At 70.8% G+C, this 114325-nt stretch carries 96 protein-coding genes and 4 pseudogenes (2 of these 100 only partly in view); 56 read left to right on the top strand and 44 right to left on the bottom strand.

Annotated features, from left to right (window positions below; genetic code table 11):
• The 4 genes in view from ACZ7M7_RS22070 to ACZ7M7_RS22085 are tightly spaced (at most 55 nt apart) and all read left to right on the top strand, a layout consistent with a single transcriptional unit that may run on beyond the window.
• Positions 1-2154 carry the 3' portion of a bifunctional acetate--CoA ligase family protein/GNAT family N-acetyltransferase gene (locus tag ACZ7M7_RS22070; protein WP_472119450.1) on the top strand. It extends 693 nt beyond the left edge of the window, so the window shows 2154 of its 2847 coding nt (coding positions 694-2847); its start codon lies off the left edge, out of view; it ends in the stop codon at positions 2152-2154.
• Positions 2155-2206: 52 nt separating this feature from the next.
• Positions 2207-2794, top strand: a complete 588-nt coding sequence (locus ACZ7M7_RS22075; RefSeq protein WP_383631317.1) for a DUF5998 family protein — start codon at positions 2207-2209, stop codon at positions 2792-2794.
• 1 nt (position 2795) lies between these two features.
• On the top strand, positions 2796-3989 hold the full coding sequence (locus ACZ7M7_RS22080; RefSeq protein ID WP_383631320.1) for an alkaline phosphatase family protein: 1194 nt from the start codon (positions 2796-2798) through the stop codon (positions 3987-3989).
• Positions 3990-4044: 55 nt separating this feature from the next.
• Positions 4045-4686, top strand: a complete 642-nt coding sequence (locus ACZ7M7_RS22085; RefSeq protein ID WP_383604691.1) for a thymidine kinase — start codon at positions 4045-4047, stop codon at positions 4684-4686.
• Between the two features lie 43 nt (positions 4687-4729).
• On the opposite strand, the gene ACZ7M7_RS22090 is transcribed toward ACZ7M7_RS22085, so the two are convergent.
• Positions 4730-5533, bottom strand: coding sequence for a VOC family protein (locus tag ACZ7M7_RS22090; RefSeq protein ID WP_383604688.1), 804 nt, complete (start codon positions 5531-5533; stop codon positions 4730-4732).
• A 295-nt stretch (positions 5534-5828) separates the two neighbouring features.
• Between ACZ7M7_RS22090 and ACZ7M7_RS22095 the strand changes: the two genes are divergently transcribed.
• Positions 5829-6680 carry a sulfurtransferase gene (locus tag ACZ7M7_RS22095; RefSeq protein ID WP_472119455.1) on the top strand — a complete coding sequence of 284 codons (852 nt, stop codon included), beginning with the start codon at positions 5829-5831 and terminating at the stop codon, positions 6678-6680.
• Between the two features lie 150 nt (positions 6681-6830).
• Here the strand turns inward: ACZ7M7_RS22095 and sepH are convergent, their stop codons facing one another.
• The 3 genes from sepH to ACZ7M7_RS22110 all read right to left on the bottom strand — a co-directional run bounded on the left by sepH (position 6831) and on the right by ACZ7M7_RS22110 (position 10852).
• Positions 6831-7871, bottom strand: coding sequence for a septation protein SepH (gene sepH, locus ACZ7M7_RS22100; RefSeq protein ID WP_383604682.1), 1041 nt, complete (start codon positions 7869-7871; stop codon positions 6831-6833).
• 463 nt (positions 7872-8334) lie between these two features.
• On the bottom strand, positions 8335-9654 hold the full coding sequence (locus ACZ7M7_RS22105) for a D-arabinono-1,4-lactone oxidase (RefSeq protein WP_472119458.1): 1320 nt from the start codon (positions 9652-9654) through the stop codon (positions 8335-8337).
• A complete protein-coding gene (locus ACZ7M7_RS22110; RefSeq protein ID WP_383604676.1) occupies positions 9614-10852 on the bottom strand; it encodes an MFS transporter in 1239 nt (412 codons plus the stop codon). Before ACZ7M7_RS22110 ends, ACZ7M7_RS22105 begins: the two co-directional genes overlap by 41 nt.
• A gap of 223 nt (positions 10853-11075) precedes the next feature.
• On the opposite strand from ACZ7M7_RS22110, the gene ACZ7M7_RS22115 reads away from it, so the two are divergent.
• Together ACZ7M7_RS22115 and ACZ7M7_RS22120 are read left to right on the top strand one after the other, a co-directional pair.
• Complete coding sequence (locus tag ACZ7M7_RS22115) at positions 11076-12203, top strand: ferrochelatase (RefSeq protein WP_472119461.1); 1128 nt, start codon at positions 11076-11078, stop codon at positions 12201-12203.
• Positions 12204-12211: 8 nt separating this feature from the next.
• On the top strand, positions 12212-13027 hold the full coding sequence (locus ACZ7M7_RS22120) for an inositol monophosphatase family protein (RefSeq protein WP_472119464.1): 816 nt from the start codon (positions 12212-12214) through the stop codon (positions 13025-13027).
• Between the two features lie 73 nt (positions 13028-13100).
• Here ACZ7M7_RS22120 and ACZ7M7_RS22125 read toward each other — a convergent pair whose 3' ends face one another.
• Positions 13101-13274, bottom strand: a complete 174-nt coding sequence (locus ACZ7M7_RS22125; RefSeq protein ID WP_328878653.1) for a hypothetical protein — start codon at positions 13272-13274, stop codon at positions 13101-13103.
• Positions 13275-13695: 421 nt separating this feature from the next.
• Between ACZ7M7_RS22125 and ACZ7M7_RS22130 the strand changes: the two genes are divergently transcribed.
• From ACZ7M7_RS22130 to ACZ7M7_RS22145, 4 genes are all read left to right on the top strand, one after another.
• A complete protein-coding gene (locus ACZ7M7_RS22130; protein ID WP_007385219.1) occupies positions 13696-14349 on the top strand; it encodes a response regulator transcription factor in 654 nt (217 codons plus the stop codon).
• 6 nt (positions 14350-14355) lie between these two features.
• Positions 14356-15597, top strand: a complete 1242-nt coding sequence (locus ACZ7M7_RS22135; RefSeq protein WP_383604666.1) for a sensor histidine kinase — start codon at positions 14356-14358, stop codon at positions 15595-15597.
• A gap of 405 nt (positions 15598-16002) precedes the next feature.
• Positions 16003-16299, top strand: coding sequence for a DUF4193 domain-containing protein (locus ACZ7M7_RS22140; RefSeq protein WP_005481602.1), 297 nt, complete (start codon positions 16003-16005; stop codon positions 16297-16299).
• Positions 16300-16312: 13 nt separating this feature from the next.
• Positions 16313-17236 carry a hypothetical protein gene (locus ACZ7M7_RS22145; RefSeq protein ID WP_472119468.1) on the top strand — a complete coding sequence of 308 codons (924 nt, stop codon included), beginning with the start codon at positions 16313-16315 and terminating at the stop codon, positions 17234-17236.
• Positions 17237-17346: 110 nt separating this feature from the next.
• Here ACZ7M7_RS22145 and ACZ7M7_RS22150 read toward each other — a convergent pair whose 3' ends face one another.
• Positions 17347-17808 (bottom strand): DUF3093 domain-containing protein, encoded by a 462-nt coding sequence (locus ACZ7M7_RS22150; RefSeq protein ID WP_472119471.1) that lies wholly within the window; start codon positions 17806-17808, stop codon positions 17347-17349.
• 58 nt (positions 17809-17866) lie between these two features.
• On the opposite strand from ACZ7M7_RS22150, the gene ACZ7M7_RS22155 reads away from it, so the two are divergent.
• The 8 genes from ACZ7M7_RS22155 (at position 17867) to ACZ7M7_RS22190 (ending at position 25742) form a co-directional block, all read left to right on the top strand.
• Positions 17867-18451 carry a PaaI family thioesterase gene (locus tag ACZ7M7_RS22155; RefSeq protein ID WP_383604657.1) on the top strand — a complete coding sequence of 195 codons (585 nt, stop codon included), beginning with the start codon at positions 17867-17869 and terminating at the stop codon, positions 18449-18451.
• Positions 18448-18999 (top strand): dUTP diphosphatase, encoded by a 552-nt coding sequence (gene dut, locus ACZ7M7_RS22160; protein ID WP_383604654.1) that lies wholly within the window; start codon positions 18448-18450, stop codon positions 18997-18999. Before ACZ7M7_RS22155 ends, dut begins: the two co-directional genes overlap by 4 nt.
• A 1-nt stretch (position 19000) precedes the next feature.
• Entirely contained in the window at positions 19001-19759 is a 759-nt protein-coding gene (locus ACZ7M7_RS22165) for a DUF3710 domain-containing protein (protein ID WP_383604651.1), read from the top strand.
• A 159-nt stretch (positions 19760-19918) separates the two neighbouring features.
• Positions 19919-21085, top strand: a complete 1167-nt coding sequence (locus ACZ7M7_RS22170) for an alginate lyase family protein (protein ID WP_472119475.1) — start codon at positions 19919-19921, stop codon at positions 21083-21085.
• Between the two features lie 139 nt (positions 21086-21224).
• Entirely contained in the window at positions 21225-23801 is a 2577-nt protein-coding gene (locus ACZ7M7_RS22175) for a DUF4118 domain-containing protein (RefSeq protein WP_472119478.1), read from the top strand.
• Positions 23795-24514 (top strand): response regulator, encoded by a 720-nt coding sequence (locus ACZ7M7_RS22180; protein WP_472119481.1) that lies wholly within the window; start codon positions 23795-23797, stop codon positions 24512-24514. Before ACZ7M7_RS22175 ends, ACZ7M7_RS22180 begins: the two co-directional genes overlap by 7 nt.
• Before the next feature lie 85 nt (positions 24515-24599).
• Positions 24600-24998, top strand: coding sequence for an OB-fold nucleic acid binding domain-containing protein (locus ACZ7M7_RS22185; RefSeq protein WP_383604642.1), 399 nt, complete (start codon positions 24600-24602; stop codon positions 24996-24998).
• A gap of 3 nt (positions 24999-25001) precedes the next feature.
• On the top strand, positions 25002-25742 hold the full coding sequence (locus ACZ7M7_RS22190) for a DUF3159 domain-containing protein (protein WP_383604639.1): 741 nt from the start codon (positions 25002-25004) through the stop codon (positions 25740-25742).
• Positions 25743-25915: 173 nt separating this feature from the next.
• On the opposite strand, the gene ACZ7M7_RS22195 is transcribed toward ACZ7M7_RS22190, so the two are convergent.
• Both ACZ7M7_RS22195 and ACZ7M7_RS22200 read right to left on the bottom strand, forming a co-directional pair.
• Complete coding sequence (locus ACZ7M7_RS22195) at positions 25916-26593, bottom strand: potassium channel family protein (RefSeq protein WP_062670424.1); 678 nt, start codon at positions 26591-26593, stop codon at positions 25916-25918.
• A complete protein-coding gene (locus ACZ7M7_RS22200) occupies positions 26593-27264 on the bottom strand; it encodes a potassium channel family protein (RefSeq protein WP_328422468.1) in 672 nt (223 codons plus the stop codon). The genes ACZ7M7_RS22195 and ACZ7M7_RS22200 overlap by 1 nt, the downstream gene beginning before the upstream one ends.
• A gap of 530 nt (positions 27265-27794) precedes the next feature.
• Here ACZ7M7_RS22200 and ACZ7M7_RS22205 point away from each other — a divergent pair.
• Positions 27795-29852: an APC family permease gene (locus ACZ7M7_RS22205; RefSeq protein ID WP_472119486.1), complete on the top strand. Its 2058-nt coding sequence runs from the start codon at positions 27795-27797 to the stop codon at positions 29850-29852.
• 143 nt (positions 29853-29995) lie between these two features.
• A complete protein-coding gene (locus ACZ7M7_RS22210) occupies positions 29996-31324 on the top strand; it encodes a class I SAM-dependent RNA methyltransferase (protein WP_451168360.1) in 1329 nt (442 codons plus the stop codon).
• 234 nt (positions 31325-31558) lie between these two features.
• Here ACZ7M7_RS22210 and ACZ7M7_RS22215 read toward each other — a convergent pair whose 3' ends face one another.
• On the bottom strand, positions 31559-32593 hold the full coding sequence (locus tag ACZ7M7_RS22215) for a zinc-binding dehydrogenase (protein ID WP_472119489.1): 1035 nt from the start codon (positions 32591-32593) through the stop codon (positions 31559-31561).
• Positions 32594-32748: 155 nt separating this feature from the next.
• Entirely contained in the window at positions 32749-33237 is a 489-nt protein-coding gene (locus ACZ7M7_RS22220) for a DUF6174 domain-containing protein (RefSeq protein ID WP_472119493.1), read from the bottom strand.
• 224 nt (positions 33238-33461) lie between these two features.
• Here ACZ7M7_RS22220 and ACZ7M7_RS22225 point away from each other — a divergent pair, with 224 nt between their 5' ends.
• The gene (locus ACZ7M7_RS22225) at positions 33462-34229 is read left to right on the top strand and encodes a carbonic anhydrase (protein WP_472119496.1); all 768 of its coding nucleotides are present in this window, start codon (positions 33462-33464) and stop codon (positions 34227-34229) included.
• Positions 34230-34417: 188 nt separating this feature from the next.
• Here ACZ7M7_RS22225 and ACZ7M7_RS22230 read toward each other — a convergent pair whose 3' ends face one another.
• Positions 34418-34900, bottom strand: coding sequence for a MarR family winged helix-turn-helix transcriptional regulator (locus ACZ7M7_RS22230; protein WP_383604597.1), 483 nt, complete (start codon positions 34898-34900; stop codon positions 34418-34420).
• A 108-nt stretch (positions 34901-35008) separates the two neighbouring features.
• Between ACZ7M7_RS22230 and ACZ7M7_RS22235 the strand changes: the two genes are divergently transcribed.
• Positions 35009-35527, top strand: coding sequence for a YceI family protein (locus tag ACZ7M7_RS22235; protein ID WP_472119499.1), 519 nt, complete (start codon positions 35009-35011; stop codon positions 35525-35527).
• A 46-nt stretch (positions 35528-35573) separates the two neighbouring features.
• Here ACZ7M7_RS22235 and ACZ7M7_RS22240 read toward each other — a convergent pair whose 3' ends face one another.
• Positions 35574-39632, bottom strand: coding sequence for a molybdopterin-dependent oxidoreductase (locus tag ACZ7M7_RS22240; protein ID WP_472119502.1), 4059 nt, complete (start codon positions 39630-39632; stop codon positions 35574-35576).
• A gap of 256 nt (positions 39633-39888) precedes the next feature.
• Here ACZ7M7_RS22240 and ACZ7M7_RS22245 point away from each other — a divergent pair, with 256 nt between their 5' ends.
• The 4 genes from ACZ7M7_RS22245 (at position 39889) to ACZ7M7_RS22260 (ending at position 42711) form a co-directional block, all read left to right on the top strand.
• Positions 39889-40278: a cell division protein SepF gene (locus ACZ7M7_RS22245; protein WP_063807332.1), complete on the top strand. Its 390-nt coding sequence runs from the start codon at positions 39889-39891 to the stop codon at positions 40276-40278.
• A gap of 191 nt (positions 40279-40469) precedes the next feature.
• Complete coding sequence (locus tag ACZ7M7_RS22250; protein ID WP_472119505.1) at positions 40470-41741, top strand: AAA family ATPase; 1272 nt, start codon at positions 40470-40472, stop codon at positions 41739-41741.
• A complete protein-coding gene (locus tag ACZ7M7_RS22255) occupies positions 41738-42064 on the top strand; it encodes a nucleotide pyrophosphohydrolase (protein WP_383604585.1) in 327 nt (108 codons plus the stop codon). Before ACZ7M7_RS22250 ends, ACZ7M7_RS22255 begins: the two co-directional genes overlap by 4 nt.
• A gap of 182 nt (positions 42065-42246) precedes the next feature.
• The gene (locus ACZ7M7_RS22260; protein WP_383604583.1) at positions 42247-42711 is read left to right on the top strand and encodes a DUF6099 family protein; all 465 of its coding nucleotides are present in this window, start codon (positions 42247-42249) and stop codon (positions 42709-42711) included.
• Between the two features lie 370 nt (positions 42712-43081).
• Here the strand turns inward: ACZ7M7_RS22260 and ACZ7M7_RS22265 are convergent, their stop codons facing one another.
• Positions 43082-43249, bottom strand: coding sequence for a hypothetical protein (locus ACZ7M7_RS22265; RefSeq protein ID WP_383604580.1), 168 nt, complete (start codon positions 43247-43249; stop codon positions 43082-43084).
• Positions 43250-43493: 244 nt separating this feature from the next.
• Here ACZ7M7_RS22265 and ACZ7M7_RS22270 point away from each other — a divergent pair, with 244 nt between their 5' ends.
• From ACZ7M7_RS22270 to ACZ7M7_RS22280, 3 genes are all read left to right on the top strand, one after another.
• Positions 43494-44417 carry an LLM class F420-dependent oxidoreductase gene (locus ACZ7M7_RS22270; RefSeq protein ID WP_383604577.1) on the top strand — a complete coding sequence of 308 codons (924 nt, stop codon included), beginning with the start codon at positions 43494-43496 and terminating at the stop codon, positions 44415-44417.
• A gap of 224 nt (positions 44418-44641) precedes the next feature.
• Positions 44642-46132, top strand: a complete 1491-nt coding sequence (locus ACZ7M7_RS22275; protein WP_472119510.1) for a 3' terminal RNA ribose 2'-O-methyltransferase Hen1 — start codon at positions 44642-44644, stop codon at positions 46130-46132.
• Positions 46129-48678: a polynucleotide kinase-phosphatase gene (locus ACZ7M7_RS22280; protein WP_472119512.1), complete on the top strand. Its 2550-nt coding sequence runs from the start codon at positions 46129-46131 to the stop codon at positions 48676-48678. The genes ACZ7M7_RS22275 and ACZ7M7_RS22280 overlap by 4 nt, the downstream gene beginning before the upstream one ends.
• A gap of 15 nt (positions 48679-48693) precedes the next feature.
• On the opposite strand, the gene ACZ7M7_RS22285 is transcribed toward ACZ7M7_RS22280, so the two are convergent.
• On the bottom strand, positions 48694-49593 hold the full coding sequence (locus ACZ7M7_RS22285) for a diacylglycerol kinase catalytic domain-containing protein (protein WP_472119515.1): 900 nt from the start codon (positions 49591-49593) through the stop codon (positions 48694-48696).
• The gene (locus ACZ7M7_RS22290) at positions 49590-50627 is read right to left on the bottom strand and encodes an SPFH domain-containing protein (protein WP_383604565.1); all 1038 of its coding nucleotides are present in this window, start codon (positions 50625-50627) and stop codon (positions 49590-49592) included. Before ACZ7M7_RS22290 ends, ACZ7M7_RS22285 begins: the two co-directional genes overlap by 4 nt.
• Before the next feature lie 121 nt (positions 50628-50748).
• Here ACZ7M7_RS22290 and ACZ7M7_RS22295 point away from each other — a divergent pair, with 121 nt between their 5' ends.
• Entirely contained in the window at positions 50749-51972 is a 1224-nt protein-coding gene (locus ACZ7M7_RS22295; RefSeq protein WP_383604562.1) for an arginine deiminase, read from the top strand.
• Between the two features lie 80 nt (positions 51973-52052).
• Positions 52053-53060: an ornithine carbamoyltransferase gene (gene argF, locus ACZ7M7_RS22300; protein WP_472119519.1), complete on the top strand. Its 1008-nt coding sequence runs from the start codon at positions 52053-52055 to the stop codon at positions 53058-53060.
• A gap of 5 nt (positions 53061-53065) precedes the next feature.
• On the opposite strand, the gene ACZ7M7_RS22305 is transcribed toward argF, so the two are convergent.
• On the bottom strand, positions 53066-53518 hold the full coding sequence (locus ACZ7M7_RS22305; RefSeq protein ID WP_383604556.1) for an ATP-binding protein: 453 nt from the start codon (positions 53516-53518) through the stop codon (positions 53066-53068).
• A 319-nt stretch (positions 53519-53837) separates the two neighbouring features.
• Here ACZ7M7_RS22305 and ACZ7M7_RS22310 point away from each other — a divergent pair, with 319 nt between their 5' ends.
• Together ACZ7M7_RS22310 and ACZ7M7_RS22315 are read left to right on the top strand one after the other, a co-directional pair.
• Positions 53838-54665 (top strand): enoyl-CoA hydratase family protein, encoded by an 828-nt coding sequence (locus ACZ7M7_RS22310; protein ID WP_383604552.1) that lies wholly within the window; start codon positions 53838-53840, stop codon positions 54663-54665.
• Positions 54650-57013, top strand: coding sequence for a bifunctional salicylyl-CoA 5-hydroxylase/oxidoreductase (locus tag ACZ7M7_RS22315; protein WP_472119523.1), 2364 nt, complete (start codon positions 54650-54652; stop codon positions 57011-57013). Before ACZ7M7_RS22310 ends, ACZ7M7_RS22315 begins: the two co-directional genes overlap by 16 nt.
• Here ACZ7M7_RS22315 and ACZ7M7_RS22320 read toward each other — a convergent pair.
• The 5 genes and pseudogenes from ACZ7M7_RS22320 to ACZ7M7_RS22340 all read right to left on the bottom strand — a co-directional run bounded on the left by ACZ7M7_RS22320 (position 56997) and on the right by ACZ7M7_RS22340 (position 62258).
• Positions 56997-58208 carry a sulfate adenylyltransferase subunit 1 gene (locus ACZ7M7_RS22320; RefSeq protein ID WP_472119526.1) on the bottom strand — a complete coding sequence of 404 codons (1212 nt, stop codon included), beginning with the start codon at positions 58206-58208 and terminating at the stop codon, positions 56997-56999. The two genes, ACZ7M7_RS22315 and ACZ7M7_RS22320, sit on opposite strands and share 17 nt — an antisense overlap.
• A 2-nt stretch (positions 58209-58210) precedes the next feature.
• Positions 58211-59128 (bottom strand): sulfate adenylyltransferase subunit CysD, encoded by a 918-nt coding sequence (gene cysD, locus ACZ7M7_RS22325; RefSeq protein ID WP_472119529.1) that lies wholly within the window; start codon positions 59126-59128, stop codon positions 58211-58213.
• Positions 59125-59677, bottom strand: a pseudogene (cysC, locus tag ACZ7M7_RS22330) (adenylyl-sulfate kinase). Before cysC ends, cysD begins: the two are co-directional and overlap by 4 nt.
• Positions 59678-59816: 139 nt before the next feature.
• Entirely contained in the window at positions 59817-60629 is an 813-nt protein-coding gene (locus ACZ7M7_RS22335) for a PaaX family transcriptional regulator (RefSeq protein WP_472119531.1), read from the bottom strand.
• 15 nt (positions 60630-60644) lie between these two features.
• Positions 60645-62258, bottom strand: coding sequence for an AMP-binding protein (locus ACZ7M7_RS22340; protein ID WP_472119534.1), 1614 nt, complete (start codon positions 62256-62258; stop codon positions 60645-60647).
• Between the two features lie 193 nt (positions 62259-62451).
• Between ACZ7M7_RS22340 and ACZ7M7_RS22345 the strand changes: the two genes are divergently transcribed.
• Both ACZ7M7_RS22345 and ACZ7M7_RS22350 read left to right on the top strand, forming a co-directional pair.
• Positions 62452-63642 (top strand): acyl-CoA dehydrogenase family protein, encoded by a 1191-nt coding sequence (locus ACZ7M7_RS22345; RefSeq protein ID WP_472119537.1) that lies wholly within the window; start codon positions 62452-62454, stop codon positions 63640-63642.
• The gene (locus tag ACZ7M7_RS22350; protein ID WP_383604529.1) at positions 63639-64037 is read left to right on the top strand and encodes a RidA family protein; all 399 of its coding nucleotides are present in this window, start codon (positions 63639-63641) and stop codon (positions 64035-64037) included. Before ACZ7M7_RS22345 ends, ACZ7M7_RS22350 begins: the two co-directional genes overlap by 4 nt.
• 7 nt (positions 64038-64044) lie before the next feature.
• Here the strand turns inward: ACZ7M7_RS22350 and ACZ7M7_RS22355 are convergent, their stop codons facing one another.
• Positions 64045-64239: a DUF5999 family protein gene (locus ACZ7M7_RS22355; protein ID WP_383604526.1), complete on the bottom strand. Its 195-nt coding sequence runs from the start codon at positions 64237-64239 to the stop codon at positions 64045-64047.
• Positions 64240-64476: 237 nt separating this feature from the next.
• Between ACZ7M7_RS22355 and ACZ7M7_RS22360 the strand changes: the two genes are divergently transcribed.
• Entirely contained in the window at positions 64477-64938 is a 462-nt protein-coding gene (locus tag ACZ7M7_RS22360) for a DUF6299 family protein (RefSeq protein ID WP_383604523.1), read from the top strand.
• Between the two features lie 77 nt (positions 64939-65015).
• On the opposite strand, the gene dmpG is transcribed toward ACZ7M7_RS22360, so the two are convergent.
• The 3 genes from dmpG to ACZ7M7_RS22375 are packed head-to-tail and all read right to left on the bottom strand — an operon-like array spanning position 65016 to position 67833.
• Complete coding sequence (gene dmpG, locus ACZ7M7_RS22365) at positions 65016-66023, bottom strand: 4-hydroxy-2-oxovalerate aldolase (RefSeq protein ID WP_472119543.1); 1008 nt, start codon at positions 66021-66023, stop codon at positions 65016-65018.
• The gene (locus ACZ7M7_RS22370) at positions 66020-67000 is read right to left on the bottom strand and encodes an acetaldehyde dehydrogenase (acetylating) (protein ID WP_472119546.1); all 981 of its coding nucleotides are present in this window, start codon (positions 66998-67000) and stop codon (positions 66020-66022) included. The genes dmpG and ACZ7M7_RS22370 overlap by 4 nt, the downstream gene beginning before the upstream one ends.
• Entirely contained in the window at positions 66997-67833 is an 837-nt protein-coding gene (locus ACZ7M7_RS22375) for a 2-keto-4-pentenoate hydratase (protein WP_383623278.1), read from the bottom strand. The genes ACZ7M7_RS22370 and ACZ7M7_RS22375 overlap by 4 nt, the downstream gene beginning before the upstream one ends.
• A gap of 146 nt (positions 67834-67979) precedes the next feature.
• On the opposite strand from ACZ7M7_RS22375, the gene ACZ7M7_RS22380 reads away from it, so the two are divergent.
• Both ACZ7M7_RS22380 and ACZ7M7_RS22385 read left to right on the top strand, forming a co-directional pair.
• Entirely contained in the window at positions 67980-68702 is a 723-nt protein-coding gene (locus ACZ7M7_RS22380) for an IclR family transcriptional regulator (protein ID WP_383604981.1), read from the top strand.
• Between the two features lie 66 nt (positions 68703-68768).
• A complete protein-coding gene (locus tag ACZ7M7_RS22385; RefSeq protein ID WP_472119549.1) occupies positions 68769-70916 on the top strand; it encodes an ATP-binding SpoIIE family protein phosphatase in 2148 nt (715 codons plus the stop codon).
• An 8-nt stretch (positions 70917-70924) separates the two neighbouring features.
• Here ACZ7M7_RS22385 and ACZ7M7_RS22390 read toward each other — a convergent pair whose 3' ends face one another.
• The 3 genes from ACZ7M7_RS22390 to ACZ7M7_RS22400 form a co-directional block, all read right to left on the bottom strand.
• Entirely contained in the window at positions 70925-71974 is a 1050-nt protein-coding gene (locus ACZ7M7_RS22390) for an amidohydrolase family protein (protein WP_472119552.1), read from the bottom strand.
• A 136-nt stretch (positions 71975-72110) separates the two neighbouring features.
• A complete protein-coding gene (locus tag ACZ7M7_RS22395) occupies positions 72111-72899 on the bottom strand; it encodes a 2-keto-4-pentenoate hydratase (protein WP_472119555.1) in 789 nt (262 codons plus the stop codon).
• Positions 72896-73552 (bottom strand): TetR/AcrR family transcriptional regulator, encoded by a 657-nt coding sequence (locus ACZ7M7_RS22400; protein WP_472119558.1) that lies wholly within the window; start codon positions 73550-73552, stop codon positions 72896-72898. The genes ACZ7M7_RS22395 and ACZ7M7_RS22400 overlap by 4 nt, the downstream gene beginning before the upstream one ends.
• A gap of 127 nt (positions 73553-73679) precedes the next feature.
• Here ACZ7M7_RS22400 and ACZ7M7_RS22405 point away from each other — a divergent pair, with 127 nt between their 5' ends.
• From ACZ7M7_RS22405 to ACZ7M7_RS22415, 3 genes are read left to right on the top strand one after another with little or no spacing between them, the layout of a single operon-like run.
• Positions 73680-75311: a bifunctional 3-(3-hydroxy-phenyl)propionate/3-hydroxycinnamic acid hydroxylase gene (locus tag ACZ7M7_RS22405; protein WP_472119561.1), complete on the top strand. Its 1632-nt coding sequence runs from the start codon at positions 73680-73682 to the stop codon at positions 75309-75311.
• The gene (locus tag ACZ7M7_RS22410) at positions 75308-76180 is read left to right on the top strand and encodes an alpha/beta fold hydrolase (RefSeq protein WP_383623260.1); all 873 of its coding nucleotides are present in this window, start codon (positions 75308-75310) and stop codon (positions 76178-76180) included. The genes ACZ7M7_RS22405 and ACZ7M7_RS22410 overlap by 4 nt, the downstream gene beginning before the upstream one ends.
• Positions 76177-77199: a VOC family protein gene (locus tag ACZ7M7_RS22415; RefSeq protein WP_472119564.1), complete on the top strand. Its 1023-nt coding sequence runs from the start codon at positions 76177-76179 to the stop codon at positions 77197-77199. Before ACZ7M7_RS22410 ends, ACZ7M7_RS22415 begins: the two co-directional genes overlap by 4 nt.
• Positions 77200-77306: 107 nt before the next feature.
• Here the strand turns inward: ACZ7M7_RS22415 and ACZ7M7_RS22420 are convergent, their stop codons facing one another.
• The 9 genes from ACZ7M7_RS22420 to ACZ7M7_RS22460 all read right to left on the bottom strand — a co-directional run bounded on the left by ACZ7M7_RS22420 (position 77307) and on the right by ACZ7M7_RS22460 (position 87489).
• The gene (locus tag ACZ7M7_RS22420; RefSeq protein WP_472119567.1) at positions 77307-81284 is read right to left on the bottom strand and encodes a non-ribosomal peptide synthetase; all 3978 of its coding nucleotides are present in this window, start codon (positions 81282-81284) and stop codon (positions 77307-77309) included.
• Positions 81281-82252: a hypothetical protein gene (locus ACZ7M7_RS22425; RefSeq protein ID WP_472119570.1), complete on the bottom strand. Its 972-nt coding sequence runs from the start codon at positions 82250-82252 to the stop codon at positions 81281-81283. The genes ACZ7M7_RS22420 and ACZ7M7_RS22425 overlap by 4 nt, the downstream gene beginning before the upstream one ends.
• Complete coding sequence (locus ACZ7M7_RS22430) at positions 82252-82917, bottom strand: 4'-phosphopantetheinyl transferase family protein (RefSeq protein WP_472119573.1); 666 nt, start codon at positions 82915-82917, stop codon at positions 82252-82254. The genes ACZ7M7_RS22425 and ACZ7M7_RS22430 overlap by 1 nt, the downstream gene beginning before the upstream one ends.
• A 50-nt stretch (positions 82918-82967) precedes the next feature.
• Complete coding sequence (gene fabG, locus ACZ7M7_RS22435) at positions 82968-83672, bottom strand: 3-oxoacyl-ACP reductase FabG (RefSeq protein WP_383604482.1); 705 nt, start codon at positions 83670-83672, stop codon at positions 82968-82970.
• Positions 83673-83679: 7 nt separating this feature from the next.
• Positions 83680-83892 (bottom strand): MbtH family protein, encoded by a 213-nt coding sequence (locus ACZ7M7_RS22440; RefSeq protein WP_383604479.1) that lies wholly within the window; start codon positions 83890-83892, stop codon positions 83680-83682.
• Positions 83876-85339 (bottom strand): MATE family efflux transporter, encoded by a 1464-nt coding sequence (locus tag ACZ7M7_RS22445; protein WP_472119577.1) that lies wholly within the window; start codon positions 85337-85339, stop codon positions 83876-83878. The genes ACZ7M7_RS22440 and ACZ7M7_RS22445 overlap by 17 nt, the downstream gene beginning before the upstream one ends.
• A complete protein-coding gene (locus ACZ7M7_RS22450) occupies positions 85336-85581 on the bottom strand; it encodes a hypothetical protein (protein ID WP_472119580.1) in 246 nt (81 codons plus the stop codon). Before ACZ7M7_RS22450 ends, ACZ7M7_RS22445 begins: the two co-directional genes overlap by 4 nt.
• Positions 85582-85648: 67 nt before the next feature.
• Positions 85649-86719 carry an aminoacyl--tRNA ligase-related protein gene (locus ACZ7M7_RS22455; protein ID WP_472119584.1) on the bottom strand — a complete coding sequence of 357 codons (1071 nt, stop codon included), beginning with the start codon at positions 86717-86719 and terminating at the stop codon, positions 85649-85651.
• Positions 86719-87489: a 2OG-Fe dioxygenase family protein gene (locus tag ACZ7M7_RS22460; protein WP_472119587.1), complete on the bottom strand. Its 771-nt coding sequence runs from the start codon at positions 87487-87489 to the stop codon at positions 86719-86721. The genes ACZ7M7_RS22455 and ACZ7M7_RS22460 overlap by 1 nt, the downstream gene beginning before the upstream one ends.
• A 29-nt stretch (positions 87490-87518) precedes the next feature.
• On the opposite strand from ACZ7M7_RS22460, the gene ACZ7M7_RS22465 reads away from it, so the two are divergent.
• Genes ACZ7M7_RS22465 through ACZ7M7_RS22500 form a run of 8 tightly spaced genes read left to right on the top strand, consistent with a single transcriptional unit; the run spans position 87519 to position 94154 of the window.
• Entirely contained in the window at positions 87519-88478 is a 960-nt protein-coding gene (locus ACZ7M7_RS22465; protein WP_472119590.1) for a 4'-phosphopantetheinyl transferase family protein, read from the top strand.
• Positions 88462-88707 (top strand): acyl carrier protein, encoded by a 246-nt coding sequence (locus ACZ7M7_RS22470; protein WP_383604461.1) that lies wholly within the window; start codon positions 88462-88464, stop codon positions 88705-88707. The genes ACZ7M7_RS22465 and ACZ7M7_RS22470 overlap by 17 nt, the downstream gene beginning before the upstream one ends.
• Positions 88708-88764: 57 nt before the next feature.
• The gene (locus tag ACZ7M7_RS22475; RefSeq protein ID WP_472119595.1) at positions 88765-89595 is read left to right on the top strand and encodes a hypothetical protein; all 831 of its coding nucleotides are present in this window, start codon (positions 88765-88767) and stop codon (positions 89593-89595) included.
• The gene (locus ACZ7M7_RS22480) at positions 89595-90791 is read left to right on the top strand and encodes a beta-ketoacyl synthase N-terminal-like domain-containing protein (protein WP_383623240.1); all 1197 of its coding nucleotides are present in this window, start codon (positions 89595-89597) and stop codon (positions 90789-90791) included. Before ACZ7M7_RS22475 ends, ACZ7M7_RS22480 begins: the two co-directional genes overlap by 1 nt.
• Positions 90788-91585, top strand: coding sequence for an enoyl-CoA hydratase/isomerase family protein (locus ACZ7M7_RS22485; RefSeq protein ID WP_472119598.1), 798 nt, complete (start codon positions 90788-90790; stop codon positions 91583-91585). The genes ACZ7M7_RS22480 and ACZ7M7_RS22485 overlap by 4 nt, the downstream gene beginning before the upstream one ends.
• Positions 91586-91606: 21 nt before the next feature.
• Complete coding sequence (locus ACZ7M7_RS22490) at positions 91607-92062, top strand: FAS1-like dehydratase domain-containing protein (protein ID WP_472119602.1); 456 nt, start codon at positions 91607-91609, stop codon at positions 92060-92062.
• 23 nt (positions 92063-92085) lie between these two features.
• Complete coding sequence (gene ddaH, locus ACZ7M7_RS22495) at positions 92086-92943, top strand: dimethylargininase (protein ID WP_451172376.1); 858 nt, start codon at positions 92086-92088, stop codon at positions 92941-92943.
• The gene (locus ACZ7M7_RS22500) at positions 92940-94154 is read left to right on the top strand and encodes an ATP-grasp domain-containing protein (protein ID WP_472119606.1); all 1215 of its coding nucleotides are present in this window, start codon (positions 92940-92942) and stop codon (positions 94152-94154) included. The genes ddaH and ACZ7M7_RS22500 overlap by 4 nt, the downstream gene beginning before the upstream one ends.
• A gap of 109 nt (positions 94155-94263) precedes the next feature.
• Here ACZ7M7_RS22500 and ACZ7M7_RS22505 read toward each other — a convergent pair whose 3' ends face one another.
• From ACZ7M7_RS22505 to argG, 3 genes are all read right to left on the bottom strand, one after another.
• Entirely contained in the window at positions 94264-95793 is a 1530-nt protein-coding gene (locus ACZ7M7_RS22505; RefSeq protein ID WP_472119609.1) for a helix-turn-helix domain-containing protein, read from the bottom strand.
• Positions 95794-95858: 65 nt separating this feature from the next.
• Positions 95859-96056: a DUF4236 domain-containing protein gene (locus tag ACZ7M7_RS22510; RefSeq protein ID WP_472119612.1), complete on the bottom strand. Its 198-nt coding sequence runs from the start codon at positions 96054-96056 to the stop codon at positions 95859-95861.
• Positions 96057-96200: 144 nt separating this feature from the next.
• Complete coding sequence (argG, locus tag ACZ7M7_RS22515; RefSeq protein WP_472119615.1) at positions 96201-97646, bottom strand: argininosuccinate synthase; 1446 nt, start codon at positions 97644-97646, stop codon at positions 96201-96203.
• A 282-nt stretch (positions 97647-97928) separates the two neighbouring features.
• On the opposite strand from argG, the gene acnA reads away from it, so the two are divergent.
• The 3 genes from acnA (at position 97929) to ACZ7M7_RS22530 (ending at position 103129) form a co-directional block, all read left to right on the top strand.
• A complete protein-coding gene (acnA, locus tag ACZ7M7_RS22520) occupies positions 97929-100643 on the top strand; it encodes an aconitate hydratase AcnA (protein WP_472119618.1) in 2715 nt (904 codons plus the stop codon).
• A 180-nt stretch (positions 100644-100823) separates the two neighbouring features.
• Positions 100824-101549 carry a response regulator transcription factor gene (locus ACZ7M7_RS22525; RefSeq protein WP_472119621.1) on the top strand — a complete coding sequence of 242 codons (726 nt, stop codon included), beginning with the start codon at positions 100824-100826 and terminating at the stop codon, positions 101547-101549.
• Positions 101546-103129, top strand: a complete 1584-nt coding sequence (locus ACZ7M7_RS22530) for a sensor histidine kinase (RefSeq protein WP_472119623.1) — start codon at positions 101546-101548, stop codon at positions 103127-103129. Before ACZ7M7_RS22525 ends, ACZ7M7_RS22530 begins: the two co-directional genes overlap by 4 nt.
• On the opposite strand, the gene ACZ7M7_RS22535 is transcribed toward ACZ7M7_RS22530, so the two are convergent.
• Positions 103126-105825 carry a SpoIIE family protein phosphatase gene (locus ACZ7M7_RS22535; protein WP_472119627.1) on the bottom strand — a complete coding sequence of 900 codons (2700 nt, stop codon included), beginning with the start codon at positions 105823-105825 and terminating at the stop codon, positions 103126-103128. The two genes, ACZ7M7_RS22530 and ACZ7M7_RS22535, sit on opposite strands and share 4 nt — an antisense overlap.
• 295 nt (positions 105826-106120) lie before the next feature.
• On the opposite strand from ACZ7M7_RS22535, the gene ACZ7M7_RS22540 reads away from it, so the two are divergent.
• Together ACZ7M7_RS22540 and ACZ7M7_RS22545 are read left to right on the top strand one after the other, a co-directional pair.
• Positions 106121-107221, top strand: coding sequence for a lytic polysaccharide monooxygenase auxiliary activity family 9 protein (locus ACZ7M7_RS22540; RefSeq protein WP_472119630.1), 1101 nt, complete (start codon positions 106121-106123; stop codon positions 107219-107221).
• 360 nt (positions 107222-107581) lie between these two features.
• Positions 107582-110851, top strand: coding sequence for a GH92 family glycosyl hydrolase (locus ACZ7M7_RS22545; RefSeq protein WP_472119633.1), 3270 nt, complete (start codon positions 107582-107584; stop codon positions 110849-110851).
• Positions 110852-110855: 4 nt separating this feature from the next.
• On the opposite strand, the pseudogene ACZ7M7_RS22550 reads toward ACZ7M7_RS22545, so the two are convergent.
• Positions 110856-111826: pseudogene (locus ACZ7M7_RS22550) on the bottom strand (acetylxylan esterase).
• Between ACZ7M7_RS22550 and ACZ7M7_RS22555 the strand changes: the two are divergent.
• Positions 111813-112283 (top strand): annotated as a pseudogene (locus ACZ7M7_RS22555) (beta-galactosidase); the annotation flags it as partial. The pseudogenes ACZ7M7_RS22550 and ACZ7M7_RS22555 sit on opposite strands and share 14 nt — an antisense overlap.
• Here ACZ7M7_RS22555 and ACZ7M7_RS22560 read toward each other — a convergent pair.
• Together ACZ7M7_RS22560 and ACZ7M7_RS22565 are read right to left on the bottom strand one after the other, a co-directional pair.
• Positions 112262-113644: pseudogene (locus tag ACZ7M7_RS22560) on the bottom strand (alpha-glucuronidase); the annotation flags it as partial. The pseudogenes ACZ7M7_RS22555 and ACZ7M7_RS22560 overlap by 22 nt on opposite strands.
• A gap of 20 nt (positions 113645-113664) precedes the next feature.
• A protein-coding gene (locus ACZ7M7_RS22565; RefSeq protein ID WP_472119636.1) for a GH92 family glycosyl hydrolase crosses the window boundary here: on the bottom strand, positions 113665-114325 show its 3' end. Its footprint extends 3140 nt past the window's final position; the window shows 661 of its 3801 coding nt (coding positions 3141-3801); its start codon lies beyond the right edge, outside the window — the gene reads right to left on this strand; the stop codon is at positions 113665-113667.

Below are 114325 nucleotides of genomic sequence, written 5' to 3' on the forward strand. Positions count from 1 at the left end.
CTGGGCAACATCAGGGACGCCGGGTTCACCGGACGGCTGTACGCGGTGAACAGGGCGTTCCCGGAAGACCTCAAGGAACTCGACGGCGTGCCCGCGCACCGCTCCATGCGCGACATCGCGGAGCAGGTCGACCTCGCGGTGGTCGCCGTGCCGGCCGCCTACGTCCCCGACGTGGTCGCCGAATGCGGCGAGCACGGCGTGCAGGGGCTGGTCGTGCTCTCCGCCGGGTACGCCGAGAGCGGGCCCGACGGCCGTGAGCGGCAGCGCGAACTCGTACGGCAGGCACGCGCGTACGGCATGCGCATCATCGGACCGAACGCCTTCGGGATCATCAACACCTCCGCCGACGTACGGCTGAACGCCTCCCTGGCCCCCGAGATGCCCCGCCCGGGCCGGATCGGGCTGTTCGCGCAGTCCGGCGCGATCGGCATCGCACTGCTGTCCCGGCTCCACCGGCGAGGCGGCGGCGTGACCGGCGTCACCGGTGTGTCGACCTTCGTCTCGTCCGGCAACCGCGCCGACGTGTCCGGCAACGACGTCCTTCAGTACTGGTACGACGACCCGGACACCGACGTCGCCCTGATGTACCTGGAGTCCATCGGCAACCCGCGCAAGTTCAACCGCCTCGCCCGGCGTACGGCGGCGGCCAAGCCGCTGGTCGTGGTGCAGGGCGCGCGACACGGCGGCGCGGCGCCGCAGGGCCATGCGGTGCGCGCCACGCGGCTGCCGCACGCCACGGTGTCCGCGCTGCTGCGGCAGGCCGGGGTGATCCGGGTGGACACCATCACCGAGCTGGTGGACGCGGGCCTGCTGCTCGCGCGCCAGCCGCTGCCGACCGGGCCTCGGGTGGCGATCCTCGGCAACTCCGAGTCGCTGGGGCTGCTGACGTACGACGCGTGTCTGTCCGAGGGGCTGCGGCCGCTGCCGCCGCTGGATCTGACGACGGGGGCGTCCGCGGCGGACTTCCACGAGGCGCTGTCGCACGCGCTCACCGACGAGACGTGCGACGCGGTCGTCGTCACTGCCATCCCGGCGATCGGCGACGCGTCGACCGGCGACGCCGAGCTGGCACAGGCCCTGCGGTCGGCGGCCGAGCAGGTGCCGGGGAAGCCGGTGCTGGTGGTGCACGTCGAGCTCGGTGGCCTCGCCGAAGCCCTGTCCGCCGCGGCGAGCACCGCACCACAGGCGGACCGGAGGGCGCCCGGCGCCATGATCCGTCCCCACCCGTTCCGCCCCCTGGACTTCCAGGCCGGGAACCCGGCCGGGCAGTCGGACACCGCGCAGAGCCCGACGACCCTCATCCCCGCCTACCCCGCCGCCGAGCGCGCCGTCCGCGCCCTCGCCGAAGCCGTCAACTACGCGCAGTGGCGACGCGACGCGGCCGACCCCGGCAAGGTCCCCGAGTACGAGGACATCGACGAGAAGGGCGCCGCCCAGCTGATCGGCGGACTGCTCGCGCGCGGGCAGGGACTCACGCTCGGCACGGACGAGACCTGTGACCTGCTCGGGAAGTACGGCATCGACGTGCACCGCGCCCTGCACGCGCCCACCCCCGACGCCGCCGCCGACGCCGCCCGCACCCTCGGCTACCCCGTCGCCCTCAAGGCCACCGCCCCGCACCTGCGGCACCGCGCCGACCTCGGCGGCGTACGGCTCGACCTCGCCGACGAGGAGCAACTGCGGCGGGCGTACGCCGAGTTGACCGAACTGTTCGGCAGGCCGGAGGAGCTGCGGCCGGTCGTGCAGAGCATGGCACCGCGCGGCGTCGACACCGTCGTACGGGCCGTGATCGACCCGGCGGCCGGCGCCGTGCTGTCCTTCGGGCTCGCCGGAGCCGCCTCCCAGCTGCTCGGTGACATGGCGCACCGGCTGATCCCGGTCACCGACCGCGAGGCGACCTCGATCGTCCGCTCCATCCGGACGGCGCCACTCCTCTTCGGCTGGCGCGGTTCCGCTCCCGTCGACACCCCTGCGCTGGAGGAACTGCTGCTGCGGGTGTCGCGGCTGGTCGACGACCACCCGGAGGTCGTCGCGGTCACCCTGGAACCGGTCGTCGTCGCCACCCACGGCCTGAGCGTGCTCGGCGCCTCCGTACGTCTCGCGCCGCCGCCCGCCCGGGACGACCTCGGGCCGAGGACCCTGCCGGCGTACTGAGAGGGCCCTCAGCGGTGCCTCGCAGTCAGTGCGCCCCCGTAGGATGGGCGTCATGGCCAAGACCAGTACGACGACCCAGGGGCTGCGTGCGGCGATCGAGCGCAGCGGCTACTACCCGGCCCTCGTGGCCGAGGCGGTGGAGGCCGCTGTGGGCGGCGAGCCCATCCGGTCGTACCTGGTCCACCAGGAGACGACGTTCGATCAGAACGAGGTGCGGCGGCACGTGACCGTGCTCGTCCTCACCCACAACCGCTTCATCGTCAGCCACACCGACGAGCAGGCCGCCGACAGCACCTCCCCGACGCCCTACGCCACGACGTCCACCGAGTCCGTGAAGCTCGGCCGGATCTCCTCGGTCGTCGTCAGCCGCGTCGTCGCCAACCCGGAGTCGTACACGCCGGGCACGCTGCCCCGCGAGATCGTGCTCACCATCGGGTGGGGCGCGGTCTCCCGGCTCGACCTGGAGCCCGCCGCCTGCGGCGACCCCAACTGCGAGGCCGACCACGGCTACACGGGCAGCTCCACGGCGGACGACCTCAGCCTGCGCGTCAGCGAGGCGGGCGACGGACCGGAGACCGTGCGCCAGGCGCTGACCTTCGCACAGTCGCTCTCCGAGGCGACCGCGGACATCGCCCGCTGAGATGATCCAGCCCACCGCCTGGGACTCCCACCCGGAACCCCTCGCCGTCGACTCCGCGCCCGCCCCCGAGTACGGCAGCGGCTCGCTCGCCGATCTGCTGCCCACGCTGGCCGCCGGCATGGCCGTACCGGAGATGACCGCCGCGATCCCCGAGCTGACCGCCGCCGACCGCGCCTGCGTGTTCCTGATCGACGGCCTCGGCTGGGAGCAGCTCAAGGCGCACCCCGCGGAAGCGCCGTTCATGACGTCGCTCCTGAGCAGCTCGCGCGGCGGCACCGGACGCCCGATCACCGCCGGCTACCCCGCGACCACCGCGACCTCCCTCGCCTCCGTCGGCACCGGCCTTCCGCCGGGCGCGCACGGCCTGCCCGGGTACACCGTGCGCAACCCGGCGACCGGCGAGCTGATGAACCAGCTGCGCTGGCAGCCGTGGACGTCGCCGCGCGTCTGGCAGCCGTACCCCACGGTCTTCCAGCTGGCACAGCAGGCCGGCGTGCACGCGGCGCAGGTGTCGTCGCCGACCTTCCAGAACACCCCGCTGACCAAGGTCGCGCTCAGTGGCGGAACGTTCCTGGGGCGGCTGCCCGGCGAGGACCGTATGGACCTCGCGGCCGAGCAACTGGCCGCGGGCGACCGCTCCCTGGTCTACACGTACTACGCCGAACTCGACGGCGCCGGCCACCGCTACGGCGTCGACTCGGACACCTGGCGCGGCCAGCTCATGTACGTCGACCGGCTCGTCCAGCGCCTCGCCGAGCAGCTGCCCCCGCGCACCGCGCTCTACGTCACCGCCGACCACGGCATGATCGATGTGCCCTTCGACGAGCAGCACCGCATCGACTTCGACGAGGACTGGGAGCTGCGCGCCGGCGTCGCCCTGCTCGGCGGCGAGGGCCGCGCGCGGCACGTGTACGCGGTGCCCGGCGCCGCGAACGACGTCCTGACGTGCTGGCGCGAGGTGCTCGGCGAGCAGTTCTGGGTGGCTTCCCGGGACGAGGCGATCGCGGCGGGCTGGTTCGGCCCACGGATCGACGAGCGGGTGTACGGACGGATCGGCGACGTGATCGCGGCCGCGCGGGACGACGTCCTGATCATCGCCTCCGAGCGGGAGCCGAAGGAGTCGGCGATGGTCGGCAACCACGGTTCGATGACCCCCGCCGAGCAGTTGATCCCCCTGCTCGAAGTACGCTCCTGAAATTCCCGTAGCCCGCCGTGGCCGACGCTCTCCGCCGAAAGGTGCTCAACTCAACATGCCCGAGCTGGTGTTCTTCTCCGGAACGATGGACTGCGGGAAGTCGACGCTGGCTCTCCAGATCGAGCACAACCGTTCGGCGCGTGGGCTCGCGGGCATGATCTTCACGCGTGACGACCGCGCGGGCGAGGGCAAGCTGTCCTCGCGGCTCGGCCTGGTCACGGACGCGGTGGAGGTCGAGGACGGCGTCGACCTGTACGCGTACGTCGTCGACCACCTCTCCAGGGGCGGCCGCGCGGACTACGTCATCGCCGACGAGGCCCAGTTCCTCGCGCCCGACCAGATCGACCAACTCGCCCGCGTGGTCGACGACCTGGGCCTGGACGTCTACGCCTTCGGCATCACGACCGACTTCCGCAGCAAGCTGTTCCCCGGCTCGCAGCGCCTGGTGGAACTGGCCGACCGGGTCGAGGTGCTGCAGGTGGAGGCCCTGTGCTGGTGCGGCGCCCGCGCCACGCACAACGCCCGCACGATAGGCGGCGAGATGGTCGTCGAGGGCGCCCAGGTGGTCGTCGGCGACGTCAACCAGTCGGACGCCGTCGGCTACGAGGTCCTGTGCCGCCGCCACCACCGACGCCGTATGACGTCGGCGAGCGCACGGGCGGCGGCGCTGTCCCCGGACGTCCTGCCGGTGCAGTAGGTCCGAGCCGAGATCCCGTTCGGCGGCCTTGCTCCCGAACCCGTCAGCGCGGGTCCTGGATCAGGGCGAACCGGGCGCCCTCGGGGTCCGCCACCGTAGCGACCCGGCCGTGGGCGCTGTCGTGGGCCGGCCTGAGGGTATGGCCGCCGAGCTCGACGACCCGGGCCAGCGTCTCGTCCGTGTCGGCGACCTCGAAGTACGTCACCCAGTGCGGGCCCCGGTCGCGCGGCAGGGAGGTGCCGACGCCGTGGATTCCGGCGACCGAGCGGCCGTCGATGAGCAGGGTGACGTAGTCGAAGTCGGCGGAGACCTCCGGCTCCTCCTCGTAGGCGAACACGGTCTCGTAGAACTTGGCCACGTTCACGGACTCGAAGGTCAGCAGCTCGTTCCAGGCCGGGGTGCCGGGCACGCCCGTGATGGCCGTGCCGCGGTGTTCGGCCCCCTGCCAGATGCCGAAGACGGCGCCGGACGGGTCGGAGCAGATCGCCATCCGGCCGGCCTCGGCGGCGTCCAGCGGGCCTACGCCCACCGTGCCGCCGCACAGCCGTACGGTGTGGGCGGTCAGGTCGACGTTGTTCGAGGCGAGGTAGGGCGTCCAGGCGATGGGGAGGTGGCGGTCGGGCGGCAGCTGGCCGATGCCGGCGACCTCACGGCCGTTCAGCAGGGCCCGCACATAGGGGCCGAGTTGCTGGGGGCCGGGCTGGAACTCCCAGCCGAACAACGCTCCGTAGAAGTCCTGGGTCGCGGCCAGTCCGTGCACCATCAGACTCACCCAGCAGGGCGTGCCGGGCGCGTGCCGAGCGTGCGTCTCGCCGTTCGGGCCGGCCGACCCCCGTGCTTCGGTCATCGTCACTCTCTCCTCGGCCCCTCGCGGTGGCCGTGTCGCTTCCGCTCTCCGGACCCCCGTGCCGATGCTCGCACCACCCGTGGCCACGTGCGCTGCGGGCACGCCGCGCATGGCGGCCGGTGCCCGGAGGATGCCCGGTGTGCGATTTACCGCCCGTTTCCGTGCGATTGCCGCAGGATGTCGATCGGCTGTACAGCATGTGCCTGATCCCGTACGCCTCGTGATCGGGCCTGTCCGGCGGGCAGAGTAACCGGACCGCGACGATGGGGCCACCCCGTGCGCAAGGATGGTGGCCATGAACGCCATCATCTCCGCATCAGAACTCGCCGGCGAACTGACGGGCGACGATCGCCCGGTGCTGCTCGACGTCCGCTGGCAGTTGTCCCTGGCCAAGGCGTCCGGCGAGCCGCCGTTCGACGGCCGCGCCGAGTACGGGGCCGGGCACATCCCCGGCGCGGTCTACGTCGATCTGGACCGGGAACTGGCCTCTACGCCCGGCTCGCGCGGGCGTCATCCGCTGCCGGACTTGGCCGAATTCGGTAGGGCGATGCGGCGGGCGGGCGTGACGTCCGGGACGCCGGTGGTCGTGTACGACGGCGGGCAGGGCTGGGCGGCGGCCCGGGCGTGGTGGCTGCTGCGCTGGACGGGTCACCCCGACGTGCGGGTCCTCGACGGCGGGTTGCCCACCTGGGAGGGACCGCTGGAGACGTCCGTGCCGACTCCGGCCGAGGGCGACTTCGAGCCGGTACCGGGGGCGACGGGACTGCTCGACGCCGACGCTGCCGCGGCGCTCGCCCGGTCCGGGGTGCTGCTGGACGCGCGGGCGGGGGAGCGGTACCGCGGCGAGGTCGAGCCGATCGACCCGGTCGGCGGCCACGTTCCGGGCGCCGTGTCCGCCCCCACGAACGAGAACGTGACCGCGGACGGTCGCTTCCGCCCCGCCGAGGAACTCACGGCACGCTTCAAGGCCCTGGGCGCGGCCGGGGGCACCGAGGTCGGTGTCTACTGCGGCTCGGGCGTCTCCGCCGCGCACCAGGTACTGGCGCTGGAGGTCGCCGGTATCCCGGCGGCGCTGTACGTCGGTTCGTGGTCGGAGTGGTCTTCGGACCCGTCCCGTCCGGTGGCCGTGGGGGCGGATCCGCAGTAGGGCGTGACGGGCGGGGAGCGGGGCGAGCAGTCGGCCGGAACCACCCAGCGGCGCGACTTCCCCCCGCCCGAGCCCGCACAGCACGAGGGCCGCGCTGCTGCCGGCGCGGCCCTCGTCCTCGTACGACCGCGCCCGCAGCCGTACGACCGACTACTCCTGCTTCTTCCTCCGCGTCCCGAACACGATCTCGTCCCAGCTCGGTACCGCGGCGCGGCGGCCCGGGCGGACGCCGTCCGCTTCGGCCTGGCGGTCCGTGGCGCCGATGAGGCGGTCGCGGTGGCTGCCGACGGAACGCGGCATCAGGACGTCCGCGTAGGCGGAACCGGCCGAGGCGGCGGGAGCGGGAGGCTCCTCCGCGGCCGGCTCGGTGGGGGGTTCCTCCACCTCGGGCTCCGGCGGGCGCTCCGGCACCACCATGTCGCCGCGGAAGCTGGGCACCGCCTCCAGCAGGCTGGTGAGCGAGTCCCGTTCCTCCGTGGTCTCCTCGACCGGCTCGGAGGCCTGAGCCGGCAGGCTCGGGCGCTCGGTGCGTTCGAGGGCACGGTCCATCGAACGCTCGCGCGGAAGCCGGGCGATACGCGGCACGAACGGGAAGCTGGGCTCCGGCGCGGCGAGGTCGTCGGACTCGCCGATCAGCGAGCGCGCCTCCTCGTCGACGGCCTGGACAAGCCGCCGCGGCGGGTCGTACGTCCAGCTCGCCGAGTGCGGTTCGCCCGCCACCAGGTAGACCAGCAGCACTTCCCAGGTGCCGTCGTCGCGGCGCCACGAGTCCCACTGCACGGTGTCCTTGTCGGCACCGCGCAGCAGCAGTCGCTCCTGGACGGCCTCGCCGAGCTGCGGACCGGCGGCGTTCTCGCCGGGCCGGCGGACGGGAGTCTTGCGGGCCCGTTCGGCCATGAAGGCACGCTCGGCGAGCACGGGGCCCTCGAAGCGCCGTACGCGGTCGACGGGGATGCCCGCGAGCTGGGCGACCTCTTCCGCAGTGGCACCAGCGCGTATACGCGCCTGGATGTCGCGGGGGCGGAGATGGCTTTCGACCTCGATCTCGATCTGGCCGAGACGGGGACGGTCGCCGCGCACGGCGGCGCGCAGGCGTTCGTCGATCGGAAGGGTGTACTCCGTAGAGTCGGCAGCCTTCAGCACCAGCCGTGTGCCGTCATTGGAGACGGCCACGACACGCAGTTCGGGCATGGGGACCTCCCGGGTGGTGCCTGCCGACGTCACGTGCGTCGCTGCTTCCGCTAGTCGAGTGTGGCCTGCCCGGGTGCAGCCTGCCACAACCTTGCCGAGTTGCCCGGCGTGTCGGGCACGGGCCCTGGATCGCCGTTATGGCACGGTTACCTATTCGCAACGCTAAGTGACCAACTCCGTCACCCTGTGCAACTAGCCCCCTCCCGGCGGTCCTTGAAGGCCACGGACGCCCAGGCGGGAGACCGGACCCAGGGCTCGCAACAGTACTCCATTTGGGCCACGTGCGTGGATTGGCGCGCCGCCCAACTTCTGGCAAGAAGTGTGACTCGGCCGTCCGTTGGGCGGTTTGCGGATCTTGAAAGTGGCGTACTTCACGCAAACATCGGAAGCGGAACTATTGCTTTCGTCCGTACGCCGCCCAGCAGCGAGGTCGGTTGGCCGCGCGGGGCGGGCCGGTCGGGCGCTAGGCCCCCAACACCCGCCGCAGGTAGTCGTTCTGGAACCGGCGGTCGGGGTCCAGTCGGTCGCGCAGGGCCGTGAACTCGCCGAAGCGCGGGTATACCCGAGCGAAGTACTCGGCGTCCCGCGTGTGCACCTTGCCCCAGTGCGGGCGCCCCTCGTGCGCGGTGAAGATCTGCTCCGCGGCGGTGAAGTACCGCTGGTACGGCGCGCCCTTGACCATGTGGACGGCGATGTACGCACTGTCACGGCCCGAGGCGGTGGACAGGGTGATGTCGTCGGCCGGCGCGGTGCGCACCTCGACCGGGAAGCTGACCCTGAGGCCGGAGCGCTCGACCATGGCCTTCAGTTCGCGCAGCGTCTCGACGACGGCCTCGCGCGGGACGGCGTACTCCATCTCCACGAAACGCACCCGGCGCGGCGATGTGAAGACCTTGTAGGGGATGTCGGTGTAGGTCCGCGCGGACAGCGCCTTGCTGGAGACCCGGGCGATCGTGGGGATGGCGGCGGGCGCCGCGCGGCCGACCCACTGGGCCACCTGGAAGACGCCGTTGGAGAGGATCTCGTCCTCGAGCAGGCCCCGGAGCTGGGGTACCGGCTTCTCCGGGCCCGCACTGCGGTTGTTGCGCTTGGTGTTGGTGCTGCCGGTGTGCGGGAACCAGTAGAACTCGAAGTGCTCGTTCTCGGCCCACAGTTCGTCGAAGTCCGACAGGACCTTGTCGAGCGGCATCGGCTCCTCGCGCGCGGAGAGCAGGAAGATGGGCTCGACGGCGAAGGTGATCGCGGTGACCACGCCCAGGGCGCCGAGGCCGATCCGGGCGGCCGCGAAGACGTCGGGGTTCTCCTTCTCGGAGCACGTGAGTACCGAACCGTCTGCCGTGACCAGTTCCAGGGCCTTGATCTGGGCGGCGATCGAGCTCGACTCGCGGCCCGTGCCGTGGGTGCCGGTGCTGGTGGCGCCGGAGACCGTCTGCTCCATGATGTCGCCCATGTTGGTGAGCGAGAGCCCCTCGCGCGCGAGCGCCGCGTTGAGCCTCCTGAGCGGGGTGCCCGCCTCGACCGTGACCGTCATGGCCTCCCGGTCGATGTCGCGGATGCCGGTCAACAGCTGAGGGCGGATCAGCACGCCGTCGGTGGCGGCAATGGACGTGAAGGAGTGTCCGCTGCCGACCGCCTTCACCTTCAGGCCGTCCTCGCCGGCCCGGCGTATCGCCGCCGCCAACTCCTCGACGGAGGCGGGAGACACCTCCCGCGCGGGGCGGGCGGCAACCGTGCCTCCCCAGTTACGCCACGTGCCGTTCCTGCCGCTCGCTGTGCTGCTCAACGGTGCCTCCCCGACGCGGAGCCGGCTTGCTGAGCCGGCGGTACCCCAGGAAACCGACCACGACCGCGACGGCCCCGGACACCGCCGGAACCCCGTACCCGGCGCCCGCACCGGCGGCGTCGATCACCCAGCCGGCCGCGGAGGAGCCGAGCGCGACCCCGACCGCGAGCCCGGTGCTCACCCAGGTCATGCCCTCGGTCAGTTGCGCGCGTGGTACGTGCTCTTCGATCAGGGACATGGTCGTGATCATCGTGGGAGCGACGGCCATGCCCGAGACAAACAGCGCCACGGCCAGAAACGGCAAGTTTCCGACCAGTAGGAGGGGGATCATACTCACGGCCATCGCGCATATGCCCAGCAGCCAACGACGTTCGGGCGCCCCCTTGAAGCGCAGCAGCCCGAACACGGCGCCCGCCGCGCAGGAGCCGGCCGCGTACAGGGCGAGGACGATGCTGGCGGCGCCCTTGTGACCCTGCTCCTCGGCGAAGGCCACGGTGACCACGTCGACGGCACCGAAGATCGCTCCGGTCGCCACGAAGGTGGCCACCAGGACCTGGAGCCCGAGCGAGCGCAGCGCCGAGCTGTCGTCGTGGTGCTCGCGCGGGTGCGGGGCGGGCTCGGTGGCCCGCTGTGCGGTCAGCCAGAAGACGCCGACCGCCAGGAAGCAGCCCGCGAGCAGCGGCCCGGCCTCCGGGAACCACGCCGTGGACAGGCCGATGGAGATGATCGGCCCGAAGATGAAGCAGACCTCGTCGATCACGGACTCGAAGGAGTACGCGGTGTGCAGCTGAGGCGTCCCGCGGTACAGGGCGGCCCAACGGGCACGGGTCATCGCCCCGATGCTCGGCACACAGCCGATGCCGACGCACGCCACGAACAGCACCCAGTCCGGCCACTCGTAGTGGGCGGCGAACAGCAGCAGGGCCGCCGCCACGAGCGCGATCAGCGTCGCGGGACGCAGCACCCGCCGCTGCCCGTACCGGTCGACCAGCCGCGAGACCTGCGGACCCGCCACCGCTGCGGCGAGCGCGATGGTGGCGGACAGCGCGCCGGCGAGTCCGTACCGCCCGGTCAGCTGGGACACCATGGTCACGACGCCGATGCCCATCATCGACAGCGGCATCCGGCCGAGGAACCCCGCGGCGGAGAAGCCCTTGGAGCCGGGGGCGGCGAACAGGGCGCGGTAGGGGCTCGGCACGGGGGTCTCCGTCAGGCAGGAGCAGCGGGGCTGCGGTGGCTCGGGGTGGTGCAGGCAGGCGTGCGGGCGCCCGGCAGGGCGTGAAGGCGCCCCGTAAGGCGTGTGGATGGCCGATACAGCTTACGAGTTAGGTGACCCTAACGCACCCGCTCGGACGCAAGGGGAACCCGGGTGGTCACCCCGCCGTTTCCAGGCTGTCAGTACCGGATGACAGGATCGATCCATGCCAGACGTGCGCGATGCCACCCCCTACGACGCCCTGCTCCTGCTCTCGTTCGGCGGCCCCGAGGGCCCGGACGACGTGATCCCGTTCCTGGAGAACGTCACCCGCGGGCGGGGCATCCCCACCGAACGCCTCAAGGAAGTCGGCCAGCACTACTTCCAGTTCGGCGGCGTCAGCCCCATCAACGACCAGAACCGCGCATTGCTGGACGCCCTGCGCAAGGACTTCGCCGAGCACGGTCTGGATCTGCCGATTCACTGGGGCAATCGCAACTGGGCGCCGTACCTGACGGACACGCTGCGCGAGATGGTCGCCGACGGGCGCCGCCGCATCCTCGTCCTCGCCACCAGCGCCTACGCGTCCTACTCGGGCTGCCGGCAGTACCGCGAGAACCTCGCGGACTCGCTCGCCGCCCTCGAGGCCGAGGGCCTGGAGCTGCCGAAGATCGACAAGCTGCGGCACTACTTCAACCACCCCGGCTTCCTGGAGCCGATGATCGACGGCGTGCTCGGCTCCCTCGCCGACCTCCCCGAGGACGTCCGGGACGGCGCCCACATCGCGTTCTCCACCCACTCCATCCCGACCGCGGCCGCCGACAGCTCCGGCCCCGTCGAGGACCACGGCGAGGGCGGGGCGTACGTCGAGCAGCACCTGGACGTCGCGCAGCTGATCGTCGACGCCGTACGCGAGCGCACCGGCGTCGACCATCCCTGGCGGCTCGTCTACCAGTCCCGCTCCGGCGCCCCGCACATCCCGTGGCTGGAGCCCGACATCTGCGACCACCTCGAGGAGCGGCACGCGGCCGGTGCCCCGGCCGTCGTGATCGCCCCCATCGGCTTCGTCTCCGACCACATGGAGGTCCTCTACGACCTCGACACGGAGGCCAGGGCCAAGGCCGAGGAGCTCGGCCTGCCGATGCGCCGCTCGGCCACCGTCGGCGACGACCCGCGGTTCGCCGCCGCGATCCGCGACCTCGTCCTGGAGCGCGCCGCCGTGGAGCGCGCGCAGGAGGTCACGCCCTGCGCCCTCGGTGCACTCGGGGCGAGCCACAACCTCTGCCCGGTGGGCTGCTGCCCGTCCCGCGCACCCAGGCCCGCCGCGGCGGGCGCCGACAGCCCCTACGCATGAGGAGCCCCGTGACCGACGCCCTGCACACGGAACTGCTCGGCCTCGCCCAGGAGGCCGCCCGCCGCGCGGGAGAACTGCTGCGCGACGGCCGGCCGGCCGACCTCGCGGTCGCGGCGACCAAGTCGAGCCCGATCGACGTCGTCACCGAGATGGACATCGCGGCCGAGAAGCTGATCACGGGCCTGATCTCCGAGCACCGCCCGGACGACGGCTTCCTCGGCGAGGAGGGCGCCTCCACCGAGGGCACGAGCGGCGTCCGCTGGGTGATCGACCCCCTGGACGGCACCGTCAACTACCTCTACGGCCTGCCGACTTGGTCCGTCTCCATCGCCGCCGAGCAGGACGGAGAGACGGTCGCCGGCGTCGTGGCTGCCCCGATGCGGAGCGAGACCTTCCACGCGGTCCGCGGCGGCGGCGCCTGGGCCACGGGCGCCTGGGACGGTGAGCGCAGGCTCGCCTGCCGTCCCACGGCCCCCCTCGCCCAGTCCCTGGTCTCGACAGGCTTCAACTACGTCACCGAGGTGCGCACCCACCAGGCCGACGTCGCCCAGCGGCTGATCCCCCTCCTGCGCGACATCCGCCGAGGTGGCTCGGCCGCGATCGACCTGTGCGACCTCGCCGCCGGCCGACTGGACGGCTACTACGAGCGGGGCCTCAACGCCTGGGACCTCGCGGCCGGGGACCTCATCGCCCGTGAGGCGGGCGCCCTGACGGGTGGGCGCCCCGGAGAGCGTCCGTCACGCGACCTGGCGGTGGCAGCGACGCCGGGGGTCTTCGAGCCCTTGCAGCACCTCCTGGAGGACCTGGGCGCCTGGCACGACTGACGGCACCGCACCGGCAAAAAGCAGGGCCCCCGGCGCTGGATTCGCCGGGGGCCCTGTGGTGCTCATTAGCCGGTCAGACGCTCGTCGCGCCGACTTCCACGCCATGCTCGGCGGCGAGGCGGCGCAGGTCGTCGAGCTCGCCCTGCTCCACCTCGACGAGGAAGTCGTCGCCCTCGTCGAGAGCCCGCGTCAGGTCGGACTCGGTCGCCCTTATGCGCTGCAGAAGTCCTGCGGTGAATGCGTCCATGCTGCGCCCCCTCGTCCTGGGTCGGGTGGGTCGGTGGCACGGGGGTGTGCCGGTTCGGAAGGGACGATCACGTCTCCGGTGGATGCCCAGCGCTGCCCTTGCCGGGCGGCGACGGTGCCGGACACCCACATCCACTCTGCGGAAAGCGGATCGCCTCGTACCGCATGGTGGTGCGGTACAAGCAGAGCGTGATCGCGGGGTGTAAAGCCGTCCTCCCCCCGCGCTCTTCCGCGGAAACCTCAACCGGAAGAGAAAATCTCGCATTCCCGGGCTTCACACCCGTCCTTCAAGGCCCACTCACCCGTCTTACCGCCGACTTATGGCCGAAAAGGGCAGGATGGAGGCCAAGACACCCGACAAAGACCCCTGCCCGCGCGCGATGAAACGCGCTACGCGGGTGGACACAGGAAGGACAAGCGACGTGCGCGTACTCGTCGTCGAGGACGAGCAACTGCTCGCCGATGCGGTGGCCACCGGACTGCGCCGGGAGGCCATGGCCGTCGACGTCGTGTACGACGGTGCGGCCGCCCTGGAGCGCATCGGCGTCAACGACTACGACGTGGTCGTCCTCGACCGCGACCTCCCCCTCGTGCACGGCGACGACGTCTGCCGCAAGATCGTCGAACTCGGCATGCCCACGCGCGTGCTGATGCTCACGGCGTCGGGCGACGTCAGCGACCGCGTCGAGGGGCTGGAGATCGGCGCCGACGACTATCTGCCCAAGCCCTTCGCGTTCAGCGAGCTGACGGCACGCGTGCGTGCCCTCGGCCGCCGCACGAGCGTGCCGCTGCCGCCCGTCCTGGAGCGCGCCGGCATAAAGCTCGACCCCAACCGCCGCGAGGTCTTCCGCGACGGCAAGGAGGTGCAGCTGGCGCCGAAGGAATTCGCCGTCCTGGAGGTGCTGATGCGCAGCGAGGGCGCTGTCGTCTCGGCCGAGCAGCTGCTGGAGAAGGCCTGGGACGAGAACACCGACCCGTTCACCAACGTGGTCCGGGTGACCGTCATGACGCTGCGCCGCAAACTGGGGGAGCCGCCGGTGATCGTCACCGTCCCCGGTTCCGGCTACCGGATCTGATTCACCATGGCCACGACCCCCGCGCCCCCGCAGGCGCCGCCGAAACCCACCTGGGAACCCAGAAGGCCCGAGCAGGTCTTCCCCTGGCTTCGCCCCACGATCCGTATAAGGCTCACCCTGCTGTACGGCGGCATGTTCCTGATCGCCGGAATCCTGCTGCTGTCGATCATCTACCTGCTGGCGGCCCAGGCCCTCCACGAAGGCAGCGGTCAGTCGTTCCAGGTGACCGGGACGAACATAGACATCACCAGTTCGACCTGTCCCCAGCTGGACTCCGCCAAGACCAACGGCGAGCTCAACGAGATCCTGAAGCAGTGCGACGCCGACCAGCGTCGGCACGCCCTGGACGATCTGCTGAGCCGCTCCCTCCTGGCTCTCCTCGGCCTCGCGATCATCGCCTTCGCCTTCGGCTACGCCATGGCCGGCCGTGTCCTGTCGCCGCTGGGCCGGATCACCCGGACCGCGCGTGCGGTGGCGGGCTCGGACCTGTCCCGCCGTATCGAACTGGACGGCCCGGACGACGAGCTGAAGGAGCTGGCCGACACCTTCGACGAGATGCTGGAGCGATTGCAGCGGGCCTTCACCGCCCAGCAGCGCTTCGTCGGCAACGCCTCGCACGAGCTGCGCACCCCGCTCGCGATCAACCGCACGCTCCTCGAGGTGCACCTGTCGGACCCGAGCGCGCCGGTGGAGCTCCAGCAGCTCGGCAAGACGCTGCTGGCCACCAACGAACGCAGCGAGCAACTGGTCGAGGGCCTGCTGCTGCTCGCCCGCAGCGACAACCAGATCGTCGAGCGCAAACCCGTGGACCTCGCGGAGGTGGCCGAGCAGGCCGTCGACCAGGTGCACGCGGAGGCGCAGGCCAAGGGCGTGACGATCCGCGGCGAGCAGAAGCCCGCGGTCGTCCAGGGCAATGGCGTGCTGCTGGAGCGGATCGCGCTGAACCTGGTGCAGAACGCCGTCCGGTACAACATCCCGGAGGGCGGCTGGGTCGAGGTCACCACCGAGATCCAGCACGGGCAGGCCGTCCTGGTCGTCTCCAACACCGGGCCGGTGGTGCCGGCGTACGAGATCGACAACCTCTTCGAGCCGTTCCGGCGGCTGCGTACGGAGCGCACCGGCAGCGACAAGGGTGTGGGCCTGGGACTGTCCATCGTGCGGTCCGTGGCGCGGGCGCACGGCGGGAACATCTCGGCGCAGCCACGTGAGGGCGGAGGTCTCGTGATGCGAGTCACCCTTCCGGTCTGAGACCATGTGCGCCGACACCCGGCGGGTATTCGGGGATGTTCGCTTTGCGCGGAATTTTCTGGGCACCCGGTCGGCTGTTCCATGTGTGATCGATCACAAGGGCGGTTTTCCGGCCATCTACTCTCCGTGATCATGTGTCCAGTCGGAAAGCCGGGAAAATCCGGGTTTTCGGGGGTCTTGATCACGGGAAGTACACGGTGAGACGCCTTTGAACTGCGGCATTGGGACCGTGTACGGTCCCGTTCGCCATCCAAGCCGATCACTCTTGAGGAGTCCGGTTGGGTGTCGATTGAGTAACAGACCTTGATGTGAGGCAAAATCTCCGCCTCGGGTCGGGCACAAGTCCGGCCTCTCACGCGTTACGTGCGCTGGAGACACCGCAGACACCCAGAGGGGGAGAGCGACATGGCAACGGATTACGACACCCCACGCAAGACCGACGACGACGTCGACTCGGACAGCCTTGAAGAGCTGAAGGCCAGGCGGAACGACAAGTCGACGTCCGCAGTTGACGTCGACGAGTTCGAGGCTGCCGAAGGCCTGGAGCTGCCCGGCGCGGACCTCTCGAATGAGGAGTTGGCCGTCCGGGTGCTGCCCAAGCAGCAGGACGAGTTCACCTGCATGAGCTGCTTCCTGGTGCACCACCGCAGCCAGCTGGCCCGGGAGAAGAACGGCCAGCCGATCTGCCGCGACTGCGACTGAGGTCGGGTCGGGCATGACTGGCTCGACCCCTCCTTGGAAGCGCCGCTTCCCCGCGCGGGGAGCGGACCAGGGGCCGTCCGACGGCTCGTACGGCGCGCGTGAAGGCGAGCGGGGCTCATCCGATAAGGGAGCCTCGCTCGAACCGATGTCCGGGGCTGACCTCCCGGCATCGGTGGAGGTTCCCGCGCCCGTCGCGAAGCGGCGGGTCGCGGTGATCCGGGAAAAGGCCAGGGAAGGGGTCCGTAAGGGCGGCAGCCGCGCCAGGGCAGGCCTGGCGTACCTGGCCGACCGGATCATCGAGAACGCCCCGCGGATCCCCGTACGGGACCTCGCGACCCTGCGTCGGCACTTCCCGGGCCTCGGGCCCGAGCAACTCGCGGACAAACTCGTCGCGGGCGCCGCGAACGCGAGCTCCACGGTCGGTGCGGGAGTGGGTGCGGCGGCGATGCTGCCGGTGCCGCCCGCGATGCCGACGGAACTGGCCGCCGAGATCACCGGTGTGGCCGCCATCGAGCTGAAGATGATCGCCGAGCTGCACGAGGTGTACGGCGTACGCCCGCCCGGCAATCTCAGAGAACGCAGCACCGCGTATCTGTCCTCGTGGTCCGAGGAGCGCGGCATCGACCCGATGAAGCCTGCGACGATCAACGCCGCCCTCGGCGGGCAGATGAAGCGCGAGCTGCGTCAGCAGATCATGAAGCGCATGGTCCGGAACCTGCCGAACCTGATGCCCTTCATGGTGGGCGCCGCCGTCGGCGCGGTCATGAACCGCCGGGACACCAAGAAACTCGCGGCACGCATTCGGGCGGACCTGCGGAAGGTCCAGGTCCCGTGGGACGAGTTGCCGGAACTGCCGGCTCTGGAACGCCCGGCGCACCCGCTCGAGATGGACGACATCATGCGTGAAGCCCGGCACAAGAAACTCGGCGACGGCTGAGAACCGGCGGTCGGGACACCCGAGAGAAGCCGTTCGGATTGCCGCGGCGAAACCTTTACGACCGGCAGAGCAAGCCTTGACCAGGGCCGGTGAAGGGCCGTTCTGGTGTGCTAGGCCGACACCTTCGCCGCCTTGATCGCCTCCGCCAGCCGCTCCGGCTCACGGGTCGACAGGTAGAGGTACGGGGTCGGGTCGCCGGGGTCGGTGACCTCGACCCGCAGGGCCGTGGGGATGTACGCGCGCAGCAGCAGGAATGCCCGGGTGTCGGCCTTGTGGGTGCGCCAGGCGCGGGCCTCCTCGGGGTCCAGCACGTGTGCCTCGCCCAGCGCCCGCACCGGAACCTTCGCCTCACCGGCGATCAGCGCGTCGCCCACCACGCGGATGCGGACCGAGCCGTACGAGCTGGCCATGACGGCCGCCACGGCGGTGCCGCCGGCCAGGCCGGCGAGCATGGGCAGCGTGCCGAAGGGCAGCAGGATCAGGGCCAGGGAGAGCCCGACCAGGCACGAGACCAGCCACCAGGAGCGGGGGGCGGTGAGGCGTTCTTCGTACGGGGCGGCGGAGAGCTGCATGGAGCCAAGCTTGGCACGGTGTCCGGATACAGCCGACGCGCGGGTAAGGTCTGCGGCTGTGAGTGGCAATTCCCCGTCTCTTGAGCCTCCGGCCGACGCCGTGAAACCGGTGCGGCATGCCGAGGCCCCCGCGCCCGGTGAGCTTCTCGGTGCGCACTACGGCGAGTGTTTCGGCTGCGGCGGCGAGCAGCCCCACGGACTGCACCTGGAGGCACGGGCGGGTGACGGCGTCAGCATCACGGCCGAGTTCACCGTGCAGCCCGCCCATCAGGGCGCGCCCGGGCTGGCGCACGGCGGTGTCCTCGCGACCGCCCTCGACGAGAGCCTCGGCTCGCTGAACTGGCTGCTGCGGACGATCGCCGTGACCGGACGGCTGGAGACCGACTTCGTACGGCCGGTTCCGGTGGGCACGGTCCTGTACCTGGAGGCCGAGGTGACGGCCGTGGCGGGCCGCAAGATCTACTCCACCGCCACCGGGCGGATCGGCGGTCCGGACGGGCCGGTCGCCGTACGTGCCGACGCCCTCTTCATCGAGGTGAAGGTCGACCACTTCATCGACAACGGCCGCCCGGAGGAGATCCGGGCCGCCATGAACGACCCGGACCAGGTCCGGCGTGCCCGTGCCTTCGAGGTGAACCCGTGAGCCGTGAACCCCTGAACGTGCTGATCCGCCGGGTCGACCCGGACGTACCGCTTCCGACGTACGCGCTTCCCGGTGACGCGGGAGCCGATCTGCGCACCACCGAGAGCCGCGAACTCAAGCCGGGGGAACGGGCCGTGCTGCCCACCGGGGTGTCTGTCGCCCTCCCGGAGGGGTACGCGGCCTTCGTGCACCCGCGCTCCGGTCTCGCCGCCCGCTGCGGTGTCGCCCTCGTGAATGCCCCGGGGACGGTTGATGCCGGGTACCGTGGGGAGATCAAGGTGATCGTGGTGAATCTCGACCCGCACGAGCCCGTGCGGTTCGAGCGCTTCGACCGGATTGCCCAACTGGTTGTCCAGCAGGTCGAGAGGGTTCGCTTCCAGGAGGTCGCGGAGCTTCCCGATTCGGCACGGGCCGAGGGGGGCTTCGGGTCCACCGGCGGGCATGCCGCGGTGGGCGAAACAAGCGATACAAGCGGTCAGGCCGCCGATGGCGGCACTACGGGTGGGAATCGATACGCTTCGGTCGTATCCGACCGGGAAGGACAGTGACGTGTTCGGACGTCGCAACAAGAAGGGTGCCGCCGAGGACGCGGCGGGCGAGCCCGAGCAGGTCGTCGACATCGACACTGAGGCGGACGACGACGGTACGCGCGAGCGCGTACGGCTGGAGCCGGAACCGCGGCCTGACGGGCCCTGGGACAGCTCCGAGATCCGCGAGCCCGGCGAGGGCCGGGTGGACCTGGGCGGCCTGTTGGTGCCGGGCGTCGACGGCATGGAACTGCGCGTGGAGGTCGCGGGTGACGCGATCGTCGCGGCCACCGTCGTGCTGCGCGACAGCGCCATTCAGCTGCAGGCCTTCGCCGCGCCCAAGCGCGAGGGCATCTGGGGCGAGGTGCGCGAGGAGATCGGCTCGGGCATCACTCAGCAGGGTGGCATCATCGACGAGGTCGAAGGGCCGCTCGGCTGGGAGCTGCGGGCCCAGGTACCGGTTCAGCTGCCGGACGGCACGGGCGGTTTCCAGGTCGTGCGGTTCGTCGGCGTGGACGGACCCCGCTGGTTCCTGCGCGGTGTGATCTCGGGTCAGGGTGCCGTGCAGCCGCAGGCGGCCGGTCTGCTCGAGCAGATCTTCCGGGACACGGTCGTGGTCCGCGGCGAAGGCCCGATGGCCCCCCGTGACCCGATCGTCCTGCAGCTTCCGACCGACGCCCAGATGGTCCCCGAGGGCGTCCAGCAGGAGGAGGCCGGTTCGCGCTTCTCCGGCGGTATGGGTCAGCTCCAGCGCGGGCCGGAGATCACCGAGGTTCGCTGAATCTCGTAGCGACATCAGGGCCGTACCCCTCAGGGGTGCGGCCCTTTCTCGTGCGTGAACTCTTGACGGTGCATTGGTCTGTACCTACCGTCTCGGCCCAACGCGCCCGTTCATAAAGGCGCTTCACGTTCACATACGAGAACGGAAGGCCCCCCACGCATGCGCAGAACCGCACTCCTCACGGCCGCGGCCGCCCTCGTCGCCGGTGTTCTCGCCTGGCCCGCCGGCGCCGCTCCCACCACCTTCGTCCACCCCGGAGTCACCGTCTCCAAGAGCCAGTTGGACTTCACCCGCTCCAAGGTCAACGCCGGCGCCCAGCCCTGGAAGGGCGCCTTCGACCGGATGATGGCGAGCAAGTACGCCGATCTGAACCGCACGCCCAAGCCCCGCGCGGTCGTCGAATGCGGTTCGTACTCGAACCCCAACTACGGCTGCACGGACGAGCGCGAGGACGCGATAGCCGCCTACACCCAGGCTCTGGCCTGGTACATCACCCGCGACGAGCGGCACGCGAAGAAGGCCATCGAGCTGATGGACGCCTGGTCGGCCACCGTCAGGGACCACACCAACAGCAACGCGCCCCTGCAGACGGGCTGGGCCGGCTCGTCCTGGCCCAAGGCCGCCGAGATCATCAAGCACACGTACACCGGGAACTGGGCGAACTCCGGCCGGTTCGCCACCATGCTCCGCACCGTCTACCTGCCCGAGATCATCAACGGCTCGAACTCCAACGGCAACTGGGAGCTGTCGATGATGGAGGCCGCCGTCGGCATCTCCGTCTTCCTCGAGGACAAGGCGTCGTACGACAAGGCCATGGGGAAGTTCCGCACCCGTACCGCCGCCTATGTGTACCTGTCCTCGGACGGCGATCTGCCGAAGACCGTGCCGAGCCAGAACCTCAACACACGCGAGAAGATCGTCAACTACTGGCAGGGGCAGTCCACCTTCGTCACCGGCCTCACCCAGGAGACCTGCCGCGACTTCACGCACACCGGCTACGGCATCTCCGCGATCTCGCATGTCGCGGAGACCAGCCGGATCCAGGGGCAGGACCTGTACGGCACCGACGTCGGTGAGCGGCTGCGGCACGCGCTCGGGTTCCAGGCCAAGTACGAGCTCGGTGAGGGCGTGCCCAGCTGGCTGTGCCGCGGCTCGCTGAAGCTCGGGCTCGGCCCGGTCACCGAGGTCGGGCACAACGCCCTGGCCAACCGGCTCGGCCATGCCATGACCAACACCGAGACCCTGAACACACGCAATCGCCCGTCCGGCAGCAACAACCTCTTCGTGGCCTGGGAGACCCTCACGCACGCCGACAACCCCGGCTGAGTTCCCACTACGTACCTGGCGGGAGCGTCAGAGTTGCGTCAAAGACGCTCCCGCCGCCGCACCCGGCCCCATTTGTCGCGAATATTGGCCGTAAGGTCGACGCTGCGTAGGCAGCAGTGGCCGGAACACAATGAGGAACATGGGACGCGGCAAGCTTCGGATCTACCTCGGTGCGGCACCGGGCGTCGGCAAGACGTACGCCATGCTGTCCGAGGCGCACCGGCGGGTGGAGCGGGGCACCGACTGCGTGGTCGCGTTCGTGGAGCACCACGGCCGGCCGCGCACCGAGGTGATGCTGCACGGGCTGGAGCAGATACAGCGCAAGGACCTGACGTACCGGGAGAGCGCCTTCACCGAGATGGACGTCGACGCCGTCCTGGCCCGGCATCCGCAGGTCGCGCTCGTCGACGAACTCGCCCACACCAACATCCCCGGCTCACGCAACGCCAAGCGCTGGCAGGACGTGGAGGAACTCCTCGCGGCCGGCATCGACGTGATATCGACCGTCAACATCCAGCACCTGGAGTCGCTGGGGGACGTCGTCGAGTCGATCACGGGTGTACGGCAGCAGGAGACCGTGCCGGACGAGGTGGTGCGCCGGGCCGACCAGATCGAGCTCGTCGACATGTCGCCCCAGGCGCTGCGGCGGCGGATGGCACACGGGAACGTCTACCAGCCGGACAAGGTCGACGCGGCCCTGTCGAACTACTTCCGCCCCGGGAACCTGACCGCCCTGCGGGAACTGGCGCTGCTGTGGGTGGCCGACCGGGTCGACGAGTATCTGAAGCAGTACCGCAGTGATCACCGGGTGTCGAAGATCTGGGGTTCACGGGAGCGGATCGTCGTGGGCCTGACCGGCGGCCCGGAAGGGCGGACGCTGATCCGCCGGGCCGCCCGGCTGGCGGAGAAGGGCGCCGGCGGTGAGGTGCTGGCCGTCTACATCGCCCGCAGCGACGGCCTGACCTCTGCCTCGCCCAAGGAGCTGGCCGTCCAGCGCACCCTCGTCGAGGACCTTGGAGGAACCTTCCACCATGTCGTCGGGGACGACATCCCGGCGGCCCTGCTGGCCTTCGCGCGCGGTGTGAACGCCACCCAGATCGTCCTCGGCTCCTCGCGCCGCAGGAGCTGGCAGTACGTGTTCGGACCGGGGGTGGGCGTGACGGTGGCCCGGGAGTCGGGCCCCGACCTCGACGTGCACATCGTCACGCACGAGGAGGTCGCCAAGGGGCGCGGACTTCCCGTGGCCCGGGGAGCGCGCCTCGGCCGGGCACGGATCATCTGGGGCTGGTTCACCGGCGTCGTCGGCCCCGTGCTGCTCACGCTGCTGCTGACCCATGTCGACGCCGACCTCGGTCTCGCCAACGACATGCTGCTGTTCCTGACCCTGACGGTGGGCGCCGCCCTGCTCGGCGGGCTCTTCCCGGCACTCGCGTCGGCGGCGGTCGGCTCACTGCTGCTGAACTGGTTCTTCACGCCGCCCGCCCACACGCTGACCATCGCCGACCCGAAGAACCTGCTCGCCCTCGTGATCTTCGTCTTCGTGGCGGTGTCGGTCGCCTCCGTGGTCGACCTCGCCGCCCGCCGCACACACCAGGCGGCACGCCTGCGCGCCGAGTCGGAGATCCTCTCCTTCCTCGCGGGCAACGTGCTGCGCGGCGAGACAGGCCTGGAGGAGCTGCTGGAGCGCGTCCGCGAGACCTTCGGCATGGAGTCCGCGGCCCTGCTGGAGCGCGCCGGTGACGTGGACCCGTGGACGTGCGCGGGCCGGGTGGGCCTGGAACGGGCACCGCAGCGGCCCGAGGACGCGGACGTCGACGTACCGGTCGGCGACCACATGGCGCTCGCGCTGACCGGACGGGTGCTGCCCGCCGAGGACCGCCGGGTGCTCGCCGCCTTCGCCGCGCAGGCCGCGGTCGTCCTGGACCGCCGCAGGCTCCAGGAGGAGGCCGACCAGGCCAAGGAGCTGGCCGAGGGCAACCGGATCCGTACGGCGCTGCTCGCGGCCGTCAGCCATGACCTCCGTACGCCGCTCGCCGGCATCAAGGCGGCGGTCTCGTCGCTGCGGTCCGACGACGTGGCGTGGTCCCAGGAGGACGAGGCCGAGCTGCTGGAGGGCATCGAGGAGGGCGCCGACCGGCTCGACCACCTCGTGGGGAACCTCCTCGACATGTCCCGGCTGCAGACCGGCACGGTGACGCCGCTCATCCGCGAGATCGACCTCGACGAGGTGGTGCCGATGGCGCTCGGCGGGGTGCCGGAGGACAGCGTGGAGCTGGACATCCCGGAGACGCTGCCCATGGTCGCCGTGGACCCCGGGCTGCTGGAACGGTCGGTTGCCAACCTGGTCGAGAACGCCGTCAAGTACAGCCCGGACGGCAGCAAGGTCCTCGTCGCCGCCAGCGCCATCGCCGAACGGGTCGAGGTCCGGGTGGTCGACCGTGGCCCCGGCGTGCCCGACGAGGCGAAGGAACGCATCTTCGCGCCCTTCCAGCGCTACGGCGACGCCCCGCGCGGAGCCGGAGTGGGGCTCGGGCTCGCGGTCGCGCGCGGCTTCGCCGAGGCGATGGGCGGCACGCTCAACGCCGAGGACACGCCGGGCGGCGGCCTCACCATGGTGCTCACGCTGCGGGCGGCGGGATCGCGCGCGGCGCTTCACGAAGAGGGGGGCGTACCACTGGAGCCCCCCGTGGAACCCGAAAGGCAGGCCGCATGCTGAGCCCGACCGGGGGGACCCCCCAGGCCCCCACGAGGGTGCTGGTGATCGAGGACGAGCCGCAGATCGTGCGCGCCCTCGTGATCAACCTCAAGGCCCGCAAGTACGAGGTCGACGCGGCCCACGACGGGGCCACCGCCCTCGAACTCGCGGCCACCCGCCACCCCGACGTGGTCGTCCTCGACCTCGGTCTGCCCGACATGGACGGCGTCGAGGTGATCCGCGGGCTGCGCGGCTGGACCCGGGTGCCGATCCTGGTGCTGTCCGCCCGGCACTCCTCCGACGAGAAGGTCGAGGCGCTGGACGCGGGCGCCGACGACTACGTCACCAAGCCCTTCGGCATGGACGAGCTGCTCGCCCGGCTCCGCGCCGCCGTCCGCCGCGCCGAGCCGGTCGGGCCCGGCGAGGACGACGTGACCACGGTGGAGACCGAGGCGTTCACCGTCGACCTGGCCGCGAAGAAGGTCAACCGGGGCGGGAAGGACGTACGGCTGACCCCCACGGAGTGGCATCTGCTGGAGGTGCTGGTCCGCAACACCGGGCGGCTCGTCAGCCAGAAGCAGCTGCTCCAGGAGGTGTGGGGGCCGTCGTACGGGACGGAGACGAACTACCTGCGGGTGTACATGGCCCAGCTGCGCAGGAAGCTGGAGGGGGATCCGTCGCACCCCAAGCACTTCATCACGGAGCCGGGGATGGGGTACAGGTTCGAGAAGTGAGCCGTGGGGCGGGTCGGCAGCGGCTGGTTCGGGCGTCGGCACCGGGGGTACGAGAGTGTCGGTGCACCCCGGTAGGCTTCAAGACATGAGTGCTGTTCCTCGTTCGGAAAAGTCGGTGGGCCGGTTCCGGCGCATGCTCGACCGGCTCTCCTCGTCGCAGGAGGACCTGGAGTCCGAGGAGCTGCGTGAGGACGCCGAGACGACCGGCTGTATCAAGATCGGTGACTGCCGTGACCGGCAGATAGTGACGGTTACTGGTACCTTGCGCACGGTCACCCTGCGGCCGCGTGCGGGAGTCCCCGCCCTGGAGGCCGAGCTGTTCGACGGCTCCGCCGCCCTGGACGTGGTGTGGCTCGGCAGGCGCTCCATAGTCGGGATAGAGCCGGGGCGCCGGCTGATCGCATCGGGCCGGGTCTCCATGAGCCGCGGCCGCCGGGTGCTGTTCAACCCGAAATACGAACTGAGACCCCTCGGACGGGAGTAGCCGGTGACGTCGCTCGACAAGCCGACTGAAGACACCACCGACACCACCGCAGACGCCGAGCAGAATGCCCGGGCGGTGACCGAGGCCGCGCTGTTCGAGGCCTTCGGTGGCATGCGCGGCATGATCGAGACGGTGCTGCCGGGTCTGCTCTTCGTCACCATCTACACGATCAACAAGGACCTGCACCTGTCGGCCATCGCCGCGCTCGCGGTGTCCTTGGTGCTGGTGGTGGTGCGCCTGGTGATGCGGGACACCATCAAGCACGCGTTCAGTGGCGTCTTCGGCGTCGCCTTCGGTGTCGTGTTCGCGATGATGACCGGCAACGCGAAGGACTTCTACCTGCCCGGCATGCTCTACACGCTGGGACTGGCGCTCGCGTACATCATCACGACCTTGTGCGGTGTGCCGTTGATCGGGCTGATCCTCGGCCCGGTGTTCAAGGAGAACCTCTCCTGGCGCACGCGCAATCCCGGGCGCAAGAAGGCGTACGCGAAGGCCAGTTGGGCGTGGGGCCTGATCCTGCTCGCCAAGTGCGCGATCCTCTTCCCGCTGTACTGGTGGGCGGACACCACGCAGTTCGGCTGGGTCCTGATCGCCCTGAAGATTCCCCCGTTCCTGCTGGCCGTATGGCTGACCTGGGTGTTCCTGGCGAAGGCGCCCGCGCCGATCGACGTGTTCGCGGAGATGGAGGCGGCCGAGAAGGCCGAAGAGGAACGCAAGGCTGCCGCCGGCTCGGCCGAGTAGGCACCTGCCGTTGGTACGGCCCTCCCTGGGAGCCGCCGCCCCCAGACCCCCGCTTCGGCCTGAACGGCCTCGTCCTCAAACGCCGGACGGGCTGGTTTTGCCGACCCGCCCCCAATAGTGAAGGGCGCCCTGCGATCTCCAGGGCGCCCTTCACCGTCGTAAGCCCGCAGAGACTAGCCCGCCGCGTCCTCGCGCCGCACCGACAGCAAATCCTCCAGCTGCTCCTCCCTGGCCTGGGCGGCCACGAAGAGGAGCTCGTCCCCTGCTTCCAGGGAGTCCTCGCGGGAGGGAGTGAGGACCCGGGTGCCGCGGATGATGGTCACCAGGGATGTGTCCTGGGGCCATTCCACGTCGCCGACCTGGGTGCCGGCCAGGGCCGACTCCTCCGGCAGGGTCAGTTCGACGAGGTTGGCGTCGCCGTGGCTGAAGCGCAGGAGGCGGACCAGGTCGCCGACCGAGACCGCTTCCTCGACCAGGGCCGACATCAGGCGGGGGGTGGAGACGGCCACGTCGACGCCCCAGGCCTCGTTGAACAGCCACTCGTTCTTGGGGTTGTTCACGCGGGCCACGACGCGCGGCACGCCGTACTCCGTCTTCGCCAGCAGGGAGACGACGAGGTTGACCTTGTCGTCGCCCGTCGCGGCGATCACCACGTTGCAGCGCTGGAGGGCTGCCTCGTCCAGCGACGTGATCTCGCAGGCGTCGGCCAGCAGCCACTCCGCCTGCGGGACGCGTTCGACCGAGATGGCGGTCGGCGCCTTGTCGATCAGAAGGACCTCGTGGCCGTTCTCCAGCAGTTCGCCCGCGATCGAGCGGCCCACCGCACCGGCACCGGCAATGGCGACCCTCATCAGTGACCGCCCTCCTCTTCGGGACCCTTGGCGAACGCCGCCTCGACCTTGTCGACCTCGTCGGTGCGCATCATGACGTGCACCAGATCGCCCTCCTGCAGCACCGTCTGCGAGGTGGGCAGGATCGCCTCACCGAGCCGGGTCAGGAAGGCGACGCGGACGCCCGTCTCCTCCTGCAGCCTGCTGATCTTGTGGCCCACCCAGTCCGTGGACGCGTGCACCTCGGCGAGCTGCACGCCGCCGGTGGGGTCCCGCCACAGCGGCTCGGCGCCCGAGGGCAGCAGGCGGCGCAGCATCTGGTCGGCCGTCCAGCGGACCGTGGCCACGGTGGGGATGCCGAGACGCTGGTAGACCTCGGCGCGGCGGGGGTCGTAGATCCGGGCCGCGACGTTCTCCACGCCGAACATCTCGCGGGCCACGCGCGCGGAGATGATGTTGGAGTTGTCACCGCTGGAGACGGCGGCGAAGGCGCCCGCCTCCTCGATGCCCGCCTCGCGCAGGGTGTCCTGGTCGAAGCCGACGCCGGTCACCCGGCGGCCTCCGAACCCGGGGCCCAGCCGGCGGAACGCGGTGGGGTCCTGGTCGATCACGGCGACCGTATGCCCTTGTTGCTCCAGGGTCTGGGCAAGAGCGGAGCCCACCCTTCCGCAACCCATGATGACGATGTGCACGGCGCTTACCCCGCACTCCTCGTGAGGCGTCTGACTTGCGTGAACGTGGTGCTCATATCCTTCTCTCGGTTCGCCGGGCAACAGGCGCGGGCCGGTCGGGGACCGCTGGGCATCATCATGCCGGGGAATCCCGTCGATGATCCCCCGCGGTTCGGATCGTGGGCTCGCGTGTGCCTTCGTCCACCGTAACCTCCGGGTCCGACAGGCCGACCGGGGCGTCCCGCCGCGGCGCACCCGACCCTGAGGGTCCGACCCTCAGCGGCGGTTGAAGCTGCGCAGACTGGCCAGTGTCAGGACGCCGAGGCCGGCGAGCGAGACGAGAACTCCGACGAGCTGAGCGGTCGTCTGCGACATGAGGTCTCCCGGTGGTTTCAGACAGGTGATGAGCGTTCAGGCGCAGGTCATGGAGGCATGAGGGCGCCGGACGGATCGGCGCAAGGCGCGAGCGCGGCACGGAATTCACCCCGGCGCCGCGCGTGATTTCACCCGGATGTGCTCCGGCCCAGGCAGGGGGCCTACGATTCTCTGTTGTGTCCAAACTGACCGACGTGCCCAAACGGATTCTGATCGGGCGCGCGCTGCGCAGTGACCGGCTGGCGGAAACGCTCCTGCCGAAGCGCATCGCACTGCCCGTCTTTGCCTCCGACCCGCTGTCCTCCGTGGCATACGCGCCCGGAGAAGTACTGCTGGTCCTCTCCATCGCGGGCGTGTCGGCGTACCACTTCAGCCCCTGGATCGCGGTCGCGGTCGTCGTGCTGATGTTCACCGTGGTCGCCTCCTACCGGCAGAACGTGCACGCCTACCCCAGTGGTGGCGGCGACTACGAGGTGGCGACCACCAACCTCGGCCCCAAGGCGGGCCTGACGGTCGCGAGCGCCCTGCTCGTCGACTACGTCCTGACCGTCGCCGTCTCCATCTCGTCCGGCATCGAGAACCTCGGCTCCGCGATCCCGTTCGTGGTCGAGCACAAGGTCGAGTGCGCCGCCGCGGTGATCCTGCTGCTGACGGTGATGAACCTGCGCGGCGTACGGGAGTCCGGCGGCCTCTTCGCCATCCCGACGTACGTCTTCGTCGTGGGCGTCTTCATCATGATCGCGTGGGGCGCGTTCCGCGGGCTGATCCTCGACGACACCATGCGGGCACCCACGGCGTCGTACGAGATCAAACCGGAGCACGAGGGACTGGCGGGCTTCGCGCTCGTCTTCCTCCTGCTGCGCGCCTTCTCCTCCGGCTGTGCCGCGCTCACCGGTGTCGAGGCGATCTCCAACGGCGTCCCGGCCTTCCGCAAGCCCAAGTCGAAGAACGCGGCGACCACGCTCGCGATGATGGGCCTGCTGGCCGTCACGATGTTCTGCGGCATCATCGCGCTCGCCATGGTGACCAAGGTCCGCATGGCCGAGAACCCGGCCGTCGACCTGATCAAGGACGGTGTCGCGGTCGGCTCCGGCTATGTCCAGAACCCCGTGATCACCCAGGTTGCCGAGGCTGTCTTCGGCAAGGGCAGCTTCTTCTTCATCGTGCTCGCCGCGGCCACCGCTCTGGTGCTGTTCCTGGCGGCCAACACCGCCTACAACGGCTTCCCGGTGCTCGGCTCGATCCTCGCCCAGGACCGCTATCTGCCGCGCCAGCTGCACACCCGCGGCGACCGGCTGGCCTTCTCCAACGGCATCGTGCTGCTGGCGGGCGCGGCCATGCTGCTGGTCTGGGTCTACGGCGCCGACTCCACGCGCCTGATCCAGCTGTACATCGTCGGCGTGTTCGTGTCCTTCACGCTCAGCCAGACCGGCATGGTCCGCCACTGGAACCGCCTGCTGAGGACGGAGAAGGACCAGGCCAAGCGCCGCCACATGATCCGCTCCCGCGCGATCAACACCTTCGGCGCCTTCTTCACCGGCCTGGTCCTGATCGTCGTCCTCGTCACCAAGTTCACGCACGGCGCCTGGGTGGCCCTGCTCGGCATGGTGATCTTCTACGGTGTGATGACGGCGATCCGCCGCCACTACGACCACGTCTCCGAGGAACTCGCCGCCCCCGAGGGCCCGAGCGACGACAGCGTACGGCCGTCCCGCGTGCACTCGGTCGTCCTGGTCTCCAAGATCCACCGCCCCGCCCTGCGCGCCCTGGCCTACGCCAAGTTGATGCGCTCCGACACCCTGGAGGCGCTCAGCGTCAACGTCGACCCGGCGGAGACCAAGGCGCTGCGCGAGGAGTGGGAGCGGCGCGGGATCGACGTACCGCTGAAGGTCCTCGACTCGCCCTACCGCGAGATCACGCGGCCGATCATCGAGTACGTGAAGGGGCTGCGCAAGGAGTCCCCGCGCGACGCGGTGTCCGTGATCATCCCCGAGTACGTCGTCGGCCACTGGTACGAGCATCTGCTGCACAACCAGAGCGCGCTCCGGCTGAAGGGCCGGCTGCTGTTCACGCCGGGCATCATGGTGACCTCGGTGCCCTACCAGCTCCAGTCGTCCGAGGCGGCGAAGGTCAGGGCCCGCAAGCGGCAGGACTGGAACGCGCCGGGAGCGGTGCGGCGGGGGCCGGCCACGGAGCGGGCGAAGGAGCCCGCCGAGCCGGACGGCAAGCGCTGACGGGGGCCGGGCGCCCAGCACTGACGGGGGCCGGGCGCGCGGCCTGGAGGACGTAGACTGGTGGGCTGTTGCCGGGCCCGGGCCGCTGAAGAGCGCCGTCGAGGGCCGCGCCGTCCCGCCTCTCGATCTGGAGTCACCCCACCATGCAGGCAGAAGAGAAGAAGTCGCTGGTGGGGGAGGAGTACGAGGTCGAGATCGGCCCCGTCGCCCACGGCGGGCACTGCATCGCCCGCACGGACGCCGGCCAGGTCCTGTTCGTCCGGCACACCCTGCCCGGCGAGCGAGTCGTGGCCCGGGTGACCGAGGGCGACGAGGGCGACCGCTTCCTGCGTGCCGACGCGGTCGAGGTGCTGTCGGCGTCCAAGGACCGCATCGAGGCCCCCTGCCCCTTCGCCGGGCCCGGCCGCTGCGGTGGCTGCGACTGGCAGCACGCCAAGCCGGGGGCGCAGCGCCGGATGAAGGGCGAGGTCATCGCCGAGCAGCTGCAGCGGCTCGCGGGACTCACGCCCGAGGACATCGGCTGGGACGGCACCGTCATGCCCGCCGAGGGCGACAAGCTGCCCGCGGGGCAGGTCCCGCAGTGGCGGACGCGCGTGCAGTACGCCGTCGACGCCGACGGCCACGCCGGACTGCGCCGGCACCGCTCGCACGACGTCGAGCCGATCGACCACTGCATGATCGCCGCCGAGGGCGTCAGCGAACTCGGCATCGAGAAGCGCGACTGGACCGGCATGGCCGGGGTGGAGGCGATCGCGGCGACCGGTTCGCAGGACCGCCAGGTGATCCTGACGCCGAGGCCGGGCGGGCGCCTGCCGATCGTCGAACTGGACCGGCCGGTCTCGGTCATGCGGGTCGGCGAGAAGGACGGCGGCGTCCACCGCGTCCACGGCCGCCCCTTCGTCCGCGAACGCGCGGACGGCCGTACGCACCGGGTCGGCAGCGGCGGCTTCTGGCAGGTCCACCCGAAGGCCGCGGACACCCTGGTGACGGCGGTCATGCAGGGCCTGCTGCCCCGCAAGGGCGAGATGGCCCTCGACCTCTACTGCGGCGTCGGCCTCTTCGCCGGCGCCCTCGCCGACCGCCTCGGCGACAAGGGAGCGGTCCTTGGCATCGAGTCCGGCAAGCGCGCGGTGGAGGACGCCCGGCACAACCTGGCCGACTTCGAACGGGTCCGCATCGAACAGGGCAAGGTCGAGTCGGTACTGCCGCGTACGGGGATCACCGAGGTGGACCTGATCGTCCTGGACCCCCCGCGGGCCGGTGCCGGCCGGCAGACGGTGGCGCATCTGGCGTCGCTGGGGGCGCGGCGCATCGCGTATGTGGCTTGTGATCCGGCGGCGCTGGCGCGGGACTTGGGGTACTTCCGGGACGGGGGGTATCGGGTGCGGATGCTGCGGGCGTTTGATCTGTTTCCGATGACTCATCATGTGGAGTGCGTGGCGATTCTGGAGCCGGCCGCGAAGGGGTCCTGACCTGGTCCGCCTCGGGCGTGGGTCAGGCCGTGGCGGCCCCGGGATCACGTCAGGGTCGGTCTCGGAGCCCGGCCGATGGACACGGAACAGGGTGTTCAGCGGCGGCTCCTCCGGGTCGTGGAGCACCATGAGGCGGCCGGAGTCGACGTGCTCCTGGCACCGGGAGCGGGGCGACACGCTCACTCCGGCGCCGGCGTCGACCGCCGAGAGGCCCACCGCCCCGCGCGGCCCGCCTCAGGGCCGGATCAGGACCTTGAGCGCGCTGCGGTCGGCCATCGCCCGGTAGCCGTCCGGTACCTCGTCGACGCCGATGGTGTGGTCGAACACGCGACCGGGCTCGACCGTGCCGTCCAGCACGTCCGGCAGAAGTTCCTCGATGTAGGCGCGGGCAGGAGCGACGCCACCGGTCACGGTGATGTTCCTCATGATCGTGTCCATCCCGAGCGGCACGTCCGTGTACTGGGCCACCCCGAGGCGGCTGATGGCGCCGCCGTCGCGGACGATGCCGAGGGCGGTGTGCATCGACTGCTCGGCGCCGACGGCCTCCACGACTGCGTGCGTGCCGTCGCCGCCGGTCAACTCCCGTACCCGCTCGATGCCTTCGTCGCCGCGCTCGGCGACGACGTCGGTGGCGCCGAACTCGCGGCCGAGGTCCGTGCGTGCCTGGTGGTGGCCCATCAGAATGATCTGCTCGGCGCCGAGCCGCTTGGCGGCCAGGACGGCGCCGAGGCCGACCGCCCCGTCGCCGATCACCGTCACCGACTTCCCCGGTCCGACCCGCGACGTCACCACGCCGTGGTGGCCGGTGCAGTACACGTCGGAGAGCGTGAGCAGGGCGGGCAGCAGCGTCGACTCCTCGGCGACCGGCAGCTTCACCAGCGTGCCCTGTGCCTGCGGCACGCGCACGGCCTCGCCCTGACCGCCGTCGACGCCGTCCAGGCCCCACTGGCCGCCGTGGCGGCAGGAGGTCTGCAGCCCGGCACGGCAGAAGTCGCAGGTGTTGTCGGCCCACACAAAGGGCGCCACGACCACGTCCCCGCGCTTGAACCCGGACACCTCCGAGCCGACGTCCTCGACCACGCCGAGGAACTCGTGTCCCATACGGCGGCCCTGAGGCGCCGTCGGCATCTGGGCATACGGCCACAGGTCGCTGCCGCAGATGCAGGAGGCCGTGACGCGTACGACGGCGTCGGTGGGGCTCTGGAGCTCCGGGTCCGGGACGTTCTCGACGCGGACGTCGCCGGCGCCGTACATGAGTGTTGCTCGCATGAGGTCTCTCCTGGTGCACAGGGGTGGCCCAGCCTGCGGGGCGGGCAGGGCGTCGCGTTCGGCGAGGTCGATCGGTGGTCGGCTCCGGGTCGGTTCCGTGCCTCGACCATGTCCCTCAGCCGGGTGGCGGCGCTCATGGCGATGGGCCAGCCGGCCTAGTGGGACCGACCGTCCCCCTGGTCGCCGATCGGCCGGCAGGCGCTGATGACATACAGCGCCTCGTCGTCGATCGCGTTCTTCTCCCAGTCCAACGAGATCCGCACCGGGTGCCCGTCGGCGGCGTACTCCGCCTCGGCCACGTCCGCGTCGTCGCGCCGTGCCTGCTCCAGTTCCTCCAGGAGTTCCCCCAGGGTGGGCACCGCGTCGGGGATGTCCTGCGCCACGCGTCGCCCGCTGTCGTCCAGGCCGACCGCCTTGACCACGGCGCCGTCGCGGACGGTTATCCGGAAGGTGCCGATCAGGGTCCGTTCCCCCTCGCTGGAGCGGAGCGTGTACGTGTACGCGGCGGGCTCCTGCCAGGTGGTCCGGCTGTGGGCCGACGTACTCTTCGCCGTCTCCGCGCCGCACGCGGTGACCGCGCAGAGCAGCCCTCCGATCAGTGAGGCACTGAACACGGCACGGGTGGGCCGGGATACGGCGGTCATGGCGGCAGTCCCTTCGAAGGCGGCTACGGCTATGACGCCGGCCCCCTGAGGAACGTTCGGCCGCGCCCTCAACTCGCCTTACGCATAGCGACCGTTGGCGTCTCTGCGTGTTTTGGACGTGCCCTTCTCGTCCCCTGGATCAGCGCTGTACGGCTGCTAACCGCCGTTTCGAAACAGTGGCACCACCCGCCCCACCAGGGGAAACAGCAGAAGGGAAGCGTGCCATGGGCAGTGTCTCGCAACCGCAGCGCCGAGCCGTTCTCACCGGAGGGCTCGTGGCGACCGCGGCCGTGATCACGGGCTGTTCGGCCAAGGCGGACAACGGCTCGGCACCGAAGGCGTCGGCCGTGGCGGCGCCGACTCCCTCGGTGTCCGCGAGCATGCCACCCGGGACGCCCTCCGCCGCGCTCGCACGGCTGTTGGCCGGCAACAAGCGCTGGGTGAACGGGACGCTTCAGCGCCCCGACCAGGGTCTCGACCGGCGTGCGTCCGTCGCCCGGGAGCAGGACCCGTACGGCGTCATCGTCTCGTGCATCGACTCCCGGGTGCCGCCGGAGATGGTCTTCGACACCGGCATCGGCGACCTGTTCGCGATACGCACCGGCGGCCAGGTGGTCGCCCCCGTGGTCACCGGTTCCGTCGAGTACGGCCCCCTGACCGCGGGCACCCCGCTGATCCTGGTGCTCGGGCACCAGCGCTGCGGTGCGGTCAAGGCGTCGTACTCGGCGCTGAAGGAGCGCAAGCCGCTGCCGGGCAACCTCCAGTCGATCGCCGAGGCCCTCCGCCCGGCGTACGAGGCCACAGCCAAGGAGAAGCACGTCGATCCGGTCGACGCCATGATCCGCGTCCATGCCCGGCAGACGGCCGCCGACCTGCGCAGAGACCCGTCTCTCGCCCCACTCGTGAAGAAGGGCGACCTGGCCGTCGTCAGCGCCTACTACTCACTCGACACCGGCCGGGTGGAGGTCCTCGACGGGGCTCCCGCCGCCTGACCAGCGGCACTTGGCCGAGGTGGAGGGCGGGAGCGCCAGCTGTCCCGGCAGCCGGGCTTCCGTCTGCCTCCGGCGGTAGTTCGAGGCGTCGATGGAGTACGCGGCCCGGCTCCCGGTGCCGAAACGGACCTCCCCGTCGACGCGTTCACGGGTGCACGCAACCGCACCCCGCGACGACCGCCCGGGAGCTACTCCGGCGTCGCCTCCGCCGCGAAGTCGGGCATCAGCGCGCACATCGCCTCGCGCTGGGTGGGACCCATGAACCGCGCCAGCGCCTCCTTGACCGTCTCGGCGAGGACTCCGGAGGCCTCCTTGAGCAGGCCCCGTGCCTTCTCGGTGAGGGCCACCTCGACGCCCCGCTTGTCGCCGCACACCGACTTGCGGGTGACGAGGCCGGCGTGCTGGAGGCAGGCGATCTGGTAGGTGAGCCGGGTCTTGGGGCGGCCCAGGAGCTCGGCGATCCGCGTCATGCGCAGGGCCTGGCCGGGGTCCGCGGCGAGCAGGCACAGAACCAGGAACTCGTCGTGCGAGACGTCCAGTCGCTCCTTGACGACGGAGCGCAGCTCCTGCTCGACGGCCCCCGTCGCGGCCAGCATCAGCATCCAGGCGTGCAGCTCGGCGGGCAGGAGTCCGTCGCCGGAGGCGGAGGGGCAGTCGGGGAGGTCGGCCATGGATTCGAGTGTAGCTGTTGTTCAATTTTGGAGTATCGGCTAGCGTGATGTCATCCAAATTTGGACTACGGACTCAACCCGAGCCCCGATGATCAGGAGTGAGAGATCATGACCGTCGCCGTCGAAACCGGAACCTGGCAGCTCGACAGCACCACCTCCACCGTCGCCGTCCGGCACAGGACGTTCTGGGGCCTGGTCACCGTGAAGGGTGCCTTCGCCGCCGTCACCGGCAACGGCGAGGTGCGGCCCGACGGCTCCGCCGTCGGCACGATCACCCTGGACGCCGCCTCCCTGGACACCCGCAACGCCAAGCGCGACGAGCACCTGCGCTCGGCCGACTTCCTCGATGCCGCCCACCACCCCGAGATCACCTTCGCGGTCCGCAGCGCCGAGCTCCGCGACGGCGACGGCGTGCACGTGGTCGGTCAGCTCACCGTCCGCGGCATCAGCCGGCCCAGTTCCTTCACCGGTCGCCTCGTCGGCGCCGACGACCGCTCGCTCACCCTGGACGCCGAATTCACAGTCGACCGCGAGCACTTCGGCATGAGCTGGAACCAGCTCGGCATGATGCGCGGCCTCACGACGATCGCCACCACGCTCCGCTTCACGCGGGCGCCGGCAGCCTGACGTCGGCGCTCGCCGGCGTCTGCGGTGTACACGTCCCGGACGTAGCTCAGTACACGTCCCGGACGTAGCGCTTCGCCGCCGCCAGCTGCTTCACGTACGCCGACGCCTCGGCCTCCTCCAGGCCGCCGTGCGCGACCGCGATGTCCCTCAGGGCCCGGTCCACGTCCTTGGCCATGCGCGAGGCGTCGCCACAGACGTAGAAGTGGGCGCCGTCCTGGAGCCGGCGCCACAGCTCGGGGCCGTGTTCGCGCATCCGGTCCTGGACGTACACCTTGTTGCGCTGGTCGCGGGAGAACGCCGTGTCGAGGCGGGCGAGGGTGCCCTCGGCGAGCAGCGCGGTCAGCTCGTCCTCGTAGTAGAAGTCGGTCTCCCGGTGCTGCTCGCCGAAGAACAGCCAGTTGGGCGCCCTGTGCCCGAGCGCGCGCCGCTCCTGGAGGAAGCCGACGAAGGGCGCGACGCCGGTGCCCGGGCCGACCATCACCATCGGCGTCGAGGAGTCCGCGGGCGGGCGGAAGTGCGGGGACGACTGCACGAAGACCGGCACCTCGGTGTCCGGCTCGGCGTCGGCCAGGAACGGCGAGCAGACACCGCCGCGCGGTCGGCCGTGCAGGTTCTCGTACCGGACGACGGAGACGGTCAGCGAGACGCGGTGCGGGTCGACGAGCGGACTGGACGATATGGAGTACAGGCGCGGCTGGAGCTTCCTGAGCACCCCGGCCCACTCCTCCGCGTCCGCCCGCACCGGGTGCTCGGCGATGACGTCCACGGCCTGCCGTCCCCAACTCCACTGCGCCAGACCGTCCTTGTTGTCGGGCCGCAGCAGCCGCCGCAACCCCCGGTCGTCACGGACGCGTTCGGTGACGAAGCGGAGCAGGTCCGGGGTGATCCTCGTGATGTCGAGGTGCCGGTGCAGAGCCTCGGCGAAGGACGCTTCGCCCACGCCGTCCACGTGCACGGTCGCTGAACCGTCCACCCCGGTCACGGCCAGCCACTCCTCCACCAGCGCGGGCGAGTTCACCGGCCGCACGCCGAGCGCGTCGCCCGCCTCGTACGTCAGCGAGGTGCCGCTCGTGTCGAAGGTGAAGCGCCGCACCTCCTTGCCGCCGCCGGGTCGGCTGAGCAGCTGGTTGCCGACCAGACGGGCGGTGGTGGGGGCGGGCTTGGACCTGGCGTTCGGCTTGGCCCGCGGCTTCTCGACGGCGGGGGCGTCCGAGTCGGCCAGCGCCGTGAGGACCTGGTCGAGCCAGGCGCCGGCGGACGGCTCGTAGTCCGGTTCGCAGTCCGTGCGGGGGGCCAGGGCCACCGCGCCCAGCTCGCCCAGCCGGGTGTCCAGCCGGCGCCCGTGTCCGCAGAAGTCGTCGTACGACGAGTCCCCGAAGGCGAGCACGGCGTACCGCACGCCGTCCAGCCGCGGAGCCCCGTCGTCGGACAGCGTGTCCCAGAGGCCGGCCCCGTTGTCGGGCGCGTCGCCGTCGCCGAACGTGCTGGTGATGAAGAGCAGGTCGGCCGTGCGGGCGAGGGCGCGGACATCGGCCTCGTCCATGCCGACCAGCGTGGTCCGGTGGCCCGCCGCGCCCAGCCGCTCGGCGGTGGCGGTGGCGAACTCCTCGGCGTTCCCGGTCTGCGAGGCCCACAGCACGACGACCTCGCGGCCCTGCGGCGTACTCGGTGCCGCCGCCGTGCGGGAGTACATGCCGGCGAGGACGCCGTTGACCCACAGCGCGTGCTCGGGGCTGAAGGGCGCGTCCGGCGGGAGCACGGGGACGCCCGGCCCGCCGGAGTCGAGGCCGGCGAGGAACCCCGTGAGGTAGAGGCGCTCCTGTGCGGACAGGACGGGAGGGGGTGCGGGTTCCAGACCGAAGGGGCCGAAGGGACCCACGGGGGCGGCTGTGCCAGGGGTGACGGCTGTCGGCGTCAGCGCTTGCCCGACCGGCTCCGCCGGAACGGGAGCCGTCGTGGGAGCCGCGACCCGGGTCAGGGAGACGGCACACACCTTGAACTCCGGCTGGAAGGAGATCGGATCCACCGCGTCGCTCGTCACCGCGTTGACGCTCAGATACTCCCCGAACAGGTCGTTCCAGTGGAACGGCGCGAAACAGCACCCCGGCCGCACCCGCTCGGTCACCACCGCCGGCAGCACGGCCCGCCCACGCCGCGAGGCGACCTCCACCGGGTCCCCGTCGGCGATCCCCAACTCGCGCGCGTCCCGCGGATGCAGCTCCACGAACGGCCCCGGGTTCAGCTTGTTGAGCTTGGCGACCTTGCCCGTCTTGGTCAGGGTGTGCCACTGGTGCTGTACGCGCCCGGTGTTCAGTACGAAGGGGTAGTCGTCGTCCGGCATCTCGGCGGCCGGCATGTGCGGCCGGGCGTGGAACGCGGCTCGTCCGCTCGCGGTGGGGAACCGCAGCCCGCCGTCCGGGTCGACGTACCGGATCGGATTGCGGTGGGACCCGTCCGGGTCGGCGGCCGGCCATTGCACGGGCGTGGTCCGCAGCCGCTCGTACGTCACGCCGCGCAGATCCCAGCCGGTCACCGGGTTCCAGGCCCGGCGTATCTCCTCGAAGACGTCCTCGGCACTGCCGTACGAGAACCCCTTCTCGTACCCCATCGCGCACGCGACGGCCGCGATGATCCGCCAGTCCGCCATCGCCTCGCCGGGCGGGTCGGCGACCGGTCGGGTCAGGGTCAGATTGCGCTCGCTGTTGACGAAGACACCCTCGCCCTCGGTCCACATGGCGCCGGGCAGCACGACGTCCGCGTACGCGTTGGTCTCGGTGTCGGTGAAGACGTCCTGCGTGACGACGAACTCGGCGGCCTCGAGCCCCTCGATGACGGTACGGCGATTGGCCACGGAGGCGACGGGATTGGTGCAGATGATCCAGCAGGCCTTGATCTCCCCGTCGGCCATCTTCCGGAACATCTCGACGGTCCCCTTGCCGACCCCGTCGGCGCGCAGGGTGCCCGGCGGCAGCTCCCACAGCTCCTCGACGAAGCCCCGCTCGGAGTCGACGAGGACGGACCGCTGCCCGGGCAGCCCCGGCCCCATGTAGCCCATCTCGCGGCCGCCCATGGCGTTGGGCTGGCCGGTGAGGGAGAACGGGCCCGAGCCCGGGCGGCAAATGGCCCCGGTGGCGAGATGCAGGTTGACCAGGGCGTTCGTGTTCCAGGTGCCATGTGTGGACTGGTTCAGGCCCATCGTCCAGCAGCTCATCCACTCGCCCGCCTCGCCGATCAGCCGGGCGGCGGTACGGAGGTCGTCCTCGGCGATTCCGGTGATCTCGGCGACGGTGGCCGGCGGGTAGTCGGCGAGGAAGGCGGGCATCTCCTCCCAGCCGTCGGTGTGCGCGGCGATGAAGCCGGGGTCGGTGTGGCCGTTCTCGACGATCAGGTGCATCAGGCCGTTGAGGAGGGCGAGGTCGGTGCCCGGCTTGATCTGGAGGTAGAGGTCGGCCTTGGCGGCGGTGGCGGTGCGCCGAGGGTCGACGACGATGAGGCGGGCGCCCGCCTTGACCCGCTCCATCATGCGCAGGAAGAGGATGGGGTGGCAGTCGGCCATGTTCGAGCCGATGACCAGGAAAGTGTCCGCCTTGTCGAAGTCCTCGTACGACCCGGGCGGCCCGTCGGCGCCGAGGGACAGCTTGTAGCCCATGCCCGCGCTGGCCATGCACAGCCGGGAGTTCGACTCGATCTGGTTCGTCCGCACGAACCCCTTGGCCAGCTTGTTCGCCAGGTACTGGGCCTCCATGCTCATCTGCCCGGAGACGTAGAAGGCGACCGCGTCCGGCCCGTGCTCGTCGATGATCGCGCGGAGCCGCCGGGCGGTCTCGGAGATCGCGTCGGCGATCGGTGAGGGCACCGGCTCCTCGCCCCGGTCGTCCCTGACCAGCGCCGTGGTCAGCCGCCCGGGCGCGGCGAGCATCTCGGCCGTGGTCGCGCCCTTCGTGCACAGCCGGCCCGCGTTCGCCGGGTGCGCCTTGTCGCCGGAGGCCTTCAGGACCGTACGCCGTCCGTCCGGCCCCATACCGACGTCCAGCAGGACCCCGCAGCCGACCCCGCAGTACGTGCAGACCGTCCGGACCTGAGTCGTGGAGGTGGTCTCGGTCACGTGCTGCCCTTCTCCGGCGTTCGAGGTCGTGTCTAGAGCGTACGAATTGCCCGTTACGTCGATGTCACATCCCTTGATCATGAGGAGTTACGTAGGCCACACAGGAGGCTGGGACGAGCTGTGAGGGGCCGGTCCGGGAGGAGTCGGGATGCGTGCGAGGGGCTCGCGGACCGTGTCGGTGTTGGGCCGAACGGGTGACTTGGCGTAAGAATTGGCTGGTGCAGGCATTGAAGGCGAGTCAAGGCGGGGGGAGCCGGTGAACAGCCACGACGTCACCGATGAACAGTGGGAGGGGCTCGCCCAGGTCGTGCCGTTGCGCGGCCGAGACGCCTGGCCGTCCGCGGTGGACCACCGGGTGCCTCCGGAGGCGGCGACGGAACCGCGTCGCCGGTTCGTCGTCCTGCGGGTCAATGTGTTCGCGGACGCCCGCGACGTCGCCGAGACGCTGATGGCGGGGATTCCGGTGCTGCTCGATCTGACGGGGGCCGAGACGGAGGTGGCCAAGCGGGTGCTGGACTTCAGCACCGGGGTCGTCTTCGGCCTGGCGAGCGGGATGCATCGGGTGGACCGGAACGTGTTCCTGCTGACGCCGCCCGGGACCGAGGTCAGTGGGTTGATGGAGGGGGCGGGGGTTCCCGGTACGTAGAGGGGGCGGGCCTGCGGCTCGGGGGATGGGCGCTGGGGGCTGGGGGCTGGGGCGTGGAGTCTGGCTCTGAGGTCTGAGATCTGGGGTCTGAGGTCTGAGGTCCGGCGGCGGGCTCGGGGGCGTCGCTCGATCGTAGGAAGGGTGCCGGGGTGGAACGGTTCGCCTGGCGGTAGCGGGCCTACGGTCCGGGCATGTCTGGGTCCTCTGCGTCATCCCTGTCCTCTGTTTCCGGTCTTGTGTCCGTGCCCGCTCAGGGGCGGCGGGTGAGTGGCGCGGACGGTGGGTGTTCCGGGCGCCCTCATGTCACCGAGCTGCGGCTGTCCGCCTTTGCCGGGCATCGGCGGGTCGTGCTGCCGCTCGGGGCGTTCACCCTCCTGGCCGGGCCGAGCGGGTGCGGGAAGACGACCGCGTTGCGGGCCTACGAGGCGCTGGCTCGGCTCGGTGCGGGTGCCGAGGTCGGGGAGGTGTTCCCCGATCCGGTTGCCTGCGTGCCCGAGCGGGCCCGGCCCGATGCGCAGCGACGGCGGGGCTTCCGGATCGGCTGTACCGCCGACGGTCCCGAGGGGCCGGTTCGACTCGACGTCGCCGTGCAGGCCGAGCCCGAACTGCGGATCGTGGGGGAGCGGTTGAGCGCGGGCGGGGTCGTCCTGCTGGAGACGGCCCTGCGGGATCCGAGCCGGCGTTGTGTGCAGGCCGCCTGGCATACCGCCGGTCAGTCGCCGGTGACACGGGCGCCGCTGCCCGACGACCGGCTCGGTACCACGCTGTTGCCGCTGCGGGTGGCCGGGAGGACGGAGGGGCAGCGGCGGGTGCTGGCCGCCGCCGAGCAGATGGTCGTGGCCCTGCGATCGGTATTCGCCTGCGATCCGCGGCCCGATCGGATGCGGGCACCTGTGCCGGTCGGCTCAGGGCGGCTGCTCGGGGGCTGCGACAACCTCGCCGAGGTGCTGTGGCGGACTCGCGCCGAGTGCACGCGGCGGCATGCGCGGCTCGTGGGCGCGGTGCGGGCGGGGTGTGCCGGGGCGGTGGCCGATGTGGTCGCCGAGGTGCTGGAGGACGGCACGGTGCGCGGGGTGCTCGACCGGGGGGACGGGGTGCGGACGGAGCTCGGGCGGTTGGGGGACGGTGAGCTGCGGTATCTCGCGCTGTCCTTGGTTCTGCTGACCGGGCCCGGGGTGCTGGAGGTCGATCCGGTGGGGGAGGTGCCTGCGGCGATGCAGACGTTGAGTGTGGTGGTGGATGGGTTCGATCGGGGGCTGGATCCGGTGCAGCGGGGGGAGCTGGTGGGGCTTGCTGCGCGGATGTGTGAGCGGGGGCATATTCGGTTGGTGGGGGCCGTGAGTGACGTGGGGGCCGTGAGTGACGTCGCGGGCGTGGTGGAGGGGGCGGGGCCGGTGGGGGCGGCTGCGGCGTTGGGGTCGGCTGGGGTGGGAGGCGTGACGGTGGTACATCTGGAGCCGTGACCGAACCTCTTGATGTGGCCAAGCTGCAGCGCAGGCTGGCCGAGTTCGCTGCCGCGCGCGACTGGCAGCCGTATCACACGCCGAAGAACCTCGTTGCCGCGCTCAGCGTGGAGGCGTCCGAACTCGTCGAGATCTTCCAGTGGTTGACGCCTGAGGAGTCGGCTCGGGTCATGGACGACGTGGAGACCGCCGGGCGGGTGACCGACGAGGTGGCGGACGTGCTGGCCTACCTGTTGCAACTGTGCGAGGTGCTCGGGATCGATCCGCTGGCGGCGCTGGACGCGAAGATCGATCGGAACGAGCGGAGGTTTCCGGCGCCGTAGGAGTGGGGAGCGCCTTGGTCCGCTTTCACTCTACGTGTCCGTTTGCCTGGCTGTAGCCGAAAAGTTGTCCGCAGATTTCCGTCTTCCTCTGGCTTTTCGTCTCAGGGGCCTTCACTCTGGGTAGTGGACAAGGGAGTTCGGGCGGCGCGTGGGCAGCGCGTCGGGACAGACGGGGACTGCGTATGGACGCGGTGCGGCTGATCGTGACTAGCAGGCGGGCGCTGGCGGGGAGCGAGGGCGCGCCGGAGATCTTGACCGAGGTGTGGCAGGCGCAGGCCCTGGCTCAGGCGATCGGTAGCCGGCTTGCGGTGTTCGGGCCACCTGAACTGCGGGGCGAGGCGCTGGGGTTGACCGAGCTGGCCGGGCGTGGGTGTGGGGTGCTGGACGTGCCGGACCTTGCGGAGGGTGCCTTACGCGCGGCCCAGCTGACGGAGTTGGGTGATGCGCGGCAGTCGCTGATGCATCTGGGCAGCCTGCTGGGTGAGGTGGGAATCGCTCTGGTGGGTATGGCCAGCGCGGCGGATGACGAGACGACGTACTGGCAGTGCATGGAGGCGATCGACGCGGCGGATGAGTCTCGGGATCGGGTGCGGGAGATGCTGCGCAGACTTGCGGATCGGGAGGAGGGGTTACCTGCGGCGGGGTAGGGCCGGCGGGTGCCTGCGGCGGCCTGTGGGGGTTGGGTGGGGGTTCGCGTGGCGCCTGCGGGTGTGTGGTGGGTCGGGGCCGTGCCGGGGGGTGTCCGTCCTCGGACCGGCGGTTGGGGTTGGGCAGGGTGGTGCCGTTTCTTGACGCCGGCCACTGCGGGCGGACACCCCCCGGCACGGCCCCTTGCCGCCGTGGGCGACTGCGGCGCCGCGGGGGTGCGCCACCACCACGGTCACTCTGCCGGTCACTTTCCAGTGCCGGTCCAGGCATGCCAGCCCGTCTGAGGGTGGCCCCTCTGGGGGAGTTTGAGGACGAGGCCGTTCAGGCCGATGGGGTCCAGGGGGCGGAGCCCCCTGGCGGGGTGGAGGGTCAGCCGGCGTCGCCGTCCTGTCGCTGGGGCCCGGTCGACTGCAGGTCCGCGTCCAGGGCCGACAGGTCCGCGTTGAGGGCCGCCATCAGCTCCTCCATCTGCTGCAGCAGCCCCTTCGGTTGGCCGGCGCCGCTGGTGGTCTGCTGTGGCGCGAATTCCTCGGACATGACGGCCTCCTCGGGCCTCCGGCCCCCCAGTGGCAGTGGGCCGACACGGTGACGCTCCGGCCGTCTGGGGCCGGCGCGAGGGCCGGGCGGTCCGGCTCCGATCGAGCCAACGATCATCGTGAGGGGCGGTCACTGGCCCGGGCAGGGGGGCGGTTCCGGCGTTGACGGAATTCACCCGACCGGGGAGGCGGGGGGCAGGGGGACCCGCACCGTTGACGGGTGCCTCGGCATGCAGGATGGAGTCATGGATCTTCGCATCTTCACCGAGCCCCAGCAGGGGGCCACCTACGACACCCTCCTCACCGTGGCGAAGGCCACCGAGGACCTTGGCTTCGACGCGTTCTTCCGGTCCGACCACTATCTGAAGATGGGCTCCGGGGACGGCCTGCCCGGGCCCACCGACGCCTGGATCACACTTGCCGGTCTCGCACGGGAGACCAAGCGCATTCGCCTCGGCACCCTGATGACCGCCGGCACCTTCCGGCTGCCCGGCGTGCTCGCCATCCAGGTCGCCCAGGTCGATCAGATGTCCGGCGGCCGCGTCGAACTCGGCCTCGGGGCCGGTTGGTTCGAGGAGGAGCACAAGGCGTACGGCATCCCGTTCCCGAAGGAGAAGTTCGCGCGGCTGGAGGAACAGCTCGCCATCGTCACGGGGCTGTGGGCGACCCAGGCCGGTGCGACCTTCGACTTCCACGGCAGCTTCTACGACCTCACCGATTCGCCTGCCCTGCCCAAGCCCGCCCAGGACAGGATTCCGGTTCTGATCGGCGGGCACGGGGCCACCCGTACTCCGCGGCTGGCCGGCAAGTACGCCGACGAGTTCAACATGCCGTTCGCCTCGGTCGAGGACAGTGAGCGGCAGTTCGGGCGCGTGCGCGCCGCCGCCGAGGACGCCGGGCGCAAGGGTGACGACCTCGTCTACTCCAACGCCCTTGTGGTGTGCGTGGGCAAGGACGAGCAGGAGGTCGCCCGTCGTGCCGCCGCGATCGGGCGGGAAGTCGACGAGCTCAAGGTCAACGGGCTCGCCGGGTCTCCGCAGGAGGTCGTCGACAAGATCGGCCGGTACCAGGAGATCGGCTCCCGGCGGATCTACCTCCAGGTCCTCGACCTGGACGACCTGGACCACCTGGAGCTCATCTCCTCCCAGGTGCAGTCGCAGCTGTCGTAGCGCCGGTTGTGCCCTGAACTGTCCGAGCTGCTCTGAACCGTTCGATCTCTTCGCGGCCCCCGGGAGCATGGCTTCCGGGGGCCGTCGTGGGTTCCCGCTGCACACCCCTGGGAGCGGGCGGGAACGGGTGGGGCGAAAAACCCGGGTGGTTACGGCGTGCGCTCTGTACGTTGTATGGGCGGCGCACATGCGCAGCTCAGACCCTATCCAAAGGCCAACCCACCGTGTTCCTGACCATCACAGCCACCGGCACCCCAGAACGCCCCGCCACCGATCTCGGCTTCCTGTTGCACAAGCATCCCGAGAAGGCGCAGGCGTTCTCCACCTCCTACGGCAAGGCGCACGTCCTCTACCCCGAGGCCGACGCCGAGCGCTGCACGGCGGCGCTGCTGTTGGAGGTCGACGCGGTGGCACTGGTCCGGCGTGGCAAGGGCAAGGGGCGGGGTGGCGCGCCCGACGCGGCGCTCGCGCAGTACGTCAACGACCGGCCGTACGCAGCCTCCTCGCTGCTCGCGGTAGCGCTCAGCGGTGTCTTCTCCAGCGCGATGCGGGGCGTGTGCAATGCCCGGCCGGACCTGCCGGCTCAGCCGCGGCCGCTGCGGATCGAGGTGCCCGCGCTTCCGGCCCGGGGCGGTCCCGAGCTCGTACGGCGGCTGTTCGAGCCGCTCGGCTGGGCGGTGACCGCCGAACCCGTGCCGCTGGACGTGCAGTTCCCCGAGTGGGGCGATTCACGGTACGTGCGGCTCGTGCTGGAGTCGGAGGGGCTGACCCTCGCCGAGGCCCTGCGTCACCTTTATGTCCTGCTCCCTGTCCTCGACGATGCCAAGCACTACTGGGTCTCCTCCGAGGAGGTCGACAAACTGCTGCGGGCCGGTGAGGGCTGGCTGGCGGAGCACCCGGAGCAGAAGCTGATCACCAGCCGGTATCTGTCGCGCCGCTGGTCGCTGACCCGGCAGGCGATGGAGCGGCTGGAGCTGGTGCGGCTCGCGGAGGCCGACGACAGCGAGGTCGAGGACATCGACAACGCCGTCGAGGCGGAGAGCGAGGCCGAGGAGAAGCCGACCCCGCTCGCCGTGCTGCGCCGGGACGCGATCATGGCCGCGCTCAAGGCGTCCGGTGCCGCGCGCGTGCTCGATCTCGGATGCGGACAGGGGCAGTTGGTGCAGGCGCTGCTCAAGGACCCGGCGTACACCGAGATCGTCGGTGTGGACGTGTCGATGCGGGCGCTGACCATCGCGGGACGGCGGCTGAAGCTGGACCGGATGGGGGAGCGGCAGGCCTCGCGCGTGCAGCTCTTCCAGAGCTCCCTCGCCTACACCGACAGCCGCCTCAAGGGCTACGACGCCGCCGTGCTCAGCGAGGTCATCGAGCACCTCGACCTGCCGCGGCTGCCCGCCCTGGAGTACGCGGTGTTCGGCTCCGCGCGTCCCCGGACGGTTCTGGTGACCACCCCGAACGTCGAGTACAACGTCCGCTGGGAATCCCTCCCGGCCGGCCACGTCCGGCACGGCGACCACCGGTTCGAGTGGACGCGCGAGGAGTTCCGGTCGTGGGCCGGGGCGGTGGCCGAACGGCACGGGTACGGCGTGGAGTTCGTACCGGTCGGACCGGACGACCCGGAGGTGGGCCCGCCCACCCAGATGGCCCTGTTTGAAATCAGCACAGCCGGCATGAAGAGCAGTGTGAACGACGAGAAGGAGGCGAAGGCGGCATGAGCGAGACCACCCAGGCGACCAAGGGACGGGTCCTGCCCGTCACCGACCTCTCCCTCGTCGTGCTCGTCGGCGCCTCCGGCTCCGGCAAGTCCACCTTCGCCCGCCGGCACTTCAAGCCGACGGAGGTCATCTCCTCCGACTTCTGCCGAGGCCTGGTCTCCGACGACGAGAACGACCAGAGCGCGACCCGGGACGCCTTCGACGTCCTGCACTACATCGCGGGCAAGCGCCTGGCGGCCGGCCGCCGTACGGTCGTCGACGCCACCAGCGTGCAGCAGGACAGCCGACGGCAGCTGATCGAGCTGGCCAGGCAGTACGACGTGCTGCCGATAGCCATCGTGCTCGACGTGCCGGAGGACGTGTGCGCCGAGCGCAACGCGGGCCGCACCGACCGGGCCGACATGCCGCGCCGGGTCATCCAGCGGCACACCCGTGAACTCCGGCGGTCCCTGCGGCACCTGGAGCGCGAGGGCTTCCGCAAGGTGCACGTCCTGCGAGGCGTGGACGATGTCGAGAACGCGTCAGTCGTCACCGAGAAGCGCTTCAACGACCTCACCCACCTCACCGGCCCGTTCGACATCGTCGGCGACATCCACGGCTGCGCCTCCGAACTGGAGTCGCTGCTCGGCAAGCTGGGGTACGCCGACGGTGTGCACCCGGACGGCCGCACCGCCGTCTTCGTCGGCGACCTCGTCGACCGCGGCCCGGACAGCCCCGGTGTGCTGCGGCGCGTGATGTCGATGGTGAAGTCGGGCAACGCGCTGTGCGTGCCGGGCAACCACGAGAACAAGTACGGCCGCTACCTCAAGGGCCGCAAGGTCCAGCACACGCACGGACTCGCCGAGACCATCGAGCAGATGGAGGGCGCGAGCGAGGAGTTCCGCGCCGAGGTAAGGGAGTTCATCGACGGGCTCGTCAGCCACTACGTCCTCGACGGCGGCCGGCTCGTGGTCTGCCACGCCGGTCTGCCGGAGAAGTACCACGGCCGTACGTCGGGGCGGGTGCGCTCGCACGCGCTGTACGGCGACACCACCGGGGAGACCGACGAGTTCGGGCTGCCGGTGCGCTACCCGTGGGCCGAGGACTACCGGGGCCGCGCGGCTGTGGTCTACGGCCACACCCCGGTGCCGGAGGCCACCTGGCTGAACAACACCATCTGCCTGGACACCGGTGCCGTCTTCGGCGGCAAGCTGACCGCGCTGCGCTGGCCGGAGCGGGAACTGGTCGACGTACCTGCCGAGCAGGTCTGGTACGAGCCGGCCAAGCCGCTGCGGACGGAGGCACCGGGCGGGCACGACGGACGGCCGCTCGACCTCAACGACGTCCACGGACGCCGGGTGGTCGAGACTCGGCACGCCGGGCGGGTGTCGGTCCGTGAGGAGAACGCGGCCGCGGCCCTGGAGGTCATGAGCCGCTTCGCCGTCGACCCGCGCCTGCTGCCGTACCTCCCGCCGACCATGGCACCCACGGCGACCAGTCACATCGAGGGCTACCTGGAGCACCCGGCGGAGGCCTTCGCGCAGTACGCGGCGGACGGTGTCGAGCGGGTCGTGTGCGAGGAGAAGCACATGGGCTCGCGGGCCGTGGCGCTGGTGTGCCGGGACGTGGAAGCCGCCCGCAAGAGGTTCGGGGTGGAGGGTCCCACCGGGTCGCTCTACACCCGCACCGGTCGCCCGTTCCTCGACGACGAGTCGGTCACGGAGACGATCCTGGAGCGGCTCCGTACGGCGGTCGGCGAGGCCGGTCTCTGGGACGACCTCGAGACGGACTGGCTGCTGCTCGACGCCGAGTTGATGCCGTGGTCGCTGAAGGCGCAGGGTCTGCTGCGGTCGCAGTACGCCGCGGTCGGCGCCGCCTCCGGGGCCGTGTTCCCGGGTGCGCTCGCCGCACTGGAGGGTGCAGCGGGGCGCGGCGTCGACGTGTCGGACCTGCTCGCCCGCCAGCGCGGACGGGCGTCGGACGCCGCCGCGTTCACGGAGGCGTACCGCCGCTACTGCTGGACCACGGACGGCCTGGACGGCGTACGCCTGGCACCGTTCCAGATCCTGGCCGCCCAGGGCCGCAGCCTGGCCGCGCTCCCGCACAACGAGCAGCTCGCCCTCCTCGACCGGCTGGTGGAGCACGACAGCACCGGCCTGCTGCAGACGACCCGGCGCCTCTACGTCGACACCGGTGACCCGGAGTCGGTGCAGGCCGGCGTCGACTGGTGGCTGGAGATGACGGGCCGTGGCGGCGAGGGCATGGTCGTCAAGCCGCTCGGTGCGGTCGTGCGCAGTGGGGAAGGGCGACTGGTCCAGCCCGGGATCAAGTGCCGGGGTCGCGAGTACCTGCGGATCATCTACGGTCCCGAGTACACGCGGCCGGACAACCTGGCCCGGCTGCGGCAGCGGTTCCTCAACCACAAGCGGTCCCTCGCCATCCGCGAGTACGCGCTGGGCCTCGAGGCCCTGGACCGGCTGGCCGAGGGCGAGCCGCTGTGGCGGGTGCACGAGGCGGTGTTCGGGGTGCTGGCGCTGGAGTCGGAGCCGGTGGACCCCCGGCTGTGAACCGAGGGAGCGGCTTCAGCCGACCAGCCGCAGCCGCTCCCGGCACACGCCGACCCGGACCGTCTGGCCCCAGGTCAACTCGACCGCGTCCGTCTCCATCCCGTCCCCGAAGGCGACGAGCCGCTCGGACTCGACGGTGAGGTGGAGACGGGACGCGGCGGCGAGTTCCCCGGCCACCCGCGACGTCCCGGTGGCCGGGGACGGCCAGGCCTCCCGGACGTACCACAGCAGGCGCTCCTCCGTCGGGGAGGGCAGCCGCAGCTGCCCTCCCCGCTCCTGCCACACCGACCGGATCCAGCCGGTCGCCCCCGTCCCGGTGCCGATCAGCACCCCGGACGAGGCCTGGGCCTCGACGACACCCCCGTCGTCCTCCAGGCCCAGGCGGTATCGGGCCGTCTGGTGTCCGACGGCGCCCAGGTAGATCTCGTTCAGCGCCACGAGCCGCTGTGTGTCGTCGGCCACGGCCTCGACCATGGTGAGTTCGTCGCAGGCGCCCCTTCCGGATTGCGCCGAGGTGAGGAGCGGGCCGGTGTTCTCGGGGCGGTGGCGCACGAGGACACCCGGGTTGCGGCCGGGGTCGGAGTCGATGCCCAACACCGGCTGCCCGGCGAGGTACTTGGCCACATTCGCGACCAGGCCGTCCTGCCCGACCACGACCACCACGTCCTCCGGGGCGAACAGGAACCGGTCCAAGTCGGCCCTTTCGACTCGGCTCTGACGCCAGGTCAGGGGGATCGCCGAGGTCACCTCCGCCAGGGCGTGGCGCGTCCGGTGGTGGCGTTCGGCGACCTCCGCGATGTCCCGGCCCCGGGAGGCGAGGAAGAAGGCGGCCTGGCCGTGCGTGCCGTGCCGGGCCACCAACTCCTCGTACTCCGTGGTGCGATGGACGAGGACGACCCGGGGAGCGAGGCTCACGCCTGCTCCTGCGTACCGAGCCTGGCGAGCAGCCCCGTCAGCACGTCCGGCGACACCGTCACGCTGTCGATCCGCGGCAGGTTCTCCGCGAGCCGCGTCCCGGTGAGGGCGTGCAGCGTCGCCACGTCCACTTCGCCGTGCACCCGCAGCCAGGCCGCCTGCGCCTGAGCCCGTGCTTCACCGACCTCGCGTGCCCCTTCGGCCTCCGCCCGGGCCAGCCGTACGGAACGGGCTGCCTCGGCTTCGGCCAGCCGTACCGTCCGTGCCGCCTCCGCCTCGGCCCGGACCGCGTCGGCTGCCGCGTGCTCCTCGGCCTCCCGCCGCGCGTTGGTGCCCCGCTGGTCCACCAACTGCTCCTCGCGGCGGGCGAGTTCGATCTGGCTGGCCAGTTCGTTCTCGGCGATCGCCCGTTCCCGCTCGACGGCCACCGCCCGGCGCTCGTACGTCGCCCGGTCAGCCTCCTGCTGGATCTGCTCGCGGGCCGGGGTGCGCAGCGCCCGCTCCACCTCCGGCTCGGGGCGCAGCGCCATGACGCGTACGGCGACGACCTCGATGCCCGTCGACGGGAGCCGCGGCTCGCCGGCCAGGCCCGCCGCGATCCGCTCCCGCACCGCCGTCACGCCGTCGACCAGCGCCGCCGACAGCGGCGTACGGGACAGGACGTCCAGCGCGTGCTGCTGGGCCGTCTCCGTCAGAAGCGTCCCCAGCTGCTCCAGCGGCGTGCCCCGCCACGCGCCCGTGTCCGGGTCGATGGAGAAGTCCAGGCGCGACGCGGCCAACGCCGGGTCGCTGATCCGGTAGGTGACCGTCGCCTGGACGGCCACGTCCTGGAAGTCGGACGTACGGGCATGGAAGGTCATCGCCAGCTCCCGGTCGTCCACCGGCACTTCGGACAGTGCGGCGGTCAGCGCCCGGAACCAGAAGCTGAGCCCGGGGCCGTCGTGCAGCAGCTTGCCGCCGCGGTGGTGGCGGATGTGCGCCGTGGGCGCGCCGCGCAGATGGCGCCAGCCGAGGCGCCGGGTGATGTCGGCCATGGGACCCCCTCGCTTTTCGTCATGTAGACGATAAGCGTGATGCCTGCTTGTCGTCAAGGGGACGAAAACGGAAACGGTCAAGCGGGGGGTGAACCCGGTCGGCGATGGTCAGGATGGAGGCATGGGATTCCATGTCGACTCCGAGGCCGGGCGCCTGCGCCGCGTCATCCTGCACCGGCCCGATCTCGAGCTCAAAAGGCTCACCCCCAGCAACAAGGACGCCCTGCTCTTCGACGACGTGCTGTGGGTGCGCCGGGCGCGCGCCGAGCACGACGGGTTCGCCGACGTACTGCGCGACCGCGGGGTCACCGTCCACCTGTTCGGCGACCTGCTCACCGAGGCCCTGGAGATCCCGGCGGCCCGGAAGCTCGTCCTGGACAGGGTCTTCGACGAGAAGGAGTACGGGGTGCTGGCCACCGACCACCTCCGTGCGGCCTTCGAGGGCCTGCCCTCGCCCGAACTGGCCGAAGCCCTCATAGGGGGCATGACCAAGCGGGAGTTCCTGGAGGCGCACCCCGAGCCGATCTCCGTGCGCTTCCATGTCATGGAGCTCGACGACTTCCTCCTCGCGCCCCTGCCCAATCATCTCTTCACCCGGGACACCTCCGCCTGGATCTATGACGGCGTCTCCGTCAATGCCATGCGTTGGCCCGCCCGGCAGCGCGAGACGGTCCACTTCGAGGCGATCTACCGGCATCACCCGCTGTTCCGTGACGAGACGTTCCATGTCTGGTCCGAGGGGCAGGCCGACTATCCCTCCACCATCGAGGGCGGGGACGTCCTGGTGATCGGCAGCGGAGCCGTGCTCATCGGGATGAGTGAGCGGACCACGCCCCAGGCCGTCGAGATGCTCGCCCACAAGCTGTTCGCCGCCGGGTCGGCGCAGACGATCGTGGCCCTCGACATGCCCAAGCGGCGCGCCCTCATGCATCTCGACACCGTGATGACGATGGTCGACGGCGACGTCTTCACCCAGTACGCCGGGCTCGGCATGCTCCGCTCGTACACCATCGAACCGGGCGCCGGCGACAAGGAGCTGAAGGTCACCGACCATCCGCCGGAGCACATGCACCGCGCGATCGCCGCCGCGCTCGGCCTCAGTGAGATCCGCGTCCTGACGGCGACCCAGGACGTCCATGCGGCCGAACGTGAGCAGTGGGACGACGGCTGCAACGTGCTGGCCGTCGAGCCGGGTGTGGTCGTCGCCTACGAGCGGAACTCCACCACCAACACACATCTGCGCAAGCAGGGCATCGAGGTGATCGAGATCCCGGGGAGCGAGCTGGGGCGGGGGAGAGGTGGGCCGCGGTGCATGAGCTGTCCGGTCGAACGCGAGGCCGTGTAGGCGAAAGTCTGACCGTATAGAAATGCCGATGGTCGTATAGACTTCCACAGTCCTTGTACTCGTACCTCTGGAGCGCCCCCATGGCGACTGTCCCGACCGCCCTCGCCGGCCGCCACTTCCTCAGGGAGCTCGACTTCACCGGGCAGGAGTTCCTCGGGCTGGTCGAGCTGGCCGCCGAGCTGAAGGCCGCCAAGAAGGCCGGGGCCGAGACGCAGTACCTGCGGGGCCGGAACATCGCGCTGATCTTCGAGAAGACCTCGACGCGCACGCGCTGCGCGTTCGAGGTCGCGGCCGCCGACCAGGGCGCCTCGACGACGTACCTCGACCCGTCGGGCTCACAGATCGGCCACAAGGAGTCCGTGAAGGACACCGCGCGTGTGCTGGGGCGGATGTACGACGGGATCGAGTACCGCGGGGACAGCCAGGCGAACGTGGAGGAGCTGGCGGCGTACGCGGGCGTGCCCGTCTTCAACGGTCTGACCGACGACTGGCACCCGACGCAGATGCTGGCCGACGTGCTGACGATGACGGAGCACAGCGCCAAGCCCCCGAAGGAGATCGCCTTCGCCTACCTGGGCGACGCCCGCTTCAACATGGGCAACTCGTACCTGATCGCCGGGGCGCTGCTCGGCATGGACGTGCGGATCGTCGCCCCCCAGGCGTACTGGCCCGCCCGGGCGATCATCGAGCAGGCCCTCAAGCTCTCCGAGGCCAGCGGGGCCCGCATCACGATCACGGAGAAGGTCGACGAGGGGGTCCTCGGGGCGGACTTCGTCGCCACCGACGTCTGGGTTTCCATGGGGGAGCCCAAGGAGGTGTGGGACGAGCGGATCGCTGCGCTGGCTCCGTATGCCGTGACCATGGACGTGCTGCGGGCCACCGGGAACCCGGCCGTGAAGTTCCTCCACTGCCTGCCGGCGTTCCACGACCTGGGCACGAAGGTCGGGCGCGAGATCTTCGAGCGGCACGGCATGGAGTCGCTGGAGGTCACGGACGAGGTCTTCGAGTCGGCGCACTCCGTCGTTTTCGACGAGGCGGAGAATCGGATGCACACGATCAAGGCGGTTCTGGTGGCGACCCTCGCCTGAGGCGGTTACAGCGGGCGGCGCTGAGCAGGCACGACCGGCAGTCTGAACCAGACCGCCTTGCCGGAGCCCGCCGGGCGGTGGCCGCAGGACGAGCTCAGGGTGCGGATCAGCAGGAGACCCCGGCCGTGCTCCTGCCAGGGGTCGGGCTCGCCCTTGGTGGGGCGGGTCAGATCGCCGGGCGGGGCCGGGTCCGGGTCGTGGACCTCGACCTGGCAGCCGGACGGCAGCAGCTCCACGACCAGCTCTATGGGGCCGTCGCCCGCGGTGTGCTCCACGGCGTTCGCGACCAGCTCCGCCGTGAGCAGCTCCGCGGTGTCGCTGTCGGCGGCGTGCTCCAGCTCGGCCAGCGCCGTACGGACCAGGGCACGCGCGACGGGCACGGCTGCGACCGTGTGCGGCAGCGCGATACGCCAGGAGGCGGAGGCTGAGGAGCGATCTTGCAAGGCGTGTCCGTTCATGAGCAGGCTGTCCTGCTTTCAACCTTATGAATGGTACGGCGCCACCCGGTGAAGGGCCTCCGAAGGGCACCGTTCGGAACCTTCGGCCCCGACTGCTGGGCGACTTACCCAGGTGAACGGCCCCCCTCGCGCGGTTGATCCCGTCGTTACGGGGGTGTCGACGAGCCGTGACGGATGTGACGGAGCAAGGTCACACCCGGTTGGCTTATTGCGTGCTCGTGACGACAGTCAAAGTTGAGTGATAGCTTCGAAGGGTAGAGCTCGGAGGGCAGAGCTCAGCGAGGCAGTGCCCGCCGTCCGCCTGAGGAGGCCGCACGTCATGAGTCCCTTCACCGGCTCCGCCGCCCGTACCCCCGACTGGAAACATCTGCGGGTCGAGCATGCCGACGGCGTCGCCACCGTCACCCTCGCCCGCCCCGAGAAACTCAACGCGCTCACCTTCGGCGCCTACGCCGACCTGCGCGATCTGCTCGCCGAGCTGTCCCGGGAGAGGGCGGTGCGGGCGCTGGTGCTGGCCGGCGAGGGCCGCGGCTTCTGCTCCGGCGGCGACGTCGACGAGATCATCGGCGAGACCCTGGCCATGGACACCGCCCAGCTCCTCGACTTCAACCGGATGACCGGGCAGGTCGTGCGGGCGGTTCGGGAGTGCCCGTTCCCGGTGATCGCGGCGGTGCACGGGGTGGCGGCCGGGGCCGGGGCGGTACTGGCGCTCGCGGCCGACTTCCGGGTCGCCGACCCCACCGCCCGCTTCGCGTTCCTCTTCACCCGGGTCGGCCTGTCCGGCGGCGACATGGGTGCCGCGTATCTGCTGCCCCGGATCGTCGGCCTCGGGCACGCGACCCGGCTGCTGATGCTGGGCGAACCGGTCCGGGCACCGGAGGCCGAGCGCATCGGCCTGATCAGCGAGCTGGCTGAGGAGGGGAGCGCGAATGAGGCCGCGCAGACACTCGCCCGCCGCCTGGCCGAGGGCCCGGCCCTCGCGTACGCCCAGACGAAGGCCCTCCTGACAGCCGAGCTGGACATGCCGCTGGCGGCATCGGTGGAACTGGACGCGTCGACGCAGGCCCTGCTGATGAACGGCGAGGACTACGCAGAGTTCCACGCGGCGTTCACCGAGAAGCGCCCTCCCAAATGGAGGGGGCGGTGACTGTGCCGACCAATGGGACGCGGGGAACTGCGCGACCAGCCCCCACCAGCCCGCAGCTGCCGAATGAGACCAGCCACCCCCTACGAGTCGCAATCATCGGCGGCGGCCCCGCCGGCCTCTATGCCGCCGCCCTCCTCAAACGCCTCGACCCCACCCGAGAGATCACCGTCTGGGAACGCAACGCCCCCGACGACACCTTCGGCTTCGGAGTGGTCCTCTCCGACGAAACCCTCGGCGGCATCGAGCACGCCGACCCCACGGTCTACGCGGCGCTCCAAACGCACTTCACCCGCTGGGACGACATCGACATCGTCCACCGCGCCACCCGCCAGACCTCCGGAGGACACGGCTTCGCGGCCCTGGGCAGAAAACGCCTCCTGGAGATCCTCCACGACCGCTGCCGCGCCCTCGGCGTGGAGCTCCGCTTCCGCTCGGAGGCCCCGTACCCGGCCTGGCTGGCAGAGACGTACGACCTGGTCATCGCCGCAGACGGTGTGAACAGCGCCACCCGCGAGGCCTACGCCCATGTGTTCCGCCCCCATGTGGCCACCCACCACTGCCGCTATATCTGGCTGGCCGCCGACTTCGCCTTCGACGCCTTCCGCTTCGAGGTCGCCGAGACCGAGCACGGCGTGATGCAGCTGCACGGCTACCCCTACGCTCCCGACGCCTCCACCGTCATCGTCGAGATGCACGAGGACGTGTGGCGAGCCGCCGGATTCGACGAGGTCGACGAGCAGGAGTCGATCGCCCGCTGCGCCAAGATCTTCGCGGACGCCCTCGGCGGACGGTCCCTCAAGTCCAACAAGTCGGCATGGACCACCTTCCGCACGGTCGTCAACGAGCGCTGGTCGCACGAGAACGTCGTCCTGCTCGGCGACGCCGCCCACACCGCCCACTTCTCCATCGGCTCCGGCACCAAGCTGGCTGTCGAGGACGCCCTCGCGCTCGCCGCCTGTCTGGAGGAACAGCCCGACATCCGCGGCGCGTTGAGGGCGTACGAGGAGGAGCGCAAGCCCGTCGTGGCCTCCACGCAGCGCGCCGCACGCGCCAGCCTGGAGTGGTTCGAGAACCTCGGCCTCTACCTCGACCAGCCGTCCCGCCAGTTCGCCTTCAACCTCCTCACCCGCAGCCGCCGCGTCACGCACGACAACCTGCGCCTGCGTGACGCCGGTTTCACCGAGGCCGTGGAGCGCGACTTCGGCTGCCCGGCCGGCACGCCCCCGATGTTCACCCCGTTCCGGCTGCGCGGCCTGACCCTGCGCAACCGGGTCGTCGTGTCCCCGATGGACATGTACTCGGCCACCGACGGCGTCCCCGGCGACTTCCACCTCGTCCACCTCGGCGCCCGCGCCCTCGGCGGCGCCGGCCTGGTGATGACCGAGATGGTGTGCGTCAGCCCGGAGGGCCGGATCACCCCCGGCTGCACCGGCCTCTACACCGGCAAGCAGGGCGAGGCCTGGCGGCGGATCGTCCAGTTCGTGCACGCACAGGCACCCGGCACCGCGATCGGCGTGCAGCTCGGCCACAGCGGGCGCAAGGGCTCGACCAGGCTCATGTGGGAGGGCATCGACGAGCCGCTGGAGGACGGCAACTGGCCGCTCGTGGCCCCGTCCCCGCTTCCCTACAAGCCGCACAGTCAGACCCCGCGTGAGCTGACCCGCTCCCAACTCACCGACATTCGCGAGCAGTTCACCGCGGCCGCCTGGCGCGCCGCCCGCGCCGGATTCGACCTCCTCGAACTCCACTGCGCGCACGGCTACCTGCTCTCGGGCTTCCTCTCCCCGCTGACCAACCAACGCACCGACGCCTACGGCGGCTCCCTGGAGAAACGGCTCCGCTTCCCGCTCGAGGTCTTCGACGCCATCCGATCCGTCTGGCCGGAGGAACGGCCGATGACCGTCCGTATCTCCGCCACGGACTGGGCCGAGGGCGGCACGACGGCCGAGGACGCCGTCGAGATCGCCCGCGCCTTCGCCGCGCACGGCGCCGACGCGATCGACGTGTCGACCGGGCAGGTCGTGGCCGACGAGCAGCCGGAGTACGGGCGGTCGTACCAGACGCCGTACGCGGACCGGATCCGCCACGCCACCCGCCTGCCGGTCGTCGCGGTCGGGGCGATCTCCTCCTGGGACGACGTCAACTCCCTCATTCTGGCGGGCCGTACGGACCTGTGCGCCCTCGCCCGCCCCCACCTCTACGATCCGCACTGGACGCTGCACGCGGCGGCCGAGCAGGACTACGACGGCCCGGGTGTCGCCTGGCCGGCGCCGTACCGGGCGGGCAGCCGGCGTCCGCAGACGGGGCGCACGGACGCGCCCAAACCCCGGCTCAGTCTGGGGAGCTGATCTCGACCATGCCGGCGGTCAGCGTCGCGCCGTCCGCCGGGTCGATCAGGATGAACGCGCCGGTGCGCCGGGAGACCGCGTAGTCGTCGAGGGCGAGCGGCTCGGCGGTGCGCAGGGTGATCCGGCCCAGGTCGTTGGCCCTCGACTCGGCTGCCCCGCCGAGGTCCTTGACGACGGCATTCACGGTTCGGGTGGTGTGTCTTACCAGTACCCGGTCGCCGACCCTCAGCGGGCGGTCGGCCAGGTGGCACGCGGTCGCCCGGACGTCCCGGGTGAGCGCCGGGACATCGACGCCCGTGGTGATCAGGTCGCCGCGCGAGACGTCCCGCTGGTCGGCGAGGCGGACGCTGATCGACTGCGGCGCGTACGCCACGTCGACGTCCCGGCCGAGTACGTCGATGCCGGTGATCTCGGACGTCGCGCCGGACGGGTGCACGCTCACCCGGTCGCCGACCCGCAGCGAGCCGGAGGCCAACTGGCCTGCGTAGTACCGGGCTTCACCGTGGCGGATCACGTACTGGACGGGGAAGCGGACAGGGGCGTCGGCGGGGTCGACGCCGACCGGGACGTTCTCCAGGAACTCCAGCAGCGCCGGGCCGCCGTACCAGTCCATGTGGGCCGAGCGCTCCACGACGTTGTCCCCGGCGAGCGCCGAGACCGGTATCGGCGTGAAGCCGGGCAGCCCCAACTCGGCCGCGTGACCTGCGAAGTCCTCGACGATCGCGTCGAACTCCCGCTCCCCGTACCCGACCAGGTCCATCTTGTTCACGGCGAGCACGACGTGCGGCACTCGCAGCAGCGCGGCGATCGCGGCGTGCCGGCGGGTCTGCTCGACGACACCGTTGCGGGCGTCCACCAGGATCACCGTCAGCTCCGCCGTGGACGCACCCGTGACCATGTTCCGCGTGTACTGCACATGGCCGGGGGTGTCGGCGAGGATGAACCGGCGCCGGGGTGTGGCGAAGTAGCGGTAGGCCACGTCGATGGTGATGCCCTGCTCGCGCTCGGCGCGCAGGCCGTCGGTGAGCAGTGCGAGGTCGGGGGCGTCCTGGCCGCGGTTGCGGGAGGCGTGCTCCACGGCCTCCAGCTGGTCGGCGAGGACCGATTTCGAGTCGTGCAACAGGCGCCCGACGAGAGTCGATTTGCCGTCGTCGACGGACCCTGCGGTGGCGAACCGAAGCGTGTTCACGCCCATGCTCAGAAGTACCCTTCGCGCTTACGGTCTTCCATCGCGGCCTCGGACATCTTGTCGTCGGCGCGGGTCGCGCCGCGCTCGGTCAGCCGGGAGGCGGCGATCTCGGTGATCACTTTCTCGATGGTGTCGGCGTCGGAGTCCACCGCACCGGTGCAGGACATGTCGCCGACCGTGCGATACCGGACCTGACGCTTCTCGACGACCTCGTCCTCGCGAGGCCCGCCCCACTCACCCGCCGTCAGCCACATGCCGTCCCGCTGGAACATCTCGCGCTGGTGGGCGTAGTAGATGTCCGGCAGCTCGATCTCCTCGCGGGCGATGTACTGCCACACGTCCAGCTCGGTCCAGTTGGACAGCGGGAACACGCGCACGTGCTCGCCGGGCGCGTGACGGCCGTTGTAGAGGTTCCACAGCTCTGGTCGCTGGCGGCGCGGGTCCCACTGCGAGAATTCGTCCCGCAGGCTGAACACCCGCTCCTTGGCCCGCGCCTTCTCCTCGTCCCTGCGCCCGCCGCCGAACACCGCGTCGAACCGCTCGCTCTGGATCTTCTCCGTCAGCGGCAGAGTCTGGAGCGGATTCCGCGTCCCGTCGGGACGTTCGCGCAGCACACCCCGGTCGATGTAGTCCTGTACGGAGGCCACATGGAGGCGCAGCCCATGTGCGGCAACCACACGGTCCCGGTAGTCGATGACCTCGGGGAAGTTGTGCCCGGTGTCCACATGCAGCAGCGCGAAGGGCATCGGCGCCGGCGCGAACGCCTTCAGCGCCAGGTGCAGCATGACGATGGAGTCCTTGCCGCCGGAGAACAGGATCACCGGCCGCTCGAACTCACCGGCCACCTCACGGAAGATGTGGACGGCCTCGGACTCCAGCGCGTCCAGGTGGGAGAGGCCGAACCCGTTCACACCGAACCCGTTCACACCAGCCCCCGCTCCGCCAGGACGGCGTAGACGGCGGCGGCCGACTCCTCGGGCGTCTGGAGCTGTGTGGGAAGGACGAGGGAGGGGTCCTCGGGCGGCTCGTACGGGTCGTCGACGCCGGTCAGCCCGGACAGCTGTCCCGCGGCCTGTCGGGCGTAGAGCCCCTTCACGTCCCGCTCGCTGCACACCGCCATGCACCTCGATGTACGGCGTCCCGCTCGCCTCGTGCCGCTTGCGCACGGCCTCGCGGCTGTCGGCGTACGGGGCGATGACCGGGACGACGGACAGCACGCCGTTGCGCGAGAGCACCTCCGAGACCAGCCCGATGCGCTGCACGTTGGTGTTCCGGTCCTCCCGAGTGAAGCCCAGGCCCGCGGAGAGGAAGCGGCGGATCTCGTCGCCGTCGAGGACCTCCACGCGATGTCCCTCGGCCTTCAGGCGGTCACCGAGCCGACGGGCGATGGTCGTCTTGCCCGCGCTCGGCAGCCCGGTGAGCCAGACGGTGGCCCCCTGAGCCCTCGGGCCTGCCTTTCGGGCCGTGGTGGTCATGCGCAACAGTCCTCATCTCTCACTCCGCTCTCACTCCGCGTCCTACCTCACGACGACCCCATGGACGCTAGGTAAGGAACTTGAGAGGAGACGCAGAGGAACCTGAGGGTTCCGTTAGTGGCGCATGGTGCGCCCGAGGTCACAGACCGGCGAACACCGCTCCGGCGTCCCTAAGACGCTCGTGCAGTCCCCGGAAGACGGCGGCCGAGCGCGCGCCCGGCCAGTCCGCGGGCAGCAGCCGGGCGGGCAGGCCGGGGTCGGTGTAGGGGAGGTGGCGCCAGGAGTCCAGGGCGAGGAGATAGTCGCGGTACGCCGCCTCGGGCGGGGTGTCCTGCCGCTCCTCCCAGTCGTGCAGCACCCGCGCGTGGCGGTCGAGGAACGCGTCGTGCTCCTTGGCGATCGCGGCCAGGTCCCACCAGCGGGCGACGGCCTCGGCGGTCGGCGTGAAGCCGAGATGCTCGCCGCGGAAGAAGTCGACGTAGCCCTCCAGGCGCAGCCGCTGAAGGGTGTGCCGGGCCTCCTCGTAGAGCCGGCCCGGCGCGATCCACACGCCCGGAGCGGCCGTCCCGAAGCCGAGGCCGGCCAGCCGCGAGCGCAGCACATGGCGCTTCTGCCGCTCCGACTCCGGCACCGAGAACACCGCGAGCACCCAGCCCTCGTCCTCGGGCGGCGTGGTGGCGTAGATGCGCCGGTCGCCGTCGTCGAGCAACTGGCGGGCGTCCGGGGAGAGTTCGTAGCCCGCCGCGCCCTGGGCCGTTCGGGCCGGCAGCAGCAGCCCGCGCCGCTTGAGCCGCGACACCGACGAACGCACGGAAGGAGCGTCCACGCCGACCGCGGCCAGCAGTCTGATCAGCTCGGCGACCGGCACCGGGCCGGGCATGTAGCGGCCGTAGGCGCCGTAGAGCGTGACGATGAGAGACCGTGGTGCATGCTGGTCGGACACGTTGATCATCTTAGGTCGTACGGATCACTGCTGGTCACTCGGCGGGTCACCACCGTCGCGCAAACGGAAGCGCTGGAGCTTGCCGGTCGCGGTGCGCGGCAGCGCGTCCAGGAAGACGATCTCACGCGGGCACTTGTACGGCGCCAGCTCGGCCTTCACGAACGTGCGGAGCGCCTCCGCGTCCTGGCGCGCACCCTCCTTGAGCACCGCGTATGCCACCACGATCTGTCCGCGCGCCTCGTCGGGCCGCCCCACGACCGCCGTTTCCAGCACGTCCGGGTGGCGCAGGAGCGCCTCCTCGACCTCCGGGCCCGCGATGTTGTAGCCGGCCGAGATGATCATGTCGTCCGCACGGGCGACGTAGCGGAAGTAGCCGTCACTCTCCCGGACGTAGGTGTCGCCGGTGATGTTCCAGCCGTGGCGCACGTACTCGCGCTGCCGGGGATCGGCGAGATAGCGGCAGCCGACGGGCCCGCGCACGGCGAGCAGTCCGGGCTCCCCGTCGGGCATCTCCCGGCCCTCGTGGTCGACCACGCGCGCGTGCCAGCCCGGCACCGCCACCCCGGTCGTCCCGGGCCTGATGTGCTCGTCGGCCGCGGAGATGAAGATGTGCAGCAGCTCGGTGGCGCCGATGCCGTTGATGACCCGCAGCCCGGTCCGCTCCTGCCAGGCCTGCCAGGTGGCGGCGGGCAGGTTCTCGCCCGCCGAGACGCAGCGGCGCAGCGAGGAGACGTCGTGCGAGTCGAGCTCGTCGAGCATCGCGCGGTACGCCGTCGGCGCGGTGAACAGCACGGACACCCGGTGCTCGGCGATCGCGGGCAGCAGCTGCTTGGGGCCGGCCTGTTCGAGGAGCAGGGCGCTGGCGCCGGCCCGCATGGGGAAGATCACGAGTCCGCCGAGGCCGAAGGTGAAGCCGAGTGGGGGACTGCCGGCGAAGACATCGCCCACCTGTGGTTGCAGCACATGTTCCGAGAAGGTGTCGGCTATCGCGAGCACATCCCGGTGGAAGTGCATACAGCCCTTGGGCCGTCCGGTGGTCCCGGAGGTGAAGGCGATGAGGGCCACGTCATCGGCTGAGGTGTCGGCGGCGGCGTACGGCGTGTCGGGCGCCGGGCGGTGCAGCAGGTCGCCGGGGGCGTCGCCGCCGTACGTCGCGATCCGCAGCCCGGGTATCTCGGCCTTGGCGAGGTCGTCGACGGCGCGGATGTCGCACAGTGCGTGCCGCACCTCGGCTATCTCGCACATGGTCTTCAGCTCGTGCGGCCGTTGCTGGGCCAGCACGGTGACGGCGACCGCGCCCGCCTTCAGCACCGCCAGCCAGCAGGCGGCCAGCCAGGGCGTGGTCGGGCCGCGCAGCAGCACCCGGTTGCCCGGGACGACACCGAGGTCGCCGGTGAGCACATGCGCGAGGCGGTCGACGCGGGCGCGCAGTGTGCCGTACGTCCATGTGCCGCCGGACGGGGTGTGGAACACGGGTCGCTCGTCGGGCGGGCCGTCGAGCAACTCGGCCGCGGCGTTGAGCCGATCGGGGTAGTCCAGCCCCGGCAGGTCGAGGCGGAGCTCGGGCCACTGGTCGGGCGGTGGCAGATGCTCGCGGGCGAAAGTGTCGACGTGGGCGGAGCGGTGCAGACCGGCCATGGCGGTTCGCCCCCTTGCCTTGTGGGCTGCCTGTGGGCGTCGTGGTGTGCCAGGGCCTGTTCCTGAAGCGGCCCTGAGCGGGTCTCAGCACAGGGAGCGTATCGTGTTGGTGACGACAGTCAATGGGGCGCGATATCGTCGGGGAGGTCCGTCGAGAGGGTCCGTCGCGCACGGCCCCGCAGGGAGGTCGGCAATGCCCGCATTCTCGCTCGATCCGGCGCAAACCGCCTGGTGTGCCGAGCTACGCACCCTGGCCGCCGAACGGCTGAGCCCGCTCGCGGAGAAGGGTGAACCCGGGCACGTCAATCGCCCGCTGGTCGCCGAGCTGGGTCAACTGGGGCTGCTGCGGCGTCTGTTCAGCGCCGGTGCGGTCGATCTGTGCCTGATGCGCGAGTCCCTCGCGTACGCCTGCACGGAGGCGGAGACCGCACTCGCCCTCCAGGGCCTGGGCGCGCATCCCGTCCACGCCCATGGCACCCCGGCCCAGCGCGAGCGCTGGCTGCCCCGGGTGGCCGAGGGCAGCGCGGTGGCGGCCTTCGCGCTGAGCGAGCCGGGGGCCGGGTCGGACGCGGCGGCGCTGGAGCTGCGGGCCGAACGGGACGCCTCACGGCCGGGAGGGCCGGGGGAGACGCCGGTCGCCTCGGTCGCCGCCGAACCCGACGGCCCCGCCCGCTGGCGCCTCACCGGTGAGAAGTGCTGGATCTCCAACGCCCCCGAGGCCGACTTCTACACCGTCTTCGCCCGCACCACCCCCGGCGCCGGTGCCCGTGGCGTCACCGCCTTCCTGGTCCCCGCCGACCGTCCCGGCCTCACCGGAGCGGGCCTCGACATGCTGTCCCCGCACCCCATCGGCGCCCTCCACTTCGATGCCGTTCCCGTCACCGCCGACGACGTCCTGGGCGAGCCGGACCGCGGCTTCCGGGTCGCGATGGGCACCCTCAACCTCTTCCGGCCGAGCGTCGGTGCCTTCGCCGTCGGCATGGCGCAGGCGGCCCTGGACGCAACGCTGGCCCACACCGCCCAACGGGACGCGTTCGGCGGCAAGCTGAAGGACCTTCAGACGGTCGCCCACCAGGTGGCCGAGATGGCCCTGCGTGCCGAGGCGGCCCGTCTCATGGTGTACGCGGCGGCGACGGCGTACGACGAAGGCGCCCCGGACGTCCCGAAGCGCGCGGCGATGGCCAAGCTGCTGGCGACGGAGACGGCGCAGTATGTCGTCGACATGGCGGTCCAGTTGCACGGTGCCCGTGCCCTGCGCCGCGGCCATCTGCTCGAGCACCTCTACCGCGAGGTGCGTGCCCCGCGCGTCTACGAAGGTGCCAGCGAGGTCCAACGCGGCATCATCGCCAAGGAGTTGTACACGACCATGGAGGCCGGTCAGTGAGTACCGAGCGTGTCAACCCGCCCGACCTGTCCCCGCCCACCGGGTTCTCCCACGCGGTCGTCGCCACGGGATCCCGGGTCGTGTTCCTGGCCGGGCAGACCGCGCTCGACGCCGACGGCAAGGTGGTGGGGGAGACGCTGCCGGAGCAGTTCGAGCGGGCGCTCACCAATCTGCTGGCCGCGCTGGCGGCGGCCGGCGGCACCCCGGCCGACCTCGCGCGGGTCACCGTCTATGCCACGGACGTGGCGGCGTATCGCGCCCAGGTCGCCGAACTCGGCAGAATCTGGAAGCAGTTGGCGGGCCGGGACTATCCCGCGATGGCGGTCGTCGAGGTCGTACGGCTCTGGGACGAAGAGGCCATGGTGGAGCTGGACGGGTTCGCGGTACTGGCGTAGGCCGTGCTCACGCGGCCATCGCGAGCCGGTCGGCCGGCACCCGGTGCGGGGCGACCACGCGGCCGTCGGGCAGCAGCTCACCGCTGTCGTCGAAGACGATGGCGCCGTCACACAGGAGGCTCCAGCCCTGCTCGGGGTGGGCGGCCACCACATGTGCGGTGCGGCTGTCGGAGGAAAGGCACGAAGGCTGGTAGGAACACATGGCGCACCTCCATATCGGGCGGACGAACCGTTCGGGTCGTCCATATGGGTAGACCATGCGCCCGCCGCGAACTCATCGGAACGGCGCGCTGTGAACCGTGACAACACGCGGACAACTCTCTGACCGATCCACGAAGGTCGCAGCGGACTCGCCACCGAAGGGGTGACGGTCACGCCCAAGGGCACACCCGCCGGGTACCAGTGGAAGCCCCCACTCCGCCCATCGGGAGGTCATCCCATGCCCCTGCGCCCCGCACTCGCCACCGCCGTCGGCGCCGCGCTGTTCCTGCTGCTCGCCGCGCCCTCGGCGCCCGCCGACTCCGACGCTCCCACCGAGCCCGAGGAGACCGTCACCGTCGGCACCAAGACCCCCATGGCCGAGGACGGCACCATCACCGTCTCCGGCACCTACCGCTGCATCGACAGCACGGGACCCACGTTCGTGAGCGCCTCCATCGGCCAGAAGGACTCCACCACCCGGTACGCCATCGGCGGCACCCTCGCCGAGTGCGACGGCAAGCAGCACCGCTGGGAGAACAAGAGCAAGGCCCCCGCGGACGCCACCCTCAAGCACGGCAGGGCGAACGTCGAGGTCACCGTCGTGGAGCTGCGCCCCGTGGACGGCCTGGGCGGCCTGCCCCTGCCGCACTTCCACGCGGTGGTGAAGAAGGACATCACCCTGTCGAAGCCCAAGGCGTGACTGCTGCACGGCCTCCCGTCGCCCCCCGTGGACCGCGCCTCCTTCCGGCCGACCGGAAGGGGGCGCGGTCGCGTTGCTCAGGCGCGGGCGACCAGGTCCAGCGCGATGTCGGTGATCATGTCCTCCTGGCCGCCGACCATCCCGCGCCGGCCGGCCTCGACGAGGATGCTGCGGGTGTCCGTACCGTGGCGGGCGGCGGCGGTCTCGGCGTGCCGCAGGAAGCTGGAGTACACGCCCGCGTAGCCGAGGCTGAGGGTCTCGCGGTCCACCCGCACCTCGCGGTCCTGCAGGGGGCGTACGAGGTCGTCGGCCGCGTCCATCAGGGGGAACAGGTCGCAGCCGTGCTCCCAGCCCATCAGGTCGGCGACCGCGACGAACGCCTCCAGCGGACAGTTGCCCGCGCCCGCGCCCTGCCCGGCGAGCGAGGCGTCCACCCGGGTCACGCCGCTCTCGACGGCGACGACGGTGTTGGCGACGCCCAGCGCGAGGTTGTGGTGGGCGTGGATGCCCAGCTCGGTCGCCGGGTCGAGGACGTCGCGGTAGGCGCGGAAGCGGTCCCGGACGCCGTCCATGGTGAGGCGGCCGCCGGAGTCGGTGACGTAGACGCAGTGGGCGCCGTACGACTCCAACAGCTTGGCCTGGCGGGCCAGTTCGGCCGGGTCGGCCATGTGGGACATCATCAGGAACCCGGCGACGTCCATGCCCAGCTCCCGCGCGGCGGCGATGTGTTGAGCGGAGATGTCGGCCTCGGTGCAGTGCGTCGCGACGCGGACGCTGCGGATGCCCAGGGCGTGCGCCTGCCTGAGGTCGTGCAGGGTGCCGATGCCGGGCAGCAGCAGGGTCGTGGGCACGGCGCGCTGCGCGGCGTCCACCACGGCCTCGATCCATTCCCAGTCCGTGTGGGCGCCGACGCCGTAGTTGATGCTGGAGCCCGCCAGGCCGTCGCCGTGGGCGATCTCGATGGCGGCCACGCCCGCGGCGTCCAGCGCGGCGGCGACGGCGCGGGCCCGGTCGACGGTGTAGCGGTGCCGGACGGCGTGCATGCCGTCCCTCAGGGTCACGTCCTGGACGTACAGACGGGTCATCGGGAGGCCACCTCCGTGGCGATGGGGGTCCCCCCGCTCGAGCGAAGCCGAGAGTGGGGGAGTGCGGCCATGCGTTCCGCGGTGCGCAGCGCGGCCGAGGTCATGATGTCGAGGTTCCCGGCGTACGCCGGGAGGTAGTGCGCGGCGCCCTCGACCTCCAGGAAGACGGACACCTTCAGGGCCCCGCCCCCGCCCGCGCCGGGGACGAGGGCGTGCAGCGGGTCGCCGGACGGCACCCGCTCGAACTGCACCTGCTGCTTGAGCCGGTAGCCGGGCACGTATGCCTGCACCCGCCCGACCATCTCCTCGACCGACGCGGTGACCGCCTCCGTCGCGCAGTCGGAGACCAGGCAGTGCACGGTGTCCCGCATGATCAGGGGCGGTTCGGCCGGGTTGAGCACGATGATCGCCTTGCCGCGCGCGGCGCCGCCGACCCGCTCGACGGCGGCGGAGGTGGTCTCGGTGAACTCGTCGATGTTGGCGCGGGTGCCGGGGCCGGCGGAGCGGGAGGCGATGGACGCGACGATCTCGCCGTAGTGCACCGGTGTGACGGCGTTGACGGCGGCGACGACCGGGATGGTGGCCTGGCCGCCGCAGGTGACCATGTTGACGTTCGGGGCGTCGAGGTGGGCGTCGCCGTTGACCGGCGGGACGACGTACGGGCCGAGGGCGGCCGGGGTGAGGTCGACCAGGGTGCGGCCCAGGGGGCGCAGTACGTCGTCGTGGTGACGGTGGGCGCCGGCCGAGGTCGCGTCGAAGACGATCTCCACATCGGCGAACTCGTCCAGGGCGACGAGCCCTTCGACGCCCTCGTGGGTCGTGGCCACCTTCAGGCGACGGGCGCGGGCCAGGCCGTCGGAGTCCGGGTCGATGCCGGCCAGCGCGGCGATCTCCAGCGACTCCGACAGCCGGAGGATTTTGATCACGAGGTCGGTTCCGATGTTGCCGGAGCCGATGACGGCGACCTTCGTGCTCACAGTGCGCCCCCGTCCTTCGCGAAGGCGACCCGCACGGAACCCAGCCCGCAGACACGGGCCTCGAACACGTCGCCAGGCGCGGCGGGCGCCATCGGGCCGAGCGCGCCGGTCAGCACCAGGTCGCCCGCGCGCAGCGGATCGCCCCGCTCGGCGAGCGCGCAGGCCAGCCACACGGCCGCGTTGAGGGGGCTGCCGAGACAGTCGGCGCCGGTGCCCTCGGAGACGGTCTCGCCGCCCCGCGTCATGGTCATCGTCACCGTCCGCAGGTCGACGTCGGTGAGCGGTACGGGAGTTGTGCCCAGGACGTACAGGCCGCAGGAGGCGTTGTCGGCGACCGTGTCGACCAGGGAGATGTCCCAGCCCCGCACCCGGCTGTCGACGATCTCCAGCGCGGGCAGCGCGAAGTCGACCGCGCGCAGGACGTCGACGACCGTGCACGCGGGGTGCGGCAGGTCCCGCCCGAGGACGAGCGCCACCTCGGCCTCCACCTTCGGCTGGAGCAGCCGCCCGGCGCTCACCTCACCGCCGTCCGGTACGGCCATGTCCGCGAACAGTGCGCCGAAGTCGGGCCGGTCCACGCCGAGTTGGCGCTGTACGGCCACGGAGGTCAGGCCGATCTTGCGGCCGACGATCCGGCGGCCGGCGTCCAGCCCGCGCCGCACGTTGAGCTGCTGCACGGCGTACGCGGTCTCCAGATCGGCGCCGGCGTCGAACAGGTCACGCACCGGAGGGCAGGCGGTCCCGGTGCGGGCGGCCTCCGCCAGCAGATCGGCGGCCTTGACCACGGCCGGCGGGGCGGCGTCCGGGCGGACGCCGTCGGGTGGGGTCGACACGGGATACCTCCGAAGAAGGAGCGGTGGCTGATGAACCGATGCGGAAGGAGCCGGTGGCGCCCACAGCGGGTCGCCACCGATATAGACACGCCCCGCCGCCAAGCGACAAACTTTGTTCCGTGACACGGAACAGCGCGAGCGGCAGCATGCTGGAGAAGGCCGCAATCATCCTGGAGTGCTTCAGTCCGAGCGGCGGACCGTACCGTCTGTCGGAACTTTCGGAGCACACCGGCCTGCCCAAGCCCACGGTGCACCGGCTGGCCGCGGACCTCGTCCGGCTGGGCTGGCTGGAGCGCTCGGGGCCCCAGTACCGGCTCGGGGCCAAGCTCTTCGAGCTCGGCTCGCTGGTGCCGCACCGGCTCGATCTGCGCGAGGCGGCCCTGCCGTTCCTCCAGGACCTGTTCGAGGCCACCCGCGAGACCGTCCACCTCGGGGTGCGAGAAGGCATGGACGTCGTCTATCTCGAACGCATCCACGGCCACGAGGCACTCCAGCTGCCCTCCCGCATCGGCGGCAGCCTTCCGCTGACCTGCACCGGCGTCGGCAAGGCCCTGCTGGCCTTCTCCGGCGCCGAGCTGACCGAGGAGGTGCTGTCCCGGCCCCTGCCGAGCCTCACGCCGCACTCCATCACCGACCCGGACCGGCTGCGCACGGCCCTGGAGAAGATCCAGGTCTCCGGCCTGGCCTACGAGGAGCAGGAGGCCGCCCTCGGCGTGGCCTGCATCGCGGCTCCGGTGTTCGCCGGCGGCACCACGGTCGCCGCCCTCTCGGTGGCGGTGCCGCGCGCCCGGTTCAGCCCCGCCCAGTTGGCGCCCGCCGTACGGACCGCCGCGCTGGGACTGTCCCGGGTGCTGCGCGGGGGCGGCTGACGGCGGCCGGCACTCGTCCCGCCGTACGGACTGAGGCGCCCGCGTGAGCGGCGTAACGTCGTGTGTGTGGAGCCCACGGCCGACGGTCTGCTCTCGCGCGCGGCGCGCGAGCTCGGTGCGCGAGCGAACGAGCTCACAGCCGACGTGCAGCGGCGCCTGCTGCGCGAACTCCCCGCGCTGTGGGAGGACCCGTACGTGGCCCGGATGGCCGGCGAGAACGTCGCCGAGCACATCGGCGCGGCACTGTTCGGCCTGGAGCACGCCATCGAGCCGAAGCTGATCGAACTGCCGGCCGCCGACGTGGATCGCGCGCAGATACTCGCCCGGCACGGCATCCCGCTGAGCGAGATGCTGCGCGCCCTCCGGCTCTCGGAGGAGATCGTCTTCGACCGGCTGCTCACGGAGCTGTCCCGGCTCAGCGACGACGCCCAACAGGTCAGCGAGGCGGCCCGGGAGCTGAACGCCATGTCGACGACGTACGTGGACCGGGTCTCGGAGCAGGCCGTCGCGACGTTCCAGGAACAGCGGGACCGGCGGCTGCGGTGGCGGTCGGCGATGGTGAACGAGGCGAGCATGCGCATCGGCACCACCCTCGACATCGCCCGCACCACACAGGAGCTGGCGGACCTCGCCAGCGACCACTTCGCCGACGTCGTCACCGTCGACCTGCTCGACGCCGTGCTGCGAGGACAGGACGCCGTGGACAAGGGCCCGCCCGTGCTGCGCCGGATGGCCCGCGGACCCGCGGACGCGGCGGATCCGGAGACGGCGATCGCACCGCAGCAGCTCCACATCCCGGCAGACGGCTCGCCGGCGGCGGACGCCCTGGCCAATGGGCGTCCCTCCCGGCACCAGCACGGCAGGAACCGGGGCATTCCGCGAGCCCACTCGACCCTCGTCGTCCCGCTGCGCGCCCGCGGCACCACACTGGGCGTCGCCGAGTTCCACCGCCTCGGCAACACCGCCCGCTACGACGACGAGGACCTGGTCCTCGCCCAGGAGATCGCCGCGAGGGCCGCCGTCGCCGTCGACAACGCCCGCCGCTACACCCACGCCCGCGCCACCGCCGTCACCCTCCAGCGCAGCCTCCTTCCCCAGGAGGCGCCCGAGCAGTCGGCCGTGGACGTCGCCTACCGGTACCTGCCGGCCGGCTCCGATTCCGGCGTGGGCGGCGACTGGTACGACGTCATCCCGCTGTCCGGCGCCCGGGTGGCCCTCGTGGTGGGGGACGTGGTCGGCCACGGCATCCGCGCCGCCGCCACGATGGGCCTGCTGAGGACTGCCGTACGCACCCTGGCCGACATCGATCTGCCGCCCGACGAGCTCCTCACCCACCTGAACGACGTCGTCGTGCGTGTGACCACCGAAGCGTGCACGGACCCCGACGCCGAGCCCGGCGCCGATGTCGGCGGGGACAACGGCGCCACCTGCCTCTACGCCGTCTACGACCCTGTCTCCCGCCGCTGCACCCTGGCCCGCGCGGGGGACGTGCCCCCGGCCGTGGTGGTCCGGGACGGCACCGCGGAGCTGCTGGACGTGCCGCCCGGCCCGCCGCTCGGACTGGGCGGGCTGCCCTTCGAGACGGTGGAGGTCGAACTGCCCGAGGGCAGCCTGATCGCCCTGTGCACCGACGGGCTGATCCGAGCCCGCGACCACGACGCCGACGCCGGTCTCACCGCACTGCGACAGATCCTCGCCCGGCCGGCGACCTCCCTGGAAGCGACCTGCGACACCGTGCTGGAAGCCCTGCTGCCCTCCCGGCCGGACGACGACATCGCCCTGCTTCTCGCCCGCACCCGCGCGCTCGGGACCGACCGGGTCGCCACCTGGGACCTGGAAGCCGACCCGGCTGTGGTGGCCCGCGCGCGCTCCGACGTCTCCCGCCAACTGGCGGCCTGGGGGCTGGAGAACCTCGAGTTCACGGCGGAACTGGTGGTCAGCGAACTCGTCACCAACGCCATCCGCTACGGCCGTTCCCCGATCAGCCTGCGCCTCATCCACGACCGCACCCTCCTGTGCGAGGTCTCCGACGCCAGCAGCACCACCCCGCACCTGCGCCGGGCCCGCGTCCTCGACGAGGGCGGGCGGGGTCTGCTGCTGGTCGCGCAGCTCGCCGGGCAGTGGGGGACGCGTCATGCCCGGCGTGGCAAGACGGTCTGGGCCGAGCTGAACGAGTCGGCCGAGTTCCCGGCGTTCGACCTGGACGTCGGGTAGTCGGGCGCTCAGTCGGTGCGGGGCTGGACCAGCTTGAAGACGAGGCGGGCGGCGGCTCGCTGTGCGGACAGGCGCAGGCGGGCCGGCAGGGGGCGGGACCGGGTCGGGGCGGGGGTGCCGCCGGCCAGGCGGGGGAACAGCGCCTCGGCATTGGTGCGGTTGACCGCGGCGAGGGTGCCGGGGTCGACGCCGGTGTCGAGGCCGGCCGCGAAGTACTGGCCCGCCGGTGCCGGCGCGAACGGCCAGTCGCTGCCGAACAGGACGTGTCCGGGACGCGCGAAGGCCAGCAGGGTGGGCAGGGCGGCGGGGCTGGAGGACAGCGCGGTGTCGAAGTAGAAGCCGCGGAAGTCGTCCAGGATGTCGCGGGGGCTGCGTCCGATGTCACTGGCGAGGGCGACGGCCATGCGGTGGGAGGCGTACGGCAGGAAGCCGCCGGCGTGGCTCAGCACGAACCGGATGTTCGGGTGGCGGCGCGGGATGCCGTTGCGTACGAGGAGGTGGGCGGCGCGGGTGGTGTCGAGGAGGAAGTCGGCGGCGAACGGGGGAATGCCGTCGACGGCGGGGGCGGGGAGGTCGGCCGGGTGGACGAACACGACGGCACCGTGCTGGTCGAGGACCCGCCACAGGCGCTCTTGTCCCTCGCTTCCGAGGTAGGAGCCCCGGTTGTTGGCGAGCAGGGTGACCCCGTCGGCGCCCAGCTCGGCCAGAGCCCGCTCGGCCTCCTTCGCCGCCGCTTCGACGTCGGGCATGGGCAGCGTGGCGAACCAGCCGAGGCGGGTGGGGTGTTCGGCGGCGACGCCGGCGGAGAAGTCGTTGAGCCGCCGGGCCAGGCCCGCCGCCTCGTCGGGGTCGGTGAGGAAGCCGGTGCCGGGGGTCGACACGGAGAGGAGCGCCGTCTCGGTGCCCAGCAGGTCCATCGCCTCCAGCGCGGCATCGGTGCTCCAGCCGGGCAGGGCACGGCCGCCCGCCTCGGTGATACCGGCGTTGGCGAGGGCGTCGCGGTAGAGGGGCGGAACGAGGTGCTGGTGGACGTCGATCCGGCGGGGTGCGGTGGTCATGGGGCGGCTCTCGGCTTTCTCGGGGGGCGGGTCTGTTTCACAAGCGGTCTGTTTCACAAGCGGTCGGTGCCGCAGGCGGTCTCTGCACGGAAATGGACGAATGCCTCAGCCGTCCAAGGAAGTTCCACGGCCGCCCTCACACGAAGGTCACCGACACCGGCCCCAGGCCGTCGAACCGCGCCTCGATCTTCTGACCGGCCCTGACGAAGGGGGCGGTGGTCATGGCGCCGGGCAGCACGACATGGCCGGGTTCCAGAGCGGCGCCGAACGCGGCGAGCGCGTCGGCCAGCCAGGCGACCGCTGCCGCGGGGTGGCCCAGCACCTCGCGCCCGCTGCCCGACCCGGCCAACTCGCCGTCCACGATCAGGTCGGCGGTGACGGCGGCGAGATCGGGCACGTCCCGGACCGGGATCCAGGGGCCGCAGACGAGGCCGGCGGAGGAGGCGTTGTCGGCGACGGTGTCGACGAGGGTGATCCGCCAGTCCCGGATCCGGCTGTCGACGATCTCCAGCGCGGGCGCGACGGCATCGGTCGCACTGAGTACGTCCTCTACCGTGACGCCGGGCCCGGACAGCCGCTCGGCGAGGTGGAAGCAGATCTCCGGTTCGATCCGGGGCCGGCAGTAGTGCGCAGCGAAGACCGGCGCACCGTCACGGTGGACCATGTCGTCCAGCAGATGCCCGAGGTCGGGTTCGTCGACGCCGAGCAGCCGCCGCATGGCCGGGGACGTCAGGCCGACCTTGTGCCCGATGACCGTCGCCCCGTCGGCCAGCCGCCAGGAGACATTGTCGCGCTGGACGGCGTAGGCGTCTGCCAGGTCGAGGCCGGGAAGCCGGGCGGACAACGGGTCGATCGGCACCGCGTGATGCTCCGCCTCCCGCAGCAGCCGGGCCGCCTCCTCGCGCTGGACGTAGGTCAGGCTCATCCCTCGCTCCTCCCCGCCATACGGACCGCCGCGTCGTGGACGAGCCGCGCGTGCAGCTCGAACATCGCCACCAGGTCGACGCTGTCGCCCTCCACCTCGCGTTGCACGAACAGCCCGTCGGCACAGGCCACGGAGTACGTGGTCAGGATGCGGACGGCGTCCTCGTCCAGGGCCGGGAAGAGGGTGCCGATCATGTCCGATATCCGCTGCCGGGAGAGGTCACGGACCTGGAGGAACACGGTGCGTCCCCGGCGCTCGGCAGGTCGCCGCTCCAGGGCGAGCATCAGGCCGAGACGCAGGAAGTCGGGGGCGTCGACCAGGGACTTCGCCACGTTCGCCGCCATCGCCATGACCCGCTCCAATGGTGTGCCGGCGTCCTCGTCGGGCAGTTCGACGGCCGCCAGCCAGGCTGTGAAGCTGCGCTCGATGACCGCCGCGATCAGGTCGTCCTTGTCCCTGAAGTGCCAGTAGATCGAGCTCGCGGGCAGCCCGCACCGGGCGCTGACCGTCGCGATCGACGTGCCCTCGTACCCGCGCTCGCCCGCGATCTCGACGGCGGCGTCGAGGATGCGCTGCCGCGACTCCAACCCGTTCGCACGCTTCTTGCGCGCCGCCTGCGGCCCGGTGTTCGACCTGGTCTGCGGCCTGGTCATGGGAGACGCCTTTCCCGTCGTGCCGGCACTTGACCGTCCCGGACACCGAGCTTACCGTAGCGGCCATTCCAATTGGAGTAAACGCTACAACAAAGAGCCGCGACAGGGACGACAGTGAGGTGGCCTGGTGAGTGGAATCAGTGCCGGGAGCAGGGCCGAGGACAGAGCCGACCAAGACACGTACGACGTGGCGGTGATCGGGTACGGGCCGACGGGGGTGACCGCGGCGAACCTGCTGGGCGCGGCCGGTCTGCGGGTCGTCGTGCTGGAGCGGGACGCCGAGATCTACTCCCGGGCCCGGGCGATCTCCACCGACGAGGAGGTCCTGCGGATCTGGCAGCGCGCCGGCCTGGCCGAGCGGCTGAAGCCGGACATGCTGGCCGACCGGCCGCTGGACTTCGTCGACGCGCGGGGCCGCACGATCCTCAGCGCGCACCCCACGCCGCGGGGCCACGGTCACCCGCCGCAGATGTTCATCTACCAGCCCGCGCTGGAGCAGGTCCTGCGTGACGGCGTCGACCGCTACCCCAACGTCGAGGTGCTGCTGCGGCACGAATGCCTGCGACTGCGCCAGTCCGCGGACGGCGCCGGGGTGGAGCTGACGGTGGCGGGAACGGCCGACGACTCCGTACGGCGGCTGCGTGCCAGGTACGTCATCGCGGCCGACGGCGGCTCCAGCCTCACCCGCGCACAGCTCAACGTGGGCTACGAGGGACGGACGTACGAGGACCGCTGGGTCGTCATCGACACGAAGATGATCGAGCCGTGGCCGGACCACGACCGGCTGCGCTTCCGCTGCGACGCGGGCCGCCCGGCGGTGGACTGTCCGACTCCGCTGGGGCACCACCGGTGGGAGTTCCCGATCCTGCCGGGCGACGACGAGGAGCACCTGACCACCGACGAGGCGATCCACGCGCTGGTGTCCCGGTACGGCATCGGCAAGCACCAGATCGAGATCCTGCGGGCCACCGTCTACAGCCACCACGTCCGCTTCGCCGCCCGCTTCCGGGTGGGCCGGGTCTTCCTCGCCGGTGACGCGGCCCACGCGATGCCGCCGTGGATCGGCCAGGGCATGGCGGCCGGGGTGCGTGACGTGGCCAACCTGTGCTGGAAGCTCGACGCCGTGCTGCGCGGCGAGTTGCCCGAATCGGTGCTCGACAGCTACGAGACGGAACGCAAGCCGCACGTCAAGGAGATCACCAAGCGGGCGGTGTTCGTCGGCCGGATCATCACCGAACGGCGGCTCGCGGTCACCCGGGTCCGGGACTCCGTGCTTCCGCTCCTGAACCGCGTCCCCGGCTTCGCCCGCCTCCTGCAGGACTCCCACTGGATCCCCGCCGCCCACTACGCCGAGGGCCTGCAGGCCCGCCCCCGCACCAAGGCCGCCGGGCACCAGATACCCCAGCCCTGGGTGACCGGCCCGGACGGCACCCGCATCCGCCTGGACGACGTACTCGCCGGGCGCTGGCTGCTCCTGCACGGCGAACCGCCCACCCCGCAGCCCGCGTGGGACCGCTGCGGTGTCCCCTCCCTGACCGTCCTGCCGGCCGGCTCCCGTCCGGCGCCGGGCGCGGTCGTCGACGACGAGGGCGTGCTGCTGCCCTGGATGACCGAGCGCCGCGCCACCACCCTCGCCCTGCGCCCCGACGCCTACGTCTACGCCGCCGCCCCCTCGGGCGCCCAACTCCCGCCGCCCCCGGCCGGGTTCGCACCGGCATCGCGTACGGCCACCTCGACCGCCACCCAAGGAACGCCATGACCACACCCACCGCACCCCCGCCGATGCGGGAACGGCTGCTCGACGTCCACGGCAGGAAGATCTTCGTCGCGGAGACCGGCGACGGCCCGCCCGTCCTGCTGCTGCACGGCGGCGGCCCCGGCGCCTCCGGCGTCTCCAACTACACTCGCAACATCGCCGAGCTGGCCGAGGAGTACCGGGTCATCGTCCCCGACCTGCCCGGCTACGGACGCAGCACCAAGGGCGTGGACGGCGCCGACCCGTTCGGGCACCTCGCCGCCGGCATCCGCGGCCTGCTCGACGAACTCGGCCTGGACAAGGCCCACCTGGTCGGTAACTCCTACGGCGGCGCCTGCGCCCTGCGCCTCGCCCTGGACACGCCGGACCGCGTCGCCCGCATGGTCCTGATGGGCCCCGGCGGCATCGGCACCACCCGCGCCCTGCCGACCCCCGGTCTGAGCAGCCTCCTCAACTACTACGCCGGAGACGGCCCTTCGCGCCCGAAGCTGGAGAAGTTCATCCGGAACCACCTCGTCTTCAACGCCGCCGACGTACCGGACTCCGTGATCGACACCCGCTACGAGGCGAGCATCGATCCGGAGGTGATCGCGGCCCCGCCGCTGCGCCGGCCGTCCGGCCCGAACGCGCTGCGCACGCTGTGGAAGATGGACTTCACCCGCGACGCCCGGCTGTCCCGGCTGCCCGTGCCGACCTTGGTGCTCTGGGGCGCCGCCGACAAGGTCAACCGGCCTTCGGGCGGCCGGATGCTGGCCGACCGCATGCCCAACTGCGATCTGTACGAGGTCGCCAACACCGGGCACTGGGTGCAGTTCGAGCGGGCCGAGCTGTTCAACCGGATCTGCGCCGACTTCCTGGCGGGCCGGCGATGACCACGTACCCGGGGCATGACGCCCCGTCCGTCTTCGGCGCGGTCCACCTCGGCTACCTCGTCGTCGAGACCAACCGCTTCGCCGACTGGCGCCGCTTCGGCACCGACGCCATCGGCATGCACCTCGACGACCTGGACACCGGCCTGCTGCGCTTCCGCATCGACGACCAGGAGTGCCGCTTCCTGCTGCGCCGGGGCCCGGCCGAGGATGTCGTCGCCATCGGCTGGCACCTCGACGACCACACCACCTTCGAGCAGATCGAGGCCCGCGTCCGCGCCCACGGCGTCCCCGTCGTACAGGGCACCGCCGAGGAGGCGAGGCTGCGCGGCGTCGAACGCCTCCTGTGCTTTCCCGGCCCCAAGGGCATCACCCAGGAGATCTACACCACCCCGGTGATCTCCCCGGAACCCCTGCGGATGCTCGCGTCCGGCTGGGTCACGGGCGACTCCGGCATGGGCCATGTCGCCATCACCTCGACCCGACCGAGCCTGATGCGCGGCTACTTCACCACCGTCCTCGACGCCCGCCTCACCGACTACATCGACGAGACGATCAGCGGCGTCAAGCTCAAGATCCGCTTCCTGCGCGTCAACGAACGCCACCACTCCATCGCCATCGCCGCCGTCCGCGGCCTGCCGATCGACCCGGTCCGCACCCGCGTCCAGCACCTCAACGTCCAGGCGGCCACGCTGGACGACCTCGCCCGCAGCTACGACCGCGTGCACGAACTCGGCTTCGACATGGCCCTGTCCGTGGGACAGCACACCAACGACAAGGAGCTCTCCTACTACGCCCGCACCCCCTCGGGCTTCGAATGGGAGGTCGGCTGGAACCCCCTCGTCATCGACGAGACCACCTGGCAGCCCAGCACCCACCAGGGCATCAGCATCTGGGGCCACACCCCGGTCGGCCGGACCATCGTCGACAAACTCGACCAGTTCCGCCTCGGCGCCCGCTCCCTGACCCACCCGGAGCGGACGGTCCCGGCCCTCAGCGGCAGCGGGATCCCGGACGACTGACCATGGCGGCGGACGGGGGTGCCCACCTCGTGAGCGCCCCCGTACGGGGCCGGTTCGGACAGTTTCCGCAGTGTGCGCTGCAGCGGATCAGGGCCGCGCCCGCGAACTCAGCCTGCAACGTGGGCTGTTGGAGGCCGCGTGGCGGTCCGATCGGCCAGTTCGTCCAGGGTCGCTGCCAGGACCGTGCCGATCTCGGCAAGCGGACCGGGCTGCATGAGGCCGTCGTGGTGGCCGGCCACCACGACGTTCTCCAGGTGCCCGGTGACGTGCGGGCGCCAGGCTTCGTGAGTGGCGCCGTTGACGGGACGGCTGTGGTCCGCGGTGAAGAAGAGCAGGTCACCGTCGAAGCGCCGGTCCAGCGGCTCCTGCAGCAGCTGGACATGGCGGGTGTAGAGGTCAGGCAGCGCGGCGAGCGTCTCGGACCCGAAACTGGACACCGTGCTGTCGGCGGCCTTGAGCCGTTCGACGAACTGGGCGCGGCCCAGAGTGCCGTCGCCGAAGCCGGCCGGCGTGAGCCCCAGACTGGTCAGCAACTCGGCCAGCAGGTCCGGCTCGTCGAGGGAGGCCGCCAGCTCCTGCCACTCGGGCGGGAAGGAGTCGAGCATGGCCAGCAGCGCGACCTCCTCGCCCTGCTCCCGCAACCGGGAGGCGATCGTGTGTGCCACGTTCCCGCCGAACGACCAGCCGAGCAGATGGTAGGGGCCGGCGGGCTGGACCAGCCGGATCCGGTCGAGGTACTCCTCGGCGAGCCCGGCCATGGACCGTGCCGTGGGCCGCCCGGCCAGACCGGGGGCCTGCAGGGCGTACAGCGGCTGGTCCGGGCCGAGATGGCGGCTGAGTCCCGCATAGGACCACGCGATGCCGGTGGCCGGGTGGATACAGAACAGCGGGGGACGGCTGCCCCTGGTGCGCAGCGGAAGCATGATCTCCGGCTGTTCCCCACCTGGAACGGCGCTCAGCACGTCGCCGAGCCGGGCCACCGTGGGAGCCTTGATCAGGTCGCCGATCGACAGCTCGGCGCCGAGCGCGTCGCGGATCGCCACGACAAGCCGCATGCCGAGCAGGGAGTGGCCGCCCAGTTCGAAGAACCCGTCGTCGATGCCGACCGAGGGGACGCCGAGCACATCGGCGAACAGCGTGCAGAGCAACTTCTCCTGCGGCGTGCGGGGCAGGCGCCCCTGCTCCAGTTCGGCCCCGGCGGCCGGTGCCGGCAGCGCCTTCGCGTCCAGCTTGCCGTTGGCCGTCAGCGGGAGCGAATCGACCGGGACGAACGCGGTGGGCAGCATGTACTCGGGAAGCGCGGCCGCCATGTGCCGGCGCAGCGCGGCGGGGTCGGCGGGCGGTCCGTCCGCGATCACATAGCCGACCAGCCGTCGGTCGCCCGGCCGGTCCTCGCGCACGACCACGGCGGCCCGGGCCACCCCGGGGGCGGAGCCGAGCACCGTCTCGATCTCCCCCAACTCGATCCGGAATCCCCGGATCTTGACCTGCTGGTCGGCCCGGGCGACGAACTCGAGCTCCCCGTCCTCGGTGTGGCGTACCAGGTCTCCGGTGCGGTACATCCGCGTCCCGGCGGGGCCGTGCGGGTCGGCGACGAAGCGCTCCGCGGTCAGCCCCGGGCGATCCAGGTAGCCCCGGGCCAACCCGGCGCCTGCCACGTACAGTTCGCCGGTCACGCCCACCGGGACAGGCCGCAGCCGGTCGTCCAGGACGTAGCAGCGGGTGTGGTCCAGCGGAGTGCCGATCGGGATGGCACCCCGGTAGTCATGGGGTGTGCGCAAACGATGGCCGGTGGCGAAGGTGGTGGTCTCGGTCGGGCCGTATCCGTTGTTCACAGCAGTGCCGGGGCACGCCTCGGCGACCCGGCGCATCGCGACCTGCGACGCCGCCTCGCCGCCCGTCCAGATCTCGCTGAGCAGGGCCAGCGTCGAAGTGCCCTCCTCGGCGAAGAGGTTGAACAGGGAGGTGGTGAGGAACGCGGCGGTCACGCGCCCCTCGCCGATCACCTTGCCCAGCACCTCGAGGTCCAGGTCGCCCGGGGGTGCCACGACCACTTCGCCGCCCGAGAGCAGTGGCACCCACAGTTCGTATGTCGAGGCGTCGAAGGCGAGCGAGGAGTGCAGCAGCACTCGACGGTGGTCACCGGCGGCGAAGGCCGAGTCGGCGGCCAGCTCGGCGACGTTGCGGTGGGTGACCGCGACCCCCTTGGGGGTGCCGGTGGAGCCGGACGTGAACATCACGTAGGCCAGCCCGTCCGGGTGGGCGGGCGGCCGCGGTGCGGCGGGCGCCACGGGGGAGCCGTTGTCCGTGGACAACAACTCGGCAAGCCCGAGCACCTTGCAGGCCTCAGGGAGGTCCAGATCGCCGATGGCGCGGTCGGTGATGACGAGGGGCGGCGCGCAGGTCCGCAGGATGGTCTCGATCCGGGACTTCGGGTACCGGGTGTCGAGCGGGACGTAGGCGCCGCCGGCCATCAGCACGCCGAGGACGATGGCCACAAGGTCGACCGAGCGGTCGAGGAAGAGCACCACGGGGGTCTCGTCCCGTACCCCCTCCGCGGCCAGACGACGCGCCAACTCCGTAGCCTTGGCGTCCAGTTCGGCGTAGCTGAGCATTTCCTCGCCCATGCTCACGGCCGGGGCGTCGGGGGTGCGGGCGGCCTGTGCCCGGAACAGTTCGGGGAGTGTGCCGGCGGTGGGCGGGCGGTCCATGGTGCGCCACCGGTCCTCGAACGCCTGCTCCTCCGCCGCGGTGAGGAGGGGCAGTTCACCGATCGCCGCGCCGGGCGCCGCTGCCGCGCACTCAAGGAGCCGCACCAGGTGCGCCGCCACCCGCTCGACCGCGACCGCCTCGAACAGGTCGCTGTCGTACTCGAAGTACGCCCGTACAGCGCCCGCCTCCTCTACGAAGCTGAGCATGACGTCGAAGGCCGCGGTGGGGTTCGGCAGCGGGCGCCGTTCCATCGCGAGGCCGCAGGCGACGGTGCCGCTGTCGCCGTGCTCCCAGTGGTTGATCACCATCTGGAACACCGGATGGCGGTCGGCCGCGCGCGGCGGGTTGACCTCCTGGACCAGCCGGCCGAACGAGGTCCCCTGGTGCCGCAGCGCCTTGACGACCTTGGAACGCACCTGCTCGACCAGCGCGTTGAAGGAGGTGTCGGGCCCGATGGCCACGCGCACCGGCATGGTGTTCACCAGCAGGCCGACCACCTCGTCGGTGCCCGGCGCCATCCGGCTGGACAGGGGCACGCCGAGGACGAGGTCGCTCTGCGACGTGTAACGGTGCAGCAGGGTGAATGCCCCCGCGGCGAGGGCCATGAACAGGGTCGCCGAGTTCTGCTGCGCCAACTCGCGTAGCCGCCCCGTGAGTTCGGCCGGGATGTCCTGGCGGTGGGTGACCGCACGGCGGTCCCGGTCCGGCGGCGGGGTGCGCATGAAGGGCAGCTGCAGCGGCGGCGGTACGGTCCGGAACTCCTCCAGCCAGTACGCCAATGACCGCTGCGCGCGGGGCCCGGTGGACCGCTTCTGCTCCTGGAGCACGTACTCCTGGTAGCTCAGGCGGGGCGCGGGGACGGGGGCCGCCTCGGCCCGGGCCCCGTACAGGGCGGCGAACTCGCGGGCCAGGACGTCGCAGGAGGCGCCGTCCGAGACGATGTGGTGCATGACGAAGAGCAGGACGTGGCGCTGCTCCGCCGAGCGAAAGAGCGTCACCCGGAACAGCGGCCCCTCGTCGAGCCGGAACGGCTGCTCCTGCTCTGCCGCGATCAGCCGGTCGAGCGCCTCTTCCGCTGCCTCGACGTCGGTGAACTCCGACGGCACGGCCGCCGCGACGAGTTGAATCGGTTCGCCCGACTCCGCCACCACGCGGGCGCGCAGCGCGGCGTGTCGGCCGATCAGCTCCCGCAGTGTCCACGTCAGGCGGGTGCGGTCGAGAGTGCCGTCGAGGTGAAGGGCGAAGGACACGTTGTGGGCGCTGGGCCTGGCGCCCTCGACGAACCACAGGCCCTCCTGCGCGGGCAGCAGCGGCAGCCGCTCCTCGCCCGGGCCACCCGGGCCACTCGGTGCGGTGTTCGTGGCGGTGCTCACGCGAGTTCTCCCCAAAGACGTGCCGTGACGTCGTCCAGCACGGCGAACCGCTGGTTCAGGCGTCCCATCACGGCGTCGGAGCCGGTCGCCTCGTACCGCAGGGCGAGCACTCCAAGGGCACGCCAGTGGCGGATCGCCTCCTCGCAGAGTTCCTTCGCCGCATCGGACGCGCCGGCCGCATCAAGAGAGCGGCTCATCAAGGTCAGGCTCGGCACGGAGTAGAGAACCGTGCTGTGGATGAAGAGCCGCCTGACGCCGAACTCGGTACTGCGGTCGGGGTCGGCGAAGCACTCCACGCAGAGCCGCTGATATTCCTTGATCGCTTCGCGGAAGCGGTCCTCTTCCGCGAAGCGCCGGGCCTGCTCGCGCAGGCTCCCCTGCAGCCCGCCGCGGCCCTCGGCCGGGACCGTCCCGGTGACCACGTAGAAGAAGCCCATGCAGTCGTGGGCGTCGCTCTTGATGCGGTCGCTGATGGCCTTCTCGAACTCGGCGAAATCCAGCCGGGCCCGGCAGCTGAAGCGTTCCGCGTCGACCACCATGCAGTCGAATACCCGCAGGTCACTGAGGTCTTCGGCGACCTCGTCGATCACTATGGAGTGCAGATAGGAGCTGGTACGCCCATAGACCTCGGCATAGCCCAGGTGGGAGGTGTTGACCCAGACGACCACCCCGCCGAACCGGTCGACCAGCCCCTTGAGTTGGCTGCCGACATCTGCGTACGAGATGGGAACGGCCTGGAGCTCAAACCCCGTGCGGCGCATGCCGAGAAGGCCGGCCTCTTCGACCGGGAAGATGTACTCGGGGTAGCCGGATTCGTCCAGACCGGCCTGGAAGAGGTAGGCGTCGCCCCGCTCGAACAGGCTCTGTTCGGCGATGGGGTGGCCCTTCATTCCGGCCAGGGCGCTGAAGCTGCCGGTGAAGCAGTTCACGGCGAATTCGGGGTACTGCTCGATGATATGGCTGTCCATCAGGGCCCTCCTGGCCTGTCGTCGGGGATCGGCTGTCCGTACGGCCCGTCCCCCGCACGGAGAAGAGTGAGCGGCTGCTCCGAGACCCCGGCTGCGACGGCACCAGAGTCCCCGGCGGTCCACTCGCGCACCCGCCGACCGGCGCCGGCGGCGCCGGATCCTGCTGTCGTGGGCCCGAGCAGGGACCCGTGTCCCGCCTTCACCAGCGCCTCCTTGCGGACCCAGCGGCGAAGGAAGGCGAGTGCGGGGTCGGGTGCCGCGTCGACGGCGGCAACCTCCTCGGGGGCGAGGACCCGCTCGGCCAGGCGCCGGTCGTAGCGGAAGCCGGCCGTGGTCTCCACGTCGACGCCGACGACCGACCAGCCGGCGGCGGCGGCGACAGTTCCCCTGGTGTGCGAGAGGCTCACCGAGAGGCCGGGGTGGTCCCGGACGAACGGCTTCCCATGGTCTGTGGCCCCGCACCCGGGACACCGCTGGTCGATCACCAGCGACCACGGTGGCACCTGGGCGAGCCGGGCCGCGCAGATCCGCACCAGCAGGTGTGCGGCCACATAGTCGAGCCGGTCCCTCTCGACGAGCAGCGCGGCGCGGGCGCTCTCCAGGGGGGTCAGCACCGATTCGTACGAGTCGGCACCGATGCCGTACGAGGTCGTGCCGCGGAGCACGCTGCGGCTGTCCTCGACCATCATCAGCGGGGCCGGGGGCGAGGCCGTGTTCAGTGGCCCATGCCCATGCCGCCGTCGACCGGCAGGACCGCCCCGGTGATGTAGCCCGCCTCGTCGCTGGTCAGGAACTCCGTTGCGGCGGCGACCTCGGCGGGCTGTGCCATCCGGCCCATCGGGACCCGGCCGAGCAGCTTGCCCTGCTGCTCGGCGGAGAGCACCGCCACCATGTCGGTGTCCGTGAGCCCCGGCGAGACGACGTTCACCGTGATGCCGCGACCGCCGAACTCCCGGGCCAGGGAGCGCGCCATCCCGATCAGCCCCGCCTTGGAGGCCGCGTAGTTGGCCTGCCCCGCCTCGCCGGAGAGGGCCACGACGGAGGAGATGAAGACGATCCGCCCGAAGCGGCTCCTGATCATGCCGCGGGCGGCGTGCTTGGCGGCCAGGAACGCCCCGGTGAGGTTGGTCCGCAGGGTGGCCTCGAAGTCCTCCTCCGTCAGGGAGAACAGCAGCCCGTCCCGGGCGATGCCGGCGTTGACCACCAGGACCTCCACGGGGCCGTGCGCCTCCTCGGCCTCCTTGACGGCCCGCTTGAGGTCCTCGGAGCTGGTCACGTCGCACCGCACGGGCAGCGTCCCGGGCGGGCAGTCGCCCGTCCGGTAGGTGGCCGCGACCCGGTCGCCGCGCTCGGTCAGACGCTGCGCGACAGCTCGGCCGATCCCTCGGTTTCCGCCGATCACCAGAGCGGAGCGTGACAAGGTTTCCTCATTTCACAGACGGGCGAGAAGCGGAAGAACGGGGCCGCATGTCGGTCCAGTGCCGGTCGATGCGCTCGACGCACTCTTGACGGCCGGCCGGGCCGAAGGCGACCTGCCAGCCCGCCGGCACCTCGAGGTGCTCCGGCCAAAGGGAGTGCCGGCCCTCGTCGTTGACCAGAACCAGGGTGGCCCGATCCGCGGCGTCAAACGGGTTGGACATCGCCCTCCGCGCCTCTCTCCGTACCAGGCTTCGCATCGGACTCGGAAGCGGGCGCCGAATCCGGCTGCGGCTGCACGAGCCGGTTCTCGCCTGACGCGGCGGCCCGCCGGATGCGCCAGAAGTAGAGCGCGCCCATCACACCCTCGAAGAGCGAGTACACGACCCAGATGAGCACCAGAACACCGGACTTGTCCTGGTTGAGCAGCGCGATGACCAGGATGGTCGGCACGCTCAGTACCCAGACGACCCCGATTCGGGTCAGGAAGACGAAGCGGGGGAGCCCGAAGCTCTCCAGTACGGCTCCGCCGAACATGGAGAACATGAAGGCCACCGAGTACATCCAGAGCACGCGCGAGGTGTCGACCGCCGTGTCCATCGTCGCCGGGTCGGCGCCGTCGAGGCCGAACGGGGAGAGCAGCAGGGTGGGCAGGAAGATCTGGAAGAAGGCGACGGTCAGGACGTACACCGAGCCCACCGCCACGGCGGCCCGCAGGATGTGCGGCACCCGGTCGTGCTTGTTCTCGCCGACGGCGTTGCCCGACAGGATGCTGCACCCGATGCCCAGGCCGATCAGCGGGATGATCGCCACGTAGTTGAGCGACAGGGCGATGTTGTTGGCGGCCAGCGCGACCGGTCCGAGGATGCCGGCGATCCACACGAAGGACGTGTGGCCCATCTCCTCCAGACCGCTGGAGCCACCGGACGGTGCACCCTTGCGCAGCCGCTGCCCGATCAGCGTCGCGACCTTGCGGACGCCGTTGCCGAACAGCCGGCTGAAGCCCGCGTAGAACGTGCGGGGCAGGCAGACCACGTACCCGACGAACATGACGGACACGGCGATGAAGGTGGCGATGCCGGAGCCGCGCATGCCGAGTTCGGGCAGCCCGAAGTTGCCGAAGATCAAGCCGATGCACATGAGGACGCCGACAGCCTGGCCGATCAGGCCGACCACCATCGGCACCCGGGTCTTACGGGTGCCGTTGAAGTACGAGGCCAGCGCCATGTTGAGGGTCATCACGGCGCCGAAGCGGACCGACCACTCCAAGAAGACCGACTCCAGCGCGACACTGCCGGCAGGCCGGTTGCTGAGCTCGGGGATCCTGGTGATCAGCGGGGTGGCGAGCAGCATCAGCACGGCCAGGCCGACGGCGAGGATTACCCCTGCGGCGCCCTCGTCGACGGTCCCTTCGCGGTCGCCGCGGCCATGGGCCTGGGCGACGTAGGAGCGTGTGATGCCGGCGATCCCGGTGACGAACATGATGATCGTCATGCCGGTGAAGACGGCCGGGCCGGAGGCGATGAGGGTCGCCTCCGAGTAGCGGGCCAGCGCGATGCGGTCGACCAGCATCATCACCAGGTTGCCGGCCATGCCGAACATCAGGGGAAGCGACACCTTGACGACTTCACGTGCGATGGACAGGTCGACCCAGGTCCGCGGCGCCTTCATTCCGAGGCTTCCGCGACCAGCTCGGTGACACTCTTCACCAGGTTCTCGCAGGAGGTCAGGTCGAAGGGGAAGACCTCCCCGACCTCGAGCACCGTGTCGAGGCGCTCCTCGACCGCGACCAGGAAGCGCATCTGGTCGAGCGAGCTGACGATGATCTCGGTCGGGTCGGAGTCACCGGGGACGTCCCGGGCCGCCGCCAGCTGCGCGAGCAGTTCGTCCACGAGTACTGCGATGTTCTGCATTGCCAAGAATCCCTACAGGTATGGGTGAGTGGCGCACCCCTGCCGGTGCGCCACTCGGCAGAGTCGTTCAGGGAAGCAGGTCGTACGCCTTGAGCGCGTACGCGAGCCGTTCGAGCCCGATGCCCGCGCAGCAGGTCGCCTGGACCTTGCCGCCCTGGCTCAGCTCGAAGGAGTCGACGAACGCCGCCCCGTGCGAGTTCACGCTGGCGACGGAGAGCTCGCCGTCCTGCATGGGGATCCGCACCTCGAACTTGCTGCCGCTCATCAGTTGGGCGTTGCGCGTGAGGGTGGGGTCGTCGCCGAAGAAGGCGTCGGACGCACTGACGATCCGGTGCGGAAGGCCGAGTGCCGCGAAGAGCTCGGTGTACGCCTCGATGAGGCTGTGGAAGTACTTCTCCACTTCCTCTTCCGTGCCCATGCCGACGAGTTCGTACATGGTGAACTCGGCGAGCCGGGTCGCCGAGTGGTTGTGCGACTCGTGGCGGAACACCGGGCCCTCGATGCCGAACAGGCCGACCGGGTGCCGCTCCATCAGCGTCTGCGCCTTGGCGTACACGTGGTAGCAGGTGACCGGGTTGAGGACCATGTCCGACGCCACGTAGAACGACGCCAGCGCCTCGTCCTGACCGGGCCGGAGCTGGGCCACCGAGACGCCGTCCCAGTAGTCGGACCTGATCCGGGAGACCGCGTTCACCAGGTTCGGGAACTTGCGGTAATACCCGGCCCTGACCAGGACGTCACGGGAGATCAGCGCGGAGCCCCGCAGCTGCGGCACGTCGAACCGGGCCGCCAGGTGTCCGCGCACCAGCGCACGGGTGGCCTCCATCGCGTCGGTCCACTCGGGTCCCTGGAGGTACGCCCCGGGGCCGACCTCCATCCGGTCGTCGTGCGGCAGCCCGCACCGGGCGCCCGGCCGGCCGCCGTTCTCCGCCACGGTCTTGCCGGGCACTACGCGCTGACCTCGCAGGAAATGCCGTACGACATCCCCCAGCTCCTTCTCGGAGAGGTCCGCGGGCACACTGACGGTGAATCCCGGGGCCGTCTCCTCCACGGTCGCGTCGCCGTAGAAGAAGACCAGCGCCTTCCGCAGCTCCTGCAGCGCCGACTCGTCGGTCGCCCGGGCGTGGTGGAAGCGCATCAGATGAGCTGCCGCATCGGAACGAAGTCGGTGAGGAGGATGGCGCGCTCGCCCGGACCCTCGCCGTCGCTCTTCCTGATCGGACCGACGTAGTGGCTGACCAGCTTGTCGGTGACGCCGTACGCCTCGAGCGGGCGGGTCAGTTCGAAGGAGGCCATGACCTCGTCATCGGGCACCTGGTGCGGCTGCATGCCGCGGTACTTGGGCGGGGCGATGACGTTGTCGCCGCCCTCCGCGTTGCGCCGGTACATCAGATGGGCGAAGACGAACGGCTCGCCGTCCTGGTGCAGTTCGTTCGGGGACGAGACAGCTTCGCCGCCGTCCTCGTCGATCGAGAGCTTGATCAAGTGCACACCGACATGCAGCGGCCACACCGCGTCGACGTCGTTCCAACGGGTCTGCTGGAAGTCGAAGTCGATGATGTCGAGCAGGAGTTGGTTGTTGCGGGCCCGCTCGCTGATGGCGGGGAGGTTGCGCACCACGCCCACGTACTCGGGGTTGTGGTTGCCCTGGTAGTACCCGTTCATTCCGTCGCGCGACTGGTCCTCGGTCGCCGGAATCCAGCTGAACTCCTTGGACCACGGCAGGTAGAGACCGCGGGCGTAACGGCGATAGCGCCCGGAGCCCGCTGCGTACGGGTCCTCCGGGAGGTTGTCGTACTCGCCGGCCAGCGCCTGGTAATTGCTGTCACTCTCCGAGATGCCGAAGACGTCGGCGAGGTTCCACTTGGCGAAACCATTCTTGGAGAGTTCCGATTCCAGTACGGACACTGTGTAAATCCCCCTAGATTCACAATCATTTGAACCGCCGCAAGAAGATCACAGCCCATCGAATTCTGCAAACCCTGTGTGATCTTGCCCACCGATCCGGATGTCCGGTTGGTGTGATTTGCTGGAATGGCGGCACCGGGATACGCATGAACCGACATCCCGAGGATTGGACATTTGGGTGCAAACCTCACCCGGAACTCGGTGTGTGCACGTTCCACACACCCTCGAACTGCTGGTACGGTGACGAGGCGTCAGGCGTTCCTTGTGATACACCTGATTTGCGTAAACGTCGGGGGACACAGTTGATTCAAAGCATTCTTCCCGTGGGGGCGTTCGGGGAGGAACTCTTCGTTGACCTGCCAGCAGCGGGCCTCTATGCTGTCGAAGCTGCCGCGCTGGGTGCAGTATCGGATGGACGGCGAATGGAGTTCGCCTCGGTCCGGCATTGCGCGAGACGGGCGATGGCCGGGCTCGGCCTTCCGGCGGCACCGGTCGTGCCGTCTCCGGATGGCGCGCCGCAGTGGCCCGCCGGGGTCGTGGGCAGCATGACCCACTGTTCCGGCTATCGGGCCGCGGCGCTCGCCCGAAGCTCTGACCTGCACAGCATCGGCATCGATGCGGAACCTCACGGTCCGCTGCCCGACGGGGTCCTCGCCAAAGTGGCGCTTCCCTCGGAGCGTGCCTTGCTGCACGAGCTCACTGCCGGAGACCCCCGCATCCACTGGGACAGGGTTCTTTTCACCGCGAAGGAATCGACGTTCAAGGCATGGTTCCCGCTGGCCCGAAGTCCACTCGGGTTCAATGGCGCGGAAATAACCCTGCACCCGGAACGGGGTACATTCGAGGCCCGTCTCCGCGTACCGGGGCCGCTCGTCGGAGGACGCGAAATCGACAGGTTCCACGGGCGCTGGACCGTTGCGGACGGTCTTGCCATATCGGCGATCACAGTTTCAAATATTGAGGGGATTTCAGATGTCGAACACGATTGACTCCAGGATTTCTGATGTTCTGCGCAGCGTTGCCGAGCGCGACGACTCGTTCGAAATTTCCGGTGAACAGCGCCTGAACGCCGACCTTGGAATTGACTCGCTGAAGTTCATCGATGTCATCGTCCACGTCGAGGCGGCATTCGACATCGAGCTCGGCGACGACTTCTCGCGCGACCTGGTGACGGTGGAGGACCTCGACAAGTACATCGCGGGCATCGCCGCCAAGTAACCGCACCCGCTGCTGCACCCGTTTTGCGGTATCAGCGGCTCTGCCATGGAGAGACACGTGTTTGAGTTCAGCCTTGACCGGGTCGCCATATGTGCGGTGGATCAGGCACAGTCACCGGACGGCGTTCCCGTGGGCGCGCCCGACGACTTTCACCTCATCGTCAAGACAGCCGGCGACCAGTTCCGCGACTGGTTCACCCGGCTGTGTCTGTACCTCGTACTGCAGGACGAGTACGAGCGGGAGAGCGGCGAGACGGTGATCATCGGGACCGAGTACGGGAACTTCGGTGCCATGGCGGGGCTGCAGCGCACGGCGGCGGCCAAGGGGCGGCTGATGTCGGCCCAGTACTTCCCCAACGCCCTGACCAGTTCCGCGTCGGCCTTCGTCAACCTGGCGATCGGCGCCACCGGTCGCAACATGACCCTGAACGCCGCTCAGCTCACCCCGGTCGTCACCCTCTGGCAGATGCTGTCCGCGCTCAGCAAGGGCAGTTCGTCGACGGGCCACCTCCTGATCGGCGACGTCTACTCCCCGGAGGCTCTGGACGACGCCCGGCGTGAGGACGCCGCCCTGCGCTGCGAATCCGGTGTCGCCCATGCCCGGTTGCGTGCGGGTGGCGACTACGCGGCGCGCTTCGACTTCTGGCAGGAGGACGCGGCTTCGGCCGAGCCTTTCCCGGCGGGCGGCCGGGCCTGGGCCCTACCGCGGGGCGCAGCCCCCGAAGCGGTCGCCGAACCGAAGGAACACCTGGGCAGGAACGGCGCGTTCATCACCGCCGACTTCCTCCGGATGGTGCAGGAGCTCGCCCCCGGCGGGAGTGCGGTCGTCGAATGCCGCGCCACATCCGGCAAGCGCGCCAGTGTGACCGTAACGAAGAGGAGCTCGTGATGGCCCGAGGATCTCAACCCGTATTCGTCACCGGTCTCGGAGCGATCTCGCCCGCCGGAGCGGGCAAGGAGCGTCTCTGGGCCGACCTGTGCTCCACCACGGCCCGTTTCGAAGAGTTGAAGCCGATCTACCCGGGCATGAAGCCGGGCATCCTCAGCGGCCGCGTCCCCGACGCGGCCCGCGAGCGCGCCCATGAACTCACCGGCCACCGCACCCGGTACGGGACGGCTCGCTCGGCCTCCCTGTTCGCCGAGTACGCGGCGCTGGAGGCGCTCGCCGACGCCGGGTTCACCCCCGGGCACCCGGCGCTGCTCGACGCGGTGGTGTGCGTCGGCAGCAGCGACGGCCAGGCGGACGCCCTCGAGGACGTCGTCGCCGGACGCTGCGACTCCGCCGCCTCGGGCGGCTACTCCAGCTACTCCATCTCGGACGACGTGGCCCGCACCGTCGGTTCGGTAGGTCCCACCTTCACCGTGCACAACACCTGCGCCTCCGCCAATGTGGCGCTGTCGTGCGCGCTGGAGATGCTCCAGGCCGGGGTGGCCGACACCGCGGTCGTCGGCGGTGTCGACCCGTATTCCGAGAAGAACCTGATCGGCTTCAACACGCTGCAGGCGATCGGGCCCCACGCCTGCCGCCCATTCGCCAAGGACCGGCGGTACGTGACGCCTTCCGAGGGCGCCGGCTTCCTGGTCCTGCAGACCGAACGGTCCCTCGCCGGCGCCCGCTCGCCCTACGCCGAGCTGCTGGCCTCCGCGGTCAACAACGACGCGAGCCACCCCACCGCGCCCGACCCCGAAGGCGTCGCGTCCTGCCACCGGATGGCGCTCGCCCAGGCCGGCCTCGAAGAGTCCGACATCGACGTGATCTTCGCCCACGGGACCGGCAGCCGCGCCAACGACACCATCGAGGGCGCCATCTTCCAGGAGCGCTACCCCCGCGCGGCGATCACCGCCATCAAGGGAACCGTCGGCCATCTGATGGGCGCCGCCGGAGCAGTGGGCGCCGTGGCGTCCTGCATGGCCATCGAACAGCGTCTGGTGCCGCCGACCAACATCGCCCGCGAGGACGTGGAGTTGGACATCAACCTCATCACCGGCGGCCCTTTGGCGCTGCCCCGGTTGCGCCACGTACAGAACAACGCCTTCGGCTTCGGCGGCAACAACGCGATCAGCATCTTCCGGAGCACCACGTGACGGAGCTGTTCTCCGAGGGAGCCCCGCTCAAGCTGGCCATGGACGGTCCGCTGGCCGTCCTGACCATGGACAGCCCGCCCAAGAACCTCTTCGACATCGCGATGTGGGACGCCTGGAAGGCCGCGCTGAAGTGGCTCGGCGACAACCCACCACGAGGGCTGCTGATCCGGGCGAGCGGCACCGTCGTGAGCGCCGGGGTCGATGTCGAGGTCTTCCGCCGAATGGCCCGGGACGAAGCCGAGTCGTTCTGGGCCGAGCAGTTGGCCACGACCCGGGCACTGGAGCGGCTCCCGTTCCCCACCGTGTTCGCGGCACACTCCCTGACGCTCACCGCCGCCTTCGAGCTCGCCCTCGCCTGCGACCTCATCGTGGCCACCGGTTCGGCAAGGTTCGGCCTGGTCGAGCGGGTGGTCGGGTTCACCCCCGCCATGGGCGGCACCCAGCGCCTCGCCGCACTCGCGGGCCCGGCGCGGGCCCGCGAGCTGGTGATGACCGGCAAGCTCTACCGGGCAACCACCCTGGAACGCTGGGGGGTTGTCAACCAGATCTTCGAACTGGCCACCTTCCAGAACGACGCCCACGCCTACGCGATGGACCTGGCCACCGGGCCCACCGTCGCGCACGCGGCGACCAAGCAGGTCGTCGCGCACTACCTGGCCGGCGGCACCGAGGCCGCGGATGGGGCACTGCCCGGCATTGCCGCCGCGGTGACGAGGAGCGAGGACCACCGCCGCTCGGTGGAGGCTTTCCTGACCGAGGGACCGGATCATGCGACCGACTGCCACGGCCGGTAGATACGCGATCGGGGGCCCTCGATGCCGGTGACCTCGGACCTGGTCGGGCGGCGCTACCCGACCACCGCACCGTACGAAGTGTGCCGGGAGAAGATCCGGGAGTTCGCGGCCGCCATCGGCGACCCGCACCCGGCCTACCGGGACGCCGGGGCCGCCCGCACGCTCGGTCACCCCGACGTGATCGCACCACCCACGTTCGTCTTCGCTGTGGTCCATCGGGCGATGGCCGAGGTGCGCGGCGACCCCGCGATCGGCCTCGACATCGACCGTGTGGTCCACAGCGACCAGCGCCTCGAGTTCCACCGCCCGGTACGGGCCGGTGACCGGCTCACCGTCACCGTGCACATCGAGGCGGCCAGGCGGCTGGCGGGCAACGGGATCGTCTCGACGCGCAGCGAAGTGACGACGGAGAGCGGCGAGCCCGTCGTGACGGCGCACATGACGCTGATCTCCCGTGCACCAGAAAACACCGACTGACCCACACCAGAGGAGCAAGTCCCGTGCCTATCACCGATGCGATCCATCCGGCACCGCGCACCGGCCAGCCCGTCACCGGTCGCGTGGCAACCCCGCGCCGTCTTCTGATGTGCCGCCCCAGCCACTTCGACGTCACGTACTCGATCAACCCGTGGATGCACCCGGAGAAGCCCTGCGACGGCGGTCTCGCGCTGGCCCAGTGGGAGAAGTTGTACGAGCTCTACAAGTCGCTCGGCCACACGGTGGAGGTCATCGACCCGATCCCCGGCCTGCCCGACATGGTGTTCGCGGCCAACGGCGCAACTGTCGTCGACGGCAAAGTACTTGGCGCCCGGTTCCGGCATGCGGAGCGGACCGCCGAGGGCCCCGCGTACCTCAACTGGTTCGAGCAGCAGGGCTTCCAGGAGACCCTGTGGCCGGAGTTCATCAACGAGGGCGAGGGTGATTACCTCGTCGTCGGCCGCCGCATCCTGGCCGGCACCGGTTTCCGGACGGACCCGCGTTCGCACGCGGAGGCCCAGGAGTTCTTCGGTCTGCCGGTCACCGGGCTCACCCTGGTGAACCCGAACCACTACCACTTGGACACCGCCCTGTCGGTGCTCTCGGACACAGAGATCATGTACTACCCGGAGGCCTTCTCGAAGGGCAGCCAGGCGGTACTGAAGACGATGTTCCCGGACGCGATCCTGGCCCGCCCCGAGGACGCCGCGGTGTTCGGCCTCAACGCCTTCAGCGACGGTTACAACGTACTGCTGCCGCAGGCGGCCACGAACCTCGTCGCGCGGCTGAAAAACATCGGTTTCAACCCCATAGGCGTGGAGCTGTCCGAACTTCTGAAGGCGGGCGGCAGCGTCAAGTGCTGCACCCTGGAGCTTCGATGAAGATACTCGTACTCGGCCGCGAGGAAGACTCCCTCGACTACCTGCGGTACTGCGAGAACCACGGCATCGAGGCCACGTTCGTCGAGCCGCCCTCGCTGGCCGGGATCGACCGGGACGCATGGCAGGAGACCCTGCCCGCCCTGGTGGCCGAGACGGTCGAGCTCGACTCCTTCGACGAGATCGTCTCCTTCCGGGACGGCTACCAGGTGCACACCGATGTGCTGCGCCGCCACCGCGGCTGGCCGGTCCGGGACATCGACTCGGTGAACTGCCTCACTGACAAGTCACTGTTCAAGTCCCACCCGGCGGTACGGGATTTCGTCGCCCAGCACATCGAGATTGCGCAGACCACCGACCCGCGCGAGGCGCTCGCCCAGGTCGAGGCGACGCTGGGCTTCCCGGTCGTACTGAAGCCCTCGAACGGCTTCTACAGTGCGGGCGTCGTCCGCGTCGACCGGCCCGAGGACTTCCGCAAGGCCTTCTTGTCCGTGAGGCGCGTCTGCGGTCTGCTGCGCGACAGCCGCGGCCCGTCCCAGATCATCGCGGAGCGCTATCTGGACGGCGACGAGGTGATGGTCGACGGCTTCGTCGTCGACGGCAAGGTCACCTGTCTCCTGTTCCACATCAAGCTGCCGCGTCTGACGGGTCTGCCGTCCTTCCACGAGACGGGCTGCGTCACCCAGCCCTTCGACGGCGTGAAGGGCCCCGAGTTCCAGGAGATGCTGGAGCGCGTCATCGGCGGCGTCGGCCTGGACAACTCCGCGTTCAACGCGGAGTTCCGCTACGACGGCGACGGTCGCCTCCACATCCTGGAGTGTGCCCCGCGCATCTCCGGCGGTGGCGCGTCGGTCCAGAACCTCCTACGCATCTGCACCGGCCTCGACGCGTACGGAATCCAGCACCGCCTCGGTCGCGAGCCGGTCGACCTCACGCCCATCAAGCACAGTGCCGCGCTGGAGTACGACTTCTGCGCCGCCAAGAACGGTCACCTGGTGCGCCTCGAGGACACGGTGGCCCTCCTGGAGGACCTGTCGGCCGACACGATCCTGCGGTACCGCGAGAACGGCCAGTTCGTCTTTGCTCCCCCGCTCAACGTCGAGACGGTCCTCACCGCGTACTTCGCGTGCGAGACGGCTCAGAGCGCGGAGGACCTGCTGGACGTGGTCCAGCACAAGTGCGTCATCGAAACCACCGACCAGCCTCCGGCTTAAGGCCGGAGCCGGCCGCAGGCACAGCGTCCCGGAGAAGTCCCACAGATACCGACGCACCCTTCCTGACCCGGTTCACTGCGGGTCAGGAAGGGTGCGGTGGCATCGCACGTCAGATGTCCCGGAAGATCTCGATCTGCGCCCCAATGGAGTTCAGCCGCTCCGCGAGGTCCTCGTAACCGCGGTTGATGACATAGACGTTGCGCAGCACGGACGTGCCCTCCGCCGCCATCATCGCCAGCAGCACGACCACGGCGGGCCGCAGCGCGGGCGGGCACATCATCTCGGCGGCGCGCCAGCGGGTCGGGCCCTCGACCAGGACGCGGTGCGGGTCCAGCAGCTGCAGTCGGCCGCCGAGGCGGTTGAGGTCCGTCAGGTAGATCGCGCGGTTGTCGTAGACCCAGTCGTGGATCAGCGTCTTGCCCTGTGCGGCGGCGGCGATGGCCGCGAAGAACGGGACGTTGTCGATGTTCAGGCCCGGGAACGGCATCGGGTGGATCTTGTCGATCGGCGCCTCGAGCTTGGAGGGCCGGACGGTGAGGTCCACCAGCCGGGTACGGCCGTTGTCCGCGAAGTACTCGGGCGTACGGTCGTGGTCGAGGCCCATCTCCTCCAGGACCGCGAGCTCGATCTCCAGGAACTCGATCGGCACCCGGCACACCGTCAGCTCCGACTCGGTGACCACGGCGGCGGCCAGCAGGCTCATCGCCTCGACCGGGTCCTCGGAGGGGGAGTAGTCGACGTCCACGTCGATGTTCGGTACGCCGTGGACCGTGAGCGTCGTCGTGCCGATGCCCTCGACCCGGACGCCCAGCGTCTCCAGGAAGAAGCAGAGGTCCTGGACCATGTAGTTGGACGATGCGTTGCGGATGACCGTGGCGCCGTCGTGCCGGGCGGCGGCCAGCAGGGCGTTCTCGGTCACGGTGTCGCCGCGCTCGGTCAGCACGATCGGCCGGTCGGGACGTACGGCACGGTCCACCACGGCGTGGTACTGCCCCTCGGTCGCCGCGACCTCCAGGCCGAACCGGCGCAGGGCGATCATGTGCGGCTCGATGGTGCGCGTGCCGAGGTCGCAGCCGCCGGCGTACGGCAGCATGAAGCGGTCCATGCGGTGCAGCAGCGGGCCGAGGAACATGATGATGGAGCGGGTGCGTACGGCGGCTTCGGCGTCGATCGCCGCCATGTTCAGCTCGGCCGGCGGCACGATCTCCAGGTCGACGCCGCCGTTGATCCAACGGGTGCGCACACCGATGGAGTTGAGCACCTCCAGAAGGCGGTACACCTCCTCGATGCGGGCTACCCGGCGCAGCACTGTGCGCCCCTTGTTGAGCAGCGAGGCGCACAGCAGGGCCACGCAGGCGTTCTTGCTGGTCTTGACGTCGATGGAACCGGACAGCCGACGTCCGCCGACGACCCTCAGATGCATCGGACCGGCGTAACCCAGCGACACGATCTCGCTGTCCAGGGCCTCACCGATTCGGGCGATCATCTCAAGGCTGATGTTCTGGTTGCCGCGCTCGATGCGATTGACGGCGCTCTGGGAGGTGCCGAGCGCCTCGGCCAGCTGCGTCTGTGTCCAGCCACGGTGCTGCCGGGCGTCACGGATGAGCCTGCCGATGCGTACGAGGTAGTCGTCTGCCATGAGGTTGAGGCTATCTCAGATATGAGATGGCACATCCCAGGGGGGTCCATTCGGGTGACGCGTCATCAACGCCTACTGGCGTTACGGGTACGACGCCACCCGAAAGGTCCGGGCAAATCCATCGATGTCGTACGACGTCCGGTGCTGCTGTGTGTGCGGCGCGGTCCGTGCTTGCCGCCGGTGGTGATGGACCAGGAGTGCCGGTTGATGTTCAGCCGTACTCCGGGCAGGATCCGAAAACTCTTGCGGAATGTGAGGGGCATGGACGCCTCCCTTCGGGTCGCGATGCGTACCTCTCGGTTACCCCGACTTGGCGAACTGATGGCATGTCGGCAACAGCGGAAGGGCCGGCCCGGCGCACACAGCGCCCAGCCGGCCCTTCCGGTGGTCCGTCCCCTCGTGCCCGATCAGTCCGTGCCGGACTCCATCGCGGCGCGGTCCAGCAGCGCGTCCTCCTCGGAGACCTCGCCGCGCGAGGCGATGGCCTCGGCGCCGCCCTCCGGCATGCTGCCGATCAGACCGGTCGCGGCCGCCTGGGCGGCGCCGACAGCGGGGCTGCCGGTGCCGATCAGGCCGATCCCGGCGTACTGCTCCAGCTTGGCGCGCGAGTCGGCGATGTCGAGGTTGCGCATGGTGAGCTGGCCGATCCGGTCCACCGGGCCGAACGCGGAGTCCTCGGTGCGCTCCATGGACAGCTTGTCCGGGTGGTAGCTGAACGCCGGGCCGGTGGTGTCGAGGATCGAGTAGTCCTCGCCACGCCGCAGGCGGAGGGTGACCTCGCCGGTGACGGCCGCGCCGACCCACCGCTGCAGCGACTCGCGGATCATCAGCGCCTGCGGGTCCAGCCAGCGGCCCTCGTACATGAGGCGGCCGAGGCGCCGGCCCTCGTTGTGGTACTGGGCGAGGGTGTCCTCGTTGTGGATCGCGTTGACCAGGCGCTCGTACGCGGCGTGCAGCAGGGCCATGCCCGGTGCCTCGTAGATGCCGCGGCTCTTGGCCTCGATGATCCGGTTCTCGATCTGGTCCGACATGCCGAGGCCGTGCCGGCCGCCGATGGCGTTGGCCTCCATCACCAGGTCGACGGGGGAGGCGAACTCCTTGCCGTTGATGGTGACCGGGCGGCCCTGCTCGAAGCCGATCGTCACGTCCTCGGGGGCGATCTCGACCGACGGGTCCCAGAACCGCACACCCATGATGGGCCGGACGGTCTCGATGCCGGTGTCCAGGTGCTCCAGCGTCTTGGCCTCGTGGGTGGCGCCCCAGATGTTGGCGTCGGTGGAGTAGGCCTTCTCCGTGCTGTCGCGGTAGGGCAGCTGGTGCGCGACCAGCCACTCCGACATCTCCTTGCGGCCGCCGAGCTCGGTCACGAAGTCCGCGTCCAGCCAGGGCTTGTAGATCCGCAGGTTCGGGTTGGCGAGCAGGCCGTAGCGGTAGAACCGCTCGATGTCGTTGCCCTTGAAGGTCGAGCCGTCGCCCCAGATCTGGACGTCGTCCTCGAGCATCGCGCGTACGAGCAGGGTGCCGGTGACCGCGCGGCCGAGCGGCGTGGTGTTGAAGTAGGCGCGCCCGCCCGAGCGGATGTGGAACGCGCCGCAGGTCAGCGCGGCCAGCCCCTCCTCGACCAGCGCCGCGCGGCAGTCGACCAGGCGCGCGACCTCGGCGCCGTAGGTCTTCGCGCGGCCGGGCACCGAAGCGATGTCGGGCTCGTCGTACTGGCCGATGTCGGCGGTGTAGGTGCACGGAACGGCGCCCTTGTCGCGCATCCAGGCAACCGCGACCGAAGTGTCGAGGCCGCCGGAGAAGGCGATGCCGACGCGCTCGCCGGTGGGGAGGGAGGTGAGGACCTTGCTCATAGGAAGAGTATGCATCATCTCGCATGGTCATGCAATTGGGGCATGCGGGACCCGGGGAAACCCAAGGAAAGGAGGCATGCCGAAGCCCCGGGCATGACCATCGCGGCCCTATGTACTAGAGTTATCTCGACATCGAGATATCTGCCGAGGTGCACCGCAGCCGCGCGGCGCCACCGATCTGGCGGTAAGGGTTACCTAACTTAGCCTTACCTTAGCGGATCGGCCAAGTAGCCGTGGCGGCAGGATCGTGGTGGTACGCGCACATCAATGAAGGAGACTGTCGTGTCGGCGAACAGCTTCGACGCCCGCAGCACGCTGCAGGTGGGCGACGAGTCGTACGAGATCTTCCGGCTGGACAAGGTCGAGGGCTCCGCGCGCCTCCCCTACAGCCTGAAGGTGCTGCTGGAGAACCTCCTCCGCACCGAGGACGGCGCGAACATCACCGCCGACCACATCCGCGCCCTCGGCGGCTGGGACTCCCAGGCCCAGCCGTCGCAGGAGATCCAGTTCACGCCGGCCCGCGTGATCATGCAGGACTTCACCGGTGTGCCCTGTGTCGTGGACCTCGCCACCATGCGTGAGGCCGTCAAGGCGCTCGGCGGCGACCCGGCGAAGGTCAACCCGCTCTCCCCGGCCGAGATGGTCATCGACCACTCCGTCATCGCCGACAAGTTCGGCACGAACGACGCCTTCAAGCAGAACGTCGACCTCGAGTACGGCCGCAACAAGGAGCGCTACCAGTTCCTGCGCTGGGGCCAGACCGCCTTCGACGACTTCAAGGTCGTCCCGCCCGGCACCGGCATCGTCCACCAGGTGAACATCGAGCACCTGGCGCGCACGGTCATGGTCCGCAACGGCCAGGCCTACCCCGACACCCTCGTCGGCACCGACTCGCACACCACCATGGTCAACGGCCTCGGCGTCCTCGGCTGGGGCGTCGGCGGTATCGAGGCCGAGGCCGCGATGCTGGGCCAGCCGGTCTCGATGCTCATCCCGCGCGTCGTCGGCTTCAAGCTGACCGGTGAGCTCACCCCGGGCACGACCGCCACCGACCTCGTGCTGACCATCACCGAGATGCTCCGCAAGCACGGTGTCGTCGGCAAGTTCGTCGAGTTCTACGGTGAGGGCGTCGCCGCCACCTCCCTCGCGAACCGCGCCACCATCGGCAACATGTCGCCGGAGTTCGGCTCCACCGCGGCGGTCTTCCCGATCGACGGCGAGACCATCAAGTACCTCAAGCTCACCGGCCGCTCCGAGCAGCAGCTCGCGCTCGTCGAGGCGTACGCCAAGGAGCAGGGCCTCTGGCTGGACCCGCAGGCCGAGCCCGACTTCTCCGAGAAGCTGGAGCTGGACCTCGCGACGGTCGTCCCGTCGATCGCCGGCCCGAAGCGCCCGCAGGACCGTATCGTCCTCGCGAACGCCGCCCAGCAGTTCGCCCAGGACGTGCGCAACTACGTCGCGGACGACTCCGAGGCGGGCAAGGAGTCCTTCCCGGCCTCCGACGCCCCGGCCGTCTCCAACGGCGTCCCGTCGAACCCGGTCACCGTCACGGCCCCCGACGGCTCGACCTACGAGATCGACCACGGTGCGGTGACGGTCGCGGCCATCACCTCCTGCACCAACACCTCGAACCCGTACGTCATGGTCGCCGCCGCGCTCGTCGCGAAGAAGGCCGTGGAGAAGGGCCTGACCCGCAAGCCGTGGGTCAAGACCACCCTCGCCCCGGGTTCGAAGGTCGTCACCGACTACTTCGACAAGGCGGGCCTGACCCCGTACCTCGACAAGGTCGGCTTCAACCTCGTCGGCTACGGCTGCACCACCTGCATCGGCAACTCCGGCCCGCTGCCGGAGGAGGTCTCCAAGGCCGTCAACGACCACGACCTCGCGGTCACCTCGGTCCTCTCCGGCAACCGGAACTTCGAGGGCCGTATCAACCCCGACGTCAAGATGAACTACCTGGCCTCCCCGCCGCTGGTCGTCGCGTACGCCCTCGCGGGTTCCATGAAGGTGGACATCACCAAGGACGCGCTCGGTGTCGACCAGGACGGCAAGCCGGTCTTCCTGACCGACATCTGGCCGACCGAGGCCGAGGTCAACGACGTCGTGGCGAACGCCATCGGCGAGGACATGTTCAACAAGTCCTACCAGGACGTGTTCGCGGGCGACGCCCAGTGGCAGGCGCTGTCGATCCCCACCGGCAACACCTTCGAGTGGGACGCGGAGTCGACGTACGTCCGCAAGCCCCCGTACTTCGAGGGCATGACGATGGAGACCACCCCGGTCTCCGACATCACCGGCGCCCGTGTCCTGGCCAAGCTCGGCGACTCGGTCACCACCGACCACATCTCGCCCGCCGGTGCCATCAAGGCCGACACCCCGGCCGGCAAGTACCTCACCGAGCACGGTGTGGAGCGTCGTGACTTCAACTCCTACGGCTCGCGCCGAGGCAACCACGAGGTCATGATCCGCGGCACGTTCGCCAACATCCGCCTGCGCAACCAGCTCGCGCCGGGCACCGAGGGCGGCTACACCCGCGACTTCACCCAGACCGACGGCCCGGTCTCCTTCATCTACGACGCCTCGCGCAACTACATCGAGCAGGGCACTCCGCTGGTCATCCTGGGCGGCAAGGAGTACGGCTCCGGCTCGTCCCGTGACTGGGCCGCCAAGGGCACCGCGCTCCTCGGCGTCAAGGCCGTCATCACCGAGTCGTACGAGCGCATCCACCGCTCGAACCTCATCGGCATGGGCGTCCTGCCGCTCCAGTTCCCGGAGGGCCAGTCCGCCGAGACGCTCGGCCTGACCGGCGAGGAGACCTTCTCCTTCACCGGTGTCGAGGAGCTCAACAACGGCACCACGCCGCGCACGGTCAAGGTCACCACCGACACGGGCGTCGAGTTCGACGCGGTCGTCCGCATCGACACCCCCGGTGAGGCCGACTACTACCGCAACGGCGGCATCATGCAGTACGTGCTGCGCTCCCTGATCCGCAAGTAAGCGGTCGAGCAAGAGCGCAAGCAAGCGGTGCGGCAGGGCAGTTGAGAACCCTGTAGAGGGCCGCATCCCCGGCGACGGGGGTGCGGCCCTTCGCCATGTCCGCCCCGGGAAAGCCCAGGTCATCACCCACCCTCAGGTGGAACACAGCGTTCCCTCAGCGGACCGGGACACGATCCGGACATGACTGGCACCGCAGGGTTCCGCAACGGCCGCGTCCGTGTGCTCATCGTCGACGACGAGCCCGCGCTCACCGACGTGCTCTCCGTGGCCGTGGAGGAGGCGGGCTGGCGCGCCTGCCCGGCCCTGGACGGGCAGAGCGCGCTGAGGATCGCGCGCGGCCGCGCACCGCACGCCGTCGTGCTCGACGGGATGCTGCCCGACCTGGACGGCCTCCAGGTGCTGCGCCGCCTCAGATACGACAACCCGAAGCTGCCCGTCCTCATGCTCACCGCCCGCGACGCCCTGGAGCACCGGCTCGACGGGCTCGGGGCCGGCGCCGACGACTACGTCACCAAGCCGTTCTCCCTGGAGGAGGTCGTGCTGCGGCTGCGCGGACTGCTGCGCCGGGCCGCGGCCGAGCGGACCCGCAGCGGCGACCGCGTGCGCGTCCTCGGCGACCTCGTCCTGACCGAGGAGTCCCGCGAGGTGTACCGCGCCGGCGTCCCCGTCCAGCTCACCGCGAAGGAGTTCGACCTGCTCAGCCTGCTGATGGGCCACCCGAGGCAGGTACTCAGCAAGGCGCAGATCCTCGCTCACGTCTGGAGCAGCTCCTTCGACGGCGGCGGCAACCTCGTCGAGGTCTACGTCGCCGGCCTTCGCCGCAAGATCGACAGGGGGCGGGCGCCGATGATCCACACCGTGCGCGGCCTCGGCTACGTCATCCGGCCGGTGGAGGACGGGAGATGAGCCTGCGCCCGCCTCGCAACCGACCGCAGGAGCAGAGCTCCGCGCACCGCCCACGGCTGCGTACCCGCTCGCTGCGCACCCGCCTGCTCGTCTTCGTCAGCGCCACCCTCGTCCTCGTCTGCGCCACGATGGCGCTCACCACCGCCGTCGTCCAACGCGCCTACCTCATGGGCGACCTGGACGGCCGGGTCGCGGCGGCAGCCTCGCGCAGCCTGGGCGGGGCCGCACTGCACCCGGAGATCGAGGACGACCTGGGCTTCCTCAACGAGAACGGCCACGCCACCGGCATGCTCGCCGCCCGCCTCGCCGAGGACGGCAGGATCGTCGCCGCCGAGGTCGTCGGCCAGGACGCCGCTCCGAAGAGCCTCACCGCCGCGCAGATCGCCGCTCTGGCGAACATCGCGACGGACGGCTCCAAGCACACCCGGACCGTGCCGGACCTCGGCACCTACCGGCTCACCGCCGTCGAAAGCGGTGGCGTCCGCGTCCTCGCCGGGCTGCCCATGGACGATGTCCGGCGCATGATCGGCGGACTGGTCGTCGCCGAGGCCGCCGTCGCGGTGGCCGGGCTCTTCGTGGCGGGCTGCGTCTGCACGGTGGTCATACGACGCCAACTGCGCCCCCTCGGCCGGGTCGCCGCCACCGCCGCCGAGGTCTCCTGTGCCCCGCTCGACCGTGGCGAGGTCATAGGCCTCACCCGCGTCCCGGCCGGGGACACCGACCCCGCCAGCGAGGCCGGACAGGTCGGCGCCGCCCTCAACCGCATGATCGACCACGTCGAGTCCTCCCTCACCGCCCGCCGGCGCACCGAGGAACGCATGCGCCGCTTCCTCGCCGACGCCAGCCACGAACTGCGCACCCCGCTCGCCTCGATCGCCGGGTACGCCGAACTCATGAACCGCGGCACCGACCGGATCGAGCCGATGCTCGCCTGGCGCCGCGTCTCGGCCGAGTCGGCCCGGATGACGGGCCTGGTGGAGGACCTGTTGCTGCTGGCCCGGCTGGACGAGGGCCGTCCCCTGCAGTCCGCCGAGGTGGATGTGGCGGCGCTGGTCGCGGAGGCCGTGTGGGACGCGCGGGCCGCCGGGGGAGAGCATGACTGGCAGCTCGAACTCCGCCTTGACGCATCCCCGTTGGTCCTGGGCGACGAGGCCCGGTTGCATCAGGTGGTGGCGGGCCTCCTGTCCAACGCACGGGTCCACACCCCGCCGGGCACGACGGTGGTCGCCTCCGTCGAGACCGGCGCCGGCCGGTGCGCGATCCGGATTCGCGACGACGGGCCGGGCATCCCGTCCGACCTCCTCCCACAGGTCTTCGACCGCTTCACCCGCGCCGACACCTCCCGGGCTCGCGGCGGCGCGCGGGGCGGCGGCTCCGGTCTCGGCCTCGCCATCGCGGCGGCCATCGCGTCCGCGCACGGCGGCCGTATCGACGTGGAGAGCGAGCCGGGCCGTACACAGTTCACGATCGAACTGCCACCCGCGGGCGCCGAGCCGGCGCCGCCGGACCCGGTGCCGGGCCCGTCCGTCCCGGCAGCGCTGCCCGCCCTCTGCGCCGCCCGCCCGCCGGCGCGGGGCTAGTCCTCGCCGTCGGGGTCGATCTCCGGCAGTGCCTGTTCGGCCCAGATCACCTTGCCCTGCGGGGTGTACCGGGTGCCCCAGCGTTCGGTCATCTGCGAGACCAGGAACAGGCCCCGGCCTCCCTCATCGGTCGTCGCGGCGTACCGCAGATGCGGGGAGGTGCTGCTGCCGTCAGCAACCTCGCAGATCAGCGTGCGGTCGTGGATCAACCGCACGTGGATCGCCCCGCAGCCGTAGCGGATGGCGTTGGTGACGAGCTCGCTCAGCACGAGCTCCGTGGCGAAGTCCAGCTCGGACAGGCCCCATTCCGCGAGCTTCCCGGACACGGCTTCGCGCATCCCTGCCACGGCGGCCGGATCGCGTGGCACGTCCCAGTCGGCGACCCGGTTCGGCGGGAGCGCCCGAGTGCGCGCGATGAGCAGAGCGACGTCGTCCTTGGGCCGGCCGGGCATCAGCTCGTCCAGCACCGCCTGGCAGCTCTCCTCCGGGGGCCGGTCGGGGTGGCCCGTCAGCGTCTTGCGCAGCAGCTCCATGCCCACGTCCAGGTCGCGCGCGCGGTCCTCCACGAGGCCGTTGGTGTACAGGACGAGCTGGGAACCCTCGTCGAGGTCCAGCTCGGCCGTCTGGAACGGCATCCCGCCGAGGCCGAGGGGCGGCCCGGCCGGCAGTTCGGGGAAGGCCACGCTGCCGTCGCGGTGGACCAGCGCCGGCGCCAGATGCCCCGCTCGCGCCATGACGCAGCGGCGCCTCGTGGGGTCGTAGATCGCGTACAGGCAGGTGGCGCCCACGATGTCCGCGGCCGTCTCCGCACTCGAGGACTCGTCCTGGTAGATACGGCCCACCAGATCGTCCAGATGGCTCAGCAACTCGTCGGGCGGCAGGTCGAGCGTGGAGAAGTTGTGCACCGCGGTACGCAGCCGTCCCATCGTGGCGGCGGCGTGCAGCCCGTGGCCGACCACGTCACCGACGACCAGCGCCACCCGGCTCCCCGGCAGCGGAATCACGTCGAACCAGTCACCGCTCACACCCGACTGCGCCGGGATGTAGCGATAGCCGACGTCGAGGGCGCTCTGCTCGGGCAGGGCACGCGGCAGCAGGCTGCGCTGGAGGGTGACCGCCAGGGCGTGCTCACGGGTGTACCGGCGGGCGTTGTCGATGCTGACGGCGGCCCGTGCCACCAGCTCCTCCGCCAGCGACAGGTCCTCCTCGTCGAAGGGGGCGTGCAGCTCGGTGCGCCAGAAGTTGGCCATGCCCAGCACGACCCCACGGGCCTGGATCGGGGCGGTGATGAGCGTGTGAATTCCGTAGTCGAGGATGTCCCGGGTGCGTTCCCGGTCCTGTTCGTGCCAGTCCGTCGCGGTCGACAGGTCGGTCACCAGCTCGGAGCGGCCGGTGCCGTAGCCGCGTCCCTGGGGCGTGGAAGGCAGGAAGTCGATCAGCCGGCCCTCTTCGTACAGCGGATGGTCGTCGCGGATGCCGCGCACGGTGACGCGTCGTATGTCCGTCGCCGTGGGAGTCGGCTCGTCGCCGTGCACGACGCCGTCGGCCAGGTCCACGGTGACGAAGTCGGCGAAGCGGGGGACGGCGACCTGCGCCAGTTCGTCGGCCGTGCGGATCACGTCGAGGGTGGTGCCGATGCACAGTCCCGCGTCGTACAGCAGATCAAGCCGCTCACGGGCGAGCTGCGCCCTGCCGGACACCGCCTGGAGCTCGGTGGTGTCGCGGAGTGTCACCACTGTTCCCCTGGGGCCTCCGTCGCGGTCCGTGATTCTCTGGTTGACCGCCAGGAGTCGTCCTCCGGCGATGTGCACCTCGTCGGTGGCCTCGCGCCCGGAGACGAGCAGTGCCGCCGTTTCCGGGTCGAGGCCGGAGATCTCCCGGACGGGCCGGCCCTCGGCGTCGGGCGACAGCTCCAGCAGCCGCCTTGCCTCGTCGTTGGCGAGGAGCAGCCGCCCGTCGTCACCGACGATGAGCACCCCTTCCCGCACGGAGTGCACCACCGCGTCGTGGTGCTCGTACATCCGGCTCATCTCGTCCGGGGCCAGGCTGTGGGTCTGCCGTCGCAGCCGCCTGCCCACCAGGGCCATTCCGCCGGTCGACACCACGAGCGCGCCGGCCCCGGCGCCCAGGATGATCGGCAGCTGCCGGTGCATATGGCTGGTGACGTTCTCGACCTTCATGCCCGAGGAGACGAGGGCGGTCACCCTGCCCTCGGCGTCGCGGATGGGAACCGTCGCCTGTACCTCGTGGCCCAGCGGGCCCTGGACGCTCTCGGTGTAGACCTTCCCGGCCAGCGACGGCTCGATCCGGCCCACGAACCGTTTGCCGATCCGGTCCGGGATGGGGTGGGTGTAGCGGATGCCGTTGGTGTCCATGACCACGATGAAGTCGACGCCCGCGGCCTTGCGCCCGGCTTCGGTGAGCGGCTGAAGAGCGCTCGACGGATCGGCGGCCTGCAGCGACGCCTCGACGCCCGGAGCGTGCGCGAAGGTCTGCGCGACGGCGACGGAGCGGCGCTTGGCCTCCGCATTGGTGTCCCGATCCGACTGCAGCACCAGCGCGACGACGGCGCTGACCACGAGCAGCACGACGAGCGTCACCTGCATCACGAAGACCTGTCCGGCGACGCTCCGGGGGCTCTTGCCGATCAGTGACCGCAGGGAGTGGCGCCCAAAACGGACGAAACGCTCCGCCATGCGGGCATTTGTAGCACCGCTCATGCCTGGTGGCTATGGCCGTCCAGTCGGTGGACGGGGTGGCGGGAGGGACGCGGCGAGGTCGGAACCCTATGGGTGCTCGAGGTTGCGAAAGGCGTTTACAACCACGCCCCACGGCGCTACCTTCCGCAACAGACGGGGTGGGAGCGCTCCCATGATTGGCGGACCGGAACCCGCCACTCGGACCGCTCCTGCCCCGCGTGACCGCATGCGGCAGCCGCAAAGCCGTACACACATCCCATGGCCCGTACTTGAAGGAACGGATTTGAATGTCATGATCCTGACAGCAAGTGAATCGGGGGCGACCACCCCGCCGCCCCGCCGATTAGCTCTCCCCACCCGCGCCAGAGCCCTCTTCCTCGTTCTGGTCTCCCTGCTCGCGACCATCCCGGCCGTGGCCCTGGTCATGAGCGCCGGCGGCGAGGCAGAGGCTCACGGCACGCCCATGAAGCCGGGCAGTCGCACCTTCCTGTGCTGGCAGGACGGGCTGACCGACACCGGGGAAATCAAGCCCGTCAACCCGGCCTGCCGGGCGGCCCAGCAGGTCAGCGGGACCACGCCGTTCTACAACTGGTTCTCGGTCCTGCGCTCCGACGGCGCCGGCCGCACCCGTGGCTTCGTGCCCGACGGTGAGCTGTGCAGCGGCGGCAACACCAACTTCACCGGCTTCAACACGCCGAGCAAGGACTGGCCGCTCACCCATCTGACCTCGGGTGCGACGGTCGACTTCGCCTACAACGCCTGGGCGGCACACCCCGGCTGGTTCCACGTCTACATCACCAAGGACGGCTTCGACCCGACCCAGCCCCTCACCTGGGACGACATGGAGGAGCGGCCCTTCCTGAGCGTCGACCACCCGCCGCTCAACGGCTCTCCGGGCACGGTCGAGGCCAACTACTCCTGGAGCGGGCAGCTTCCGGCGAACAAGTCCGGCCGCCACCTCATCTACATGGTCTGGCAGCGCTCGGACAGCGCGGAGACCTTCTACTCCTGCTCCGACATCGTCTTCGACGGCGGCAACGGCGAGGTGACCGGCATCAAGGAGCCCGGCAACCCGACCGACCCGGTGCCCGGCGAGTGCTCCGCGACCCGCCGCACGACCGGCAGCTGGTCGGGCGGCTACCAGTCCGAGGTGACCGTCACCAACAGCGGCGACGTCCCGATGCTCGGCTGGATGGTCGACTGGACACTCGCGACCGGCCAGAAGGTCGAGAGCCTCTGGAGCGGCAACGCGACCTACACCGGCCAGGACGTGATGGTCCACAACGCCGACTGGAACGGCTCCCTCGATCCGGGGGAGAGCACGACGTTCGGCTACGTCGTCTCCGGCTCCGGCGGCGACAGTACGACGACCCTGCCCTGCCGGGTGGGCTGATCCCCAGAGCCTGATCCCCCGGAGGCCGTGGCTCCGGGCGGACCCGGTGGACGCTGAGCCGCCATCCACCGGGTCCGCGAGCCGGACGGGCCCGAGGGGGGGGAAGTGGGGCCGTCCGGATGGTGCGTGGCTTGTGCGATGCCGCGATGCGACAACGTTGTCGATTGGTCTGCACATGACTCTACCGCCTCAACGGACAACGATGTCAACTCAGTTGGGCCGCTCAGCCGTTCGGGTGCGCCGCCTGCGTGCCCTCGCGCCCGCAGGCACTCTTCCGTGGTACGCGTGGCGCACGCTACTGTCCCTGCGGCTTGTGCGACCTGTGGTGCGCGACCCGTCCGAAGGAGGAGGGGTCGCGTCATGCGCTTCCGTCCCACGTCCGTGCTGCTGGCCGCGCTTCTCGCGGTCACCGGCGCCGCCCCCGCCCTCGCGGCGACCACCGCATCCCCGGGCCTGGTCCAGGACCCCACTCCGTACGTCGATCCACTCATCGGCACCAAGAACGGCGGCAATGTCTTCCCGGGCGCCGTCACGCCGTTCGGCATGTTCTCCTTCAGTCCCGAGAACACCAGAGGCGACGCCACCCGAACCGCCGCGCCCGGCGGTTACCACCACGACGCCACCCGCATCCGGGGCTTCAGTCTCACCCACATGTCCGGCACCGGCTGCGCGGGCGGCAGCGGTGACATCCCGTTCTTTCCGTACGCCGGTGAGGTCACGTCGTCGCCCGCGAGCGACACCAAGGACGCCGTCTACGCCTCCGACTTCAGCCATGCCGACGAGACCGCCGAACCCGGCCGCTACAAGGTCCGCCTCGCGTCCGGCGTCACGGCCGACCTCACCGCCACCGCCCGCACCGGCTCGGCGCGCTTCACCTTCCCGGCCGACAAGCCCGCCTCGCTGCTCGTCAGAAGCGCCAACTCCGAGGTCGGGTCGACCGATTCGACGGTCCGGATCGATCCGGTGCGGCGCACGATCTCCGGATCGGTCACGTCCGGCAACTTCTGCGGATACCTCGCCCCGGAGGGCCGACGCGCCTACTACACCCTCCACTTCACCGCCCGCTTCGACCGCGCCTTCCAGGCCACGGGAACCTGGCAGGACGACAGGCTCAACCCCGGTTCCACCGAGGCGAGCGGTGGCACGGGCGGGTTCGCGAACGGCGGGCGGCCGGTGGCGGGCAAGGGCGCCGGCGGCTACGTCCGGTTCGCGCCCGGCACCGGACCGGTGAACGTCAAGGTCGGCATCTCGTACGTCAGCCGGGCGGGCGCCGAGGCCAACCTCGCCGCGGAGAACCCGCCGCAGCGCTCCTTCGACGCCGTACGCGACGCCGCTCGCCGCGCCTGGCGTGACCGGCTGTCCGCGATCCGCGTCGGAGGCGGCACCGACGACGAGCGCACCACCTTCTACACCGCGCTCTACCATTCCCTCCTCCACCCGAACGTCATCAGCGACACCGACCGCCGATACCGCGGCCCCGACGGCGAGGTCCACACCGTCGGCCGCGGCCACCGCGCCCAGTACGGCACCTTCTCCGGCTGGGACGTCTACCGCGACCAGGTCCAGCTGCTCACCCTGCTGAACCCCCGCGTCGGTGCGGACATCGCCCAGTCCCTGTACGAACTCGCGGAGCAGAACGGCGGCATCTGGGACCGCTGGCTGCAGGGCGCGAGCGGCACGCACGTCATGAACGGGGACCCGTCACCCATCGCGCTGGCCGGCATTCGCGCCTTCGGCGGCACGGACTTCCCACTGCGCGGGGCGCTGAGCTCACTCGTGAAGGCGGCGACCGTCCCCACCGACGAAGATCTGTCGCCGGCCGGGAAACCCGTGCTGTCCGTCGGTCAGCGGCCCTCCCTGGACAAGTACCTCAAGCACCACTACATGCCGTCCGTGTCGAACGCGTGGGGCGGTGCCGCCGAGACGCTGGAGATGTCCGGTGCCGACTTCGCCCTCTCCCAACTCGCCGTCGAGGCAGGGCAGCAGGACACGGCGACGGCCTTCGCCCGCCGCTCCCAGTGGTGGCAGAACAACTTCAACATCGCCGCCACCCCGACCGGCGGCTACATCGCCAACCGCAAGGCGGACGGCAGCTGGGTCACCGGCTTCACCCCGGCCACCGGCAACGGGTTCGTGGAGGGTACGGCGGCCCAGTACACCTGGATGGTCCAGCACAACCCCGCGGGTCTGTTCGCCGCGATGGGCGGCCGTGACGCGGCCGTGGAACGCCTCGACGCCTTCTTCCGCAACGCCGACGGCAGCTGGGCCTTCACCGGCAGCGGCGGCGACAAGTCCGAGCTGGACAACGAGCCGTCCATCAACGTGCCCTACCTGTACGCCTACGCGGGCGTCCCGTACAAGACGCAGGAGACCGTGCGGGCGGCGATGCGCGAGCTGTGGTCCACCGAGCCCGGCGGCATCCCCGGCAACGACGACCTCGGTGCGATGTCGTCCTGGTACGTGTTCTCCGCGCTCGGCATGTACCCCCAGGTGCCGTCCCGCGCCGAACTGGTCCTCGCCTCACCGCTGTTCCCACGCGTCGAGATCGACCGCCCGGACGGCAACGACATCTCCGTACGCGCGGAGGGCGCCGCCGCCGACGCCCCATACATCCGCTCCCTGAAGGTCAACGGCCATGTGAGCGACCGGGCTTGGCTCCCGGCGTCCTTCGTACGCGAGGGTGGCCGACTGGATTACACCCTCTCCGGTACGGCCGACCCCGCCTGGGGAGCTTCGGCGGTCCCGCCGTCCTTCCGTGAGGGCGAGCAGCCGCACCAGATCGGCGTCGGCCCGACCACGGCTACCCTCGCGCCCGGCGGGCGTACGAAGGTCGGCATTCGCGCCCTGTCGATGAGCGGGGGAGAGGGGCCCGAGGTGCGCTTCCGGGTCGCCGCGCCCGATGGCATCACGGCAACTCCGGTCGTAGGTACGATCGTTGACGGCACACAGGAGATCACGCTGAGCTCCGCCGCGGGCGCGGCTCAGGGTTTCTACGACGTCGACGTGACCGTGACCTCCGGTGACACCTCCTACGTGCAGCCCGTCTCTCTGACCGTCGCGGTACCCGGCACGCTCCTCGCCGCCTACGACAACACGGGCATCTCCGACGACGCCGGTGACCACGACGAGGCCGACTTCGACGGCGGCGGCTGGAGCTACTCCCGGCAGGCGCTCGCCGAAGCCGGTCTGACGGCGGGCAAGCAGGGCACGGTCGGCGGAGGGCTCAGCTTCACCTGGCCGGACTCGACGAGCGGACACCCGGACAATGTCTCGGCAGCCGGGCAGACCATTCAACTCACGAACCCTGCAAGCCGGTTGTCCTTCCTCGGCAGTGGCGTCAACGGCAACCAGCAGTCCCGGGCCACCGTCACCTACACCGACGGCAGTACCGACACCGTCGACCTCGCCCTGACCGACTGGACCGTCGGCGGCGGCGCCGGGACGGTCCAGTACGGCAACGAGATCGTCGCCCGGGCCGCGTACCGGAACGTCGCCGGCGCGGGCCGGGACCCCGTCGGCACGTACGTCTTCGCCACCCGGCCGTTCGGTGCGCCGGCGGGCAGGGAGATCGCGCGCGTGACGCTGCCGGAGGACAGCGATCTGCACGTGTTCACTCTGGCGGTGGGCTGAGGCATCACCGGTTCAACTCTTCGGCCAGCCAGTCCAGTTGGCGGCGCACGTGCACCGCGTCGCCGCCTTCGTGGCCGTTGAACGGATAGGGGTGGATCTCCTTGCGCGGGTCGGCGCCGGACAGTTCCGCATAGTGGTTGAAGGCGCCGTACGTCCCGCTCGGCGGGCACACCGTGTCGCGCAGACCGACGCCGAAGTGGGCCGGGGCGTGGGCGCGGCGTGCGAAGGAGATCCCCTCCATGTGGGCGAGCGTGTCGTAGGCGGCCCGCTCGGCGCCCGGTGCACGGAGAGGTACGCGGCGATCTCGCCGTAGGGCCCCGCGTCGGTGAGGTCGAGGGCGCGTCGGATGCCGCACGGGAACGGGGCGGTGACCAGGAGCGCGGCGAGGTCGGGGACGAGGCCCGCGACGGCCAGGGCGAGCCCGCCGCCCTGGCTGTTGCCGACGGCCGCGATGCGTGTGCCGTCCACGCCCGGCAGGGTGCGCAGCGTCTCGACCGCCCGTACCGCGTCCGTGATCAGGCGGCGGTAGTGGTGGTCCCGGGGTGAGAGCAGGCCGCGTACCGCCGGGCCGCCCGGTGCCGAGGCGTGCGGGTCCGGGGTGGCGCCGCCGCTGCCGTACTGGTCGCCCTGGCCCCTGTTGTCCATCAGCAGATGCGCGTACCCGGCGTTCACCCAGGTCAGCCGCTCGTGCGGAAGGCCGCGGCCACGGCCGTACCCGGCGTACTCGACGACGGCGGGCAGCCGGTCGCGCGCCCCGGCCGGTCTGCTGAACCAGGCCCGCACAGGGTCGCCGCCGAAGCCGCGGAACGTGACGTCCCAGGTCTCGGTCAGCCGCAGGCCGGTGTCCACGGGGTGCGCCGACACCAACACCTCGTGCTGAGCCGCCTCCTTGAGGGTGTCGTTCCAGAACGCGTCGAAGCCGGTGGGTTCCCGGAGGGCGGGGCGGTAGCGCACAAGGTCGATGCGCGGCCTCAAGGACGGCGCCCCCTTCTGGCTGATGGAGCAGACCCCGTCCACGACGGCCTGCCGCGACGTCAACCCCCTGCGCCGCCCCGGCGAACTCCGCCTGGCCACCTTCCAGGCCGTCGCCCACGGCGCCGACGCCGCTCTCTACTTCCAGCTGCGCGCCTCACGCGGCGCCTGCGAGAAGTACCACGGCGCGGTCATCGGCCACGCGGGCCGCGACGACACCCGCGTGTTCCGGGAAGTGACGGAGCTGGGCCGGGAGTTGGAGTCCCTAGGTGATGTGACGCTGGGCGCCCGAACCCCCGCCCGCACCGCCCTGCTCTTCGACTGGGACAGCTGGTGGGCCCTGGAGATCTCCGACGGCCCGTCCCGGCTGGTCAAGTACCAGGAAGTCGTCCACGCCTACTACCGGGCCGCCCGGCAGGCCGGCGCGGACGTGGACGTCGTCGCGGTCACGGCCGACCTCAGGAGCCGGTAGGGATTCGCCTCCGGCTGCCAGGCCAGCCTCCCGAAGGTGTACAGGTTCGCCTGGGCGAGCGGGTGCCCGGTCCAGAACGGGTCGTCGCCGACGTTGGACACGGCGACCATCGCGTCGGCAAGGTCCGCGACCGATGCCCCGTCGGGCCGGAATCTCAGCACCTTGCTCCACATCGGCCCCAGCCAGCACACATGCCGCTGCTGCCCGGTGTACTCCTGCGTGGCCTGCATCTCCACCGCAAGCCGGGTGCGCGGCATCGCGCCGATGAGCGGGGAGACCGGCTCGCGGACCTGAAAGTCCATCGGCCCGTGCTTCACCTGGAGCACGGCGTTGTCCGCGAACTGCCCGTCCAGCGGCACGAAATGGTCGTACGCCGCACGCGCCCGGTCCGTCGACCGGTCGCGCCAGTCCTGGTGGTGGTCGTAGACGAACGCCCGCCAGTGCACTGTGCCGCCGTAGGGCTCCAGTGCGGCGGCCAGCATGTTGGCGCCGTCCGCGTGGCTGCGGCCATACGCGAACGGCCCCGGCTGCCCCTCGGAGTCGGCCTTCACGACGTACCCGCCGAAGTCGGGGATCGCCTCGTACACCCGCGCCGTCGCCTCGGCCCACCACGTCCGCACCGACTCGTCCAGCGGATCCGCTGTCGCCGGCCCGCCGAGCACCAGCGGCGCGGCGAAGGTGACCGACAGGTGGGTGCGGATGCCGTACGGCCGCAACACGTCCGCGATCTGGGCTACTTCACCGATCCGGTCCGTGAGGAGATGCGCCTCGGCCTCGTGCACGTTGACGTTGTTCACCGCCACGGCGTTGATCCCGCACGCCGCCAGCAGCCTGCCGTACGCCCGCACCCGCCCGAGCAGTTCACCGCGCGCCCGGCCGTCCGCCCAGAACAGCGACCCGCCGGCGTACCCGCGCTCCACCTGGCCCATCACCGGGTGGACGGCGACGTTGTCCCAGTGGTCGAGCATCCGCAGCGCCGACGCCGGTGCGTGCCGCTCGCGTTGACGATCGCGGCGGAACGCGGCCTCCCCGAGCCGCACGACATGGAAGAGGCCGTACAGCAGCCCGGACGCACCGGACGCGGTGACGGTCGTACGGCCGTCACCGCGTCCGAAGGTGTAGGTCTCGCCGCCCTCGGTGCCGGTCAGTTCCAGCACCAGGTCGTAGGGACCGGGTTCGGGGGCCGCCGCGCTGTCGCGCGACACGCTTCCCCCGAACCGTCCGCAGGCCTCCGCCACTTCTCCGTGGACCGTGTCCACCAACGGACCCGAACCGCGGATCAGGGTCCGCCGGGTGCCGATCGGCCGGAACGCCTCGTCCGGCAGCCAGGCCGGATCGACACCCTGCATGAGACCCCCAATGCACCTGCTCAGGCGAGCAGTTCGACTTCCGACACCACCGCCTCACCATCGAGCACCAGGCGGTACTTCCCGTACGTACCCGGTGACCCCACGGAGAACGCCCGTGTCTGCCGGTCCCAGGCGAAGGACTGCCCGGAGCGCTCGTCGAGGGTCCGCCACGTGGTGCCGTCGTTCGACCCCTGGAGCTTCCAGCCGGTCGGAGCCTTCGCCCGCTCGGCCGACGATGTCAGGGTGTACTGCAGGGCCTTGGTGCGCTCGGACACCGGCAGCTCCAGCGAGGTGACACTCGCCTGCGTCGCCGACGTGTTGTCGAACAGCGCCCCGTCGCCCTTCAGCACGTCCGTCCGCGGCGTCGGCACCTCGTCGTCCTGCGTGATCGACACGGGCGCCGCGTTCTTGCCGGTGCCCCAGGTGGAGGGCCGAGGGCCCATGTCGAACTCCAGGACGCCGCCCTTCGCGATCAGCGAGTGCGGGAGCGAAGTCGACTTCCACGGCACGCCGTTGACCTTCAGGCCCTGCACATACACATTGCGGGCACTGTTCTTCGGCGCCTTGACGACCAGCTTGCGGCCGTTCTCCAGCTGAACCGTCGCCTTGGTGAACAGGGGTGACCCGATCGCGTACTCGCCACTGCCCATCACCAGCGGATAGAAGCCCAGCGCGGAGAAG

The organism is Streptomyces sp. NPDC111606 (assembly GCF_055656945.1).

Excerpts from the sequence above, each read along its gene's own strand:
- ACZ7M7_RS22175 (WP_472119478.1), top strand. The coding sequence starts at position 21,225 with ATGGGACGCGGCAAGCTTCGGATCTACCTCGGTGCGGCACCGGGCGTC.
- ACZ7M7_RS22185 (WP_383604642.1), top strand. The coding sequence starts at position 24,600 with ATGAGTGCTGTTCCTCGTTCGGAAAAGTCGGTGGGCCGGTTCCGGCGC.
- ACZ7M7_RS22545 (WP_472119633.1), top strand. The coding sequence starts at position 107,582 with ATGCGCTTCCGTCCCACGTCCGTGCTGCTGGCCGCGCTTCTCGCGGTC.
- ACZ7M7_RS22115 (WP_472119461.1), top strand. The coding sequence starts at position 11,076 with ATGCCAGACGTGCGCGATGCCACCCCCTACGACGCCCTGCTCCTGCTC.
- ACZ7M7_RS22355 (WP_383604526.1), bottom strand. The coding sequence starts at position 64,239 with ATGTGTTCCTACCAGCCTTCGTGCCTTTCCTCCGACAGCCGCACCGCA.
- ACZ7M7_RS22320 (WP_472119526.1), bottom strand. The coding sequence starts at position 58,208 with ATGGGCGTGAACACGCTTCGGTTCGCCACCGCAGGGTCCGTCGACGAC.
- ACZ7M7_RS22340 (WP_472119534.1), bottom strand. The coding sequence starts at position 62,258 with ATGGCCGGTCTGCACCGCTCCGCCCACGTCGACACTTTCGCCCGCGAG.
- ACZ7M7_RS22075 (WP_383631317.1), top strand. The coding sequence starts at position 2,207 with ATGGCCAAGACCAGTACGACGACCCAGGGGCTGCGTGCGGCGATCGAG.
- sepH (WP_383604682.1), bottom strand. The coding sequence starts at position 7,871 with ATGCCCGAACTGCGTGTCGTGGCCGTCTCCAATGACGGCACACGGCTG.
- ACZ7M7_RS22080 (WP_383631320.1), top strand. The coding sequence starts at position 2,796 with ATGATCCAGCCCACCGCCTGGGACTCCCACCCGGAACCCCTCGCCGTC.
- ACZ7M7_RS22400 (WP_472119558.1), bottom strand. The coding sequence starts at position 73,552 with ATGACCAGGCCGCAGACCAGGTCGAACACCGGGCCGCAGGCGGCGCGC.
- ACZ7M7_RS22305 (WP_383604556.1), bottom strand. The coding sequence starts at position 53,518 with ATGAACGGACACGCCTTGCAAGATCGCTCCTCAGCCTCCGCCTCCTGG.
- ACZ7M7_RS22505 (WP_472119609.1), bottom strand. The coding sequence starts at position 95,793 with ATGGCAGACGACTACCTCGTACGCATCGGCAGGCTCATCCGTGACGCC.
- ACZ7M7_RS22295 (WP_383604562.1), top strand. The coding sequence starts at position 50,749 with ATGGGATTCCATGTCGACTCCGAGGCCGGGCGCCTGCGCCGCGTCATC.
- ACZ7M7_RS22215 (WP_472119489.1), bottom strand. The coding sequence starts at position 32,593 with ATGCGAGCAACACTCATGTACGGCGCCGGCGACGTCCGCGTCGAGAAC.
- ACZ7M7_RS22335 (WP_472119531.1), bottom strand. The coding sequence starts at position 60,629 with ATGATCAACGTGTCCGACCAGCATGCACCACGGTCTCTCATCGTCACG.
- ACZ7M7_RS22235 (WP_472119499.1), top strand. The coding sequence starts at position 35,009 with ATGACCGTCGCCGTCGAAACCGGAACCTGGCAGCTCGACAGCACCACC.
- ACZ7M7_RS22145 (WP_472119468.1), top strand. The coding sequence starts at position 16,313 with ATGACTGGCTCGACCCCTCCTTGGAAGCGCCGCTTCCCCGCGCGGGGA.
- ACZ7M7_RS22390 (WP_472119552.1), bottom strand. The coding sequence starts at position 71,974 with ATGACCACCGCACCCCGCCGGATCGACGTCCACCAGCACCTCGTTCCG.
- ACZ7M7_RS22410 (WP_383623260.1), top strand. The coding sequence starts at position 75,308 with ATGACCACACCCACCGCACCCCCGCCGATGCGGGAACGGCTGCTCGAC.
- ACZ7M7_RS22450 (WP_472119580.1), bottom strand. The coding sequence starts at position 85,581 with ATGCAGAACATCGCAGTACTCGTGGACGAACTGCTCGCGCAGCTGGCG.
- ACZ7M7_RS22345 (WP_472119537.1), top strand. The coding sequence starts at position 62,452 with ATGCCCGCATTCTCGCTCGATCCGGCGCAAACCGCCTGGTGTGCCGAG.
- ACZ7M7_RS22230 (WP_383604597.1), bottom strand. The coding sequence starts at position 34,900 with ATGGCCGACCTCCCCGACTGCCCCTCCGCCTCCGGCGACGGACTCCTG.
- ACZ7M7_RS22270 (WP_383604577.1), top strand. The coding sequence starts at position 43,494 with ATGGATCTTCGCATCTTCACCGAGCCCCAGCAGGGGGCCACCTACGAC.
- ACZ7M7_RS22265 (WP_383604580.1), bottom strand. The coding sequence starts at position 43,249 with ATGTCCGAGGAATTCGCGCCACAGCAGACCACCAGCGGCGCCGGCCAA.
- ACZ7M7_RS22125 (WP_328878653.1), bottom strand. The coding sequence starts at position 13,274 with ATGGACGCATTCACCGCAGGACTTCTGCAGCGCATAAGGGCGACCGAG.
- ACZ7M7_RS22210 (WP_451168360.1), top strand. The coding sequence starts at position 29,996 with ATGCAGGCAGAAGAGAAGAAGTCGCTGGTGGGGGAGGAGTACGAGGTC.
- ACZ7M7_RS22290 (WP_383604565.1), bottom strand. The coding sequence starts at position 50,627 with ATGGCCGACATCACCCGGCGCCTCGGCTGGCGCCATCTGCGCGGCGCG.
- ACZ7M7_RS22250 (WP_472119505.1), top strand. The coding sequence starts at position 40,470 with ATGTCTGGGTCCTCTGCGTCATCCCTGTCCTCTGTTTCCGGTCTTGTG.
- ACZ7M7_RS22150 (WP_472119471.1), bottom strand. The coding sequence starts at position 17,808 with ATGCAGCTCTCCGCCGCCCCGTACGAAGAACGCCTCACCGCCCCCCGC.
- ACZ7M7_RS22195 (WP_062670424.1), bottom strand. The coding sequence starts at position 26,593 with ATGAGGGTCGCCATTGCCGGTGCCGGTGCGGTGGGCCGCTCGATCGCG.
- ACZ7M7_RS22360 (WP_383604523.1), top strand. The coding sequence starts at position 64,477 with ATGCCCCTGCGCCCCGCACTCGCCACCGCCGTCGGCGCCGCGCTGTTC.
- ACZ7M7_RS22530 (WP_472119623.1), top strand. The coding sequence starts at position 101,546 with ATGAGCCTGCGCCCGCCTCGCAACCGACCGCAGGAGCAGAGCTCCGCG.
- dmpG (WP_472119543.1), bottom strand. The coding sequence starts at position 66,023 with ATGACCCGTCTGTACGTCCAGGACGTGACCCTGAGGGACGGCATGCAC.
- ACZ7M7_RS22500 (WP_472119606.1), top strand. The coding sequence starts at position 92,940 with ATGAAGATACTCGTACTCGGCCGCGAGGAAGACTCCCTCGACTACCTG.
- ACZ7M7_RS22470 (WP_383604461.1), top strand. The coding sequence starts at position 88,462 with ATGTCGAACACGATTGACTCCAGGATTTCTGATGTTCTGCGCAGCGTT.
- ACZ7M7_RS22260 (WP_383604583.1), top strand. The coding sequence starts at position 42,247 with ATGGACGCGGTGCGGCTGATCGTGACTAGCAGGCGGGCGCTGGCGGGG.
- ACZ7M7_RS22440 (WP_383604479.1), bottom strand. The coding sequence starts at position 83,892 with ATGTCCAACCCGTTTGACGCCGCGGATCGGGCCACCCTGGTTCTGGTC.
- ACZ7M7_RS22395 (WP_472119555.1), bottom strand. The coding sequence starts at position 72,899 with ATGAGCCTGACCTACGTCCAGCGCGAGGAGGCGGCCCGGCTGCTGCGG.
- ACZ7M7_RS22415 (WP_472119564.1), top strand. The coding sequence starts at position 76,177 with ATGACCACGTACCCGGGGCATGACGCCCCGTCCGTCTTCGGCGCGGTC.
- ACZ7M7_RS22280 (WP_472119512.1), top strand. The coding sequence starts at position 46,129 with ATGAGCGAGACCACCCAGGCGACCAAGGGACGGGTCCTGCCCGTCACC.
- ACZ7M7_RS22315 (WP_472119523.1), top strand. The coding sequence starts at position 54,650 with ATGGAGGGGGCGGTGACTGTGCCGACCAATGGGACGCGGGGAACTGCG.
- ACZ7M7_RS22490 (WP_472119602.1), top strand. The coding sequence starts at position 91,607 with ATGCCGGTGACCTCGGACCTGGTCGGGCGGCGCTACCCGACCACCGCA.
- ACZ7M7_RS22220 (WP_472119493.1), bottom strand. The coding sequence starts at position 33,237 with ATGACCGCCGTATCCCGGCCCACCCGTGCCGTGTTCAGTGCCTCACTG.
- ACZ7M7_RS22170 (WP_472119475.1), top strand. The coding sequence starts at position 19,919 with ATGCGCAGAACCGCACTCCTCACGGCCGCGGCCGCCCTCGTCGCCGGT.
- ACZ7M7_RS22445 (WP_472119577.1), bottom strand. The coding sequence starts at position 85,339 with ATGAAGGCGCCGCGGACCTGGGTCGACCTGTCCATCGCACGTGAAGTC.
- ACZ7M7_RS22095 (WP_472119455.1), top strand. The coding sequence starts at position 5,829 with ATGAACGCCATCATCTCCGCATCAGAACTCGCCGGCGAACTGACGGGC.
- ACZ7M7_RS22380 (WP_383604981.1), top strand. The coding sequence starts at position 67,980 with ATGCTGGAGAAGGCCGCAATCATCCTGGAGTGCTTCAGTCCGAGCGGC.
- ACZ7M7_RS22135 (WP_383604666.1), top strand. The coding sequence starts at position 14,356 with ATGGCCACGACCCCCGCGCCCCCGCAGGCGCCGCCGAAACCCACCTGG.
- ACZ7M7_RS22480 (WP_383623240.1), top strand. The coding sequence starts at position 89,595 with ATGGCCCGAGGATCTCAACCCGTATTCGTCACCGGTCTCGGAGCGATC.
- ACZ7M7_RS22455 (WP_472119584.1), bottom strand. The coding sequence starts at position 86,719 with ATGCGCTTCCACCACGCCCGGGCGACCGACGAGTCGGCGCTGCAGGAG.
- ACZ7M7_RS22535 (WP_472119627.1), bottom strand. The coding sequence starts at position 105,825 with ATGGCGGAGCGTTTCGTCCGTTTTGGGCGCCACTCCCTGCGGTCACTG.
- argG (WP_472119615.1), bottom strand. The coding sequence starts at position 97,646 with ATGAGCAAGGTCCTCACCTCCCTCCCCACCGGCGAGCGCGTCGGCATC.
- ACZ7M7_RS22310 (WP_383604552.1), top strand. The coding sequence starts at position 53,838 with ATGAGTCCCTTCACCGGCTCCGCCGCCCGTACCCCCGACTGGAAACAT.
- ACZ7M7_RS22140 (WP_005481602.1), top strand. The coding sequence starts at position 16,003 with ATGGCAACGGATTACGACACCCCACGCAAGACCGACGACGACGTCGAC.
- ACZ7M7_RS22085 (WP_383604691.1), top strand. The coding sequence starts at position 4,045 with ATGCCCGAGCTGGTGTTCTTCTCCGGAACGATGGACTGCGGGAAGTCG.
- ACZ7M7_RS22525 (WP_472119621.1), top strand. The coding sequence starts at position 100,824 with ATGACTGGCACCGCAGGGTTCCGCAACGGCCGCGTCCGTGTGCTCATC.
- ACZ7M7_RS22510 (WP_472119612.1), bottom strand. The coding sequence starts at position 96,056 with ATGCCCCTCACATTCCGCAAGAGTTTTCGGATCCTGCCCGGAGTACGG.
- ACZ7M7_RS22425 (WP_472119570.1), bottom strand. The coding sequence starts at position 82,252 with ATGGACAGCCATATCATCGAGCAGTACCCCGAATTCGCCGTGAACTGC.
- ACZ7M7_RS22540 (WP_472119630.1), top strand. The coding sequence starts at position 106,121 with ATGATCCTGACAGCAAGTGAATCGGGGGCGACCACCCCGCCGCCCCGC.
- ACZ7M7_RS22225 (WP_472119496.1), top strand. The coding sequence starts at position 33,462 with ATGGGCAGTGTCTCGCAACCGCAGCGCCGAGCCGTTCTCACCGGAGGG.
- ACZ7M7_RS22180 (WP_472119481.1), top strand. The coding sequence starts at position 23,795 with ATGCTGAGCCCGACCGGGGGGACCCCCCAGGCCCCCACGAGGGTGCTG.
- argF (WP_472119519.1), top strand. The coding sequence starts at position 52,053 with ATGGCGACTGTCCCGACCGCCCTCGCCGGCCGCCACTTCCTCAGGGAG.
- ACZ7M7_RS22090 (WP_383604688.1), bottom strand. The coding sequence starts at position 5,533 with ATGACCGAAGCACGGGGGTCGGCCGGCCCGAACGGCGAGACGCACGCT.